This window comes from Alteromonas macleodii (assembly GCF_903772925.1).
GTDB lineage: Bacteria > Pseudomonadota > Gammaproteobacteria > Enterobacterales > Alteromonadaceae > Alteromonas > Alteromonas macleodii_A.
Genome location: NZ_LR812090.1, coordinates 1 through 115,343, shown reverse-complemented (window position 1 = coordinate 115,343; position 115,343 = coordinate 1). Strand labels below are relative to the sequence as shown.

The window sequence follows — 115,343 nt, the reverse complement described above, 5'->3', positions numbered from 1 at the left end:
GTAGACCTTCAAAAGTTAACGCACAAAGTAACGGACTACGCTAATTACGATAATCCCCCTATTCTTCACCGCAAAGAAACCATGGTATTACCAGATTATCCACAGTATGAAGAGTTTAAGCAGATTACCGAAGAAGGTGAGCAAGCTGGCCTTTATGAAAATTCTCGCCATATTGGGTTTAAAGCATCTTGGGAAGCACTGATAAATAAGCATGGCTACGAACTTGTTGACGGGCGCTTATTTCGCAACTCCGCACTATTGCTAGATAACGATAAGAAAAAAATAGAGCGCGATAAAACTGCAATAGTGCGTTACGAGCTCTCCGCGCCAATGAAAGTGTTAGCAAAGCACGGTTTTTTAGAAGGTCAGTACTCAATTTTTGATTATGGGTGCGGCAGAGGTGATGATCTTCGAGAACTTGAAGCGCACGGGCTAGATGCCCTTGGATGGGACCCGAATTTTCTGCCAGACGCAGATAAAGTAAACGCTGACTTGGTTAACATTGGCTTTGTAATTAATGTTATTGAAGAAAGAAACGAGCGTATGGAAGCTATCCAAGGCGCTTGGGCTCTTACCGATAAGCTTCTTGTTGTCTCGGCTATGCTGGCAAACGAAAGCTACCTAGCTAAATTTACGCCATATAAAGATGGCATTATCACTAGCCGAAATACCTTTCAAAAGTACTTCACTCAAAGTGAACTAAAAATGTTTATTGAGCTGAGCTTAGATGAGTCAGCCATTGCAGTAGCCCCAGGAATATATTTCGTATTCAAAGATAAGTATTTAGAACAAGATTATCTTCAGAACCGTCATAAGCGAACGCGAACTTGGGAGCAGAAGTCTAAACCTGTTGATATCAAAGCAGCCAATACACAGCTTTTATTTACTAAACACAGCGAGCTTTTTGAAGAATACTGGAAAACTTGCTTACTATTAGGTCGGGCCCCTGCGAAAGACGAGTTTAGTAAAGCTGACGAGTTAATAGAATTAGTTGGCACTATGAAAAAAGCGTTTAGGCTGTGCCTAAACTTTTATGGCAATGATGACTTCGCTATTTCACAACAAATGCGAACGGAAGACTTGCTAGTTTACTTCGCTGTAGGCCACTTTGGTCAAAGAAAACCCTACAAATATCAGCCAGAGCAGACAAAACGTGACATAAAAGCCTTCTTCGACACTAACAAGAATGCCCAAACGTTAGCTAAAGAACTCCTCTTTCAAATAGCTGATGTCGAAATGATAGAAGCCGAATGCTTAGAGGCCCACAGAACTTTACCTAAAAGCGTATTGGCAGAGGAGTTCGATAAACCACACTCTTTAACTTTTCATAAGCAATACTTAAACTTACTTTCCCCGCTATTACGAGTGTATGTAAGCTCAGCATTGCAACTTTATGGTGAACTTGAGGACATACAGCTAATTAAAATCCATATAAATTCAGGTAAACTAACTCTACTCGGTTATGACAATTTTGAGGAAAGTAACTCCCCTACTTTGAAAGAGAGAGTTAAAATCAAAATGGCCGAACAAGATGTAGACTTTTTTGACTATCTCGACGAGCATTCCGACGCTGTATTGAGTAATAAAGCAGATTACATCTGTTAAAATCAATCCTAAAATCCAGCTCACCCCCTCTCTAAAAAGAAGTATACTCTAAAAAAGACAATTGAATTTTACGTAAAAACAAATAAATTATTTACTTTCACATAAAATTACGTAAAATTTTTACGTAATCATCAAGGAGGGTAAATTTTGAATACTTTAGATAATGACTTCTGCTATTCCTTTCCAGCAGTTCGTGGCGTTCAAGCCGGAAGACCATTTTATATTGCAACTTGCCCTCTTCGTATCATACCGAAAATCTTCATTTACGATGAAGAAGAAGTACCACCAGAGTTACGCGCCCAGCGCACATTGAATAAAACTCGAATTCCAGAAATGAGTAGATATTTGGTTGATAACCCAGATGACTATGTTTTTTCAGCACTCACTGCATCAGTAGGTAGCGAAGTTTCATTTATAGAGCAAGAAAACGCACCAAATATTGGTACTCTAAAAGTCTCTATGAATACGAGTATCCTAATAAATGATGGGCAACATCGTAGAGCTGCAATTGAAGAAGCCATCAAACATAAGCCAGAGCTCGGCCAAGACAATATCGCCATTGTGTTTTATATCGATGAAGGGTTAAGTAGAAGCCAACAAATGTTTGCGGACCTAAACCAGCATGCAATCCGCCCATCCTCATCGCTTTCAACACTTTACGATGATAGAGACCCTGGCGCGCGTGTAGCAAAATATCTTGCGAATAACGCCACGCCATTCATTGGTTTTACCGAGATGGAAAAAGGAAGCATTCCAGTAAAGAGTAATAAGATTTTCGCTCTTAGTGCAATCAAACACGCAACCAGAGCATTGTTAGGAAAAGGCCCCAAGGATGATATTTCAGAAGACGAAAAGAAGTTCGCTTTGCAGTTTTGGAACTGCATTAATGATAATATGGCCGAATGGCAATTAGTGCAGGATAAAAAGCTTGCTGTCGGTGAGTTTCGTCAGGAATATTTGACAGCACATGGTATCGCTCTTCAAGCCATTGCGATTGTTGGGAACCACCTCTTAGACTTTGCTGAAAAAGAAAGAGTGGCAACATTGAAAAAGCTCAACTCTGTCAACTGGCGAAAATCGAACCCTGAATGGGTTAAACGCGCAATGATGCATGGCAAGCTATCTAAAGCTAGTTCAAACATATTTCTTACAGCACTAGAAATTAAACGCCAATTAGGGCTTGAGTTATCTCAAGATGACCTTCAAAAAGAAAAAGATTTATTAGATTCATGACATTAGCCAAGCAATTCGATCTCGAAGAATATATTGAGTTCATCGAGCAGGAAGAGTTTTCTGGTCTGCCACTAAAAGACTACGTAGCCAACGTACAGCGCGTTTATTTACAAGACACCAGGCCATGGGTTATTGGCTACAGTGGGGGTAAAGACTCTTCTGCTGTAATGGTACTTGTTTACCTAGCGCTATTGGGCTTAAAGCCTGAAGAACGCCACAAACACGTGTTTGTCGTTGCATCTGATACATTGGTTGAAACACCTATTGTAGTAAACCATGTAAACCGCTCTCTTGAGGCAATTCAGCGAGGCGCAGCGCGCGATAAGTTACCCATCACTTCGCATAAAGTCGTTCCTAAAACGCATGAAACTTTTTGGTCGAATCTTCTCGGTAAAGGCTACCCTGCACCTACACGTAATTTCCGCTGGTGCACTGAGCGAATGAAGATCGACCCTGTGAGTACTTTTATTACCGACAAAGTAAATCAGTATGACGAAGTTATTGTGGTTCTTGGCTCTAGATCGCAAGAAAGCGCTTCACGTGCACAAGTTATTGCTAAACACAAAATTGATGGCTCAGACTTAGCGAAGCACACTACGCTATCAAATGCTTTCATTTACACACCAATTGATATGTGGGCGGTAGATGATGTGTGGAAAATTCTTCGTTTTTGTCACCTAGAGCAGCAAGAAACGCCTTATGGTATGAAGAATAAATGGTTCGACAAGTACGACCTTGAGTGGGAAACACCATGGGGTGGTAAAAACCTTGTTTTATGGAACCTTTATAAAGACTCTTCTGGTCAAGGCGAATGCCCTATGGTTATTGATGAGACAACACCCTCTTGTGGTAATTCTCGCTTTGGCTGCTGGACGTGCACCGTTGTCACAAAAGACAGAGCAATGGAAAGCCTAGTGCAAAACGGTGAAACATGGATGCTCCCTTTACTAAAGTACAGGAATATATTGTCACGAAGCACCTCTCCTAAGCTTAAAAAGAAATATCGCAGCCACATTCGAAGAGACGGTCGGTTAGCGTTTAAAACCCTTCGTGAAGATGGCGAGAAAATCTTGACCGACGATTACACTACAGGCCCTTATAAGCTGAAGTATCGCAAAATCGCTTTAAAGCTACTTTTAAATATTCAAAAGCAATTAGCAGATTCGGGTAGAGACGTAGAGCTTATTACTGTGCCTGAGTTACACGCGGTGCGTCATGAGTGGTTAAACGACCCTAATGAGCCTGATTGGGACGATGATTTACCTATTATTTTCAACGAGGTCTTTGGTTACGATCTTGATTGGTCGGTTGATGATACCAACCAGTTTAGTAGAGAAGATGCTGCGCTGATAACTGAAATAGCACCGGAATACGGTGTTTCACCTCAGCTACTTAAAAAGCTAATAGATTTGGAAATTTCAATGTCTGGGCTTTCTCGACGCACTGGTATCTATAAAAAAATAGGAAGGCTTATTCAGCAAGACTGGGAGTCAGCCGAAGAAATTATTAAACAGAATAAAGACAGTAGGCAAAATCAAATTAATCAGTCTAAAGAGGTACAAGACTACGAAGCAGAGTTGGCCGCTATTACAGCATCTTTAAATAAGGAGATGCAGTTATGATTTTTAAAAAGCTAATCATGCAGAACTTTAGAGTGTTCAATGGCAAACACTCCCTTGATTTACAGCCTAAAAAAGATGGCCTACTATCTAAGCCGATTATTCTGTTCGGCGGTTTAAATGGTGCAGGTAAAACATCTATTCTTACTGCCATACGCCTGCTTCTGTTGGGAAGACGCGCGCTTAGCTCTATTCCCAATAATAAAGAGTATGCAGACTACCTTTCCCAGCAGCTAAATAATAAGGCGAAGAAAGAAGATAACTCGGCAAAAGCATCAATTAGCCTGGAGTTTACTCACACTCACCAAGGCAAACACGGCGTATTTACTATCACTCGTACTTGGGGCGTTGATGGTAAAGAAAAGATAAGTTTTGAACACGCAGACGAAGATTCAAATTTAACCTCAGAACAAATTCAGTCAATTATTTCCGAGATGATTCCTCCGGGTATAGGGGACTTGTTCTTTTTTGACGGTGAGAAAATTGCTGAATTAGCTGAAGATGATACCGGTGTTTACCTTAAAGAGGCCGTCCAAAAGCTGCTGGGGTTGGATATTATAGAAAGGCTGAATATTGATTTAGTTATATACCTTAATAAAGAAAGTGAAGGCAAAGCTTCAGCCTCTATCCAAAAGGAAATTGCGGACCTTCAAAAACAAAAGGCGAGCTTTAAAACTGAAGCCGACGCGTACAAAGAGCAAGCGAATGAGCTTTACCCTAAAATCACCAGCCTTCGCTTTGAAATGAGTCAAATCGAAAAAAGCATTCAAGAACGCGGTGGTGCTTTTGCTATCACAAGGGACGAAGAAAAAGGCAAACAAAAGTCTCTAGAGCGTGAAATAGATACTATAAAGGGCAAGGTTCTCCACGAACTAGATGGTGCGTTTCCATTGTCATTAGCGCCAAACGCCATTGGCGGGCTGTTCCAGCAACTTGCACATGAAAAAGAACTTAAGGCTAAACAATCTTTCAACGAGCAGTTTCTAGCACAAACAGAAAAGCTTGCAACTAAATTGTCATCGGCTCTAGCGGCAGATGAAGTTCAAGTTAATGAGCTACTTAAAACCTATGTAGAAACTGATGGCCGTAGTAGTGCTGAAGGCGCTATAAGCCTAGATATCTCTGATAGGGAATTCCACCAGCTTGAAAGCTTACGCGACGAAGCAAATGAATCAAAAGCTAGGCTGAGCAACACTCTTTCAGAGTTAACTGCAGCCGAATCAGACTTAGACTCGCTAACGCTCAGAATTCAAAGAGCGCCAGATGAAAAAGAACTGGTTGGTTTATATGAGCGCCTGCGAGAATTAGACAAAGCAGTGGCAAAAGAAAAAGAAATTTATAAGAGCGTACTTCAAAAAGCACAAACGTCGATGGCCAAGGCATTAGAGCTAGCCAAGAGGCTAGAAAAGCTGTTTAACCAACAAAAAAATGAAAAGTCGTTACAAAAGGCTGTTGCAAGAGTGAATTCGACACAAGGATCGTTGCAGGAATTTTCACAGAAGCTAACGCAGCTAAGAGTTTCTCAACTCGAAGAATTATTTGCTTTGGCCTACCGAAAGCTTGCTAGAAAAGAAGATTTGAAGCTGACAGCTAAGATAAACCCAGAAACTTTCGATGTAGCACTAATCGACCTCGACGGAATGGAAATTAATAGGAAGTCGCTTTCTGCAGGCGAAAAGCAAATTTTTGCTTTCGCTATACTAGAAGCCCTTGGCAAATTATCAGGTAAAGTACTTCCTGTTGTTGTAGATACTCCACTAGGCAGACTCGACTCCAAGCACCGTGACAAGTTAATTAAGCATTATTTCCCAGAAGCTGGCGAGCAAGTCATTCTCTTGTCTACAGATACAGAAGTTGACGCTGACTTCTATTCTATTTTACAGCCTGAAGTGTCTCATGCGTTTGAAATTAATTTTGACGAAGCCACGCGCTGTTCATCAGTAACCGAGGGTTACTTTTGGGAAAATAAAAAAGCGGAGATTGCCTAATGCTACCTAATAGAATGCAATTATCACGTACAGTAGAAGAACAACTCAAAAAGTTAAAAGGCTACACAGGTGTAACCCCAAACGTATCTGCGCGTATCGCCTTTTTCCGTTCCATTGAGTCTGATTTCCGATATAACCCAGCGACAGAATACGCTACTAACGGTAGCCTTACATTGGACAAGATTACTTGGTTAGGACGAACTCAAGAAATAACGGAACTTTTGTTGAAGCATACCTACCCTAATTTAGAAGGTAAGCAGCTTCAACAAGCTTGGGCTGCACATGTTGAGCATGGCAGTAGCTCTTTGCGTAATATTAAATCTATAACCAATTTTATCAGCTACCTGTGATAGTCATTATCGTAGAAAGAGCTTGGCGGTTTATTCCTACTAAGCTCTTCTTCTGATATATAAAATTAATTCTTCTTAAGGGGCCATATGTCACTTACTGATTTAGATATTTCGTCAGCTCTTTCTATAATCCATTCAGGTGACCAACCCCGACCAGTTGTAGCGACTTTGTATATCATATTAGTGTCAGGAAACGGTGAACCTTGATATTCTGGGAATTTACTCTTAAACACAGAGTTTTTTATTTTCGTATTTATAGTTTTATCTAATAAAACCATATTCCCAATATGATAAACCCAGTCTTTTATTAAGGTGCCTTCGGGTATAGAAAACCCTGCTGCTTCCCATTTTGTACTTACTTGCGGGAGAACATGTTCGAGGTGTATTTCAGAATAGTTAGGTATGGCTTGAGCATTGTTACTATGCAGATAAACCTTCGACACTATGTATTTCGCCAAAGCATTGTCTTGGAGTTTAAGTTGCTTAAAAGAGCTTTGAAAAGCACTGTCACCTACCTTATCTTCATGCTTGAAAAACGGCGCGATAATATCTGATTCTGTTTTTGATGGGTCATTCAATAACTTTAGAACTTCATCAAATACGGCTTTCGCTCCTCCTACAGAATAGTCACCCACAGTTATCCACCTAAACAAAAAAGATAGACTTAGCTCGGCTAGTTTATCCACAAGATCTTTTCGATTTGAAAATGCATATAATAGAACAGGGTAACAGGTGGCATATCTTAACTGATTTATTTCTCCACAAAACTTAAGGGCTTTATTTGAGTTTTGAATACAATCTGGGAATATAAGTCGAGAATTTGCAAAATTAGAAAGAGACTCGGCCTTATCTTTGATGTCCAATGAAAACTGCTCCACACCGGTTTTCGTAGCTGGGAGGCCCTCTATGTAGTGACAAATAAATTTATAAAGCTCTTTTTTAGTTGTATTTATACCTTTTATCGCCTCCCAATATATCCTAAGAAAGTCTACAGGCGACACCCTAGATGACTCTATGCTTCTCATCATCTCTTCCCAGTTATCAAGAAGCTCTGCACTTGAAGCCCCGTTAGCGTGCATTAATATCTTATTCTTTACTAGATCGGCCACACTTAAGTCCATACCTTTGGAATTAAGAGACTCGAATAGCAAAAACGCTTCGTAATCGGTTTTTACCCTAATGGATATGAATCTCAGCTTTTTAACGATGTGAACTAGAAATGAATATAACGCTTCTATAGAGTCAGCACCTTTGAAATCATTCAAAATTTTCTTTATGAATATTTTTTTTGTTTTTATAAGTCTACTTTCATTTTTGACTATTTTTAAATCTTCATCAGTTATTAATAAAGGGCCATCTGATTCTATTATTCCTCGAAAGGTGGGACTGTCTTTCTTATTAAGGTGCAGGAAATAGTTATCAGGTTCACTTGCTTCTCGTAGCCTTTGGATAGCTATATTCCGCATTTTTTCAGCGAACTTTTTATTATGTTCATCTCTCGCTAAATCAGGAAACAAATCAGGCTGTAAATGAAAACGACTCCCTATTATATTAAAAACCGAAAATAGAATAGAAAATGTGGCTAACCTTTGTTGTCCGTCAACAATATCAAACTTCTCTTCCGATCCAGAATGCTCTTTCAGCACGACAGTGCCCATAAAATAATCTGTTTTATTTTTAAAAGCATTTTTCAAATCAATCCAAAGTGTCTCAACTTCGTCTGAAGTCCAAGAGTAGTCCCGTTGATAGTCGGGCACATAAAAATTAGTCTCCAATCCCGTCAATATTTTTTCTAGCGATTCACTTTTAGGTGTAATATCCATTTAAGCCAGCTCCCAAAATGCCTTATCTTTAATTTTTGTTATTTTCTTATTACCATCTACATACAAACTATGATGTCTTTCCAACTCGCGTATCGACTTCATCAGATATTCTTGATCAGTCTTGTCATCTTTATTGAAGAGTGACTTGATATCTTGATTTTTAATTTGAGAAACGCGATGAACAATCCAGCTCAATATGTAAGCAGAGTAATCGTTATCACTTGTTTTAAAGTGTGTAATATCTTGAGTAGACAGTATCACACCGACGCCGTACTCACGTCCCTCCTTAAGTATTTTTCGCAAACTTGGAAAGTTTTGGGACATAAAATTGTCGGCTTCATCAACCAGGATTAGTTTTGTGACCTGTCGAAAATCACCTTGGACTGAAGGCTTACCCTGCTTTTGCATTTGCGAATAGAATAAGTCTAGTGCCAATGCTACGACCAAATTCTGCACTTCAGTCGGATAACCCGCTAGCTCAATAACGGTTACACCACTTACTAAGTCGTATAAGCTAAGCATCTTCTCAGGGTCTGTCTCAAATATCTTAAATCGCGCAAGCTTTGATAGCGCAGCGTAAAGCGAATCCTCTTCTACTTTCTCTTGATCTAAGAATATATCCCAGACATTCTCAATAGTTGGCGCTGTTCTTTTCCAAGTGGAAGGGTCTTCAGGTTTTATCCCCGCAAGGTCATAAGCCTCTAAGATAATGTTTTCTAGCTTTAGCTGTTGTTTTTTGCCTAAGCCATACGCTTTTGCCATCGTTTCTGAAAAACCAGCTGCCGTATGAATAGGTAACATTGGGGTATCACCAAAAAGACTTAGGGGGTTAAAAGGTAACTTAAACAGCTTGAACTTCTTGGCAGCCGAAGTGTTTATAAACTTATCATCCACATAATCCGATTTGTAATCGAAAATAAGGATACCAATAGGCTGACCATCAACATTATTTTTTTGATTTCGGTGGAGCTGAGTAACAACGGATTTCGTACACTGGGTTTTACCTGTACCCATTGTTCCAATAATACCTGAGTTAGTATTCATGAACTTGGCGGTATTTGTTGGCTCCCAAAAAACTGGCTCTTGGTTTTGAACAGAATGGCCAACTAACACCTTTAAAGTTTCGTTAGTTTCCACATTAACTTCGTCAGCTACATTTACTTCGGGCTTTTCGACATTGGGCTCTGCGTTAGAATTGTAGTCAATTTCCTGCTCTTCCACATTTAAAGAGGTGTCTTCTTTTGACTGTATATTGTTACCAACAAGTAGTGTGGAATCTCTTAAAATGTATTCGCTATTGATGTGACAAAGCTTTTCAGGCTGCTGTTCAAAAAGTTGTGATAACGGAGTTTTTATAAATGTAGAAAGGTTGCTTATTGGCAGCTCTATTTTGAGAATGTTTTCTTTCAACTCAAAAGCTGGCTCAAAGAAAGTGTCATTTTCAACGTGCGATACTAAGAAGCCTTCAGGATAATTTGCCAAGTCAGCGATAGCATAATTGCCCTGTAACCACCATTCACGACGCGAGAGTAATTCATCGAAGTAGTTATCGCTATATAAGTTATACAGCTTGTATTTGTCTATTTGCATCAACAGCTGTCTTACAAACAATCCTCGATAAAGTTGGGCTGCTAAACTGTCTCCTTTCAACACGTCTTCTTCAAGATAGCGTTTCAGCTCTTTGGCTTGTTGTACACCTTTGCTGTGAGTTTGCTTTTTACCCGTTTTAACTTCTACAGGCAGTAAAACCATTGCATCTTGCTTAAAGCCTACAAATAAAACATCGTCTGAGATAGCGCCCTTGATGGTCCCCGAAATATTGCTTTTTGAAAAGTCACTTTCAGACATTTTTAAGCCAATATTACCTGCTACTCGCAACATCTCCGCTACTGAAAGTGGAACCCAGGTAATGTCTGACTTATTAAGCAAGCAGTTAACAAACTTATAAGCACCAATGATTCCGCGCTTTTCTTTGCGTTCATTGTCGTTAGCGGTGATCATTTTAAGAAGCCATTCGCCATTGAAGGCGTTGAACTCTTCAATTATGCCGCCCTGATCACGCTCAAGGACTTTTTTGTATAAATCAGATTCTTCAGTAACGGTTATCGCGTCATAATTTATTGAGTTGGTGTAGTTATCTGAATAGTGAATCAAGACAACGTTTTTATCGTTGTCAAAGAAGTCCAGTGTTACTTTGGGGTCAATAATTGTCGTCCAAATTGAACTCGAATAAGCACATTGAAGAAGTTTTCTAAACTTACCGCTCACTACTAATGCTGTAGATTTAGAACGTGAGTACTGCTCGTCGGGCTTACGTGCGGGTTTTATGAGGCCATTCAGACGTTCTGCAATTTGCAGGTGCGGCTTATCATCATATTCAATCCCCTTAAGGCCAAAGGCTGTTGAATAACTGTCTTCTTCACTAGATGATGCCTCGCCAGCCAATAAGCCTTCAGCAACAATTCCACTTAGTTCTTCGTTAACATTGCGGTCTCTAGACTGTACCTTGTCGTTATTCTTAAAAAATGAAATGTGGGCGTAGTGATGAGGCTTAAAAGTGCCATCTTCTAACTTCTCGTTTTCAAACTTGCTGTACGTTAACCGTGTTCTGAGTAGGTCAATTACGGTATCAGCAATATCTTTATCTCTTCCTTTATTTAATCCATATTCTGCTTTAATAACGTCGTAGCTTGCAGTGTCAGAAAACCGATCAAACTCACAGTATTCTATTTCATCATCATAAATATTTACGTGAATCTGACAGGCTTTATTTTTGTATTGTTTAATAAAGTCTACTAGGCCAAGAAAGACTTCTTTGTTTTGGCCATTGTTTATGGAATTGATTATTAGCTTAGACCGTTCGCCATTTTCAAAAAGGCTTGAAAACGCATCTCTAAACTCAGACACCTTATCCCTAACCAGTTTCTGTACGTAGCCGTAACTAGTTTCTTGATGAGGTACAATACGTAACCACATACTATTGTCAGTCTCATACTGGCAATATCCAAACTCATCATTAGGGTCATAAATGAATGGCATCAACCCTTGCGCATTTAATCTGGAAAGCGTGACTTTTGGCAGCTGTTTGAAGCTGTTGGTTTCGTCTTGTATCACTCTTTGCACAAGATACAGGTGATAAGCTAAAACCATAGGGTGATATGGCGTTATGTATTCAACGCCGTTGAACTCTGCGAAGCCGATGTTAACTAACTGCTTTTGCGATTGGCTTAGTAGAGCATCGTATTGAATGCTTCTTAGTGCTTCATTGTAATTGTACACTACATGCTCAACCAGCTCCTGGTAAGTTTCGTCCCATCCACTCAAACTTGGCAAGGTGTTGTTATTAGTCAGGTAGGCAAAATAAGTAGAGTACGCTGCCGATAGTTCAGGGTAGCTAGTAGCGATATCTGCAACGGCCACATGCAAATTTTCAGATGTCGGGCAATACAGACTATTATTGTCTAAAAGCTCTTGCTCCCACTGTAAAAGTGTTAAACGCTTTCCTTTAGGCGCTATTTCATGATTATCTAGTTGGATCTTGTTCTTGCGCTTATTAAAAACTGCAAAATAATCGTTGCTAAATAGTTTGTTAAAACGCTCTTGATTGAACAAAAGAGGTAGTGATAACGCATCAGTTGCTACTGCGCCCTCAATACTAAACCTCAACTGTGTTTCGTTACCTTTTACTACAAACTCAACATTGTCAGATTCAGAAGCTTGCTTTTCGAAATCAACCATACCTACTGCGGTGTTTTCAAACTCTTGCTCGTTTTCAGTTAGCGCTTCTTCCTTACCATGTTCAGCAATTTGCAGCTTGTTCTCTTCGGTTTGAATAGTGATTAACTGACGTTTGGGGTCTATAAGAAAGCTATTTTCTATTGAGTTTAGATAAAACTCATTTTCTTTAACTACTAACACTTTAAAATTGTGAGTTTCAGCAGATTTATCTCGCTTTACGCGGAATGTGAAGAAAGTGGCAGTATCGTAGTAATTGCCTGAAATCATAATGCGGCTGCGCTTTCCACCAGCATTATCGGGGGTACTACAATCGATACTTGGTTGACTAGCGTTGAGAATTTTACATTCTTTTTTCTCTACTTTTCCGCCAATGAAGCTGAATTCAAGCTCAAAGCTATTCCTTCCCTCCGGCATCACATAAATGATGTTCTTAGTGCGCCTGCCAGCTTTTGTATCCGCTTGCGTTCTTACAAGTAATTTACCCTCTGAGATAGATTCTTTTTCAAGCTCTAGAAGGTTTTCTTTATTTTTCTTTTGTTCTTGTAAGCATGCTTCTAACTCTAAGTTGTATTTCCATGCCTCGGGGTCTTGTTCATCAAAATACTTTTTTACGAAAGACGGGCTAAAGTCTTCTTCCCCAAGCTTTTCCTCCAAGCTTGTTGGAAAGTGATGGGTAATATAGTCGAGCTTTTCATACATTTGCTTGTTTTGCTCAAGCCTGTTCGCAATCTGATTCGGTGAGTCCCAACCTTTCAGAAGAGGATCGTTTAGCAGTGCTATTTCATGAAAGCTGATTTCGCCATCATCAACAAGCGCATTGAAGAGCTCTTCAAAACCAAACATGGTTGCACCATCATCTACGATCTGCTCAAAACGATGACTTAGTAAACATTGAGTAACCAGCTTATTATCGTTTAACGGGTCGATTTCCCCCTCTAATGCCTCTTTAATTTTTAGCGGATGCCAAACCCAGCCTGGTTGCGCAATGTTCTCTGCTGAATTTATCAATGTATCAAGCATTGAGTTATGAATAATTAGAAGACAAGACCCTTTCACTTCACTTTGTTGAGATGCGACTACATCTCGAATATGAGAAATAAAGTTCTCGCTACAGCCTTCCCCTTTGTCCTCACTGTGCAAAACAACTAAGAGTTTATATCCCCCAACCTGTATAAAGGGCATCTCGACTTGCTTGATAGTAATGAAGCCTGCTTTTCTGGCGCAAAGGGCATCAAATAGTTTTTTGCTATTGCTCTTGTCTGGTGACTGGAATTGGTAACGATAACCTTCGTAGAAATGCTCAGCGCCCCAGTTTACAAGCTTTTCAGCTAAAAAATCCTCAAACTGTTTTTCTGACATAAACTGCATCTCCACTGTCACTCATTCTTTCTACATTCCCAATACGTTCATAAAAATTCACAAGCACTTTCTGTGTTTGCTTATCAAAAAAGACGCCTCTTGCTTCAAACTCTTTAAGTAGCTCATGAAGTCGCAGGCGCTCTCTGTTTCCAATAACTATATTGGTCAAAAGCAATATGTAATCTTGATTAAATACTAAAACTCTACCCGCTCTTCCTCGGCTTTGAACAAAGTGGCCACATAACTCTGACTCTATGGCTTTGCAAAAATGAACATTAACTTCATGACGTGTTTCACTCCTGCCAAATTGCGCATAGAAGAGTGCCAACAGGTTATCTACCGCACCTGCCACGCTGCTTGCTTCTTTGAGCTCTATCTCTAATTTTCGCTCTCCTTTAAATTCAACCGTGTAAGCATTTAGGGCGTCTAGCGCTCCTTCGGTATCTTCAAGACAAGTGATAGACCATAATGGCTGTTTGACAGCAGCTGGGTCTTGGAGACTTTCATTCATTGCTAAATATGGAAAAACTTTATCGAAATTCTTGGCTAATTGGCGGTAACCGTAGCTTTTTACATAGCTGCGTTCATCTGAAGCTTTTTCTGTATCTAGAATGAAATAGCATGGCTTTGCTGTGGGTTCGCCCGCTCTCCATTCACTTAAGTTAAGTGTGAGTTGCGCGGTATAAAGGAACGCATAAAGCTTTAAAAAGTCTGTTATGTTTTCTATGAAGTACTTTGGTTTCGATGCAATAAAGTCTAAGTCTTCAATAAACAGCGCTCTTAGAAAAGGAAGATAAGGCACTTCTGTCGGTGCTTTAGAAACGGTTCCTGCTTCAGACCCTGAGACAGTGAAGCTATTGAATGTTTCAACTAGCTCCTTCTCTAAAAAGTTCAGGCTCAAACTCGGTGATTTTTGCAGATGGTGGCCCTGTAATAAGTTCAGGAATAAATCACCTAATCTCTTATTTGCGGAACTACCTTTGATGTCTTGCGCTTTAAACAGCAGAAGCTCTGGGCTTATCTTATAAAGTTCATCACCACTGAAATACATCTTTTCAAGGTGTTGCCAAAACTGTGGCTCGTCTAACTTTAATTCGAAGCGCTCTTTGCACTTTAATTTGAATTGCTCAAACTGGTTGCTCGCTACACTTTTACGATAAGCGTATTTCACAAAGTGCCCAAGCACGATATCCCAATCAAAAATACCTTTTCTGTCCTTAGTGTTGATTGGGAAAAAAGACGTCAGTTTATTGTTTTGAGGTTTTAGCTCTGCTTTGAGTTTGAACATATCTTTAAACCCCACTTACTTCTATTTCATCATCATCGTTACGTAGGCTTATTGCTAACCCATCTTTAACTATGGTGAGCTTATCTTTGCTTGATGCTATGTCAGCTATGTGGTCAGCAAAGTCATCTAAAATAACGATGGTATTTTTGTCATGCTTGTTTGGTCTGTAGCCGCCAATAATTCTATTCATCATATTAAGAAGATTGATATTAACCGGCATTGAAACACTTTTACCTTCAACAGATATGTTGGCTACAAAGTAAGATGTACTTGTTGGTGGTGCATGCTGTATTGCAGTGAAGTCAGGCTCCATATCGACTTCAGTCATAATCTGATAACCATTGTGAGATGATATAAGAAACTTCCCTTTAGCAATCGATTTGGCATTTCTATTTATATATGTGTGGATTGCAGAGAATATTGTCTCTTTATAGAAGGCTTTTAGCTCTTTCTTATCTTGTTTATCCCCTACAAAGTGAGTGTGTAAATTCCACACTTTCGCATACTTATCCAATAGAGGCTCATCAAAATCCTTAAGAAAATCTTTGTGATAGTTATTGGCGAGCTCTGCTTCTCCAAGAAGATAGAACAGTCTTAGATATGAGTGAGAATTTTTTGACTGACGGATACCGAACTCTGATGACAAGTAAAAAGTAAATTCTTCGAAACGTTTGTCGAACAAACCCAAACTCGTACTTAAGAGGAATTTATCGACGTTTTCGGTTCTAACGTCGGCAGGATCAAAATCTACAATTTTTGATGAGATTTCGTTGTCCGGGGCATTAAACATATTATCAAACAGGTATCCCTCCGGTGATAATAGTGTGTGAACAAAGTCCAGCAGCGTCCTCGCCGTTAAAAACTGGTCTTTAATCAATCTCGCTTTAAACAGTACATCGACAATTCGATCTTGAACTTGTGGAATTGAGAGGAGCTGGTAATTTGTGCAAAGGAGCTTATTGCCGTCATGGCTAGCTTTTTCTTTATCAAAATACTGCCTTACAATATTATCTTCACGTTTTGTTATTCGTTGCAAAATAGCTTTTACAAAATCAGAAGAGTGACCGGTACTAGTTAAATTAAACTTTGGATAGTCCTCAAAGTTTAAGAATACATACTCTGAAGTTGATGCTTTTGACTCTAAATAATTCGCGATGGCATCACACACATTTTCATTGCTACCCTCTTCGACATAATTTCCCATCATGCCTACATTGATACCAACAACTAATGCTTTCTCACTATGCTCATAATCAGCAAAAACTTTGTCGAGTGTTGATATTGCAGATTCATCAGGTTCAAAGCTATGCGTCGCGTCCAAGTGGAAGGTCGCTTTATGAGAAAACTTTGATGCGTATTGAGTAAGGATTTCAGATTTACCATCGCCACTACTGCCGCAAAGAAAGATAACTTTTTTATCACCTGCGGATAATGTAGTTAGGTGCTTTTCAAAGTCTTTTTGAATATCTGTTTCGATATAAAGATATTTCTTTATTGCATCGAGCTCGGCTGAAATGGAGTCTTTTCGTTCAGTGGAAACTGCATACGGAGAAGATTTAGACAATACGCTTAAAACATCAACAAAACGCATTCCACATCCTTATAGTTAGTCTTTAGTCTAATAAAATAACATTGAATTATTTAGTGATCCAATGACAGTTGCCGATAGATTGGTATGATTAAAGCGTATTGCGTATTAATTTAACTCTTTTGAATATAAGCATTTTTCTTAGACAACCGCTTTAAAACCTTTTACATACCTCTGCCCTAGCTTCGCTAGCGCCATATTTACCTCTAGCTCTTCGTCTTCAATCATGTATTTCATTACTGTTCGTAAAACGAAATCGCTATTTTGCTTGTATTGTTTCGCGAACTTTTGGCAGGGCTGCTTAATCTCGTTTTCAAGCTCTTGAAGTTTCATCGTATAATGAAAGTTTTCTATCGCTTTTTCGAAAGACTCACCGCTTTCAAAATAAAGCTGACTTAGCTTGCTCTTCTTTATTTGATAGGTTAAACACGCAAACTCTAGGGCTTCCTTAAAGCTATCAAATTCGTGTTCGAATACTTTAACTAGTCTTTTTTCAGGTTTGGTGACTCGTGTAATACTGCCATTTACTTCATAATCAAAGCCTGCAAAACGAACTCTTGTTATAGCTTCTTTGCCAAGGTTAGAACCACCTTCTAGACTTCTTTGAAATGAAGCGTCCATTTCTTGTATTTCTTCATCACTCCAATGATTAAACACTCTAATCGCTTTTTCGTATTTGTCTGCTAATAGCCCTTTTAAAGTATCTATTCGTAAATCTAGCGATCCAATATTCTGCTTTCTAAGCAAATCTCGACACTCTGTACACGAAGGCACGGATATAAAATCCGCATCTCTACTTGCGTCTCGCCAGTCATGAATAAAGTTAATAGGGGGAATATAATCTGAGCACGAGGCTTCACAGCCACAATAGAAACAGAGATTAAAGTCAGCGGAGTGAACAGCTTTTAAAGGTTCGTAATACTTTTCGTAGTCCATTACTAATGACGCGCCTTTTGTTGAAATATTATGTCGTCTACGGTGACACACTTTCAAACATAGTCTAAATTCGAACGGTTGTGAATAGTTAAACTAAGAATCTAAAGCAATCTTAAGCTTCTGATAAATATATTATAATTCACTTATAAAACAAAAAGCGCCACTTTTCGGCAGCGCTTTATTTTACAACTTAATCACTATTTATAACTGAACCACAAAAGACTACAGCCGCGACGGCCTCTATGTGGATCGCCTTCTATGTGATCTTCTGGTTCACGATGCTTAGGTTTGGCCGCAATGGGTACATCTTCTGCGCCCTCCTCGCTTTCCTAGTCAAGCTCCCATGTACCTTCTTCGCTCCATGGGTAGTCGTCCGGAAACTCTTCAATGTTAATTTCTTTCACCGAATAGTCAGGCTGATAGCGCATGTCGTAATTAGCTGCCCGCACTATGACAATACACAGCATTAAGGCTATCGCTAATGGCGGAACTTCCCTAAGACTTTGCCGTTATTTGCATAATAACTACTTGTTCATCTTTCCAGTCAGCTTTATCGCAATTTTTGTACTCAGCAATAGAAATAACTTCTTTAACGCTAATAACCGCTGCCTGCTTGCTATTCTTGAAATGCAAATCTAGCTTATCTTGCAATTCACCTTCTCTTTTTTCTATAGTTTTGGGCTTTGCTCTTGTAACTACAACCAAAAATGCTTTTTTTGCAGATTTTTTGGTTGAAGCAGAGCAAAACTCAGCGAGTCGCAAAACATCTTTTGTTACTTTATGAAGGCCAATTCTTCTCTTTATCTCTATAAGATGAGATAACTTCTTTTGTTGCGAAGTTCGAATAACCAAGTCTATTCGACCGTTCCTAGAAGACTCTGGTAGCGCTACGTTCAGCTCTTTCGCTATCTCTTTAGTACTCTTCTCTAGCTCAAAAGAATAGCCCTGCTTCTTCGCAGACTCGGCTAACTTCACACCTAAATAATACTCAGGAAGTTCCCAAAGAGTCCTATCTAAATCCTTTAGCGCGACATTTGATATTTTCTTTACTTCTTCTGATAACTTAAATTTCATTTAGCACTCAATATATTGATTTAATTAAGTTAAAGATAGCTGATAAAACACTTGCTGCCAAAGCGTTTCGCTTACTTCCGTTCGTCTAACCTACACCTATTAGCAAAGAGATTCGTTTTCTATATAGGGGTTTAAAATATAAGTTGCGGCACTGAAGCTATACCGAGCTTTTGCTGTGTCGTAGGGGATAAGTCTTGCCAGCGCTCCGCTAGCCAGTCGACAAATTCAGCTCCGCTCATCAGCTTAACGTTAAATTTAACAGCGCAGTCTTTTGCATCCTTACTAAAATCAGCCAAAGATACTACCCATCTATAGCAATCATCTTCTTTCTTAACTTTCGCTATCTGCTCGATGGCATGCTTATCTGTATATCCCACATGATCTTTCACTTGAACCAAAAGCTCTTGCGTAATGAAAGGGTTGCGTGACTGGGCTTCTATATCAACATCTATCCCTACCTCGTGACTTTGCTTACTAGGTATAACAGCGGTGTAACCTTCAATTTCAAGCAGTTCTTTTACAAGGTGTTCTAAGCCCTGCCCACCAGCTTCCAAATAATGATTTCTATTTCGAAGGTTATCTAACAGTTTTGCCTTAAACTGCTCTAATTTTTCCCCTGCTTTTTCGTTAATTTTGGATAAGGCACCGCTACTCACATTATTTTTAATGTCGTTGTAACGCTCTATGATTTCGTCTTTAAAGTAATCTAAGTCTGCAACGGTTAAACGTATACGCAGCCTAGATTGTAAACCTTGCTTCAGGTCTGTACGTGCGATAGAAATTGGCTCGTTTTCAGCATCGCAGGGAAACGTTACTTGTATTTGGTTTTCGCCCCACGGTTTGTCTGCGCAGAATCGTTTCTCGCCAGTAGCGATTCCTATGTATATACGGGCAGGCGCTGGCACCACGATGAAATCGCCTTGCTTAACTTCAATAAATCGACGCAGTTGATTACCGCTACGCCCAACACTTTGTTGTGTGCTTTCAAGGTGCTTAAACAACTCATCAGCATTGCGAAATTCACGAAGCTGAAATTGCCCCCACCCGATCCCAGCATATCCCTCACTGATCAATTCAACAGGTCCCCTCATCAGGAGTACTTTACTATTTTCGAAATCAGGCCCCATACATCCCTCGTATTTTAGGTAAGTTATATCAATGTTTAGTTTAGAACATCATAGCAATCTAAATTATTTACGCTTTATCCACCAACCCATTAAAAGCCTCGATAACCCTATTAAAGCTTTTATCATCATCGAATACTTTAAACACCTCACACTGTGGTTTTTCCACCCGCGTTTCTTAATACGGTAAATATTGGCGCTAATTGAGTTTATAATAGCGGTTAAACAGTTTTTGAATTACATCGACCAACTCGAGTAGAACATGGCCCATAAAGTACGTTATAAGTTTAAAGGTGTGGCAAAAGAGATAAATTTTTCTTACAGCCGCCATCAAAATATGCATGAAGCTGTGGCCGATGCTGAGGGTATAGACCTTTCCCAGTTCCTGCAAACTGAACAGCAGCTTGCCGCTATCAGTAAAGACAAAAAAACCGTAAGAAACTACCGAGATACCGAATTTGCAAAAATGGGGTTTTCTGAGTTGTACTTTTTAAAAAACGGTCAAGAGTGATGGTTGCGCTCGATAGGGTTCGAACCGCTGATTCCGGAGTTCAGTGCCATCAATCAGCTTTTGATTGATGGTCTTCAACCAACCCATGAAAAACCTCGATCGCCCTATCAAAGCTTTCATCATTATCGAAATAAAGCTGACTTAGTCGGCTTTTCTTTATTTTGTAGGTAGCGCTGGCAAAGGCTAGCGCTTCTCTAAAGCTGCTAAACTCTTCATCGAACACCTTGAACACCTCGCGCTGTGGTTTTGCCACCCGCGTTGTGCTGCCGTTTACTTCATAGTCGAACCCAGTAAATTGAAGGCGTGAAAGGGTTTCTTTACCTAGTCGCATGCCGCCTTTTAGGCTTATTTGGAATGCGGCATCCATTTCTTCTATTTCTTCCATGCTCCAGTGGTTATATACCCTAATGGCCTTTTTGTACTTTTCTGACAATAGCTTTTTTAACGCTATTATTCTGGGCTCTAGCGTGCCGTTGTTTTCGTTTTTTAGCAGGTCGAAGCATTCGTTGCATGAAGGTACGGAAATGAAATCGGCCTGTAGATGTCCGCTTTGCCAGTCGTGAATGAATTTTATAGGCGGAATAAAGTCTTGCCGGGCCGCCTCGCAGCCGCAGTAAATACAGCGATTGAAGTCAGCCGAATGTACTGCATTTAATGGCTGATAGAATTTTTGATAATTCTTTACTGACATACTGCTACTTGCTCAAATGGTTAATGCTGTTTGGGTGCTATTAATCTTGGTTACGTTAACACAGCGCACCTTATGTGAAAGTGAAATGTGGGGCTTTAAAATGAAAAAGCGCCGCCAATCGGCAGCGCTTTGTTTTACAGCTTAATCACTCTTTATAACTGAACCACTAAAAACTACAGCCGCGACAGGCTGATAGCGCATGTCGTAATTAGCTGCCCGCATTGCAACGTAACAGTATCAAGGCGTTGCGACAGGTGGATTAGTGCTAACTTCGAAAGTTACATTATTAAAAGTTTGTTACGGAGGGAGCAACACTTCTCGAAAAAGTATATTTTTCTATACCTAATTATAAAAAATAACCGTTATGCCCAAATTTTTCTCTGTAATTTAAATTAAATGGCGCTAATATAGCCAATATGCAATCAAATGGATTTGAACGCGGTGTTCCTGTCCGCAAATGTAAATGGAGTTAATAGTGCTTAAACGCAACCTTCAGTTAATCGCTTTATCTACCACGCTTGCTTTAGCAGCAGGGTGTAGCTCAACACCAAAAACAAATGCTACAGATATGGGGATGAACCTGCCCTCTTGGGTAACAAACCCAACAGTAGAGTCCGGTTTAGCAGCCTCATCTTGTGTAGCAGCATCAAACAGCTTTTCTATGGATAAAACTCAGGCTGCTACTATGGCACGTACTGAGTTGGCCGCCCAATTAGATGCTCGCGTATCTTCTCTACAAGAACAATATGCACAAACGGTATCTAGTGCTAGTGCCAGTACCACTAATACTGACTTTTCTACCGCCACTACCCAGTTCGTGAATCAAGCGCTTCAGGGCTCGAAAGTAACCAAGGTCGATTACGCTCAAATGGGTCAACAGAAAAATGTGTGTGCATTGGTCACTGTGTCTGAAGACAACGCAAAGAGATTATTTGAACGCGTTATCAATAGTGCTCCTACTAAGTTAAGTCCAGAAGATGAAACATTACTTTATCTGAACTTTTTAAAGTCGGAAAATCAGCTGTAGAACGGGTTTAAGTAATGAGTGAAAATCAGAGAAGTTCGGATGAGACTGACACAGCGCCTGGTCGCAAAAAATCTGTCTATGAATACTTTGTAGCAGGTGCTCTTGGTCTTATGGCTTTAGGTCAGTGGGGAGACACTAAAGACGTTATTGTTGAAGCCTGGCGACTTACTCTTTCTAACTTCACTCATCAATACGAATATCAGGCGTTAGACCGTATAAATGTAGGCAGTAATTTACGCTACATAAAAAACCTTATTGGCGAGCCGCAGTTAATCAAAACCAGTAAATACAATGATGAAATCAGCTTTGCTTATTACCTAAAAGAAAAATACATACTAACGCTGATAGTAGAAGAAAACCGTGTAAGTGCATACACCATCACAAGCCTAATTGATGACTTTGTGCCGCATAGCCTACTCACAAAGACCGCTAGCGACGACAAAACTAGCATTGCCGATAACTACGGCACTATTGAAGATTTCACACTAGATTTCAACAACATTGAATACCTTTTAGTTAAAGAAGAGCTTGGTAAAGAAAAGTTATTCGTTAACAACTACTTTGGTGCTATCAGCTACGGTGTCGAGGTACAACTGCCCAGTGAAGAACTACGAGAGATCTACAACACCTTAAATATGGATGAGACATCACCAGAGGCGTTAACAAAAGTGAGGCAGTTAACTACGAGAGCCATAAATAACTTTTACGGCGCAGGTGAAAATGACCTATCAGTCATTGCCGACTCAGTTTTAACCAACTTTGAATACTCTTTGTATTACAAGAAATAAGGACATACTTGCCATGTTGCGAAACAGAGTGTTAAAGAAGGCAGTTATTGCATCGATGCTGTTAAGCGCACCTTCAGTGGCGCAGCAGTCAAAGTTTGATGCCTATAAGGAAAAGCATAAAGAGAGGTACGAACGCTTTGCTAACGATTACTCTCAGCGGTATGAAGCGTTTAAAGAAAAGTTAATCGAAAAATGGGGCGTAGCTGAGTTGAGTTCAACCACTGAGTACGTGGCATATTCAAACGATAACAATATAAAAGTCATTGCTGATTTCGAAAAAGACACTATTGAGGTGAGTATTCGTGACGACGAATTCGACACACTTGATGAACAGGAAAAGAACGATCAAGTCAAAGCTGCGCTTGAAAGTACGCTAAAATTGTCAGCATCTGAAGCAAAAGAAGTAAACCCTGAGTTTGTCATTTTAGACGGTAACTCAGCAAAAAAAGCACACATTCCCACGCTAAAAAACAATAAAAGCGCAGCCCCTACCTTGCTTAACGCATTGGGAATAAAAAGTGATGCTGATTTAGCAAAATCGATAGTTGCTGCAAAGGCGATACCCGTAGAAAAACAGGCTGCATTAGTTACGCAACGAACTAAAGCTCGCTTAGAGAAGCAGATAAAAGAAGTCGAACAGTTTGCTTCAAGAGAAGATGTGCCGAAGCAAACAAAAGAACAAGCCACAAAAACAGTGGCGACGCTCACTACACAACTTAATGAAGTATCAGAAGCAAAAGTTGACGCAACAGCCAAAAACACGCGTTCTTATAAAATACAACTGCAGCGGGCGCGTTACGAAAAAGCAGCTGAATTTTTAAATGCCGTTTCACAACAGGCTTCACGTTGGCAAGTAGCCGAAGATACCCTGCTGGCAGTAATGGAAACCGAAAGCCACTTTAACCCCCTGGCCAAGTCACATATTCCCGCTTACGGGTTAATGCAAATTGTGCCCGCCACCGCAGGCGCAGATGTGAATAAGCAAGTATTTTCCAGTGATAAAAAGCCAACGCCTGAAGAGCTGTATGACAGCGAACGCAATATTGAATATGGCAGCGCATATTTCAATATTTTAATGACGCGTTATCTTAAAGAAGTTGAAAACCCCACCAGTCGTTTGTACTGCGCTATAGCCGCTTATAATACTGGCATAGGTAACCTCTCAAAAGCGTTCAACAATGGTAAGCACGGCAGAATGGCAGCAATTGAGAAAATTAATCAGATGACGCCAGAACAAGTGATGCAAGTAATAAAAAGTAAAACACACACTGAAACGCAGCGCTATTTAGACAAAGTATTAGGCAGTAAAGCGTACTTTTCACAACACATTTAGCGTCGAGGTTAGATAATGCGACAACTACTTTACCTTTTGCTGTTTGCCGTATCTTCCGCAACGGCCGTTGAATTACCGCCAGATTCAGAAAAATACATTTATGGCATAGGTACCGACACCAGCTACGACCTCGCGCAAAAAGCGGCCATGGCAGATATCGTGATGAAACTGGCTACAAGGGTAAACGTAAGCACCAAAATCAACCAAACAAAACAGTCTAATAGGACCCAAGTTGATGCTCAGTCACAAGTAATAGCTGAGAGTCGAGGTATAGAGCTACCCAATGTAGAGGTCATTGATTCTAACCAAAAGAATAATTTTTGGCAGGTCCTTGTACGGGTTGAACGAGAGCAAGTTAAACGCGCTATAAAACATCAACTCGATACCATAAACAGTGACTTACAGTTTATTCTTGAAGAATTTGAGAATTATTACGCGCCTTCGTGTTTTTATACGTTAAGTAATGAAGAAAATAAAAGAACACTGCTTAACGAGTTAATACCAGCATACATAGGCATTGGCAGTGAAGATGGCGCTGAAACCCAGTTTAACAGCACTATTAACACTTTCGACCGCACTTACAAACGCTGCAAAAAGCGCAACCGTTACACCCTAACCTTCTCACAGCCTGTAACTAGCACACTAAAAAATTCAACGAAAGCGCTGTTGAAAAAGCAAGGATTTGACGTGGTTAGTAAAGGTGAGAACACGGGGAGCGTGCAGTTTAATATAAAAGCCAAATCTTCAATGTTTAAAGAGACGCACTTCACCATTTTAACCGCTGAAATCCTTGTTTTTGATGAAAGGGAATCATTGCAATTTAAAGATTCTTTCAAAGTAAAAGGCGCCTCTTTCAAATCTAGCAGTGAGTCTGTTGCTAGAGCAGAGCAAGCGTTACTGCAACGCGTGAAACTAAAATAAAAATCTAAAGGTACTGAGAGAATGAGAAAAGCACACTACTTAACTAGTTTAGCCGCTGCACTTACCATCACAGCGTGCAGCTCTACTACCCCAACGGCGTTGCCAACTTACCCTGATTTTAATATACCAGCATTGCCTGGCACACCAATTGATGCAGGCAACGTTCAAAGCAATAAGCTTTTAGTTGCACCAGGCGTAAAAAGCGATGTACCGTCATTCATTCAAAGTATGTTTGTAGACAATATGACTGCGTTTGTTAACGAAAGTGGTTCCGAAGTTATAGACCGACAGCTAGCACAACGCTTCATTGATGAAATTCAGTTAAAAGAAAACTTATCAGAAACCTACGAAGCCTACCAAGGACCTGTAGAAGCAAAGTTTTTGATCATTCCGACAATTACAGACTATTCTTGGAGTAGTGAATACGAAAAAGCAGACTCACGCAAAAACAAAGACGGAGAAACCATCCGTTACCCAGCCGAGTGCGACTACACAGGCAAAGTGAAAGGAAATGTTCAAATTCGCGCGTTGCCTTCGATGAAACAGATTATTTCAGTAAACCTAACTGGCAGAGAAAGCGGCTCAAAAGAAAACCCGCCAAGCAAAAAATGTGACGAGACAAGCATGATAAATGGCGCAATTAAGGGCGCTATTGCTGACCTATTGGTAAAAGGTGACGATGACTATATCACGCTGAGCAAGTATGTAAGCTCGCAAGGTATGATCACCGGAGCTAAAAAGGCCGAAGGTGAAATATACTTCGAAACAAACTTAGGCCGTTTACATGGTGCGAAAGAAGAAGCTGCCGTTGCTATTTATCAAGAAATTGATGGTGAGTTAGTGAAGATTGCTTCGGGCGAAATGGTAGACAAAGACAATGTTTTTAACAGTAAGTCTTACATTAAAGTAGAAGGTGATAGCGTAGAACGCATTAAACGCGGCATGATTGTAATGCTTTCTGGTGAATGCACTGGCTTTGGCTGTAAATGGAATAGCTCTTTAAAGAGCTTAACAAAGTAAATAGTCAAGCAATTCAAACTAAGCCTGCAACTCCTACTGCAGGCTTGGCTCTTTACAGTATTTCTTAAGCGGTCGAAGCGAGAACACTAAAGTCGCGCCGGTACTACCTAGGCTACTGGTCTCGGTTACGTTAACACACCGCACTTTATGTAAAAGTGAAATGTGTGGCTTTAAAATGAAAAAAGCGCCGCCAATCGGCAGCGCTTTGTTTTACAGCTTAATCACTCTTTATTACTGAACCACTAAAAACTACAACCGCGACGGCCTGCTGTGCGGGTCGCCTTCAATGTGATCTTTTGGTTCACGAGGTTTAGGTTTGGCCGCAATAGGCACTTCTTCTTCGCCTTCCTCATCAATATCCCACGTGCCCTCTTCGCTCCAAGGGTCGTCGTCTGGGAACTCGCCAATGTTAATTTCTTTTACTGAATAGTCTGGCTGATAGCGCATGTCGTAATTAGCAGCCCTTACTATGGCAATACACAGCATTAAAGCCACAGCTAATAGCGGTACGCCCCCTATTATTGATGCGGTTTGTAGTGTTTCTAACCCGCCAACAAACATAAGCACAATAGGCATAAAAGATAGCGCAAAGGCCCAGAATAAGCGGTTCCAGCGCAGTGGTTCTTCGTCTACTTCTTTTTGCACTACGGCTGCCAGAATGTAAGAAATAGAATCAAAGGTAGTGGCGGTGAATATTAGCGCCAATAGGGTAAATACAAAGATAACCACGTAGTCCATAGGCAGTGTGTGCAGCATGGCAAAAATGGCTGCGGTTGGGCTTTCTTGGTTAAGTATGGTGACTACGTCTAGTTCACCTGAAAGCTGTAAATACAGGCCGTAATTTCCCATTACCATGAAGAATAAAAAGCAGCCCATGGTGCCGAAAAACATAGAGCCCGCCACCATGGTTCGAATGGTGCGCCCTCTTGAAATACGCGCTATAAATAAGCCTACGCTAGGTGCAAATACCAGCCACCATGCCCAGTAGAATATGGTCCAATCTTGGGGGAAATGGGTGTTTTCGAAACCGTTGAATTCGGCGAAGGGTTCTAACCATGTGGCCATTTTTATAATGTTGCTAAGTACTCGGCCCAGGGCATCTAATCCTGTATTGGCCATAAACAACGTTGGGCCCACAATAAAGATGAACAGCAACAACCCAACTGCCAGCCAAAAGTTAATGTCTGACAGCAGCTTAATGCCTTTTTTAAGTCCAACATACGCGCTGTAGCCGAATATGGCGGTACAGGTTACAAGCACAATTACTTGGGTAGTTAGCGATTTAGGTACCCCGAAGAGTTCGTGTACCCCTTCGTTTATCATAGGTGCTGCCAAGCCAAGCGTAGTTGCCCCGCCGCCTAACATGCCGAATATAAAGCTGATATCGATGATTTTACCTAGCCAGCCGTGGGCCATTTTCTCGCCTATTACCGGCATTAGGGCTTCGGATATTTTTAGTACGCTGTGGTTACGCACGTAGTAGAAGTAAGCAATGGGTACTGCAGGAATAAGGTAAATAGCCCAAGCTAGCGGGCCCCAGTGAAATATACCGTAGGCCGCGGCCCATTTGGCAGCTTCTGGGGTTTCGCCTTCTATATGAAACGGTGGGGCTTGGTAGTAGTACACCCACTCAATCATTGACCAATACAAGATAGACGCCCCAATACCTGCGCAAAACAGCATGGCAGCCCAAGATACAGGTGAGAACTCGGGCTTTTCTTCAGGCTCGCCCAATTTTATTTGGCCAATGTCGCTAAACATGATGTAAACCATGAAGCCACCAGCACCCACTCCAAGTAAAAGATACAACACGCCGAGTTTACTGGTAACGAAGTCTTTGGCGGCTGCCACCCATTGTGCGCCCTGGTCAGGCCAAATGATAAGAGGAAGGGTGACGGCAAGAAGAAGAATAAGAGAGCCAAAGAAGGTTGGCTTATCAATAACGCTAAATGCGCTTTCCTGTTTAATGGTGGCCTTGGGTGAGGCCGCATCTCGGGTATTACTACTCATACACGATCCTTTGTTTTGTTTTTTATCGATGCCTTATGCGTTGAAGCTTTAAACGGGCAATCTTGTTAAACAGTTTATCAGAATTGAGGAATACATGTTTTGATGTGGCGTTGGAGCATGGTTTTACGTATAGCCTATTGCGTTATTGGTAGGTTAAGTTAAGCAAGTGGGTAGCGACGATTTAGCATATTTGTAAGACTGAACTAACAGACATTTGTGTGACTTTAACTTACCATTATAAATATTAGATTTGATTTATATTAATTCGCAGAATTTGCACCCTTGCAGGTTTCAGGAGAAAGAATTAGTGAACTGGACAACAACACCATTTGAGCCGCTAGCCGGTTTGGCAGGTGGGCTGCTTATAGGCTCGTCAGTGGTACTTTTATTGTATACGCTTGGCCGCATTGCAGGTATTTCAGGTATTGCCGCTGGCGCAATGACTCAGCATGGCGCTGAGCGTTACTGGCGCTTAGCCTTTATAGCCGGCATTGTTTTGTCTGCCGTTCTGTACATGGTGTTTATTGGCGATTTACAGGTTCAAACCCAAATGAGCTCTGCATGGCTGGTAGTTGCTGGCTTGTTAGTGGGCTTTGGTACGCGCCTTGGTTCTGGGTGTACGTCGGGCCATGGCGTTGCTGGCCTATCTCGGTTATCGCCCCGCTCTATTGTGGCAACCGTTACCTTTATGGCGGCTGCCATTGTGACCACAAATATCATCAGACACCTGTAAATTACCGAGGAGCATATTCTTATGAGAGCAATTATCGCCTCGCTTATTTGTGGGCTTTTATTTGGCTTTGGCCTTATTGTATCGGGTATGAGCAACCCTGCCCGCGTGCTGAACTTTTTAGACTTCAGTGCCAACTGGGATGCTACGTTAGCTTTTGTAATGGGCGGCGCTATCTTAGTGGCGGCACCTGGCATGTATTGGGTGCGCAAGCGCAACAAACCCTTGCTTGCGAATAAGTTTGATATTCCTACCAGCAAAACCATTGATACAAAGCTAATTCTAGGCTCTGCGACTTTTGGCACTGGCTGGGGGATTAGCGGCTTTTGCCCAGGGCCTGCCGTAGTAGCGTTTGCTTCGCTTCAAACTGATGTGCTGTTGTTTGTAGGTGCTATGATTGTCGGCATGCTGGCCCAGCATTGGTTGAATGCTAAAAAAGGCTAATAAGTAAGAGAGTGAAAGACCCAGATATGTAGTTCTATTCATTCTGTTATTAATTACAAAGCGCTTCATGCATTTATCCCTTAGAGGGTATAACATTGACATTATCCCCTTCTGGGGATAATGTTTATAATATCCGCTAGAGGGTATAGAGCACATAGGCCGCGCTGATGATATATAACTCAAAGCAACTCGCTAATTATTTGAAGCTTGTAAGAAATCAAAATAACTGGTCTCAAGCCGAGGTTGCAAAGCGCATTGGCGTTAAACAGAGCACCCTATCTAACTTCGAAAACGACCCCGAACGCTGTCAAATTCAAACTGTCTTTAAAATATTGCAGGCCTTAGGGCTAACAATGAACATCATGCCAAATACCCCTCATCATACATCGCAAAATGAGGATTGGTAGATGGCTACGCTTCAGCTGTATATGAACCAAGAACATGTTGGTGAGTTAATCATGCGCAGTGATGGTGCTCATCAATTGAAATATGTTCCGTCATGGTTGATTAATACCAAAGCTCGCCCTCTGTCGCTTTCGTTACCGTTACAAAAGCAACCTATTACTTCAGAACACGTTTATAATTATTTCGACAACTTGCTTCCCGACTCTAAACGTATTCGCGAACGTATAATTAAACGCTTTAACGCCGCGTCAAATAGACCGTTCGACTTACTTGCAGAGATTGGCAGAGACAGTGTTGGCGCCCTCACAATAGTAGCAGCTGAGTCCCCAGGAAAGTTTGCTAAGTTAGATTATGAGCCATTAAGTGATAACCGCTTAAAATCTCTGTTACTCGCTTATAAGTCCGATATGCCTTTAGGTATGACAGAACACGAGGATTTTAGAATATCAGTGGCTGGTGCACAGGAGAAAACCGCCCTTCTACAGCAAAATGGACAATGGTGCGTGCCCAAGGGTTTTACGCCCACCACTCATATAATCAAATTACCTATTGGTGAAATAAAAGGCCCAGACTTTACGCTCGACCTAAGTGATAGCGTGGAAAACGAATGGCTATGCCTAGAATTAGCTAGAGAGGTAGGATTTGCAGTCCCCACTGTGGATATTATTAATATCGATGATGTAAAAGCGCTTTCGGTGGAAAGATTTGACCGTCGTTGGACTGCAGATAAAAGCAAAATTCTGCGTATTCCTCAAGAAGACATGTGTCAGGCTCATGGCATATCACCATCTATAAAGTACGAGGCTGAAGGTGGTCCGGGTATTAAAGAAATAATGGCATTGTTAATGGGGTCGAGTAATGCGCTGGACGATCGTGACACCTTTATGCGCTTTCAAGTTTTTCAGTGGCTGATAGGTGCTACAGATGGCCATGCAAAAAACTTTTCAATATTTCTTAATGCTGGTGGTACATATCGACTTACACCATTTTACGATGTTTTATCCGCCTACCCTCTTGTTGGAAAGCGGGGGCTAAATATAAGAGGTTTAAGCCTAGCAATGGGGCTTGATGCATCAAAAGGTAAAAAGCGAAAAATTGATCAAATATTCCCCAGACATTTTCTCGCAACTGCGAAAAACAATGGATTTGACACAACGCGCATGCAAAACATTATGCAAAAGTTTGTAACAGAGCTTCCTGCCGCAATCGATAGATTGAAACTAAGGATGAACGAACAAGTACCGCAACATATTCAGTCCGCAATCTTCGAACAAAGCTTAAAACGGCTTAAGAGACTCAAACGTATTTAGCAATACCTATAAGCTTTCCCAATATATTGAGGAATAACAGCTTTTAGAAACTGCCTACATCTATGCTTTACTTTTTTGTATTTTGATTCCCTTTCAATAAGCCTACCCCCAATGCGGCCATGATAACGGCAACCATACCATTCAAATAGTTGAAAAAGGCATAGGGCGCATAGTCGAGTACGTCAACGCCCAGGGTGGCAGAGTAGAACGCACCGGCGGTTGTCCACGGAATAAGGCCTGTGGTCATGGTTGCCCCCTCTTCTACCGACCGTGATAACACGGCACGGTCAAGATTCTGCTGTTCATATTTTGGTTTAAACAGTTGGCAGTTTAGAATAATAGAGATGTAGGCCTCGCCCATAGCTAGGTTACCTAAAAAACCTGATGCTATAGTCACTGCAATTAAGGTTGCCGTGCGCTTTACCCGAGTGATGATGCCGGCCAACAGCGCCGATAAAAAGCCTGCTCCGTGTAATATTCCGCCTAATGCGATTGCCATTAAGGCAAGGAGTAACGTCCAACTCATACTGCTGATACCGCCCCTACCTAAAAGCGCATCTAAATTCTCGATGCCCGTATTTTGCGGGGTGTTTTCCCAAAGCGCGTTAAGCACGTTAACGGTGTTGGCATCTTGGTAGAAAATGGCGATGATAACGGCAAGCAAAATACTGCACGACATGGTCACTTCAGCCGGCACTTTTTTAATGCTTAGTACTGTAAGCAATACTAGAGGTAACAGTGTTATATAAGGTGCAAGGTTATAGTGGCTGGCAAGCGCTGCTTTAATTTCAACTATCTGTTCAACATTTAAATTCTGGTTTGCGTAGCTGAACCCTATTACTAAGAAAATAACGAAAGTGAGAAGAAAACTAGGCAGCGTAGTAAGTAACATGGCGTACATATGCCGATAAAGGTTGGTGCCCGCACTCATGGCCGCAAGGTTAGTGGTATCAGAAACCGGAGACATTTTATCGCCAAAGGTTGCCCCGCATACCACCATGCCCGCCACAATAGGAGGCGGTATGTTCATGGCAGCGCCAATGCCCATTAGTACCACGCCCATAGTACCCACTGTTCCCCACGATGTGCCCGTAGCTACCGACATTACCGCACACAAAATTAATCCCACCGCTAAGAATATGCTCGGGTTAAGCCAGCTTAAACCGTAATAAATTAACGTTGAGATAGTGCCGCTTTGCATAAAGCTGGCGATAACCATGCCTATAAGGATAAAGATATAAATTGCCGGCATGGCCCGGGTTAATGCGCTGGTCATTAATTCGCGGATTTGTAGGTATGTGTACCCCAAACTAAACGCATTAACACCGGCCCAAAGTAAACATACAAATATGAGCGCATGCAGGCTAATACCTAGGCCAAACAACCCACCCGCTATTAGCGCGACAATAACGCTAAAACAAACCAGTGACTGAGCAAAACTAGGGTGACGTAAAGACTGAGGCGACATGAGGGCTCGTTGATACGTTTGAAAAAATGGAAGTAGTGAAAAACAGTATAGCGACTTTGCTATGCGTTGGAATGACTTTAACGTTGGATAGGCTTGAAAGACGCACAATGCTTCAGAAAGAAATGGCCCGCCCTAGAGGATTCGAACCTCTGACCTCGGCCTCCGGAGGGCCGCGCTCTATCCAGCTGAGCTAAGGGCGGTTTGTAGATCCAGTGAGATAATCACCGAGCGTTTCCAACAAGGAATACGCGACTGCACGTATGCTGCAAACGGGGCGTAATAATACTGACGCCACGGGCTGGCTTCAACTCATTTATTAAAATCTCTTTAGATGGCTTGGCATAAGTGTTAAAAATCCTTACTTTTTATGGGTAATTGGCCTCAAATAGTTGTTCAGCCCCAATTAACCGTTATAATCTGGCCAGTTATATTTTAAACAAATTCATCATTGCCTGGAGACAGATGTGAAATTAAAGACTTGGTTAACTGTTGCTGCTACTGCGCTAACTGTTTTTGCAGCACAAGCACAAGAAATGAGTAACGATGAAATTGCCGATCGCATTAAGCCGGTAGGTCAAGTACATGTTGCAGGTGCAGCGGCAGAAGGTAGTGCAGCTGCAGCTGGCGGTGCAAAGTCTGGTGAAGACGTATACAACTCTGCATGTGTAGCTTGTCACTCTGCAGGTGTTCTGGGCGCTCCTAAAGTTCACGTTGCAGCAGACTGGCAGCCTCGTTTGGACGAGCGCGGTCTTGACGGTGTATGGCAAAACGCTCTGAACGGTATCAACGCTATGCCTCCTCGCGGTACCTGTGGCAACTGTTCTGACGACGAAATTAAAGCCGCTATTGAGTACATGATTGAAGGTATCTAATACCTACACGATCACAACAACTTGATGGAAAAAGTAGCGTTTTACCCTCTAATCGGGTAAGTTAACCCGTTGGGAAACGTTACTTTTTTTACTGGCGAGCGGAATGTCACAAGATTCGACGCAACACGAGTTGACTGAAGAAGAACTGCGCGAACTTATACCGCAGCTTCAACAACTCACCGACAAATATAAGCGCGCTGAACGTGTTCAGAAGGCGCTTTTTGATATTTCCGAACTTGCCAGCTCTGTAAGTCACCTAAACCGCCTTTACTCCGCTATTCACGAAATCATTGCCGATTTCATGAACGCCGACAATTTCTTTGTAGCCTTTTACGAACCTGAAAGCAACGTTGTCGACTTTGCCTATTTTATAGATGAATTCGACGAACAAACCGTTCCACAGCTTCCTGCCGAGTCTTTAATGGACGGTATGACCGGCTATATTCTTAGAACCGGCAACTACCTTTTTTACAAACGCGACGAAGAAGAAACCTTTGCCTCTGAACACGATATTAAGCTGGTAGGCTCTCAACCTTTTGAACTACTAGGCGTTCCCCTAAAACGCGGTAGCCAAGTGATTGGGGCAATGGTTGTACAAACTTATGATGAGGGTGTGCACTACAGCCAAGAAGATCTAGAGGTTTTGCTTTTTGTTTCCCAGCATATTGTTACCACGGTAGATAGGGTAAAGAACCGAGAGCTTACCGAACGCACCATTCGCGAACGTACCCGCCAACTTCGAAAGATTAACGACGACCTTCAAGAAGAAATTTTAGAACGCCAAAAAGTAGAGTCATTACAGCAAGCGCTGTTTGAAATCTCTGAGTTGGCGGCAACTCTTGAAGGCGATATGAATGCCTTCTACTCAAGCCTTCACGATATTCTTGCACGGCTTATTAGCGCGCCGAACTGCTACATTGCTATTCTCGACAAAGAGAAAGAGATGCTGGAGTTTCCTTACTTCAGCGACTCCAAAGAAAAAGATATCAGTGCTAGACCGCTTGGCTTAGGGCTTACCGAATATGTATTACGTACGGGCCAAGCCGAGTTGATAAACCCACCCAAGGTGTTGGAACTTGCTGAGTCGGGTGACATTGATGTTTCTGTTGCTCAGACCATGCTAAATAGCGCTAACTCTTGGCTTGGTTCTCCCCTTGTTGTTGAGGGCGAAATAGCTGGTGTTATAGCGGTTCAAACTTATGGCAAGCTGGCAAAATATAATGCTCGCGACCAAGAGCTTCTTCGCTTTGTATCGCACCATATTGCGGTAGCCATTGAGCGCAAGCGCAACACCGAATCGATGCAGCGCTATAACATTGAGCTTGAAGAGCGCGTGAAAGAGCGCACCGCAGAGCTTAACCGCGCGAACAAGTTTTTAAAGCAGCAAATTGAAGAGCGCAAAGAGATTGAGCTTAAGCTAATTCACGACGCCCACCACGACTCGCTAACCGATTTACCCAACCGCGCTATGTTCACAAGCCGGTTAGAGCTAGCCGTAGCTAGCAAGCAACGTTACAGCGATAACTTATTTGCGGTGTTATTTATCGACTTAGACCGCTTTAAAGTGATTAACGACACGCTAGGTCACCACGCGGGCGACGAGTTTTTAATTGAGGTCGCAAGACGTATTGCGCTGTGTATTCGCGGCCACGACTTACTTGCTCGCCTAGGTGGTGATGAGTTTGTTGTTCTGCTGGATAACTTTGAAGATGTGGCAGATGTTGAAGAAGTAGCCAGCCGTATTATTTCATCAATTTCAGAGCCGTTCTTACTAGATGGTCGCGAAATGTATTCCGGCGCCAGCGTGGGTATTGCCCACCTTGAAACCTATTATCGCAGTGCGGATGAAGTGCTAAGAGACGCTGACGCCGCCATGTACCAGGCTAAAACACTTGGCCGAGGCCGTTACGTGATGTTTGATAAGAGCATGCGCGAAAGACTAATAGAAGAGCTGGAGCTTGAGAATGAATTCAGGCGGGCCCTGCGTGAAGAAGAGTTTGATTACTTTTTGCAGCCTGTGATTGACTTAAATGACAAGAGCACGCTGTATAAGGAAATGTATATTCGCTGGTCTCACCCAGCCTACGGCAAAATAGCCCGCGAGCAATTTAGACAAGTGGCAGAGCACAGCGGCCTAACGCTAGACCTTGATTTATTTCAGCTAAACAAAGCGTGCGAGTTACTCAACCACTACAAGAATACCGATGAGCCTATTAACAAAATAGCGGTTAATGTGTCGATTAACCATTTATTACAGGCTTCTATGGTTAATCAAATGATAGATGTAATTGCAGCATCTGACATTACGCCAAGCCAGCTTGTGTTTGAGTTTGACGAAAATGACTTAAATCGGCGTTCGCAGTTTATCTTACCGGCAATTAAAAAGCTTAAACGCGCTGGCGTAACGCTTGTTCTTGATAACTTTGGTAGCGGATTAGCCTCGCTAAGTTATCTGTTTGCTTACCCCTTTGACTTCATAAAAATTGATCACCGATTTGTAAAATCACTCCCCCGTTCTCAGCGTAACTTGAAGCTTATTCAATCGGTGATGCTGATTTCTGAACACTTGAAGTTTCAGGTTATAGCCGAGGGTGTGGATTCTCGAGCCCAGCTTGACGCCTTGAATGAAATTGAGTGTTCATATGGTCAGGGCAAGATATTAAAGCACGCAAAAGTGCTCGATATAGCATTGCTTGCTGGCTAAAAGTAAGTACTTACTTGCACCTCTAATCATACTATTTTTTCCCTAAAATACCTCTTAGGTTAGCAATACCTACCTGAGCTTTTTGCTGGCGCTCTTCTTTTGTTGCCTTTGGCTTTTGATTTTCCCACTGTACATCGTCGGGCGGCAGCTCGAATAAAAAGCGGCTCGGCTCTGGATTAATCACTTCACCAAACTGACGGCGTTCTTTGGCAAGGCTGAATATAAGCTCGCGCTGGGCGCGAGTAATTCCCACATAAGCAAGTCGGCGCTCTTCTTCTACATTGTCTTCATCAATACTGCTTTGGTGCGGCAACAAGCCTTCTTCCATGCCCACTAAGAATACAATGGGGAATTCCAAACCTTTTGAAGCGTGTAGCGTCATTAACTGAACTTGATCCCCTTCCCCGTCGTCTTCGCCGCGCTCCATCATGTCGCGCAATATCAGACGGTTCACCACTTCGGTTAATGTCATGGGTTGGTCTAGATCATTGCCTTCCAGCATATCGTTAACCCAACCGAATAAGGTACTTACGTTGGCCATAGCCATTTCCGCAGCCTTGGGGCTGGCGCTGGTTTCATAAAGCCATTCTTCATAACCCATGGTGCGGATCATGGTGCGCACTGCATCTGCAGTGTTGCCACGTTCGGCGTTGTCCGACAGCTCAACTACCCAGCGAGCAAAGGTGGAAACCGAATGAAAAGCTTTGTCGGGCAGCACGCTGTTTAAGTTAGGGTGCGTTGCGGCTTCAAACATAGACACGCCCAAACTATTAGCAAAGTTGCCTAACTTTTCTAGCGTAGCACGCCCTATACCACGCCCTGGCGTGTTTATTATACGCAGTAAAGCGTTATCGTCATCCTGATTCACCAGTAGCCGTAAATAGGCCATGATGTCTTTCACTTCGGCACGGCCAAAGAACGACATACCACCGCTTATTTTGTACGGAATGCGGTTACTCATTAACAGCTTTTCAAAAATACGACTTTGGTGATTCCCGCGATACAAAATGGCGTAGTCTTTAAACTGGGTGCGGTTCATAAACTTGTGCGCCAGCAGTTCTGCCACCACGCGCTCACCTTCATGCTCTTCGTTCTTCGCCTCTATCACTTTTAGCGGCTCGCCATACTGCAACTCAGAGAACAAGGTCTTATCGAACAAGTGTGGGTTGTTCTGAATAAGAATATTCGCACAATGCAGAATACGACCTGACGAGCGGTAGTTTTGCTGCAGCTTAATCACGTTTAATCGCGGAAAGTCCTGTTGTAACAGGTGCAGATTTTGTGGCTTAGCGCCACGCCATGAATAGATAGACTGGTCGTCGTCGCCAACCACGGTAAAGCGTGCACGCTCGCCAACTAATAACTTTACTAACTCGTACTGACTAGTGTTGGTATCTTGGTATTCATCCACCAGCAGATAGCGAATTTTGCTTTGCCATTTTGCTCTTATCGTTTCGCTGCTTTTTAAAAGCAGCGTGGGCAGCAGAATAAGGTCGTCAAAATCTAGTGCGTTATAGGCTTTTAGGTTGTCTTGGTAGCGCTTATAGGCTTCTGCAAATTCTCTTTCGCCTGTGCTGGTTGCTGACTTTAATAAGGCATCGGGCAAGATAAGATCGTTTTTCCAGTTCGAGATACAGCTTTGCAGCAGCTGAAGCTGATCTTTATCGCCATCGAGGGTGTCGGACGTAAGGTCATTAAGCAAGGCAAACGAGTCTTTATCATCGAACAGCGAGAACCCCGGTTTTAGGCCTAAATCTTTTACATGGGCTTTGATAATGGTTAAGCCCATGGTGTGAAAGGTAGACACCTTTAACCCTCGCGCCTCTGGCTTACCCAAGGTTTGCGCCACACGTTCTTTCATTTCACGTGCTGCTTTGTTGGTAAAGGTTACCGCCGCAATATAGCGTGCTGGCATATCGCAGTTTCTAACTAAATGAGCAATCTTGTTGGTAATTACACGAGTTTTACCACTGCCCGCCCCAGCCAGCACCAAACATGGGCCAGACACATAGGTTACGGCAGATTCTTGAGCTTCATTTAGTTTCATTTAATTCCTAAGACAACGTACGTTTGGGCGTAACACGGTTTTCATTGCATGTCGCGACGATACCGATAGAATAGCTTTCATATTTTGAGCTGCGCATTATAAGGGAATTCCATGTTGGATCCGAAGAAACTCGAAGATTTAGCGAAACAAATTGCTGATGTCGTACCACCAGGCGTTAAAAACATGGCTGAAGAAGCAGAAGGCCGAGTGAAAACAGTATTGCAGTCGCAGCTGTCGAAACTTGATTTAGTGACTCGCGAAGAGTTCGATATTCAAAGCCAAGTGCTTATTCGCACTCGCGAAAAGCTAGACGCTATGGAAAGTCGCATTGCCGAGCTTGAAGCGAAACTAGCAGAAAAGTAGTTGTTCACAGCTTATAGAAAACTCAAAGCGCCTTCATGGCGCTTTTTTGTTGAAGCCGATAAAATAAAGAATGCTCTTCTGTCTTTGCAAAAGCGCAGAATAAAAGAAACGTTACATCAAGATCTCTAAACCTTTCTGCTCAACAAGACTCAGAAGCTTTAAAGAAGTACCTCGAGGTTTTTTGTTCCCCTGCTCCCACTGCTTGATTGTAGATGGCGTGATATTTAAATAGGCAGCAAAAACAGCTTGGCTTACTCTGGCTTTTTCACGGATTGCTTTTATCCGCTGTCCATCATATTGCTTGAGTTTGGGTAAACACAATGCATCAAACTTATGCATAGTCTGCTTATCCATTACTCCGGCTTCGCTCAAATCTTTTGCAGTACTATGTACCACATCTAAAATGCCTTCTTTCACCTTATCTCACCTCTTCAATACTACCTGAATCAATAGCTTTCTTAAGCTTTTCCTCGCTGTAGTTCAGTAGCTCTTTAGCTAAGAGTTTTAAAGACTTCATCTCTTGAACCACTTCAATTTATATATGCGTATAGATTCCATTCAACACCTAAAGTATAACACTTAGTAGCATACTTTGTGCACGAGTTTTAAATACATTTAGTGAGTAAAGCTCGTGCCTATAAAAGCTAGTAAATACTTTAGACTGGCTATAATTCAGTTATAAGGGGACATTGGTACAGGTTAAAGTTTGCTGTTGGTAAGTTTTACCTTACCAAACAAAAATGCAGCGCCGTACCAAGCGTAATGGCTAAACCAATGTAGTGGTTTTCAATAAACGCGGTGAAACAGCCTTCTCGCTGGCGGCGTTTAATAAGCTGATATTGGCGCACGCATAGCAAAGCAGAGAACAGCACGGCCGTGTAGTAAGGCCATGTCGCATTGATTGTTAAGCCTATGCACCACAAAATGGTTAGCGCCAAGGCCTGCAACATCATCACAATTAATACGTCGTTTTTACCGAACAATATAGCGGTAGATTTAACGCCTATTTGCAAATCGTCGTCGCGGTCTACCATGGCGTACATGGTGTCGTACGCTACTGTCCATAGTAAGTTAGCAATGAACAACCACCAAGCGTACGTTGGTACAGTTTCTAGCACAGCCATAAAAGCCATGGGAATGGCCCAGCCAAATGCCGCGCCTAATACCACCTGCGGCAAGTGGGTATAACGCTTCATGAAGGGATAGCTTGCAGCGAGCAAAAGCGCTACAACAGATAACGCGATAGTTTGCCAGTTAAGAAACAGCACTAACACAAACGCAATGACGATCAGTGCGCCAAATAACTGCAGCGCTTGTTTTGGTTTAACTTCGCCTGTTGCCAAGGGGCGCTGTGTTGTGCGCTTTACGCGTCCGTCCACTTTTCTATCAGCATAGTCATTGATAACGCAGCCTGCTGAACGCATTACGACTACGCCAGCCACAAAGATAAGCGTAATACCTAAAGGCGGTAAACCTTGCGCCGCCATTAGCAGTGCCCACAATGTAGGCCATAGCAGTAAATAAATACCTACAGGTTTATCTAGGCGCATAAGTCGCGCGTATGCATTCCAATTGTGTTTCATAATTGTTGTTCGCTTTCTTTTTCGCTTGTCGCTGACTGACCGTAAGCCGGAGAATGAGGAAGAAAAACCTCTGCCACTATCATGCTGTAGTTATCTAACGTAAACAACGAGCGTCTTCCCCACAAGGTTTGGTTACTATTGATGCCAAACTGAGAGGCTTGGGCAGTACACAATTGGAACTGTGAACGGGTGAACCGCGTGTCGTTAAACAAACGTTTTCCCAGTGGCTCGCGGCCTAAGTCAGAAAGCTCACTGTCTACAAATGCTTGAGGAATAATAGATCGTGCAAACACCCAAGGTTGATGATTGCCACACAGTAGGATTTCCCGAGCTTGATAGCTAGTGCTGCCGTTATTGTGTAGTAACGATAACTCATTGTCGTGAGGTATTTGCGTGCGCTGCCCAATAAGCTCCAGCGAAAAATGATCACTTAAGGATTGCACTCGCTCGGTTAATGACCCTGTGTCTAACAACCAGTTTTTCAGATGTGCATTAGGAATTGTGATGCCAGAAGGTGCTTGCCAGTCAACCGCCAAACCCACTGGAAAAGTGGCATTAAAACTCACACGAAAAGCCCGAATAATGAATCTGTTAGTATGATAACACGTCATGTGAGAATATTTTCACTTGGTTAAACTTTTGCAGTAGTGTGTTTGATCAGAGATTTGCTACACTACCAAGTGAATTTATTACTTTGGTGTTTCGGACTCCACTATGTTTAAGTCACTAGTTTTACGTGTATTTGCGGTTAGTTTTTTTGTTTTAGGGTGCAATTCAGCGCTGGCACAAGATAAAGCCAACTATGCTTATTTGGGCTTAGAGCCAGAGATTGTTACCAACTATATTAGCGACAGCGCACAAAAGCTGGGGTATGTTCGCGTGTCGGTAGAATTGATGATTCACGATGTAAACCAACTGGAAATCGCTGAACACCATATGCCGCTACTACGCTCTACCGCCATTGAAATTTTCGGGCAGCAGCCAGCAGAGAAAGTAAAGTCGCTCACCGGCCGTGAAGATATTCGTCGCGCTATTTTAAAAGCGCTTCAAGAGCACATGCAGCAAGAAACCGGTGGTGAAGTAATTAAGAACGTAATTTTTACTAAGTATTTGTACCAAGGTGCTTAGGCAGAATAAAAGCTGCCTAAGTCAACAGAAAAGCGAGCTTTTAACCAGCTCGCTTTTTTGTTTCTATAGCAGTTTTACCGTTTTTATTAGCGTTTAATACGCTAATTATCTAGGTAAGCGCGACGTGCTATCCCATACCTATATGCTGCAGTACTCAACACTTTAGTACCTTTTTAAGCTAAGGCCTGCGCTGACTAACTGCTAACGCTTTGCAGAACCCAAGCTTAGTATGGCGGCAAGTAGGCAGCCTGAAATAAGCCCCGCGGTATGCGCAGCATTTGCCATGCTCACCCACAGTATGTCGGCATAGCCAATTACCAACCAAACCAGCATAAAGCCTACAATAGAGTTTGGTAACGACAGCCCCCAACTAGGGCGCAGCCAGCCAAGCCACCACACGAAGCCCATCACCGCATATACCACACCAGACAAGCCGCCAAACAAGAATAGATTACCTTGTACAGGGTCGCTAAATAGCGCTTGTGCAGCATTTGAAATTGTGGCTGATACTAAAAATACAATAAGCAGCATGCTGATACCTAAAGTACGTTCAATTTTGGCCCCCAGCATGCCCCACCACAATAAATTGAATATGATGTGAAGTGCAGAGAAATGGATGAACGCTGGGCCAAGCAGCCGCCACCACTCGTGATTTTCTGCCAAGACAGAAAACGGCTGCATCAATAAGTGCTGTGCAATGGGGGCAAATAACCCAAATAAAGACAATAGGTAAACAGCAGCACACAGCACAAACACCACAGAAGTAAACGGCGCTTTAACCGCATCGGACATTATTTTGCTAAACGAAAAGCCGCTACCTAATGGCGCTAGCTGTACGTTCTTACCACTGTCCCATGCCGCTTGCTGATATTTAGGGTTCGTTGGATTTGCTAAAAAGTCTTCTGCGATGACTTTTGCGCGGTCAACATGCTCATTGTTATCCAGCACAACCACAAACTCTTTTTCATGCTGTACTACGTTGGCGTTGATATGCTGACTGGTTAAATAGTTGGCGAGAAGGTGCGCTGGACTTTGCTGATTAAACGCAATTAAAGGATGACCCATAAGCTAGTTGTTACCCCAAAAGCAAAAAGAGTGTGAAGCGATAAAGATGTACAAGAGCGTGGAATTTAGCTCTCGTCATTGACTCTTTATACTGAAATAGTGGAAGACCTGCAAAACATAAAATAAAGGTGCACATTGTGCACCTTTATAAAATCGCTATTCGGTGACTACCGGGTTCGCCTGTCGCCACGCTTCAAAGCCCCCGTCCATACTATAAACGGTCTCAAAGCCTTGCTGAGCAATCACTTGCGCAGCCTGTTGGCTGCTTACGCCGTGGTAACACACTACAACAACTGGAATATCTTTGGGTGTTTGGTCAATAAACGCTCCAAAGTTATCGTTGTTAAGCGGTGCCGCATTAGGCATATGGCCATTAGCAAACGATTGAGGATCGCGAATATCCACAATTGTTACGTCGCCTTGAAAGTTAGCCACGTCGTTTACGCTAATGTGTGAGAATGTTGTCATTATTGCCAATCCAAAATAACTTTACCTGAGTGTCCTGACCCCATGGTATCAAACCCTTTCTGAAAGTCATCAATGGAAAAGGTATGGGTGATGATGGGTGAAAGGTCCAGACCGCTTTGTAGTAAGCTCGCCATTTTGTACCAGGTCTCGAACATTTCTCGGCCATAAATGCCTTTTATCACCAAACCTTTGAAAATAACTTGGTTCCAGTCGACAGCAACGTCTTGCGGAGGAATACCCAGCATAGCCACTTTGCCGCCGTGATTCATCTTGTCGAGCATGTCTCTGAAGGCTACCGGCACACCAGACATCTCAAGGCCCACATCAAAGCCCTCTGACATACCCAGTTCGTCCATAACGTCTTGTAAGTTTTCTTTACTTACATCAACAGCACGCGTAGCCCCCATCTTTTCAGCAAGCTCAAGGCGATACGGGTTGATATCAGTAATCACTACGTGACGGGCACCTACGTGTTTGGCGACCGCAGCCGCCATAATGCCGATAGGCCCTGCACCTGTGATAAGTACATCTTCGCCTACTAGGTCGAAACTTAGCGCGGTATGAACGGCATTACCAAACGGGTCGAAGATAGACGCTAGGTCGTCGCTGATATTGTCTGGAATTTTAAACGCGTTGAAGGCAGGAATAACTAAATATTCGGCAAATGCGCCAGGGCGGTTTACACCCACACCTTCGGTGTTGCGGCACAAATGTACGCGGCCAGCGCGACAGTTACGGCAATGACCACAGGTAATATGACCTTCACCGGATACACGGTCACCTACTTCGAAGCCTTTTACTTCTTGCCCCATACCCACTACTTCACCCACGTATTCGTGACCGACGACCATAGGCACAGGAATAGTGTTTTGCGACCACTCATCCCAGTTGTAAATATGCATATCAGTACCGCAAATCGCGGTTTTGCGAATTTTAATTAGTAGGTCGTTGTGCCCTACTTCAGGCTTTGGCGTGTCTTGTAGCCAAATACCTTTTTCCGCTTTCGCTTTTACTAGCGACTTCATGAAATCACTCCCATTTCACGGCCTACTTCGATAAACGCATCGATGGCTTTATCAACGTGTTCAAGGCTATGACCTGCTGACATTTGCGTACGAATTCGCGCTTGTCCTTTTGGCACAACAGGGTAAGAAAAGCCGATAACGTAAATGCCTTTTTCTAACAGTTTGTCGGCCATTTCACTGGCTAAGCGGGCATCGCCCAGCATTACAGGAATAATAGCGTGATCTTTACCTGCAAGGGTAAAGCCCGCGTCTTCCATACGCTTGCGGAAATGGTTGGCATTTCGCCATAGATTAGCGCGTAACTCATCGCCTTCTTTCATCATTTCAAACACTTTTAACGATGCTGAAACGATAGGTGGCGCAACTGAGTTAGAGAATAGGTAAGGACGCGAGCGCTGACGTAGCCATTCAACAACTTCCTTTTTGCCTGACGTGTAACCGCCTGACGCACCACCAAGGGCTTTACCTAATGTACCGGTAATAATATCGACGCGACCCATTACACCGCAGTATTCATGGCTACCTTTACCGTTTTCGCCTAAGAAACCCGTAGCATGGCAGTCATCAACCATTACCATGGCATCGTATTTGTCGGCCAAGTCGCAGATTGAAGCAAGGTCGGCAATAACGCCGTCCATAGAGAATACGCCGTCGGTAGCAATGATTTTAAAGCGAGCGCCGTCAGCATCGGCTTGCTTTAATTGCTCTTCTAACGCTGCCATGTCGTTGTTGGCGTAACGGTAACGCTTGGCTTTACACAAACGTACGCCGTCAATGATACTCGCATGATTTAGCGCATCAGATATGATGGCATCTTCCGGTCCAAGAAGGGTTTCAAACAAACCTCCATTGGCGTCAAAGCAAGACGGATAAAGAATGGTGTCTTCGGTGCCTAGAAAGTCGCTGATAGAGGCTTCTAGTTGCTTGTGAATGTCTTGCGTTCCGCAAATGAATCGCACAGATGCTACGCCGAAGCCATGACTATCTAAGCCTTCTTTCGCCGCTTCGATTAAGCTTTCATTGTTTGCCAGGCCTAGGTAGTTATTGGCACAAAAGTTTATAACGTGCTCGCCACCAGCAACGCCAATATCCGCTTGTTGTTGCGACGTGATTACACGCTCTTTTTTGTACAAACCATCTTCTTTCGTGGCTTCAATTTGCGATTGCAAATGAGAAATAAATGCCGCAGACATGCCATTCTCCAAGTGTGGGTATATGAAAACCGCTAGTGTAATGAAAGCGCATGAAAGGGTACACACCCTTGCGCTGTATTTAATGGGTTTGTCGACTAAGTTTGTAAATTATTCAGCACACTCACAAAAAAGGTTAAATCACGCTAATTTGTTTTAAGTGCTAGGCAAAGTCTTTCCAAAAGCCGTTTTCTACTTTGTCTTTTAATGTGTCCCAAAGGTTTACTTCAGGTATAGGTCGGCTAATAAGATAGCCTTGGCCCTGATGGCAGTCAAAATGACAAAGCAGCTCGTACTGCTCATTGGTCTCAATACCTTCAGCTACCACCTGCATGCCCATATTACGCACCATGGATATGGTGGAATGCACAATGTTTCTGTCATCTGCACTGCTGGCGATGTTGGCAACGAAAGAGCGATCTATTTTTATAAAGTCGGCGGGCAATGATTTTAGGTAGCTTAGGGATGAATAGCCGGTTCCAAAGTCATCAATCGCTAACATGCACCCCATATCACGTATGGTTTGCATTATACCCGTAGCCCGTTTGATATCTGAGACCAACACGGTTTCAGTTAGCTCTAGGCAAACTTGGTCTGGAGCGATATCGTTTTTAATAATTTGATGCTGTAAAAACTCGGGCAAGCTGGGGTCGAGGAACTGCCCCGCTGATAAGTTAATCGCCACCTTGATATCGGGGTAGCCGCTGTTTTTTAGCTCGTTAACTAGATGGGTGGAGCGCGTGATCACCCAATAATCTAACTCGAGCATAAATGACGTATTTTCAAGCAGAGGGATAAAGTCGCCTGGCGATATATGCCCTTTTTTAGGATGATACCAGCGTAGTAGTGCTTCAAAGCCCATGAGCTTGCCGCTGTGCATGTCTATTTGCGGTTGCAAGGCAAGGCTAAACTGATTGCCTCTTAGCGCTTCGCGAGCTTCAGATTCTAATTCAACCTTTTGCATTACCTTAAGGTTCATAGTGGCGTCGTATACTCTAAACTCAGCACCTTTCTTCGCTTTGGCTTCGTACATCGCAATATCGGCATGGCGCAGCAGCTCTACCGGTGTAGCGCGGGAGTGATTAGTAATGGCTATTCCAATGCTGATTGAAACATAAAAAGTAACGCCGTCGACAATAATGGGCTCTTGAAACTCGTCGATAATTTTTTGCGCGACCGTATCGACATGTTTTTTGCTCTCTATATTCGACAGCAAAATAACAAATTCATCGCCCCCAAACCGCGATGCAATATCAGACTCCCGAATAGGACGGGAAATTCTCATTGCCGCAGCTTTAAGCAGCTTGTCGCCGACATCGTGCCCATGGCTATCGTTAACTTTTTTAAAGTCATCTAAATCCATAAACATGAGCGCTACTAGCCTGTCATCTCGAATTGAGCTGGCTAGTTGTTTTTCAATTTGAAAGGTCAACATATTACGGTTGGGTAGACCTGTCAGCACGTCGAACATGGCCATTTTCTCTAGCTTAGCGGTGTTTATCGCCATTTGACCGTCAAAGCTTTCTAGCTGGCGCGCTAAATCGTTCGCCGCTTCCTCAACCACGTCGAGCTCGTCGGTAAGTTTAAATACAGGCAGCTTTTGACGCTTTGCCGCAACCGTATAAAATTCGCTAAATTTATGCTCAGCCAACATAGGCAGGCGTTCGCTTATGTCTAATAACCTTGTGCGATATTGATTTAAGAAAAGATAGAGCAACGACGAGAAAAGAAGAAATAATGCGATAGCGCTTGAAATAACTACGTACTGATATTGCTCGTTCTGACGTATCATTGCCGATACATTTTGAACGATAAGCAAATAAGGATGATCGCCTGCGGCATGGTCGAAAGGCAAAAGGCTAACCAGAAGCTGCTGGTTTTCTAACTCTACGTTTACTCCTTTTATCACTAGGTCGTCAACACGCCAGTTTTCAGGCAATGCCTTAATAAGCGAATTCAAAAATTGTTTGTTAGCAGCGGAAACCTGACTTGCTACCTTTAACGCAAGTTTTCCAACCTGAGGTTCATCTACCTGAACAACCGCCACTTTATATACATCGGTGGCACGGCTAAACAGATACAGTAATTCTCGCATGGAAGTAGAGACAATAATAACCGGCACTTTATCGCTTGATGCCATTATAGGTATGGAAATGTAGTGAGTGCATACGCTTTCGCAGACCAGTAACGAACGGCTTTCAAATGAGGCCCGAGTAGAATCCACAAGCTGCTTGATGGTGCCGTTAACGGGGTAAGCAGGTTTTCCAACAACACCGTTTTCATCGAATAGGTAAAGAGTTTCTACCTGAAAATTGAGCGTTAGGTATTCACTTAGGTCATCTAGCGTACTACGTAAATTATCAAGGTTATTAGAATACGCACCATTTTTACGGCTAATGATATCAATGAGGGTGATCATACGGCTATGAAGTATGTCTTCGAATAGCTGAACCCTGCGCTGGTTGCTAATTTGGCTTTCCCGCTGCTGCATCACAACCTGTGCTTCAGACTCTTGAATTAGCACGGTGGATATAACGATAGTAACGGTTAAAACCATAGCCAGTAAAATAGCAATGGTTTTCGTGGTAAAAGATACCTGAACCTTCATCTTTTACCCTTAAAACCAATACATCAATTGTATTGACCACATTTCCCAATGCTTATCAGAATGGGATGCCACATCTCGGTTTAATAAGCTGACTACACGCGTTGCTCCTTCAACCCAGTGATATTCGCCTTGTAATCGCCATTTAGGTGCAATGTCCCAGCGTAAACCCACCGTGTAAGTATCTTGATACCCGAAGTAGGCAGGGATAAGGCCTCCCGTGCTTGCCTCTAGTTCTTTACCGTCACTGTCGGAGGTATCGTTAATATATTTATCGTAGCCAATAAGACCGCTGATTTCGTTGTTAAATAAATATCTAAACTGAACGAAACCACCTTCACCGGTGCGTTTTTCGGCAAAGTCAGGGGAAAATAGCCCCTGGCTGTTTTGTTTGTCGCGAATTATTTCTGCAGACACTTCCCAGTGTTCAGCAAAGTATTGCGCAGATAACATAAATCGCTCTATGTTCGCGGTGCCCGGCAAACCATCTTCATCCTGTGATGGCGTGTACTTAAAATCGGAATTAAGCCAACCAGCACCTATTTTCCATGTCATAGATGAAGGCTGCAAAAACACGCTTGCTTGATGTACGAAGTCTTGTCTGATTTTGCCTTTAACTTCGTTACCTAAGAGAAATTCGCGCTGAGAATCGTTTATATTCGAGCGTCCGTAGCTCCAATTAAGTTCCCAAGTATATTCCTTACCGTAATTAGAAAAACTGGTCAGTATGCCGTTACTGCCCAATGCAACATCGCGAAACCCGTCGTTATATACCGATTGAGGCAATATTGAGGTATATCGCGTTTGAGGGACATCTCTGGTCGATGAATAAAGCCAGTGGATGTTTTTAAAGCGTCCAGCGTGAATTTGCCCACGCCACCTGCCAGGTAAATTAGGCAGCTTCCAATCAACAAATAAATAATCGAGGCGAGCACCTTGCTCGAAACGATTCCCACCGTCTAAATAGTTAACTTGCCCAGCAATGGATATATTTTCAGCAAGCTGATAATAACCGTTCAAGCCGATCTCAGTGAGTTCACCCGTCACGTTATTATCATCAGTAATAAAACTACTGTCTTTCGACTGAGTTAAGCCCTGTGAAACATAGCCATGCCAGGTAAAATCTGATTGCGCGCTAAAGATATGCGAGCTGAAAAGCCCAAGCGCTAAAGCGATGTATATTCTCATTCTAAATCTACCTCAACGCGTCTAAGCTTAACGATTTCCGTTCGTTCAACATAACCAATAGAACCCACCGTATTTTCCAATGCATCAACTAGCGCTTGATAAGAGGTTACTCTGATTGGTGTAATACCTTGACCAGAATAGGTAATTTGGTCCCAAAGACGAGACAGCTGATAAGGGAACATCTGAAGAATATCGCGGCAAAATTGACGGTGTAACTCGTCGCTGTCTTGCAGTACGAAAACGGTAATTTTAGTACCATTTTCCCAATACTGGCGCTGTCCCGTAAAAATCTGACGAAGTTCTGAGCGACTAAGCTCTTCGACCATTACACTTTCGTTCACCATGACGTTAAGTTCCGATGCATTTACTTTAGGCAAGCATATGAATAGCACTGCTAGTGTTAGCAGTACTTTTTTACCTGCAGTAAAAGTATGAATCTCGGACAGCCATCGCAAAGCGGGCTTTTTCATTCAGTAACGACTCCCTGCTTAAAAGAAGTACACAGCACAACGCTAAGTGTAGATAATAGTTGGTAGTTTTACCTTACGATAAAAAAATTAAACGAGGAACGGCGCAACTTTTTGCTTAACCATGTCTACGGTAATTTTTTCCATTAACTGGCTTCCTTTGGCTCGCGTTCCCCACGGTAAGGCGCTCCAAGGCTTCCCTTTTTGCTCTTCTATGCATTCATCATAAACCGATACCAACCTTTCAAGATTGTTGTAAGGCCCTGTTCTACGTGGATTAGAGTGTGCGTATAGCCCAATAACAGGCGTGCCCACGGTAGTTGCCATGTGAGCAGGCCCAGTATCTGGTGCAATAACTAGGTGAGCATGCTTTAGTAACATAAGCAGCTGATGCAATGTTGTTTGCCCAGTAAAGTCTTTAAGCGGATATTTCACACTCGCTTTAATTGCATCAGCAGTTTTGCGGTCTAAATCTCCTGGACCGCCGCATAATATCACGGTGACACCGTCCTCTTGGATATAGTCAGCAATACTTGCGTATCGTTGCGGCAACCAATTTCTTTCAGCCTTACTTGCCGCTGGTGAAATAACGACATATTTACCCAAGGTTTTAGCTTGTTCTTCTCCCCACTTTGCATCTTCTGATGCAACTGGAATGTTCCAAGAAACTGCTTTTGGCTCAGGTACGCCCAATGCATCGGCGAAATCCATAAAACCTTTAAGCACATGAGCGTGCTTTGTGGCAGCCACCCGTTTATTGGCAAACAACCAGTGCAGCTCCTTACTCCGTGCCCAGTCAAAACCGATGCGCTGTTTGGCTTTAATCACTCGCGAAGCTAAGTTTGCCCGTAGTGCCACCTGCATCATTAATAAAGCATCAAAAGTTTCACCGGCCACTTGTGCTTTGAGCGACTCCACTGCAGCTTTCCCTTTTGACTTATCAAAAATAATAAACCGTACGTTTGGCATCAGCTTCACCAGCTGATACTCCACTTTCCCTATTACCCACGTAATTTCAGCATCGCGCCACTGTGATTGAATTCGAGTAACCATAGCGACGGCATGACACACATCCCCAATGGCCGATAAGCGCATTAAACAAATCTTTTTTCCCACAGAAGCTCTCTCGTTGCTGAAAAACCAAAATAAATCATTAGAATATGAAATTTACCATAAGTTGTGGGCAACATGGCGACAATGCGACGAGACATAGGTGCTGGACACCACTTTATTTTCGATAACACCTTGGTCAGTCAGCCTAATACAGAAATGTTCAGCCCTGAATTTTGGCAGCTACAAAACAAGATAACAGGTCAAGCTAAGGGACGTGGTACAACCATCTTCATTGAGCATGAAGGTCAGCACTGGGTTTTACGACACTTTATGCGTGGCGGTCTGATAGGTAAGCTACTTAGTGACCAGTACTTTTTTAATGGTATCGAACGCTCTAGGCCTTTTGAAGAGTTTACATTGCTCGAATACATGCGAGGTGAAGGTCTTTTAGTACCTATACCTGTCGCTGCACGTATCCACCGCAGGGGCTTGATTTATCGGGGCGATATAATCACCCTTAACATACCTAATAGCCAAGATCTGCACCACGTTTTGTGCCAGCAGCCCTTATCAAAAAACGAATGGCATGAAGTGGGACGAGCGCTGGCTCGAATGCACAATTGCCAGGTTTATCATCACGATGCGAATATTCGAAATATTATGATTGATAGCGATAAGCAAATTTGGCTTATCGACTTTGACCGCTGTTCGATACGCAAAGGGGAAAGCTGGAAACAAAGTAACCTAGATCGTCTATTGCGCTCTTTGCATAAAGAGCAAGCCAAAAACCCGGTATTTCACTGGAAAGAAGACGATTGGACGGCATGCTTAGATGGCTATAACGAATTGGTGAAGCGTTAAAAACCGCGAATAATAAACATAATTGCAGCAGTACTTAGCATTACTCGTTAATGTGGTACAGTAGCCCCGTTGAACCTATAAACCCTATACGACAATAAGATTCAATTTATGCACACTAGAGCACTTTATCCAGGTACTTTCGACCCAATCACTAACGGTCATGCAGACCTTATTGAGCGAGCATCTCAGCTATTCTCTCACGTTATCGTGGCTATCGCTTCTAACCCCAGTAAAAAGCCGCTTTTTACATTAGAGGAACGGGTAGAAATGATAAAGAAAGTTACTGCCGATCTGCCTAATGTTGAAGTAGTAGGATTTACTGGTTTACTAGCGGACTTTGCGGATGAACAAAACGCGACTATTTTGATTCGTGGTTTACGCGCGGTATCGGATTTCGAATACGAATTCCAGCTGGCCAATATGAATCGACGCCTAAACCCGAAGCTTGAAAGCGTATTTCTAACTCCAGCTGAAGAAAACTCCTTTATTTCTTCAACTCTAGTGAAAGAAGTAGCCTTACACCGCGGGGCTGTAAGTGGTTTTTGCCACCCCGTAGTAGAGCAAGCGTTAAGAGACAGGCTAGGTAAAAAGAGCTAGGTAAACCGGCGTTGTTCAGTACAGCAGGTTTACAGAGTTATGTTGCTTTAAGCTATCCTTCTAGCTGTAAACCTTTCTAACTATGACTTTTTTTAGCTAAGACTCTTTTTTAGCTATTAGCGCTGGCAGCGAGTACAGAAAAAGGTGTTTCGCTGCCCTATTACCTTGCTTTCAATAGCTTTGCCACACACTTCGCAAGGCTCGCCTTTTCTTCCATATACATTTAAATGCTGTGCAAAGTAGCCCGGCTTACCATCGGTTTGTGCAAAGTCTTTAAGCGTAGTGCCACCTTGCTCGATAGCTTTAGCGAGCACTTTTTTTATATTTGCAGTAAGTGATTTGTAACGAGCGGCACTGATATTGCCCGCGGCTCTTCTCGGGTCGATACCTGCAAGAAACAGGGCTTCGTTCGCATAGATATTGCCCACACCCACAACGATAGCGTTATCCATAATGAAGTTCTTAACCGGACCTTTGCGGTTGCGCGATAAGCTGAACAATCGTTTATCATCAAAGTCGTCTGTAAGGGGTTCAGGGCCTAAGTTGTCAAACATTGCTTGTTGCGTATCGGGCGCCTGAAATAAAACCGCCCCAAAGCGTCTAGGGTCGTTTAAGCGTAAACACTTACCAGTATTTAAAACAATGTCCACGTGGTCGTGTTTCACAATGGGTGTAGTTGCGTCAATGACGCGCAGTTTGCCAGACATACCTAGATGCAAAACCAGTGTACCTGTGGCCGTTTCAATTAGCAGGTATTTCGCTCTACGTTTTACCGCTATTACCTTTTGCCCCTCAACCAGTGAGACTTCCTCTGGTATGGGCCAGCGCATTCTACGTTCTCTTACCACCACCTGAGTAATGGTATTGCCAATTAGATGAGGGGATACGCCCAAACGGCTTACTTCAACTTCTGGTAATTCAGGCATTTATAATGTCCAAGGTAATAATTTATCAAGGTCGGTATTGGTTAATGTGTACCAGTTATTTTCGAATTTGATCACTACCGGTGATGTATTAGGATAAATAGCGTAAACCTTGCCGTCGCTATTACCCGCCAGCCACACCACTACAATAAAGGGCTGTGTATTCAAGACCGATTCAGGTACTTCAGTTGCTGGATTCAACATAGCCCTTTGCCAATGTGAAAACTGCTCATCAGGTTTTACTGCAAGGCTAGTGTTAAGACTTTTTTGACGCCATTGTTGCCCTACACGCTCCAGGCTGTTGTTATCATGCTCAATCTTTAGCACGTAAGCATCTTCAGGCAATAAGCTGCGCGTTTGTACAGGCTCTTTCTTTGGCACCAAACTGTCTAAGTTAAACAGTGCAATCATAATAAGCATTGCAATGATAACGACGTTGTTCATTGCCCGCTGAGAAATTCTTGCCACGCGTTGTTCCTGTAAAATGGTCGACTATAACTACCGGAATATAGTAATACCTCACTCTCTTATAAGCTAACTCAATATTTTTAGTTGGCTTTGGAAATGTATGGGCGTTTGTTTACATAAACCATGGGCCGCTTAGCGACTGACGCTGAGTTTTATGTGTCTTTTTATTTTAGAAGCAGGCATTTTCAGGCTGATGGTAACGTCTGATCTGATATAGACAAGGCCATTATTGGCCTATGATTTATTTGGGATCATTTGTGCGCTACGTTGCGATCTGGCAGAGATCTGAGAGGTATACGAGCAATTGCAAAGGACATAAAGCAAAAAACCCAGCAAAGGCTGGGTTTTCGTGGAGACAAAAGCAAGCTAATTACTTGATTTTGGCCTCTTTGAACATAACGTGCTTACGCACAACGGGATCATACTTTTTGATCTCCATTTTGCCAGGCATGTTACGCTTGTTTTTATCAGTGGTGTAGAAGAAACCTGTACCTGCTGAAGAAACTAGTTTAATTTTATCACGCATTGTCGGCTTCCTTAGATTTTCTCACCACGGGCACGGATATCAGTTAGTACTGAATCAATACCTTTCTTATCGATGATACGCATGCCTTTAGCAGACAAACGTAGTTTTACAAAACGGCTTTCGCTCTCAACCCAAAAACGGTGTGTTTGAAGGTTTGGTAAAAAGCGACGACGAGTCGCATTTCGTGCGTGTGAACGGTTATTACCAACCGTTGGACGCTTACCTGTTACTTGGCATACTCTTGACATTGTATTTGTCTCCAGAACAACGATAACTGTCGCGTCAGTTAATCCCAAGCGCTCAAACAGTGGTTGGGTCAAATGACGTATTACTATAAATTAGAGGGCGCATTTTATACAGCAAAGGCAGGATCATTTCAATAAGAAAGTACAAAAAGGTTACTTTTACGTACTATTTTTGCACAAAATACCACCAGCACTCATTTTTCACGGCCTGTATTGTACTTTTCTCTTCGCAGTTAAGCTACGAATAAATACCCAATCTACACTTTAATTTCGTAGCTGAATTAAAATATCTACAGGCAAAAAAACGCCACATTCACGTGGCGTTTTTCTATTTAGTCAAAAAAAGGCGACCTTGTCTCGGTTAAATCTATCAACCTTGAAGGTCTGCGTAATAGCTGACCACCGTCGCGAGAGATTGGTACCCAAGGGAACAATCCACGTCCTTTCGATGGTTCTAGTAAGAACAAATCGGTAGGAATGGAAATATAGAAGCCTTTAGTAAAACTCCCCTCCCCATATTCTTCTGACGAAACATCAGTGAAGGCAGCGTAAGCTCCTACTATAATGCCGCTATCAAAGCGCTTGGCGTAATCAATATTCACGCCTTTATCTTTCGCCAAGAATTGACCTGCACTAACCGTAATTTGCGTATCATCTAGGAATTCAGGCTGCCAATAGACACTTGCATGACCCGTTATTGTGTCGTAATCCTCTAAGCCTGTTTGGCTGTAAGGGTCACGCTGCTTAACGTAGTTGATATCGATGCCGTAGGCGACATTACTATCGACAGGGCGATAAAGAATTTCACCGCCTACACCAGCAAACATGGTTTCGAGATAACCTGCGTATGCTTGAGCATAAAGATCTTCAGCAATATTGTCTTTGTAATTTAAAAACGCGGTATCTAACCATACATCGTTTTCAGACACATACTCACGAACCCGAGTACGCACACGAGGTAAAGACACGTCTTCACCATCCACTAAGTAATTAAACTTATCGAAGTTATCAAGAAGCGTCACTCGTGCGCTACTCACCACCGAGAAATTTTCATTAAACGCATAGCCACCGTTGAGTAATAGCCCAGTTTGATAAAGATAGAAATCTTCTGGGTTACCAAATGACTGAGTGAAAAAGAAATCGGCGCTATAGAAAATGCCCGACGTATTTTCAGGGTCGTAAGCTTCCATCACTTCTTTAGAAGGTGACGTTCTTATGTAAGTCTCAGCTATTTCTGCATCCACTGACTCATAGCGGGCAGCAGAGATAAAGGCTTCAGCATCTATTTGTGTATCGACCATAGGAATGCCGCCACGACTATCTACCATATGATAAGTTTTAACACTATCAGGCAGCTCAGAAGCCGCTACGCGTCCCACGCGCTCGATAGCTTCACCTTGATCGCGATACTTAACCTGCGTTCCATAGAAAGTCGCACTGTCCTCTTTAATTTCAGCATCAGATAAGATGAAACCACCCGATCTGAAAAGATCATTATAAAGACGCGATTTGTTCACATCTTTAACATTGGACGGGGCATTTCTTCCCATCAAGCTTCTAGGCGCATCATCGAATTTAATCTGAGAGGCGGTATTCATATTGAATCGATATGTAACACCAAAACCAATGGTATTTCCACGTTGGTAATTTAACGAGAAATCAAAGTCTTTGTAGCGATATACCGCGCCCACATTCCACCGAGAGTCTTGCTCTAACTGGCCTGCTCTGTCACGTGAGTAATCGTTCCCTTCAAACTCTAGCTTTAGCGTTAACGGCTCCCAAGGTGTTTGATACTCTACGCCACCAAAGAAGGCTGTGGTACCTTTGAAAAATTGGTCGTAATCTACCTTGCCACCGCGGCCTGAGAACCCGCCAGGACGCTCACAAAAGCTGTCTCTAACCTCACAAAATGGGTTAGTAATATCGTCTGCTGTACCTAAGTACCCCCAGCCTAAGCCTAAGTGGAAATCGAATGGCCCCACCGATTTACTTGCGTTCACGTACTCACTTTCAAAGAAGCCTGTGCCACCAAAGTCTCTAAAGCCAACGCTGATATCAGGTAGGTAATAACTTTCTTTCCAAAGCCTGAATTTAACGTCTAGACCTTTATCTTTTAGGGTTTGGTCGCCACTGAATGATTCAACTTGGCTATATAAACGTGTACGTACGTCGGTATAGCGAGCGGTCGCTTCCATCCAATCATAAAGCTGGATATTAACTGACCAGAAGCGGTATTCACCGTTATCGGTATAGTTGATGGCCATTCCGCCTTCATCTCGCATACGTGCGGTTGGCGTTTGAATAAGGCCGTTACCGCCCTGTACCATTTGCGAAGGGGTTACTCGAATTTGAGTATCAGCGAAGGTGGTAGACGATAATGCGCTGCCAATTACCAGCGCGAGTGTTTTTTTCTTAGATATTTTTTTCTTAGATAATAATTGCGCACTCATTGAGGTAAAACCCTGTGTACTGCTAACGCGGCAACGCGCTCATTTAATTGCTTAAGTTTGTTGCTAAAAAGCTCTGAAGAGATAGGCACATAAACCTGGCTACCCGGCATAAGCTGAGCAAAATCTAAATTCCAGTAAGCAATACCTTTCTCTTCTATATTACCCATGGGGTCAATGACATAAACAACGCTTCTGTCGGCGTCTACCGCCTTTTTAACCGTATGAGCCGCCGTATAAATTGAGGTATCGCTTTGGTGTTGATAAGCGCCTGGCTTTATTACCGCGCCCGAGAAATGCACTACGTTTGGGCGCCCATTCAAACGGATCCAATATTTACCCGGTTGGAACATAGGGTTGTCTTCGAAGAACAACCTAGCTCGGTTGTAAGAAATAGGCATATTGATGCGCGTTGACACCGTCCATGACGACACTTGTTCAAACAAATTTTGCAGTGCTTTGTGAGTGTCTGAGTCTTTATCAAAGCTGGCCAGCAGTTCTCTTATTTGCGACAGCGCTATTTCTTTTTCTCTTTCAGCTGTTGGATTGGTCAAATCAAATGCAGAAGCTGTAGGCCAATACCAATCGCCATTATCAGCCACTATAGACAACACACTTGATAACCTGATTGGTCGGTCGAACTGATAAGTTTGCTTGTTCACCATCACGCTTACAAGACCGTCATTGGCGTACAAACTAGTGGATATAATAAGACCTAAGGCAATAAAAAGCGTAGAAATAAACTTCATTATTGCGTTACTCCTTGTTTGTTCATCTCACGCACTACACGGCTTAAATAAACCATGTCGTATACGTCTCCCTCAGGGCTGAACTTTTGTTTTGTGGCCATCAGCTCTTTCGTATGTTTGTGCAAGAAGTAGGTATTTTCCCACGATAGCCCAACATCTATAAAGGGGGTGTATTCTGAAAAGTCTACGGTTTCTACGACTTTAATAAGGGGCACAGAGAAACCTAGGTATTCGTGATTTTCCTCTCCCACAATACGCCATGAAGAGTCTACTGGAACACCATAGCCAATTGCGTCGATATCCACTTTGCGCTTCCAGCTAAAAGGCAAAACATCATTGGTGGCTAACGGATTATGCTGCAAATTACCTGTATAAAAGAGGTCGTTATCTAAACCTTCCGTTTTAACAATTATGCCGTGGTGCATGGTAAAGATAACTCTATCACCCGATACCCATTTATACTTATCACCATCAATATAGGCTAAGGCAAGAGAGGCTACGTCTCGCTCCCCTGCTTTAATCTGCATAATATCTGCCTTACTCGCCGCGACTTCTTCAACGGTGTAAGTTACTGTGCGGTCTTTTAAAGCAAGTTTAAGCGTATTGTAATAAGCGAGTGTTGTTGTGGAACAACCCGAAAGAGAAAGGCAAAGAAAACCAATAAAGGCCGATAGAATATGTAGTTTCATTAAAGTACGCCGACAAACACTAAGAATGTTGAAATTTTGCTGTAAAAATAAAAAAAGCCGCTAAAAGAAGCGGCTTTTTCGAATACTCTTAAATTTACTGTACGGTCGGCGCGTAAGTAAATGTAACAGGCACAGTAATTGTTTTAGTTACAGTGCTTGTACCAGAAGTAGTAACAGTAACGGTGTTAGTTGTACCAACACATACGCCGTCTACTAGTGGATCATCACCTTCACAAGTTGGTGTAGTTGTGATTGGGCCAGTCGGTGCATCGGCAGAGTTGTTGTTTGCAATACCAGCGACAATACCAGCAGCAACAACACCAGTAGCAATCATGCCACCACTTACACCACCAATACCTGAAGTTCCACCTTCGTTATCTTGTGCGTTAACACCAGCTACCATAGTAGCAGCTGCAAACAATGCAATAATTGACTTCTTCATAACAGTCCTTTAATAAAATTACCCACTAGGTCCTATGCTAAATCATTTTCAACCATTTGACTAGATTATAATCGACAAATGACTTAGAAATCTTATGTTAGCAAGCCACGCTGCGCAAATGAAATAGTTTCTTTATCTCCAACCACAAAATGATCAAGCACGGGCACATCGATCGATGCCATGGCATTTTTGATCTCGGCTGTTAGCCGAATATCTGCATGGCTAGGTTCTGCTACGCCTGAAGGGTGATTATGGACCAAAATGATCGCTGCCGCGTTGTCGATCATAACCTGCTTGATCAATTCTCTCGGATACACTGCAGCGCTATTGATCGTTCCGTTAAACATGGTACGAAAAGCTATAAGTTGATGCTGGCTATCAAGCATCAAAAGCGCAAACTTTTCCCTCTCGCAGTCTCTTAATTTTGCCTGCAAGTAACGCTTAGTGTCATCTACGTTGTTAAATACATCTTGGCGTTTGAGTTTTATTTCCAAATTGCGCTTAAAAATTTCAAACCCTGCTTGGAACTGGGCATACTTACACGGCCCAATACCTGACACTTTTGAATAGCTTTCTTTCGTTGCGGTTACCACTCCTCGTAAACATCCGAGTTCGTTTAACAATTCATGCGCTACAGATAAGGCGCTTTTTCCTTTAACCCCTTTGCCCAGCAACACGGCGAGCAACTCAGCATCACTTAAGCTTTCTGCACCGTGCTGTAGTAGCTTTTCTCTTGGCCTTTCGCTTATCGGCCATACTTTTATCGACATGTACTTAGTCCGTTAACTCAATAAAACAGTGGTTATAGATGAATTGAAAGAGATTAACGACTGTATAAAAGGCGGGTTTCTTCTTTTGAAGTTGAGCAGATAAAAGACAAACAGTACCCAAACGCCAAGATCGACTTTTGTTCAGCTATCCGATTTTTTGTCACCATGGTAGGCTAATATTAATATTTAGATTTCGTGTTCTTTTATGTCTATTGCTAATAAAAACATTTTGCTGGGCGTGACGGGTGGTATTGCCGCATATAAAGCTCCAGATTTAGTGCGAAAACTCACCGCATTAGGTGCAAACGTACGTGTTGTTGTCACCGACTCTGCCGCAGAGTTTGTGAGCACTTTATCGCTTCAAGCTGTGTCGGGAAACCCGGTGCATCAGCATCTTCTAGACCCGGCTGCTGAAGCCGCGATGGGTCATATCGAATTAGCAAAATGGGCCGACATCCTACTTATCGCGCCAGCCACAGCAAACACTATCGCTAAACTTGCTCACGGCATGGCAGATGATTTATTAACTACGCTTTACTTGGCCACAACCGCTACGCTTTTTGTAGCCCCAGCCATGAACCAGCAAATGTGGAAAGCATCGGCGACACAGCGCAATATTACTAGTCTTCAAAAAGACGGTGTAACCTTTATTGGCCCAGCAAGTGGTGAGCAAGCTTGTGGTGATGTAGGCTCAGGCCGCATGGTTGAACCTGTAGATATCGCCAATGCATTAAATGACAATGAAGATAAGTCTTCAGAGTTGGCATTAGCATTAACAAGCCTAGCGGGAAAACAAATTACCATTACTGCAGGGCCAACCAGAGAGCCGTTAGACCCGGTACGCTATATCTCTAATCACAGCTCTGGAAAGATGGGGTTTGCCATTGCGCAAGCTGCGGCTCAAGCGGGCGCGAACGTAACGCTAGTTGCTGGCCCTGTAACGCTTTCTACGCCAGCCCTTTGTAACCGTATTGATGTTACTACTGCAGATGAAATGCTTAAGGCTTGTGAAAAACTTGTACCTTCTACAGATATTTTTATCAGTACCGCTGCGGTTGCCGACTATAGGGCATGCACAGTGGCGGACAATAAAATAAAGAAAACAGGTGATGAGTTAACACTTACTTTTGTTAAAAACCCTGATATTCTAGCAACTGTATCTAACAGACAAGACCGTCCATTTTGCGTAGGCTTTGCAGCTGAAAGCCAAAATGTGGAAGATTATGCCCGCGGCAAGCTTGCTAGAAAGAAGCTAGATATGATTGCGGCAAATGATATAACGGCTGAAGGTCTAGGGTTTAATAGCGATAAAAACGCGCTGCATGTAATATGGCAAGACGGCGATAAAAAATTGCCTGCCACCAGCAAAAATGCGTTAGCCGAGCAGCTGCTAGCGCTCATTGCAGAACGTTTCGCTTTCAACAATAAAAACTAACAGATACTTATTAAGTGTCGATAATAAAAACGATAAATATAAACGCTTTGGCGTAAGCCAACTTAACATGGAGCCCGGGTTGCTATAACTCGGTAGCGGAGGAACCACTTTCGTCATGCCTGCTGTCAAAAAAACAAATCGCAGAGCCCAAATTCTGCAAGCACTTGCTGGAATGTTGGAAACCAGCCCAGGTCAACGTATCACTACTGCTAAGTTAGCGGAAAAAGTCGGCGTGTCTGAAGCGGCGCTGTATCGTCATTTTCCCAGTAAAGCGCGAATGTTTGAAGGGCTTATTGAATTTATTGAAGAAACGCTTTTTACGCGTATCAACAAAATTGTTAACGAAGAAAAAGACTCGCTCACGCGCTGTCAGCTAATCCTTCACCTTATTTTAGGCTTTGCCGAGAAGAACCCAGGCATTACCCGTATTTTGAACGGCGATGCGTTAATGGGTGAGCAAGACCGACTACGTGCGCGTATCGCTAAGCTTTTTGAGCGTTTAGAAACCCAGCTTAAACAAGTGCTAAGAGAGCGCAAGCTGCGTGAAGGGAAAACCCTTTCCGCCGATGAAGCGATTATCGCCAACATGATGATTTGCTATACAGATGGACGTATCAACGGCTTTATTCGCAGTGGCTTTACCCGCAAACCCACTGAGCAATTCAATGAACAATGGGCCGCGTTTAAACAAATGTTTGTGTAAGGCGGAAAATTTAAACTAAGCATCAGTTTTTTGTTTTTGCATATTACTGATGCTTTATTCTGGTCCATTACAACACAACTATTCGCAGTTAGTTTTTCTCAATATAATCAACTATGCGTAGCGAGCTTTTACCATCAGTAGGACCTACGTGATCTTCGGTATATGCCTCACGCTCTTCTTTATATAAATCTCTATTTTCTAATTGCTTTTCTATCGCGCCTCGTAGTTCTTTATAGCTGTTTATATGAAGCCCAATATTTTGATAAATCACGTTATCTTTACCAAAGCGCTTCTTGAAGCGGTACTTGAAAATCCCCCGATATGACCACTTCAACTTAAAGAAATTACATACGATCACAGGTTTAGTTAACGCGACAAACTCAAAGAGTGTGCTCGATGCTTCACTGACCAAAATATCTGCTTCTTTCATAAATGGAAGTAACGATATGTCTGTTTCGGTTGCTACATAGGTGTTACTAAACTCTTCCCACTTTTTCAGTTTTTTCCGCTGATTTTTATAAGCTTCACGGGAGTAGGTAAAGGTGTGAGGCTTGATAAGAATATTGAAATCAGGAAAGTGGCTGGGCCAATTGTCAGGAAAACACTCAAGTGAACTTGGGTTAAACGTGGGAGCAAACAATAGGGTCGGCTTATTCTCATCTAAACCCAGTTCATTGTACTTTAAACCTTTTTCTGTATTGTTGAATAAGGGGTCGAGCTTGGAAAAGCCAACCTGAACAAACTCGTCATTCGGGTATAGCTCTCTAATCTTAGCTAAACGTAATTTACCCTCTATAAACCTAACAGTCATAGGCGTAGCTGATTTGTGATAGTAGCTAGGTTTAGGCCCAATACCATGACCGAGTTGGGCGGTTTTACTGGCTTTGTGAATATCATCTAAGTAAGGAAAGCCATTGCCAAAGAAAATCCAGTCAGGGGTCTCTTTCAAATAAAAATCTCTGGCTGCTTTATCGTCATCTACCCAGCAAAACTCATAGCCTAGCGACAATAAAACTTGTTCGAATTTCTGAACGTTGTTTTTATTGCTATAGCAAACGAGTTGAACTTTATGACCGCGTTTAGCAAGTTCTTCACATATAGGAATAAATTGAGGTAAGTAATATACATTAACGGTGTCAAAAGCTATTTTCATAAATTTTCGTATTATTATTTATTGTAAGTATCAAAAAGAAATAAGCGACTGTGCGTAATACGTTATTTGTATTACAGTGTGCAAAATGCCATTCATAAAAAATGATCTATGCTTAACACTACCTTATCTAAATTTGGTTATCCCGATAATCTTCTTAAAACATACGACTACTGGCATGTTTTACTCAGACCTGGACAGGTAACCCTTGGTTCATTAGTTCTTATTTGTAAAGAAAATGTCTTTAACTATTCTGATATTTCAGAAGAGGCGGCTAGAGAACAAAAGATCGTTGTTGCGGATATAGAAAAAGTGCTCAAAAAGCGCTTCAACTTCTGCAAAATAAACTATTTAATGTTAATGATGGTAGATCCTGCTGTCCATTTTCACGTTATCCCCCGTTATGAACATCCAGTAATTTTTTGCGAAGAATCTTTTGAAGACAAACACTGGCCCAAGCCACCTGTCTTAAGCGAAAAGCTTGAATTAGATGATGATTATTTTGCTGAATTAAGAGCAACGTTACGCGCTGACTTTGCATTACTTTCATCTACGAACACATCCGAGACGGGCAAAAAATATCAAAGAATGTATACGTCAGGCTGCTTTGACATTTTTCACCAAGGGCATCTAAATATACTGAAGAAGACAAAAGCGCTTTGTGATTATTTGATTGTAGGTGTCTCTACCGACGAGCTTATCGAGAAGTCTAAAGGACGCCCACCACTTATTCCGTTTGAAGAACGAATTTCCATCCTCGAGTCTAACCGATATGTGGATGAAGTTATCCCTCAGGTGGATAAAAACAAACAAAGAGTGGTAGATGAATATAACATTGATGCGATTTCAGTGGGTTCTGATTGGAAAGGAAAATACCCTAGCGTAACCTGCGACATGGTCTATTTCGATTATACCCCCAACGTTAGCTCTACCGTGCTTAAAAGAAAGCTATAACAAATGTATGAGCTAGCAGTGATCTGCTAGCTCATACATAGGCGTTTACTTACTAAACGTGTTACCGAAGAAGTCGCCCTCGTTCCATTTCGGCTTATCTTTTTGGTTTGCTAATGTCCAACCGATTTGTGCGTTAACTTTGGTGAACGTCTCCGCAGCATTCCAGTTGAAAGGCTGATTAATATCATCACTAGGCTTGTGATAGTGCGTAGATAAGAACTGGCCAAACACCTTGCTGCCATCTACGTTAGGATCTTTTGATTTAAGACCAGGCACCATAAATACTGAAGGTACGCCTTGTTTTACAAACGCATAGTGGTCTGAGCGAGTGAAAAGTGCCTGCTCTGGCCACGGGTCCGGGCTTAGCTCGATATCTGCGTTAGCAGCAGCTTTTTCCACTGATTCTTGCAAATCACTATGGTTAGCACCAAAGGCTATAACATCAGCAAACTCGTAGGTCAGAATTGGCATATCTAGGTTTACGTTTGCCACCATTGATGTAACAGGTACGGTTGGGTTACGGGCAAAATAGTCTGCACCTAACAGGCCTTTCTCTTCCCCGGTTACCGACACGAAAAGAATTGAACGCTTTGGCTTTTCTTTCATTTCGCTAAACAGGCGTGCAGTTTCTAACATCACTGACGTACCAGACGCATTGTCCATGGCGCCATTGTTGATGTTGTCTTTCTTCACTGTTTTAGCAAAACCAATGTGATCAGAGTGAGCAGAGAAAACCACGTACTCGTTTTTAAGCTCAGGGTCTGAGCCTTCAAGTACACCCACAACATTCGGGCTTGTAATGGTGTCGTGTACGCTCTTCTTGCTGATATCTACCACACCGTTTAACGCAAAACCTTGCGGTACTTTATCTGCTTCAAGCTGTGCATAAACGTCATCAAGGCTCTTTTCTGCGCCTTCAAATAACTTACGCGCAGCCCCTTCACTCATGTAAGCTCCGCCTTTAAGCTGAGAAAAGCTGTTAGCAGGCTCGCCGCTATCATCTAACCAGGCCATACGCGGCGTATGAATATAGTTCAAACGGCTTTGATAAGGGCGTACTTTTTCATTTTTAGGTGTAGTGATAGTGATCATGCCAATAGCACCATTGTCTACCGCATACTTTTGCTTTTGATAGCCAGACGCAAAGTGAGCGCCCTCTTCTGATGGAAAGTCACTTGGCTTACCCGCTAGCGCCACAACAATTTTACCTTCTACATCTAGGTCTTTGTAATCGTTGTGAGATAACTCATCAGCCACAATACCGTAACCTACGAATACCATTTCACCTTTTACATTGGCCTCAGTGCTGAGCAAACTCGGGCTAGCTAAATACTCTTTCGGATAATCAAAATCGATGGTCTCGCCGTTTTGGGTGAAGGTAAACTTAGGAGACTCTTGAACTAGGTTGGCTTTACGAAACGATACGTTTTGTACGTAACCATCTGTACCTGCCGGCTTTAAGCCATATTTGGCAAATTCGGTAGCAATGTAAAGCGCCGCAATTTCATGGCCGCGAGAGCCCGTATCACGACCTTCAAGCAAATCATCGGCTAAGAAAAACAGGTGTGATTTAATTCGCTGTGTATCAGGGTTAAAAGCATTGTCTGTCGATGCGTGGTTATGCGCAGTGGCAGCAAAGGTCATTGCCGTCATCGCACTACCTATCAGTAGTTTTTTTATCATTTTAATTTCACCGTATAACTAAGTGTGCATCATGGTAACGCAGTTAATAGGCGAAATACCATTAAACTGCTTACGTTTACCATGGGTTTCCTACCGTTGCTCGCATTTTAGTAGCAAGGTAAAATTGTTAGCCACATTCCGGCTCAGTTTCCGGAGATTCTTATGTTTTTTAGTGAAGAGCAGCATCCATGTCGAAAGACGATATTCTTTACCGCGTTCAATTTATCAGTAATGGTGAACGCTATGAGTTATATGTGAAAAACCTTATACAAGGTGCTTTATTTGGCTTTATTGAGATAGGTGACTTTGTGTGGGATACCCACACAAGCGTTGTTGTAGATCCTAGCCATGAAAGGTTAAAAGCTGAATTTTCAGAAGTAACAAAAACTTATATTCCTATGCACAACGTTTTACGCATTGACGCCGTAAATAAAAAAGGAACAGCCAAAATTACTAAATTAGAAAATAAATCTGATAAAGTAACTGCTTTCCCTAGCCCAATATATACACCAACGAAAGAGTAGCCACCGGCGTCAAACCGGTGAAGGTTACCGGAGACCCTTATGTATCGCTATCTGTTAGCAGCATTACTATTTATTTGCAGCGTTAGTTCACCTGCAAAAAGCCTTGATGATGAAAGCTTATACCAACTACTTGATGACATTTGGCAGTATGAGCTTTCGGTTTCCCCTCTTTTAGCCTCTCGCCAAGGCGATAGTTCTTTGGCCCATGTGCTACCTGATATTTCGCCCGAAGCACTTAAAGCACAAAATGAACGATGGCGTGCGTTTCAAAAGGCCTTAAGTCAGTACGAAAAAAACTCTATCTCTACTGACGCTTATATTGCTTTGCTAATGCAGCAATACCGTTTAGCCAACTATGTGGATGAGTATACCTATCGTGCGCACTTGGTGCCTATTAACTCAGAATATGGCTTTCATGGTGCTATGGCCTCGCTTCCTAACTTATCTACATTTAAGCGCGTAGAAGACTATCAAGCATACATTAGCCGCTTAAACGCGCTTAAGCCTTATTTTGACCAGCAAATTACTTATATGAAGCAGGCATTAAAAGAAGGCTACACACAGCCGAAAGTCGTGCTGAAAGGGTTTGAAGACTCAGTTGCGTCGTATATTGTTGAAAATGCAGTGGACAGTGGTTTTTATTCTCCGTTTGCTCGTTTCCCTGAGTACTTTACTGCCGAGCAAAAGGCAGCGCTTACAGAGAAAGGCAAAGCAGCAATAAACAACAGTGTGCTGCCTGCGTATCAAATGTTTTACGACTTTATGGTAGAGGAATACATTCCTAATGCCCGTGAAGATATTGCCGCAAACAACTGGCCTGATGGCGTGGCGTATTACGCCAATAGAGCCAAGCATTACACCACCACAGATATGACGCCTCAGGAAATCCATGATTTAGGTTTGTCTGAAGTAAAACGCATTCGCGCACAAATGCAGCAAATTGTGGATGAGCTTGGCTTTGATGGCGACATTAACGAATTCATTGCGTTTTTACGCGAAGATCCTCAATTCTATGCCACCAGCGCTGAAGATTTACTAAAAGAAGCGTCGTTTATTGCAAAGAAAATGGACGCAAAGCTTCCTTCGCTTTTTGAGTATCTGCCAAGAACGCCTTATGGCGTAGCGCCTGTACCAGACGCTATCGCGCCCAAATACACAACAGGCCGTTACATTCACCCTAGCCGCGATGACCAGCCAGGATATTACTGGGTAAACACTTATGCCCTTGATAAGCGCCCTTTGTATGCATTGCCTGCACTGACCTTACACGAAGCAGTACCTGGCCACCACCTACAAATTTCGTTGGCCGCAGAGCTTGAAGACTTGCCCATGGTACGCCGTAACACCTATATTTCAGCGTTTGGTGAAGGCTGGGGTCTGTACTCTGAGTTTTTAGGTATTGAAGCAGGTATTTATGAAACGCCGTACGACAACTTCGGTCGCTTAAGCTACGAAATGTGGCGTGCGTGTCGCTTAGTGGTCGATACCGGTATGCATACAATGGGTTGGAGCCGTCAGCAAGCGGTGGACTATATGATGGAAAACACTGCGCTTTCAGAACACAACGTTAATACGGAAATAGACCGCTATATCTCTTGGCCAGCGCAAGCGCTGTCATACAAAATTGGTGAAATCAAAATAAAAGGCCTTCGCGAAAAAGCAGAGACTGCTTTAGGTGAGCGTTTTGACGTGCGCAAATTCCACCGCGCGGTGTTAGAAAATGGCTCAGTTCCACTTTTCATATTGGAACAAAATATCAACACGTTTATAGAAGAACAAAAGGCAAAATAAACATGATCGTTGCATTTGGAGTTATAGGATTACTTATCCTGTTTTTAATTTACTTTGTGCTGCGAGCGCAGAATTTGCAAAAAGAGCTGGCGCTGTTGCGCCACTCGAATAAACAGACCAGTAACAAGGTTACGTATGCTTATCGCAATCTTGTTCTTGTTACAGATGCGTTGGAAAAAAACCTTACCGCGCGTATTGAAAGTGCCTATAAAAGCCGTCTTATTGACCAAACTCAATACAATGCGCTGCACCCGCTTATGCGCAACTTTTCAACCATTATTATGGCTTGTTGTGAAAAAGGTATGTCCCTTGAAGAATCTTTAAATAAGGCATTACAGAATGAAGAAGTGACGCTTGAGGAGATTCGTGAAGTGGTGAAGGCTCTACCTAGCAACGTTCGCATGGTATGGGCAAAAAATACCGCAGACGGATTTATTGCTTTTTGCCAAACCGTTACAGCAACCGTAAACGGTACTGCAGCAAAATCACAAAAAGAACCGTCATCACAAGAGTAGCCTCTTACTCTTATCCCCATGTTAGCGCCGATAAAGTGCTAATTACGCGTTAGGGTCGCCCGCTTTACTGTGTTGTTAGGATTGGCGACCCTCGTCTATATCACTACTCTTTTAAAAGTTTAATCTTTTTACCTTTCCAAACTAATCAGTAAGTTAGCAGTTAAAACAACAAGACGAAAACCTTTTATCTTGAAAAGGGTTATTGCTGGCCTATAATACTGTATAAAAATACAGTTTATTTTGAGTGCCATGAAAAAGTCGTTATCCGTACTTAACAAGCATCCCCATATTTGGCGGGCCAGAGATCAAAAGCAAAGTGAAGCTAAGTTTTCGCTGGGTTTTCCGTGTCTGGATAATGCGCTTAACGGGGGCGTGGCTTCTACGGGGCTTGTACGTATTTCCTCACTAACCGGCGTGGGTGAGCTTTCACTCTTTAAACGGGTTATTTGTCAGCATCGCATGCACAAACTGGTGGTGTTTATTAACCCTCCCGGGCTACTACAGTCCCCGTGGTTAGAAAATTTGGGGCTTAAAGCGCAACAGGTACTGGTAGTAAAAACAAGTGAAGAACAAGAGTCATTGTGGGCAGCAGAGCAATGTTTGAAAAGTACGGCTTGCCACTGCGTAGTGCTGTGGAGTAATGCTGTAAATCAAAAAGAAGCGCGACGCCTGCAGGTAGCGGCAACGCATAATGATGCACTGTGCTTGCTGTATACTCCACCGCAACAGCAGGCACCATCATTAAATTATCCAAAAACAAGCTTACAGGGTGGTTTACAAACCAGTACACCAAGCCAAAACGACAACTCATTGCCCATTACTTTAGATATTGCGCTATTTGGCAAACCCCACGCCTTGTCGGTTAATATACGCAAACAACGTCATGGGTGGCCAAAAGATAACATTGTTATTTCTCATCGGTGGACCCCTGACAATCACGCCATTAAATGGGCCATGGCACATAACACGCTTTCCGATCAGGCTTTACATTCTGTGAGCTAATAATGCTGTGGGCCTATATTTACTGCTATCAACTTACTTTAGACAGCCACTTCAAAGCGGCTACAAGTACACATGCGCACAGGAAAGGGTCTAGAAACGAACCTGAAGACGAATCTAACGGAAATTCTTCGTCATTACCGTCGAATACACCTATTGCTGTGTATTGCAGCAAAACGAACAAAATTACGCAATGTAATGATATTGCGAAAAAAGAGGGCATTGAAATTGGTCATGGGCTTGCCCAAGCCGCGGCGCTGTGCCCCTACGTGCATATTCTGCCTTTCAGTGAAGAAGCCGAAAAGCATATGCTGATGCAGCTAGCCCATAGGCTGTATCCTCTGGCTTCTGACATCGTACTAGACTGCCACATTCATTCGAATAGCGTAAATGGTCTGGCAGTAAGGCTAGATAACCTAACCCATTACTATGGCGGGCATAAACCACTGTGGAAAACCCTAACTCAAGCACTTGCAGAGGCAGACATTCGTTATCATTTTGCTAGCGCATGGACAATTGAGGCTGCAAAGGTATTAGCCCTTCATAAACATAACACCTATTTACATACGCAAAATGACATAAAGAAAGTACTAAGTACGTGCCCGCTTTCTATTACTGCTTTGTCACCTAAAGTCATTGACGCCTTGGCAAGGGTGGGTGTTACCCGTGTACAACAGCTATTGGCCATGCCGGTACAAGAGCTGGGGCGGCGCTTCGACAATAACACCATTATGTATCTTACGGCGCTCAGAGGAGAAACCTTCCCTCGCGTTACGCTATTTAGGCCTTTAGAGCACTTTGATAACTTTACTTTATTGCCTTTTGATATTGAAAACACACAGCACCTAACGCCTTTTGTCACGCAGCAGTTTGAGCATTTGTCTCACTATTTACGGGCCAGGAACTTGTATACATCGAGCATTAACGTGCACATTCATTTCAGAGAAGCCCCTGTAATGGAGATTAATATTCAATCGGCACTTCCACAGTCCTCAGTACAAAGTTGGCTACCGCTGTTTAGCCTTAAAACTGAGAACCTAGAGTTACCCGAGCCAGCCACAGCCATTGCGCTTACCTGTCAGCAGTTTGAAGAAATAGATTCGCAGAATGGCGACTTTTTTAGCGATAGGTTTAATGACGTTGCACAAAAACAATTGATTGGCCGCTTAAATGCCAAGCTAGGCGATAACAGTACGTTCCAACCTCGCGCTGCCGACAGCCATCAGTTTGAGTACATGACGGTGACAGAGCCGAGCACCGGTAATTACGATTATAGCAGTGACATTACGCCCACCTTCATCTTTGATACACCTAAACCGCTTATTCAGGCTACCCAAATTTGCTTTGGTCCCGTGCGATTACACAGCGAGTGGTGGCATGACAGCCCAATAAAGCGAGATTATTTCATCGCCCAGACTGAGCAATGTGTAAGGCTTTTAGTATTTAAAGACGAAGAGAGCCGCTGGTGGGTACAGGGCCTTTTTTGTTAGCCGCATGCGGTTAAAGAAAAGGTAAAAGCTAAATCATGAAATACAGCGAACTCTTTTGCCAAAGTAACTATAGCTTTCTTTGCGGCGCCTCTTCTCCCGCAGAGCTTGTGACCACGGCTTCTTTTCTTGGCTATGACGCGCTTGCCATTACAGATGAGTGCTCAGTAGCGGGAGTAGTAAGGGCTTTCGATGAAATAACCCACCAAGGCCTGCCTATTAAGCTTATTGTTGGCAGTTACTTTGTATTTGATGACACTTTATCTTTTGTGCTGTTGTGCCCGAACAAAGCAGCCTACAGCGAACTGTGCCGAATTATAACTAACGCCAGGCGTCGCTCCGCAAAAGGAGAATACCAACTGGCCGAGTGGGATTTGCGTACCATTCGCCACTGCAAATTTATTTGGCTACCAAGCGGAAAAGAAGCCCACGACAAGCATTGGGCTGAGTGGCTGCAAAAGCATCCCGGCATCGATGCCTATATTGGTGCTCAGCGTCTATTAGACGGACGAGATCATCAGAGGTTTGCGCACTACAATCATTTACAGTCTACCTATCCCTTTCCGGTTATTGCCTGTACAGGTGTACTCATGCATCACGCTGACAGGCTACCACTTCAACATGTTTTACATGCCACACAACAGCATACCAGTGTAGATAAAATAGGTCGGGAAGCGTTGAGTAACGCAGAGCGTAGTCTGCGCACCATACAAAAAATAAAAAAGCTCTATCCTGAGAAATGGATAGCCAATACCAATGCCCTAGCCCAGGTATTCACGTTTTCTTTAGAAGAATTGCGCTATCACTATCCTTCGGAACTGGTGCCAGAAGGGTATACGCCTACATCGTATTTACGGGAGCGCGTAGAAGCTGGTATTAAAGTGCGCTTTCCAGAAGGTATAACCTCTGAAATCCGCAAAATTATAGAAAAAGAACTGACACTTATTGCCGAGCAAGAATACGAGTATTTCTTTTTAACCATTTACGATATTGTTCAGTTTGCCAAGCGGCAGCGCATTTTGTATCAAGGGCGAGGCTCTGCGGCTAACTCTGTGGTGTGCTATTGCCTAGAGATAACAGCCGTAGATCCAAGGCAAATAAGTGTACTATTCGAGCGTTTCATATCTAAAGAACGTAATGAACCGCCCGATATTGATGTGGATTTCGAGCATCAGCGCCGTGAAGAGATCATTCAATACATTTATCAAAAATACGGCAGAGAAAGAACCGCTATCGCGGCTACCGTTATTTGCTACCGCTTTAAATCAGCGTTTAAAGATGTGGGTAAAGCGCTTGGTTTTAGCGAGTCACAACTTGATTTTGTAGTTAAACAAATCAATCGCCGAGACAGCGTTATTCCGTGGAAGTCTCAGCTGGCAGGGCTTGGGCTAAATCCTGAAGAGCCTAGGGTACAGCAGTTAATTAATCTTACCGAAGCTTTACTGGGTACACCCCGACATTTGTCGCAGCATGTGGGTGGTTTTGTTATTAGCGCAGGTCCGCTTTACGATCTTGTCCCCGTTGAAAATGCCGCAATGGAAGACCGCACCATCATTCAATGGGATAAGGATGACATTGAAACCTTGGGCCTGCTAAAAGTGGATGTACTAGCGCTTGGGATGTTAAGCGCTATTCGTCGAGCATTTTCGCTTATTAACAAGCAGTATCCGGTTGAAACCAGTATTCCATTTATTACTAAGCTTGGGGATGACAAACAGGTTTTCGATATGATTTGTCGGGCAGATACAGTCGGCGTTTTTCAAATAGAATCACGGGCTCAGATGTCTATGCTGCCAAGGCTCAAACCTCGTCGCTATTACGATTTGGTCGTACAAATAGCCATTGTACGTCCTGGCCCTATTCAAGGCGATATGGTCCACCCTTATTTGATACGTCGACACGGCAATGAAACCATTAGCTACCCGTCTAAAGATGTGGAAAAGGTGCTATCTCGCACTATGGGTGTGCCTATCTTCCAAGAACAAGTGATTCAGCTTGCTATGGTTGCCGCTGGCTTCAGTGGTGGAGAAGCTGACCAGTTGCGACGCGCTATGGCTAGCTGGAAAAAAGACGGCAGAATTTTTGAGTTCAGAGATAAACTCATTAAAGGTATGACGGATAAAGGCTATGAAAGTACGTTCGCTCATAACTTATTCGAACAAATCAAAGGCTTTGCAGGGTATGGTTTTCCCGAGTCTCACTCAGCGTCTTTTGCGGTATTAGCTTATGTGTCTTGTTGGTTGAAGTTTTACTTTCCCGTAGAATTTTACGTGGCGCTATTAAATAGCTGGCCCATGGGTTTTTATTCTCCTTCTCAGTTAGTTCAAGACGCTAAGCGTCACCATATACGAGTAGAGGCGCCCTGCGTGAACCAGTCAAGCTCAGAACACACTTTGGTTGTAAAGGGCCAGGAAAAGTACATACAGCTTGGCCTTAAGCTTATAAAAGGTTTAAGTGAAGCGTCGTCTCAGATTATTGTGGAAAACCGTTCAGATAAAGGCTACACAAATGTTGAACAGTTACAGCAGCTATCTTTAAAAAGCAATGAATTAGAGGCACTTGCCAGTGCAGACGCACTTCGTACTATATCAGGAAATCGGTACGAAACTCGTTGGCGAATTATGGATACCCAAACGCGTTTACCGCTATTTGATACCGATGATTTTTATGCAGATAAAAGTGCCACAACGTTTGACGCTAAACCCTCTGAAGCAGAAAACTTGCTTGAAGATTATGCCTCGACAGGCTTGTCTGTAAATAACCATCCTATTTCTCTGCTTAAGCGGCAACATGAGCTTAAAGACATAAGCTGGTCAAATTCACTTAAAGATAAAAAAAATAAGTCTGTTGTTAAAGTACTGGGGGCAGTAACTGGTCGACAGGCCCCAGGCACTGCAGCAGGGGTTACCTTTCTAACTTTAGAAGATGATATAGGCAATATGAATGTTGTGGTATGGCAAGCTACGGCGCGAGCTCAGCAACAAACTTTTTTGAAAGCAAAGCTTCTTCAGGTTAACGGTATTATTGAACGTTCAAAAGAGGGGGTTATTCACATTATCGCGGGTAAGCTTATCGACCGTACACCTTGGCTCGAAAAGCTAACTTTAAACTCTAGAGATTTTCACTGAACCTTTTACAGAGTCAAAGCAATAGATTATGGTGTGCGAAACGGTTATTTTTTGAATGATAATGCCTTTTTTGTTAAGTAACATATAGATGAATCCGCTATACCTGTAGAGAACAGTTGTCATTTTTGGAGTATAAAATGAAGGGATGGATTGCGCTTTGTATTATCTGCTTATTCAGTCTTAGTAGTTACGCAGATAAATATATAGTTGGCGCACAAAATTTATCGTACTTCCCTCACTACGATTTTTCTTCTCCAGTAGATAAAGGCGTAGCCTGGTCAGTTCTAGAAGCCTTTTCTGAAGCTTCTGGGCACGAATTTATTTATTTGAGTTTGCCCATTAGACGGCTTCAACTCGAGCTAGTTAAAGGTAATGTTGATTTTGTATACCCTGATAACAGAGGATGGTATAACAGCATCACCACTTCCAGCGATAAGCATTTTTCACTCCCCTTAACCAATGCAGTAACAGGTACTATCGTTAAACAAGAAAATGCTGGGCTAGGTATTGATAAGATAAAGCATCTAGCCATGCCGCTAGGGTTCACACCGGTAAACTGGCAAAAAAGAATAGACGATAAACATACACAAATTACTTGGGTTACGAATATACAACAGGGCTTAGCCCTTTTATATCAAGAACGCGTCGACGGATTAGATTTGGAATACTTTGTCAGTCAAAGTTCTGCACCGCTAGCGTATGAGAAAGACGCGTTTACTTTAGATTTGACGCTTCCACATAACGAAATCCCTTTTTCTTTGTCTACCCTTTATCATAAACACATTATTAGTGAACTGAATGATTTCATATCCTCAAACCCCGAATTAATTGATAGTATAAAAGCGAAATACGGAATAACCCCGTTTGAGCAATTATCTCAGCAGCTTCTTAACGAACAAGGATTGGAAATTGAAGAGGTTTGGAAATAATGTCTGCCGCTTTGTAGGTGTCGTCACTTTATTACTGACGCTCACTATTTCAAGCCCATTTGTTTGTGCCGAAACCTATATCGTTGGTGCACAAGATATAGAATATTATCCGTATTACAACTTTGCATCAGAGCACGATAAAGGGTTAGGTAGAGCTATTCTTGATGCCTTTTCCAAGAAAACTGGACATAACTTCATTTACTTAAGTATGCCGGTGAAGCGCCTTCAAATAGAGTTAACAAAAGGCAATGTGGATTTCGTCTTTCCTGACAACCCTGAATGGTATAACCAAATCACACATAAGCTCGGTAAAGTTTATTCTAAGCCACTTACCGACACGTTTGCAGTGACTCTGGTTAGAAAAGAAAAACAAGGCTCAGAGCTTAGCCACATTTCAAAGCTTGCAACGCCCGAAGGGTTCTCGCCTGTTAAATGGAAGCAACAGATTAAAAACGGGTCAGTTGAAGTAATAGGCGTTAGCAGTATTTATGAAGGCCTTAGGCTTTTACAAAGCAATAAAGTGGATGCTTTTGATGTGGAATACCATGCCTCATTATATTTTATACAACGCTTTCCTCAGTCAGCTTCTTTTGTTGCCGACTTAACGCTACCTAACAATGTTGTCTCATTTTCCTTATCGACATTAAATCATCCAGAGATTATTAATGAATTAAATACCTTTTTGCTGACTAATTCTGGCGAAATAAATGATATAAAAGAAAGATATGGTATTGAAGATATAGCGCAACTGAAAAAACAGTTGATGGATGAGCAAGATATTAATAAAAACGCGCTATGGACCCCCTTGTAAAAACTTCAATAATGTCAGTAATGTAGACTTTCCAAAACTAAAGCTTTTCTTATTTTATAGCCCTATCCAACTGAAATTAATAATTTTTTTCGGTTGGATAATTTTTTGCTTGTTGATTACTAGATCAAGGAGCAATTATGAAACAGTTATCACTACTTTTATTTTCTTTTCTAATCATTTTTACCACCAATAGCGCACAGGCAAGGCAAACTGTCAGTGTCGACTATATGCACGGATTTGACGATATAGACGGTATGCGCTTCGCATACAGACCACTTGAACAAACATTAGCGACAGATTGGTTTGGCGACATAAAGCTTTACTGGGAAGTGAGTGCGGTTGTTTGGGAATATGGCGAAAACGATACACATAGCACTAGTTATGGCGCGTCACTGACTCCTGTTTTTATGAAACAGGTATCCACGCTATATGACAAGTATCCTGTATATATAGAAGCAGGTATTGGCGCAAGCTACATTGGCGATCAAAAAGTAGCTGGTAAAGATATTGGGTCTAACTACCAATTTGAAGACAGGTTAGGTGTGTTTGTAGAGATTGATAAGAAGCAACATGTTGCCCTGCGTTATATGCACTTTTCAAACGGTGGCTTTAATAACGACAACCCGGGACTAGACTTCCTAAACCTATCCTACGCCTACCATTTCTAAACGCAAAAACCCGCCGTTAGGCGGGTTCTTTTAATGAGACCTGGCAGTGTCCTACTCTCACATGGGGAAGCCCCACACTACCATCGGCGCTAATACGTTTCACTTCTAAGTTCGGAATGGAATTAGGTGGTACCGTATCGCTATGGCTGCCAGGAAAAACTGGTTTGCAGTAGCAATTACTGCGTAAAGCTGAGAACTCTCAACCTTACTAAATTCTGTGAGCTCGCATATAAAATGCTGTAGCTTCTATATAAAGCAAAAAACCCGCCGTTAGGCGGGTTTTTCTTAATGGGACCTGGCAGTGTCCTACTCTCACATGGGGAAACCCCACACTACCATCGGCGCTAATACGTTTCACTTCTGAGTTCGGAATGGAGTCAGGTGGTACCGTATCGCTATGGCTGCCAGGAAAACTGGTAACAATCTAGAAAACTGGATATCAATTCAATCGTGAGTAACTACTTTTCACTCTTACTTGCTTACTTTAGCTTGTCTACAACACTCAAAAGCCTAAAGCTTTTTGGGCGTTGTATGGTTAAGCCTCTCGGGCAATTAGTACAGGTTAGCTTAACGCCTTACAACGCTTCCACACCCTGCCTATCAACGTCATCGTCTATAACAACCCTTCCAGAACTTAAAGTTCAGGGATGACTCATCTTTGGGCCGGCTTCCCGCTTAGATGCTTTCAGCGGTTATCCGTTCCGAACATAGCTACCGGGCAATGCGATTGGCATCACAACCCGAACACCAGCGGTTCGTCCACTCCGGTCCTCTCGTACTAGGAGCAGCTCCCATCAATCATCCAACGCCCACACCAGATAGGGACCGAACTGTCTCACGACGTTCTAAACCCAGCTCGCGTACCACTTTAAATGGCGAACAGCCATACCCTTGGGACCGACTTCAGCCCCAGGATGTGATGAGCCGACATCGAGGTGCCAAACACCGCCGTCGATATGAACTCTTGGGCGGTATCAGCCTGTTATCCCCGGAGTACCTTTTATCCGTTGAGCGATGGCCCTTCCATACAGAACCACCGGATCACTATGACCTACTTTCGTACCTGCTCGACGTGTCTGTCTCGCAGTTAAGCTAGCTTATGCCATTGCACTAACCTCACGATGTCCGACCGTGATTAGCTAACCTTCGTGCTCCTCCGTTACTATTTGGGAGGAGACCGCCCCAGTCAAACTACCCACCAGACACTGTCCACAATCCCGATTAGGGACCAATGTTAGAACATCAAACATACAAGGGTGGTATTTCAAGGACGGCTCCACACAATCTAGCGACTGTGCTTCAAAGCCTCCCACCTATCCTACACATGTAGGTTCAATGTTCAGTGCCAAGCTGTAGTAAAGGTTCACGGGGTCTTTCCGTCTAGGTGCGGGTACACAGCATCTTCACTGCGATTTCAATTTCACTGAGTCTCGGGTGGAGACAGCGTGGCCATGGTTACACCATTCGTGCAGGTCGGAACTTACCCGACAAGGAATTTCGCTACCTTAGGACCGTTATAGTTACGGCCGCCGTTTACCGGGGCTTCGATCAAGAGCTTCGTCCGAAAACTAACCCCATCAATTAACCTTCCGGCACCGGGCAGGTGTCACACCCTATACGTCCTCTTACGAGTTTGCAGAGTGCTGTGTTTTTAATAAACAGTCCCAGCCACCTGGTCACTGCGGCCTCCACTTGCTTACCACGCGAAGTGTTCACAAACAGAGGCGTACCTTCTCCCGAAGTTACGGTACAATTTTGCCGAGTTCCTTCACCCGAGTTCTCTCAAGCGCCTTAGTATTCTCTACCTGACCACCTGTGTCGGTTTGGGGTACGGTTCATATAATCATAAGTTTAGAAGCTTTTCCTGGAAGCAGGGCATCAACAACTTCACTCCCTTGGGAGCTCGTCTCGTGTCTCGGCCTTAGAATTCCGGATTTACCTAAAATTCCAGCCTACGCACTTTCACTTGGACAACCAACGCCAAGCTTGCCTAGCCTTCTCCGTCCCTCCATCACTGATTATATAAGTACGGGAATATTAACCCGTTTCCCATCGACTACGCATTTCTGCCTCGCCTTAGGGGCCGACTTACCCTGCCCTGATTAGCATGGGACAGGAAACCTTGGTCTTCCGGCGTGGGAGTTTTTCACTCCCATTATCGTTACTCATGTCAGCATTCGCACTTGTGATATGTCCAGCAAGCTTTACAACTCACCTTCATCCACTTACACAACGCTCCCCTACCCAGCATGTAAACATGCTGCCGCAGCTTCGGTATATTGCTTAGCCCCGTTACATCTTCCGCGCAGGCCGACTCGACTAGTGAGCTATTACGCTTTCTTTAAAGGGTGGCTGCTTCTAAGCCAACCTCCTAGCTGTCTATGCCTTCCCACATCGTTTCCCACTTAGCAATATTTTGGGACCTTAGCTGGCGGTCTGGGTTGTTTCCCTCTCCACGACGGACGTTAGCACCCGCCGTGTGTCTCCCGGATAGTTCTCATTGGTATTCGGAGTTTGCAAAGGGTTGGTAAGTCGGGATGACCCCCTAGCCTTAACAGTGCTCTACCCCCAATGGAATTCGTCCGAGGCTCTACCTAAATAGATTTCGGGGAGAACCAGCTATCTCCCGGTTTGATTGGCCTTTCACCCCCAGCCACAAGTCATCCCCTAACTTTTCAACGTTAGTGGGTTCGGTCCTCCAGTTGATGTTACTCAACCTTCAACCTGCTCATGGCTAGATCACCGGGTTTCGGGTCTATACCTAGCAACTAAACGCGCAGTTAACACTCGCTTTCGCTACGGCTCCGCTATTCGCTTAACCTTGCTACTAAATATAAGTCGCTGACCCATTATACAAAAGGTACGCAGTCACCCCGAAGGGCTCCCACTGCTTGTACGTATACGGTTTCAGGTTCTATTTCACTCCCCTCACAGGGGTTCTTTTCGCCTTTCCCTCACGGTACTGGTTCACTATCGGTCAGTTAGGAGTATTTAGCCTTGGAGGATGGTCCCCCCATATTCAGTCAAGATAACACGTGTCCCGACCTACTCGATTTCACTGTAAAGATTGCGTCGTGTACAGGGCTATCACCTTGTATCGCTCCTCTTCCCAAAGGATTCCACTACATTCAAAACAGCTTAAGGGCTGTTCCCCGTTCGCTCGCCGCTACTAGGGGAATCTCAATTGATTTCTTTTCCTAAGGGTACTTAGATGTTTCAGTTCCCCTCGTTCGCCTCGTTACACTATGTATTCATGCAACGATACCTGTAAACAGGTGGGTTTCCCCATTCGGACATCTGTGGCTCAAATGCATTTTGTCGGCTCACCACAGCTTTTCGCAGACTTACACGTCCTTCATCGCCTCTAACTGCCAAGGCATCCACCGTATACGCTTCGTCACTTAACCATACAACCCCAAACAGCCTTTTGACTTCTGTCTAAGTTATGTCGTATGCATGACAAGCTAATCGGAAGAATTGCCTTGTTATCAATAATTTGATAACAAGCAATTCAGTCAAGTAGAGTAAAAAGTCATCTTTCGATTTCTCAGTTACTCAATTTTGATTGATTACTATTAATATCAGCTTTCCAAATTGTTAAAGAGCATAGTGCTTAATTCAAAACACTTAGGTTTGATCTTAAATCAAAGCTAAGGGCTTTTATTTAAGTCATCTTTAAATATAAACAAGACTATCTGTGTAGGCACTGCATCAAGTGCGTCTATCGACGTAATGGTAAGGAGGTGATCCAACCCCAGGTTCCCCTAGGGTTACCTTGTTACGACTTCACCCCAGTCATGAAACACAAAGTGGTAATCGTCCTCCCGAAGGTTAGACTAACTACTTCTTTTGCATCCCACTCCCATGGTGTGACGGGCGGTGTGTACAAGGCCCGGGAACGTATTCACCGCAGTATTCTGACCTGCGATTACTAGCGATTCCGACTTCATGGAGTCGAGTTGCAGACTCCAATCCGGACTACGACATTCTTTAAGGGGTCCGCTCCACATCACTGTCTCGCTTCCCTCTGTAAATGCCATTGTAGCACGTGTGTAGCCCTACACGTAAGGGCCATGATGACTTGACGTCGTCCCCACCTTCCTCCGGTTTGTCACCGGCAGTCTCCTTAGAGTGCCCAACTTAATGCTGGCAACTAAGGACAAGGGTTGCGCTCGTTGCGGGACTTAACCCAACATCTCACGACACGAGCTGACGACAGCCATGCAGCACCTGTGTCAGAGTTCCCGAAGGCACCAATCTATCTCTAGAAAGTTCTCTGCATGTCAAGTGTAGGTAAGGTTCTTCGCGTTGCATCGAATTAAACCACATGCTCCACCGCTTGTGCGGGCCCCCGTCAATTCATTTGAGTTTTAACCTTGCGGCCGTACTCCCCAGGCGGTCTACTTAGCGCGTTAGCTTCGCTACTCACGACTTAAAGTCACAAACAGCTAGTAGACAGCGTTTACGGTGTGGACTACCAGGGTATCTAATCCTGTTCGCTACCCACACTTTCGCACATGAGCGTCAGTCTTTGGCCAGGGAGTCGCCTTCGCCACTGATGTTCCTCCAGATATCTACGCATTTCACCGCTACACCTGGAATTCCACTCCCCTCTCCAAGACTCTAGTCTGCCAGTTCTAAATGACCATCCCAGGTTGAGCCCGGGGCTTTCACATCTAGCTTAACAAACCGCCTGCGTGCGCTTTACGCCCAGTAATTCCGATTAACGCTCGCACCCTCCGTATTACCGCGGCTGCTGGCACGGAGTTAGCCGGTGCTTCTTCTGTTGTTAACGTCACGGCTAGCAGGTATTAACTACTAACTTTTCCTCACAACTGAAAGTGCTTTACAACCCGAAGGCCTTCTTCACACACGCGGCATGGCTGCATCAGGGTTTCCCCCATTGTGCAATATTCCCCACTGCTGCCTCCCGTAGGAGTCTGGACCGTGTCTCAGTTCCAGTGTGGCTGATCTTCCTCTCAGAACAGCTAGAGATCGTTGCCTTGGTAAGCCTTTACCTTACCAACTAGCTAATCTCACTTGGGCCTCTCTTTGCGCCGGAGCCTAAGCCCCGTTTGGTCCGTAGACATTATGCGGTATTAGCAGTCGTTTCCAACTGTTATCCCCCTCGCAAAGGCAAGTTCCCAAGCATTACTCACCCGTCCGCCACTCGTCAGCGAAGTGCAAGCACTTCCTGTTACCGTTCGACTTGCATGTGTTAGGCCTGCCGCCAGCGTTCAATCTGAGCCATGATCAAACTCTTCAATTAAATATATCGAAATATGAATCGTCGTTGTGACACTCTTAACGAGTGCCCACACAGATTGTCTTGTCTAAATTGTTAAAGAACATTGCGACTTCGTCGCAATTCACCAGAAGCCGTTGCTTCTTAGTGACTCACCCTGTTCGAGTGAGGTGCGCATTATACGCTGGAAGTTTTCGTTGTCAACACTTTTTGAAAATTTATTTTCTGAAGCGTTTCTTCTAAACTCCCGTCTTTACTGGCCTATGCAGGTAGTAGAGACTTACTTCAGGAGGGTTGCTGTTTTGCTTTTCCCCCGAAGCGGATGCGCATTTTAGGGAAATGAGCGCTCACGTCAACACTTATTTTAAAAAAAGTGTCATATTAGCTTTGAACGATTAAATTACCCTCAACATGCGCTTTATTTGATCAATTTAAAGCCTCAAACTAAAGCACTGGTATCTATTAAGCTATAAGAATGTATTTATCGAACCGTTATATATGTTTGTTCGGATACTCACATTAGTTTTAAGTTAATTAAAAAGAATAACTCCATACGCATGCCACAATCCTTTTTAACCAATAATATGATTCATAGTGATTAACAGCGACAGTGTCATTACTCTCTACACTTAGATAAACTACGGGAAATAACCTGCCGATACTTGCTTTCATTTTTGTCAGTATATAAGCATCTGTTAGCGGGGAGTTGGATACGTATTATCAATATTGCTTAACTACACTATATAGAGGTCTATCACGCATTATGAAAACGAGCGTCATTTTTACAACTTATAATTCACCCGCGTGGTTAGAGAAAGTACTATGGGGTTTCTTCGAACAAACCGCAGATAACTTCGAAATTGTTATTGCGGACGACGGCTCTCGTGAAGACACTAAAGCACTTATCCAACGTCTCAAGCAAGAAACAGATATACCTATCAAACACGTCTGGCAAGAAGACGATGGTTTCCAAAAGTGCCGTATTCTTAATAAAGCTATTGTAGCCTCTGAGGGCGAATACTTAATTTTCACAGATGGCGACTGCATTCCTCGAAACGACTTTGTAGAGCAACATCTAAGGCTATCAGAGAAAAATACCTATCTTTCTGGTGGGTACTTCAAATTACCCATGAGTGTAAGTAAAGCAATCACACGTGAGGATATCGTAAGTCAGCGAGCATTCAATGTGGATTGGTTAGTTAGTAAAGGTTTAAAAAAGACGCATAAAACGATGAAGCTCACTGCAAGAGGGGCCTGGGCAGAGTTTTTAAATAAGATAAGCCCGGCTCGCCCAACTTGGAATGGGCATAGCGCTTCATGTTACAAAGAGCACATTCTGGCAGTAAACGGTTTTGAGGAAACTATGCAATATGGTGGTCAAGATTGTGAATTTGGCGATCGATTAGTTAACTATGGCCTGAAAGCTAAACGCATACGTTATTCAGCTGTGTGCATACACCTTGACCATAAACGCGGATATGTTACGCCAGAAATGCTACAGAGAAGCAAAGCGATACGTGAAGATACTAAAAAGAATAAAGTAATAAAGGCACGTGTAGGAATAGAAGAATCATCACAATAAACCGGTAATAAACAAGAGTTGCGCTAATGCATAAATCGATTGATAGTTTTAAAGGCATATCTCCTACTTTAGGCAAGAATGTCTATATTGATGACTCGGCAAGAATAGTCGGTGATGTAGTATTAAAAGATGATGCCAGTATTTGGCCATTGGTTGCTGCACGCGGTGACGTGAACAAGATTCGTATTGGCGCTCGCAGTAATATACAAGACGGCAGTGTTTTGCACGTTACCCGTAAATCAGATAAAAACCCTGATGGGTTTCCACTTATTATTGGTGACGACGTTACCGTTGGGCACAAATGTATGCTGCATGGCTGCCAATTAGGTAATCGTATTCTGGTCGGTATGGGCGCAATTGTAATGGATGGCGTTGTTGTTGAAGACGATGTGTTCATTGGCGCAGGTACATTAGTACCGCCAAACAAAAGATTAGAGAGCGGATTTCTTTATGTAGGAAACCCCATGCAAAAGAAAAGGCCACTCAACGACGCTGAAATGGCATTTCTAAAACAGTCTGCCGTGAACTATGTAGTATTAAAAGATGAGTACCTAGAAGAAGCGAACTAGTTTCGCTTCTCACTTTGCTCAACAATATCTCTAACCCGTTTTACAATGTCCGAGGTATCAGGTCGCTTTTGTGTCCATATATAGAATGCTTCGGCAGCTTGCTCAACTAGCATCCCTAACCCATCTATTTGCGTATTAACACCTAGCTCAGCCGCATCTCTCATAAAGCGCGTAGGTGAATTTTTATAAACCATGTCGTAAACCACTTCACAGTGTTGTAAAACACCATCGTTCAAACTACACGGCAACTCATTATTTAAACTAGCGGCTGTTGAATTGATAATAATATGAGGTGCTATCGTTGCGATATCTTCAAGAGGCACCACCTGCACTTTTGCGTTTGACGCGGCGCTTGCGACTTCGTCAGCTTTTGCTTTCGTTCTGTTCGCAATAGTCAGTGAAGCAGCGCCCGCTTTTAATAATGGAGAAATAACACCACGGGCTGCACCGCCGGCACCGATAAGCAATACGCGTTTATCTTTAACTTTCACGCCACTATTTAGTAAATCATTTACTAGTCCAACACCGTCTGTGTTGAACCCTAACAGCTCACCGCTGCCCCCATTCATTAATGTATTAACAGCTTGTGCATCTTTAGCTGCTTGGTCATCTACCTTTGCTAAGTTAAAGGCATCAAGCTTAAAAGGCATTGTGACATTGCAGCCTACAGCGTTTTCTTGAGCTAAAAACGCTTTGGCGGCTTCAACAAAACCATCTTCAGGCGCAAGTATCTTTTCATAAGAAATCTTTTCTCCAACTTGATCAGCAAACATTTGATGAATAGTTGGTGATAAACTCTGTGCAATAGGATTTCCGAATACAGCGAATTTTTTCATGGGAATACGAGACTTATTTAATATAAAGAAGAAAAGCGATAGTCGTGCTTCGCAGAGTACACCATATGAGCGTATAGGTGGAGAGGAGAAAGTACGAGAATTAGCAAATACGTTTTATGACATTATGGAGACCGATCCACTTGCGAATGAACTACTTGCTATTCACCCTCAGCCATTAGACAGAATTCGTCATGTATTCTTTTTATATTTGAGTTTATGGCTGGGTGGTCCTGATGATTATCAGCAGCAATTTGGACACCCCCGTTTGCGTGCACGCCACCTTCCCTACACAGTAACACCAGAGTTGAAGGCGCAGTGGATGTATTGTATGCGCAAAGCCATGTTTAAAACGGTTAATGATATCGCCTTAGCTCAACAGTTACTTGATGCACTTGATCAACTTGCCAATCACATGGTGAATACAAAATAAAAAAGCGCGTTGAAAAGATTAACCTTTTAACGCGCAAGTCCCCTGTTACCGTCTACGCTCTTCGTGGCGTATAAAGTAGTGCAATTGTGAAAGCTTCAACTGTTAGGTTTAGGCCCTAGAAGGTGTAACCTACCGATATCGTGTACACCCAAGGGTCTATTTCAATATCACTAACCTTTCCAGCAGCATCGCCAACTTTAAAGGTGGCTTCTGTATCAATATCTATATAACGAACCGATGCGTTTACATGCCACTTAGTATCTATTTGATAGTCCATACCAACCTGAGCCGATACACCAAATGAGTTATCAAGCGATAGGTCACTTAAGCCCGCTGTTTCATTTGCGCCCGTAAACTCTTCGTCAAAGATAAAGGTATAGTTGATACCTGCACCAATGTACGGCTGAAATGCAGAGCTTGCGTCGTTGAAGTAATAGTTCGCGGTTAATGTAGGAGGAAGGTGCGTCACTTCACCAAGCTGGTTCCCTGTACCAAGAGGGTCTGCAACAGAAAAGTTCACGTCGTGCTTAAAAGGCGTTGCTGCAAGCAGCTCAATATTAATATTATCGGTAATAAAGTACGCAACGTTCAAACCTAGCTGGGTATCATTATCAATATTAAGGGCAACACCGAGGTCTGTTCCACCAGCGACAATGTTAGAAGTAGATTCGTCAGGAGCAACGGTAGTTAGACCGCCACGGACAATCCAATCGCCCTGTTGATGAGCGCTAGCTAGAGGTGAAATTGCAGCAATTGTAAGACAAAGTGCAGATAATGTGTGTTTGCGCATGATGTGTCTCTTTTGTGTTTAACTAAGATGGCGCTACTTTACGCCCTTGGTTAAGAGAAACATTGATCCAGCGCAAGCTTGATAACTCACTGAAACAAAGATGATATTCGGACTTGATGCAGATCAAAAAACGCCGTGTGTTCAACTCGCACGGCGTTTTCCTTATTAATGACATCAGATAAATCAGTAAAAGCGACCTTACTAAATTAAATTCACCAGTCAGTAGGCTTTAACCAGTCAGTTAACTTAGCTTCAGCGCTACCCGGTGCGGGCGTATAGCAATATTCCCAGCGGGCTAACGGCGGCATCGACATTAAAATAGACTCTGTGCGCCCTCCGGTTTGTAATCCAAACAGGGTACCGCGGTCGAATACTAGATTGAATTCAACGTAGCGACCTCGGCGATATAGCTGGAAGTCTCGCTCTCTTTCACCAAAATCGGTTTGCTTACGGCGTTCTACAATAGGAACGTATGCGTCAATAAAGCCGTTGCCTACCGCCTGCATAAACGCAAATGACTGTTCAAAGCCCAACTCATTCAGGTCATCGAAGAACAACCCTCCCACGCCGCGAGTTTCGTTGCGATGTTTTAAATAAAAGTAATCGTCACACCACTTTTTATACTTAGGGTACACATCATCGCCAAACGGCTTACATAATTTCTTTGCGGTATCATGCCAGTGCACAACGTCATCTTTGAACGGGTAAAACGGCGTTAAGTCAAAACCACCACCAAACCACCAGATAGGTGCTTCACCTTCTTTTTCCGCAATGAAAAAGCGAACATTAGCGTGCGACGTCGGGATATACGGGTTATGTGGGTGGATAACAAGTGATACGCCCATTGCTTGAAAGTTTCTGCCCGCAAGCTCAGGACGATTTGCCGTTGCTGATGCTGGCATTTGGCTGCCAAACACGTGTGAAAAGTTAACGCCGCCTTGCTCAATCACCGCACCGTTTTTTAAGACTCGAGAGCGACCACCGCCGCCTTCTTCACGCTGCCAACTGTCTTCGACAAACTGACCTTTTCCGTCGGCGAGCTCGAGGGTTTGGCAGATTGTGTCCTGCAGCCCTAGTAGATAGCTTTTTACTTGTTCTATTACTTCAGCGGCATTTTTACCGTCCAGTAATTCTGCTGATGTCATGCTCTTATTACCTCTGCTGTGTCACCATCGCGAATGGTACTGGGTTTAGTTGCACCACCTACTGCACCGTCAACGTAGAAAACGGAATCAGCGAATACGGCTTTTGCCTCTTCAGTAGTGGTGGCTGGCGGTTGACCGGTTAGGTTAGCACTTGTAGAAACAAGTGGCTTCCCTAACTTATTGCACAGCTCTACTACTACTGGATGATTAGTTACGCGCACTGCTATTTTACTATGCTTACCGGTTAACCAAACAGGCGCCGATGACGACTTAGGTAATAGCCAAGTGTTCGGGCCAGGCCAGCTTGAGAAAATATCGGTGCGACGATGTGGTTGTATGGCATTGTCGTTAACATAGGGCAATAGCTGACTGTAATTAGCAGCTATTAAAATAACGCCCTTTTCTACTGGTCGCTGTTTTATCTCTAACAGCGCATTTACCGCTGCTTCATTGTCTGGGTCACATCCGATGCCCATTACCGCTTCGGTTGGATAAACGATTAAATTTCCCGCTTCAAAAGCGGCAACAACAGGGTCTACTTCAGATGTATTAGCCTCAACGGGTGTAAACGTATTCACGTTCCCATTTTGGGTATCAGACATGGTTTTGATCTCTTTGTATAGTTCTTGGTTTAGTTGTTCGTTTAGTTAATCATATAACTACTTTTTAAAGCCACAACTAGGCTGAGGGCACTGCAACTGCCCCTTTTTATCTATCAATACTCCCCAACCGCAGTCTGGGCAGCTTTCATTTATCGGCGCGAAATTTAGCACATATCGACATTGTGGATAATGGTTACACGCAAAAAACTGTTTACCGTATTTATTAGTACGCGAGATCAAATGCCCTTTCTTACATTTTGGGCAATCTACCAAGGTGTCTTCTTTTTCCTTAATAGGCTCTATGTGATGGCACGTAGGAAAATTTGTACAGCCAATAAACATACCAAATCGCCCCTTTTTTATAGCAAGGTCAGAAGCACATTCGGGGCACGCTATACCATCTAAGGTTTTAAGAATAGTGGTTTGTTTATCGTGAAGCGGCTTACTGAAGTTGCATTCAGGGTAGCCTGTACACCCAATAAATGGACCTGATTTACTGTTCTTTATATGAAGGGGCTTGCCGCACTCGGGGCAGTCTCCGAAGTTATCATCTAGAGCATGCTCGTGCGCTGAAAAAAGTGAGTGGTCTATTTTAGACATGTATTAGACGTTAAGGCCTTAACGCGCTGTAATTTCACAGCGCATTTTGTAAGTAAAGATTTAAATATCAGTGACTACGACTGCATTAATGCAGCACGCCGTCTGGCTCTTCGAACAAAAGATCTTCCATTTGTGCGTAGGCTTTCTCTTTGCCAGGTACGTTGAATAGTACCATTAGCACAACCCACTTGAGGTCTTCTAAACAGAATTCATTGGAATCGATTTCCATAACGCGGTCTATCACCATCTCACGCGTAGACGCGTCTAGTACATTAACCTGTTCTAAGAACATAAGAAAACCACGACATTCCACATCTAAACGCATCTGTTCTTCGTGGGTGTAGATACGGCTTAAGCTGGTGCTAATCCCTTTACAAAAGTACGGTTTTATATCCGTTTCTTGCAGAGCCGCTAGCTTTTCTAACCATGCGAGGGCTTTATAAATCTCATCGTGATGGAAACCTGCGCGCACAAGTTCTTCCGTCAACTCGTCTTGATCAACACGAATTTCCGTTTCACTGTGAATGAAGTTTTCAAACAGATACATGAGGATATCGAACATATTATTTTCCCCTCAATTTAACGTAACCACCCGGGACAGCGGCTACTAAACCACGCAACTCATATTCTAATAATGATGCCATTGCTTGCGATACTGATAAGGCATTGCGCTGGGCTATAACATCAATAGCGGTGATGTCATAATCCACACTAGCTAATAATTTATCGGTTGCCAAGCTATTCGCTGCACTTTTTTCGTTTTGCTCGTTAACATCCAAGCCCAGTTGTTCAGGCTGAAGACCAATTTCATCTAGAATATCGATAATATTAATTACTAATTTGGCGCCCTGTTGGATTAACAAATGGCAGCCTTCAGAGTACGCGTGAAAGATACTACCAGGCACAGCAAATACTTCTCGCCCCATATCTGCGGCCAAATTCGCAGTTATCAAGGTGCCACTCTTAATTTTTGCCTCTACTACCAAGGTTCCAAGTGATAACGCAGCGATAATTCTGTTTCTGCGGGGGAAGTGCCAAGGTTTAGGCCCTTGTCCAGGAAAAAACTCTGTGACGGTAACGCCCTTGTCATTATTTATTGCCTCGTAGAGCGTGCGATTTTTAGCGGGATAGACTACTTCAGGACCCGTGCCCATCACTGCGACTGTTCCTGTATTTCCCGACAAAGCGCCTTGATGCGCGGCACTATCAATGCCCATAGCAAGGCCACTTGTTACTGCAACTCCATTATTAGACAACCCTGATGCAAATTCACTGGCGATCCGCTTACCCTGCATGCTAGCCCTTCTACTGCCCACAATGGCAATTTGCGGACTTCGCAGCAAAGCACTATCACCCGTTGTAAATAGTACTAGGGGTGGACTGTCCAATTGCTTTAACGATTGAGGGTAGTATGAAGACGAATAAGAAATAATGTGTCTATTATCAGCCGCTTGTTGCCATAAGAAAGCAGCATCAATAAGGGGCTTTGATATTTGATCTACGAGCTGTTTCACAGCGTCGGGAAGCGATGATGAATTACCGGCTAAATCAGCAGGAGATAGTTGATAGTGTTCTAGGGTCTGTAGCCAGATTTTAGGGGAGATGCGCTGAGCCGATGCTAGTGCTACCCATGCGAATAGCTCGCTGTTTGATTGAGAAGTGTGCTGTTTCATTGTCGCTCCTTTATGAGCGACAATGAAACCTACAGCGTCTAAGGCTTAGCGACAATAAAGCCGCGCTTAATTCCTTTATTCGCTCTTGTTATTAATCCATAGCTTGCCGCATCGAATGTTTTAAAAACAATCACCTCACCTACTTTGAGTGCTGGCTGTGCTACCGTATCAATAAACCACTCACCACCGTTTTTAGCACCGGGTTCATCAACATAACGCGGGCTATCTTCATCGATAATGGCTGGGCCTTGAGCATACACCCCCAATACTGTGCCTGGCGCTACATCCATTGCGCCAAGGTCAATAATGACAACATCATATTTGCCAAGTAAGTCGTGATCATGCAAGTCGCCTACGACTACGCCTCGTTGTGAGGTAGCAGGCGTAAGCTCGAAACCTTCTGGATGAGTAAAGCCCCCGGCCATCAATTTGTCACCACGTTTTGCTTCTTGATTGGCGTCATCAATAAACAGTAGCATGGTATCGTCTGCTTGGTCTTTCTCTACCAACGAAGCATTAGATACATGGGTGACCTGAATGCCTAGCGTTTCTCCATCTAGGTTTCTGATAGTAGCGTGCTTTCTAATCACTCTGTACTGGTCGTTAGTACTGAATTGTTGCTGGCTAAGCACAAAGTCATCTGAAGCAAACCTAACGTTTCCGTCTTGATTACCTAGGAGTCTAGGTAAGGCTGAATAGTCGTCTTCGTCTAGCAACATATGTTGTCTTACAAAAGGAGAGATAGTTGTCCAAGACAGGACGTCGACAGGTTTTGGCTTTATGCGCTTATCAGTAGACGGAGACAGATTGTAGGCTAGCTTGTCGCGCTTCACGCTTAAAACAGGCTGACCATCAATGAAACCTACAACGATGACATCACCGGGATAGATAAGATGAGGGTTATCTATTTGCGTATTCGTTCGCCATAGCTCTGGCCATAGCCAAGGCTCGTTAAGAAAAATATTCGCAATTTCCCATAGGGTGTCGCCACGCTTCACCGTATAGGTTTCTGGCGCAGTGTCTTTTAATTGAAGCGCGAACGCAGGCAAAGACAAAAGCACTCCAAGAATAAATATTGCTGCACGACGCGCGTATGTTAATCGCTTTTTCAAATTGACCACCTGCAAATTATTCACTGTCATTTATTGTTGATTTTTCAGACAATAGCACTATATCGGCAGAAGTACGTATTCTTGTAGGGTTTAGGCAAAAAACTGCACGAAACCACCCGATATACGTTAGAATAGTAACTTAATAAGCACTGTAAAGCGTGCTGGCAATTAGATCGTATATGAATTTATACAGCGAAAAGGTGAAGTAAGCGAGAAATGGCAATTTTAGACGTATTAAGTTTTCCTGATGAACGTCTTCGCACGGTAGCTAAACCCGTAGAAGAAGTTAACGACGAAATTAAACAATTGGTATCGGACATGTTCGAAACCATGAAAGACGAGAACGGTATTGGCCTTGCAGCGACGCAAGTTAACCGCCACGTTCAAGTTGTTGTAATGGACGTATCGGAAGATCAAAACGAGCCTCGCGTATTTATTAACCCTGAAATTATTCGTAAAGATGGTTCCACAATTAGCGAAGAAGGCTGCTTGTCTGTACCGGGTAACTACGCCAAGGTTGAGCGCGCTGAAGCAATAACGGTTAAAGCGTTAGATGAGAATGGCGAGACCTTTGAGTTAGATGCCGAAGGCCTGCTGGCTATCTGTATTCAACACGAACTCGATCATTTAAAAGGTAAACTTTTTATCGATTATTTATCGCCACTTAAGCGCCAACGTATTCGTAAAAAGCTTGAGAAAGAAGCGCGTCTTGCCGCAAAAGCCTAGGGAATAACGTGACAACTCCATTAAAAGTAATTTTTGCCGGTACTCCGGATTTTGCAGCTAAACATCTATCGGCGTTGCTAGAGAGTGAGCACGAGGTTATTGCTGTCTACACTCAGCCTGATAGGCCCGCTGGCCGTGGTAAGAAACTCACAGCCAGTCCAGTTAAGGTGCTAGCTGAAGAAAATGCCATTCCTGTGTACCAGCCTCAGTCGTTAAAAGCGCCAGAAGCACAAGAAGAGTTAGCCTTGCTAAATGCCGATTTAATGGTGGTGGTTGCTTATGGCCTAATATTACCTACAGCTGTGCTTAACGCTCCTAAGCTAGGTTGTATTAATGTACACGGTTCTATTTTGCCAAAGTGGCGCGGCGCAGCTCCAATACAGCGCGCTATATGGGCGGGTGACGCTGAAACAGGCGTAACCATAATGCAAATGGATGAAGGTTTAGATACTGGCGATATGCTGCACATCGCCACATTACCTATTACACCTGAAGACACCAGCGCAACTTTGTATGACAAGCTTGCAGAACTAGGACCAAAAGCATTAGTTGAAGTTGTCGACAACTTTGAAAGCTATAGGCCTACGAAACAAGATGACTTTATGGCCACCTATGCGAAAAAGCTTTCTAAAGAAGAAGCGCTTATCAATTGGGCAGACGATGCCAAGCAAATAGAACGAAACATTCGCGCCTTCAACCCTTGGCCAGTAGCGTGGATGAAGGTAGAAGATCAAAATGTGAAGGTGTGGTCAGCTACCGTTGTTACACTAGATAAAGAGGTTAAGCCAGGTACGATCGTTAGTGCTAATAAAGAAGGCATAACCATAGCAACAGGGTGCGACGCACTTTGCATCACAACACTTCAAATTCCAGGTAAAAAGGCGCTACCAGCGTCAGACGTTATCAATGCTCGCCAAACGTGGTTTGAAGTGGGTCGTTGTCTGACAAAAGCGGACTAAACGTGAAACCATTACCCCTTCCCAAACAGAAAAACCTGCGCGCAGATTGTGCGTGGGTCATTTATCAAATTTTAGAGCAAGGCAAGTCATCGCGTGAATGCCTAGAACGTGTTCAACGCAGACACAACGCCAAAGATAACGCATGGATTCAAGAGATGTCGTTAGGGGTAATGCGTCGCCTTCCTCTTTTACAGCACTGGCTGCGTTCTTTGTTAGATAGACCCTTAAAGGGAAATAAAAAGGTTATTGAACACCTTATACTTCTTGGTCTGTACCAGCTTAACTTTTCACGTGTTAGCAATTACGCTGCAGTAGGTGAAACGGTTGCTGCAGCGTCTTATTTAAACGCAGCAGCGCTTAAAGGCTTGGTGAATGCGGTATTACGCAATTTTCAGCGAGAGAACCTTGCCGACAAAAATGTAGACGATGTCATTATAAACAGCGGTTTACCTAAGTGGCTATTTAAGGCAATAGAAAACGCCTATGGCGCCGATGCAGACCAAGTGCGTAGCGAAACTAACGCTATGGCTCCCATCTGGCTTCGTGTGAATAAACTGCAAACAACATTGGCAGCATTTACCAAGGCTCTAGATAGTGTTGGCGTACAATATACCCTTAGCGAAAATCACGCAGATGCAGTAATTCTGACTAAACGTGAAGACATTACAGCTCTGCCTGGCTTTGATAAAGGGCACTTTGCGGTGCAAGATGGTGCAGCTCAATTAGCCGCACACTACTTACAGCCACAAGCAAATGAGCGTATTTTAGATTGTTGCGCCGCACCAGGCGGTAAAACCGGGCACATTGTAGAATGCGCCCCGGATACTGAGTACGTGTTGGCACTTGATGCCGATGCTACACGCCTAAAACGCGTAGAAGAAAACATGACGCGCCTTAAACACGTCGTAGATATTAAGCAGGGTGATGCGGCTAATCCAGAAACTTGGTGGGATGGAAAGCCCTTCGATAGAATTTTACTGGATGCCCCCTGCTCTGCTACTGGCGTTATACGTCGTCACCCAGATATTCGCTGGCTTCGAAAATCCAATGACATTGACAATTTAGCGCAGCTACAACGCCGTATATTAGATACGCTGTGGGGCCTATTAAAACCAGGCGGTACCTTGCTTTATGCAACCTGTTCAATTTTACCAAAAGAGAACATGGCGCAAATACAGCAGTTTCTAGCCGACACGCCAAATGCCAAGTTATCGCCTGTAGTGAAAACAGAAACCATAGACAAACCTGGACGTCAGATAACGCCAGGGGAACAACAAATGGATGGTTTCTATTATGCGAGGCTGGTAAAGTCGGCAGACTGAGTTTAATAGTTGTGCAGGTTACATAGTTATGACCTGCACAGATATGAAGGCAAAATAACAACGATGAAGATCATCATTTTAGGGGCCGGACAAGTAGGCGGAACTCTTGCTGAAAACCTAGTAGGTGAAAATAACGAAATTACCGTTATTGACTCTGACCCCACTATTCTGCGCGCGCTGCAAGATCGCCTTGATTTGCAGGTTGTTACAGGTGTGGGTTCACACCCCGATGTATTGCGCAAAGCCGGTGCGGAAGATGCTGATATGCTGATAGCCGTCACCAATAGTGATGAAAGCAACATGCTCGCCTGTCAGGTTGCCTATAGCCTTTTCAAAACGCCCACAAAAATTGCCCGTGTACGCTCAGAACAATACATTATTTACCAAGAGCAGCTATATAAGCAGCAAGACATTCCGGTAGACCACATTATTGCCCCAGAGCAACTGGTAACCAAAGCAATTAAACGCCTTATCGATTATCCCGGAGCCCTTCAGGTTGTTGAGTTCGCAGAAGGTAAGGCAAGCTTGGTAGCCGTTAAAGCCTATTACGGCGGCTTATTGGTAGGCCACGCGTTATCTGCACTTAAAGATCACATGCCTAATGTGGAAACCAGGGTTGCAGCTATTTACCGTCGCGGCCGCCCTATTCGTCCACTGGGAACAACGGTTATAGAAGCAGATGACGAAGTATTCTTTATTGCCGCCACCAAGCACATTCGTGCAGTAATGAGTGAACTTCAAAAGCTCGAGTCAAGCTACAAGCGAATTATGATAGCCGGCGGTGGTTTAATTGGCGCAGGGTTAGCGAAGAAGCTTGAGCACAATCATAACGTTAAACTTATTGAATACAGCCCAGAGCGTGCAAAATATCTATCTGCCAACTTAGATAAAACCATCGTCTTCAGCGGTGACGCGTCTGATCCTGAATTGCTTAGCGAAGAAAATATCGAACAGGTTGATGCATTCATTGCGGTTACCAACGACGATGAAGCGAATATTATGTCGGCCATGCTGGCAAAGCGTATGGGCGCGCAAAAAGCCATGGTGCTTATTCAGCGAAGTGCTTACGTAGATCTCGTTCAGGGTGGCGAGATAGACATTGCGTTTTCACCACAACAAGCCACGATTTCGGCACTACTTACGCACGTACGCCGTGGCGACATCGTTAACGTTTACTCATTACGTCGTGGCGCTGCAGAGGCTATCGAAGCTATTGCCCATGGCGATGAAAACACATCTAAAGTGGTTGGCAGGCAAATTGGCGACATCAAGCTACCCCCTGGTACGACTATAGGTGCTATCGTTCGCGACGAACAGGTAATTATTGCCCATAGTGATACAAAGATAGAAGCGAACGATCACGTCATTTTGTTCTTGGTAGATAAGAAGTACATCAACGATGTAGAAAAGCTGTTCCAGCCGAGTGCATTTTTCTTTGGCTAGCGCTATACCCCGCTCTTTTGAAGCTTCGCAAAGGTATTCGGGTACAGTGATTCGAATAGAGACTTATAAGGCAAAGGGCGATGAGTATCGCCCTTTTTTTTTAGCTGGTTTTAAACCGTAAGATTTAGCAAAGCCTTCAATTCTAGATATTAGCTTCGCCAGAACGTAGGCGAGAATAGTACCAGTAATGAGAAAACTTCTAGTCGACCAAACACCATACCCGTTATTAGGATCCATTTACCGGCATCAGTTACATCGGCATAATTTGCTGCCACACTGCCTAGGCCTGGGCCTAAGTTATTAAGCATGGCCGCCGTTGCAGTAAAAGCACTGAGGTTATCTAAACCTGTAGCAATTAGACCTATCATTATTACCACAAATACTACGGCGTAAGCCGAGAAAAACCCCCATACAGCTTCTACCACTCTGTCCGGCATAGCACGGTCACCAAACTTAACACTGTACACGGCTTTAGGGTGGATAAGTCTATCTACTTCACGCTTGCCTTGTAAAAACAATAAGCACACACGTACTACCTTTAAGCCACCACCTGTAGAGCTGGCGCAACCGCCTATGAAGCTAGAAAAAATAAGCATTATGGGTAAAAACGTAGGCCATACAGAAAAGTCAGTAGTGGCGAATCCGGCCGTCGTGCTAATGGACACGGCCTGAATCATAGCCTGATCTAAGGCTTGCTCAGCGGAACTATAGTAGCCTGATAGAGTTAGTACTAGAAAACAAATACTAATTAGTGACGCTTGAATAATAAAGAACGCTTTGAATTCTGGATCTTTAAAGTAGCCTTTCACTGAGCGTGAACTTACCGCGGCGTAGTGCAGCGAGAAATTCAGCGCAGCAATAAGTAAAAAGACTGTACAAACCACGTTTACCATGGGGCTGTTGAAGTACCCTAAGCTCGCATCATGGTTAGAAAATCCACCAATGGCTACGGTTGAGAATGCATGGCATATAGCATCGAATACATTCATACCTGAAAGCCAATATGCCCCCGCGCACGCAATGGTTATAGTGAGGTAGATATACCATAGATGTTTCGCCGTATCGGCAATACGCGGCGTCATCTTGTTATCTTTAACCGGGCCCGGTGTCTCCGCTCGATACAGCTGCATGCCCCCAACACCAAGAATAGGTAATATGGCAACGGCTAGTACAATGATACCCATACCGCCTAGCCACTGAAGCTGTTGACGGTAAAACTGCACTGAATGAGGAAGAAAATCTATCCCTTCGATAACCGTAGCACCTGTGGTCGTCAGGCCAGAAAACGATTCAAAAAAAGCATCGGTTACTGTCATGCTAGGTTGCTCAAGCAAGATAAGTGGAATTGCACCCACGCTTGCCAGTACTGACCAAAATAGCGCGACTATTAAAAACCCTTCTCGCGCTCTTAAGTCATTTTTTTGCTGACGATTGGGATACCACAAGGCCATGCCGCCAATGACACAGAATATAAAAGCGAGAGTGAAAGGAAGACCGCTACCATCTTGATATATCAACGACACAATAGCTGGTGGGATCATGGTTACGCTAAAAAGCGCTATTAGTAACCCGAGTATTCGTATGATGGCACGGTAGTGCATTGTTTATTATGCCTTTATTTTTATAGCGCGCATAAGGGCTTAAGTGCCCTAGTTTTAATGCTTTTTGAACTGACTTCAAAAAACAAACGTCGTTACCTAAAACAAAAAAAGGTAAACTCAATGTGTTTCGCATAGGGTTTTGATTATAGGACTATAATCACTAAGGGGAAACCTTTGTCTCCCCGCAACATTAAGCTAATTATATAGAATGGAGCTTAACTTTACGGTTCAGAAAAGCCAGCCCCAAGCTTTCTATTTCATGGCAAGTACAGTCTTGACCATTTTGCTAATACTTGCATTCGCTTCACTAACACTTTGGGCCAGCATATAGGCAGGTGTGGTTACCAACTTTGCATCATTGTCCACGACAACCTCATCTACCGGACACTCCACATGAGTGGCACCTAAGGCATTCAAGCCGCAAGCCGTGGCTTCATCGTCGCCAATAGTTAGCTTAGTCTTGTTGCTATACACTTTAGCGGCTAATGCGGGTGCAATACACGCATAAGCTGCAGGTTTTTTAGCTTGTGCAAATGCCTTACAGACCTCAAGAACCTCTTCGTTAAAGGTACATTTATCACCGTCTACAGCAAAGGTGCAAAGGTTTTTCGCCGCACCAAAGCCCCCAGGCAGTATAAGTGTATCAAATGCATTAACGTCACAATCAGTGACAGGCTTTATATTGCCTCTAGCTATTCGGGCTGACTCTACCAATACGTTTCTGGTTTCACCTTCCGCCACTTCACCGGTTAAGTGATTGACCACGTGAAGTTGCTCTACATCGGGCGCGAAACATTGATAAGATGCCCCCTCTTGCTCAATGGCTAGAAGCGTTAATACCGCCTCATGTAATTCTGCCCCGTCGAACACACCACTACCACTTAAAATAACGGCTACTTGTTTCATATTGTCCTCCTAGACGTTATGCCATCTACTTATTCAAAATTTGGCTATTAAACACACAAGTGTACAAAAAAAGTTCTTATAAATACGTGTATACAATGTTAACGGTTATGCTACATTACTTGACCAACTTGGTTAAACCAAAAATAAACGTACACCAAGTTATCCACACAAAATGGAATGATTAGTGGCAGGTACGCTGTTTTCACACCTTAGTCTCATTCCCTTATTTTTCTTGATTTAGAAGGTGATCTTTAACTTGACAAAGATCATTCGGATCTCTGTGCCTGAAACTTTAGATCACAAAGTTATCCACAGGCGAATTGTGATCGGCTGTCACGTTTAATCTTACTTCATGATATGGCGATCTGCCCTAGCCTGTGGCATCCTTGCGCTCATATTGTATATTGGAAAATCGCCCGCTATGCCAGATTCTAAAAAGCCTCCATTTATTCTTGTCGATGGATCGTCATATCTCTTTCGCGCCTTTCACGGTTTACCACCATTAACGAACTCAAAAGGCCAAGATACCGGTGCCATTTATGGTGTTGTGAACATGCTCAAAAGCTTGATCAAGCAATACAACCCTACGCACATGGCGGTAATTTTTGATGCCAAAGGAAAAACTTTTCGCGACGACATCTACAAAGAGTATAAAGCGAATCGTCCACCTATGCCGGATGAGCTAAGAAGCCAGATCGAACCATTACATACCATCATCAAGGCAATGGGCTTACCTGTCATTGTAGAGTCGGGCGTAGAAGCGGACGACGTTATAGGTACCTTAGCCAAACATGCCACAGAGAAAGGTATTGATACCCTTATCAGCACCGGTGACAAAGATATGGCGCAATTGGTGAATGAACATGTCACCTTGATCAACACCATGACCAATCAGGTAATGGACGTTGAAGGTGTAAATACTAAGTTTGGCATTCCACCAGAGCTTGTGATCGACTTCCTTGCACTAAAAGGCGACAAGGTAGATAACATACCCGGCGTACCTGGTGTAGGCGATAAAAGTGCTCAAGCCTTACTTAATGGTATTGGCGGTATCGACGATATTTATAAGAATTTGGATAAAATCGCCGATCTATCGTTTAGAGGTAGCAAGTCAATGGCGGCTAAAATGCAGGAGTACGAGGAGCAAGCACGACTCTCTTATACCCTAGCCACTATTAGCATCGATCTTGACCTAGACTATGATGTTGAAGCCTTGATGCCTAGCCAAGCTGATAACGAACAACTTCGCGATCTATTTGCTGAGTATGAATTTAAACGCTGGCATACAGAAGTAAGCGCGCTTATGGCGGGCGGTGATACCTCAAATAGTGAAACGACTAGCAGTGAAGATAACAGCAATGCACAAGAAAGTGAGCAAAGTACTTCGGTAGATATCGACAAATCGAAATACGAAACCGTACTTGATGAAGCGCGCTTTAACGCTTGGATTGCTAAGCTTGAAAAAGCAGAATTAATTGCCTTTGATACCGAAACTACTAGCCTTAACTACATGGATGCCGAATTAGTTGGCGTTTCATTTTGTATAGAAGAAGGTGAAGCAGCTTACGTACCTGTAGCCCATGATTACCCAGATGCACCGGCACAGCTATCGCGTGAGTTTGTACTAGAGGCATTAAAACCTATTTTGGAATCAGACAAGGTTATCAAAGTAGGCCAGCATATTAAGTACGATAAAAATGTATTAGCAAACTATGACATAACCTTAAATGGCATTGGCTTTGACACCATGCTTGAAAGCTATGTACTAAACAGCACCGCCCAGCGCCACGATATGGACTCACTAGCTCTAGCTTATCTTGGTCATAAAACCATTCACTTTGAAGAAATTGCTGGCAAAGGCGCAAAACAGCTTACCTTTAACCAAATTAACCTAGAAGAAGCAGGCCCATATGCAGCAGAAGATGCTGATATTACGCTTCGCTTACATAACGCTATTTGGACAAAGTTAAAAGATATTCCGGAGCTTAAAAACTTGTTGATAGACGTTGAAGTTCCTCTCGCGTGCGTTCTTTCTCGCATGGAGCAAGAAGGCGTATTGATTGACAGCCAGAGACTTAGTCAACAAAGCCAAGATCTTGCTAGTCGTATTGCCGAGCTAGAAAGTGAGGTTCATGAGGAAGCGGGCGAGCCATTCAACTTAGGCTCAACAAAACAACTTCAGCATGTTCTATTTGAAAAGATGTCGCTGCCAATTATCAAGAAAACGCCAAAAGGAGCGCCCTCTACCTCTGAGGATGTACTTCAAGAACTGGCGCTTGAGTATCCGCTGCCTAAAAAGATCATGGAATACCGCGGCTTAACTAAGCTAAAGAATACCTACACCGATAAACTTCCTAAGATGATCAATCATCGTACAGGTCGGGTGCATACGTCTTATCATCAAGCGGTAACGGCAACAGGGCGTCTTTCTTCAACCGATCCTAATTTACAAAACATTCCTATTCGCAATGAAGAAGGTCGTCGCGTACGCCAGGCTTTTGTTCCAAGGGAAGGAAATAAGTTTGTCGCAGCTGACTACTCTCAAATTGAGCTGCGTATTATGGCGCACCTTTCCGGCGATAAAGGCCTACTTGATGCCTTTGCTCATGGCAAAGATATACACAAAGCAACCGCTGCGGAAGTATTCGGCGTACCGCTTGATGAGGTAACGACCGAGCAGCGACGCAGTGCAAAAGCGATTAACTTCGGCTTAATTTACGGTATGAGTGCGTTTGGACTATCTAAACAACTGAATATTCCACGCAACGAAGCCCAAAAATACATGGACCTTTACTTTGAGCGCTACCCTGGTGTGCTTGAATATATGGACTCTACTCGTGAGAGTGCAAAAGAAAAGGGTTATGTAGAAACGGTATTTGGTCGCAGGCTATACTTGCCTGATATTAAAGCAAGTAATGGCGCACGCCGCAAAGGTGCGGAGCGCGCAGCAATCAATGCGCCAATGCAAGGTACGGCGGCAGACATTATTAAAATGGCCATGATTAAAGTTGACGACTGGATCAGAAAAAATGCATCTGACGATGTAACCATGATGATGCAAGTGCATGATGAATTGGTTTTCGAAATAAAAGAAGACAAGGTTGAGACCTATGTCTCTACTATTACTGCACTTATGGAAAGCGCAGCTACGCTTAATGTACCACTGGTTGTTGAGGCTGGAGTGGGCGAAAACTGGGATGAAGCTCATTAGTTTGGTAATTAGATTACAGTTTTCACATTAAAAGGCCGTTCATTTTCATTAAATTTGGTAATTTAATTACATAACGCCCTTGCCTTTTCTGTGCTTTGTTGTAATATTACACATGTAGGGTACAGAGGTGAGAAAGCTGTTTTCAAACCTTTGCTTTAACCCCGACAGTTTTGTCGGGGTTTTTTTATGTCTGTAGAAAACAAATAACCTTTAAATATCAGACACATAACAATTTAAGTGATTTTTCTTTCTATTTTTCCTGAACTTCTTTGATTACTGCTACTCTATATCTACGGTTTTTATGTGTTTTCTCTCAGTTTACGCCTCGCTCTATGCGGGGCGTTCTTTTTTCTAGCGCATCTAGTTTTCCCACTAAATACACTAAGTCAGCACAAGTGAAATTCACCGTTAACGTTACTGGACTTCACTATCGGATGTGTCTTCATCAACTGATTTGCCCAACCCAAACCATGAATCTAAGATACGCTCTAGCTCTGGTAAACCATGTTTATTTAATGATGAAAAGGTTTGTACCGTCACATCACCCATAAATGCCATAGCAGCTTCACGAGCCATTAATAGTTGTGCTTTGCGCTTTCCGCTTTTGAGTTTATCGGCTTTAGTAAGAAGCGCGAGTACTGGAATATCAGATGCCACAGCCCAATGAATGAGGTCTTGGTCTAAATCCTTAAATGGATGACGAATATCCATTAGCACCACCAAACCTTTTAGCGACTTACGCTTTTGAAGGTATTCACCTAATGACGCTTGCCACTTCTTTTTCATCGCAACCGGGACTTTAGCAAATCCGTAACCCGGCAAATCGACAAGGCGTAAGTCTTCCTCTAATTCAAATACATTGATTAATTGAGTACGACCTGGTGTTTTACTGGTTCTCGCCAAGTTTCTTTGACGGGTTAATGTATTTAGCGCACTCGACTTGCCCGCATTCGAGCGACCCGCAAACGCAACTTCAATACCGCTGTCATTCTTTAAATGACGAATGTCAGGTGCACTCGTAAAGAATTTTGCTTTGGTGTAATACGACATCTAGACTTACCTCCACATGCGTCTCAACCTTTGGTTTACAGTTTTTTAATGAATAAACCAGCTAAAAACCATAGTTTTATCATGGAATAGGTTTTTCTGACGCGTTAAATGTGTAAAATACGCATGATATCACGTATATCACGCGAGCCGTTGGATCCATTTAAGAGATTTATTATGAAAAAACTGTGTTTGTTGGTGTGTATGTCTTTGGGTTTGAGCGCAACTGCTATGGCAGAAGGCGACGCCGAGGCAGGTAAAGCGAAATCTGCAGTATGTGCAGCCTGTCATGGCCCTGATGGCAACAGCATGATTGACATGAACCCAAAACTTGCTGGCCAGCATGAGAAGTACATTGTTAAGCAATTAACCGAATTTAAACTTGCCTCTCAAACGGGTGGCGAGGAAGGTCGTAACAATGCTGTTATGAATGGCATGGCTGCTCCACTATCAGAGCAAGACATGAAAGACCTAGCTGCTTATTTCTCAAGCCAAGAGCCTAAAGCGGGCGAAACGCCTGAGCAATATGTAGAAGCTGGACGCGCACTTTATCAAGGTGGTGACGAGTCACGTGGCGTTACAGCATGTATCGCTTGCCATGGACCTAAAGGTAACGGTATGGCATTAGCAGGCTTCCCTGACATCAGCGGACAGCATGCTACCTACACTGCATCTCAGCTAAAGGCTTTCCGTTCTGGTCAACGTCACAACGATATGAATGGCATGATGCGTGATATTGCGATGAAATTAACCGACGAAGATATCGAAATTTTATCTAACTATATCGCAGGCTTACACTAAGCCTTACCGTTTTCACACGTTGTTGTTAAATTTTTGTTACCGAAAAAGTTGTATTTTAAAATTATTCGTGTAATCTAACGGCGTAGTTTGTAGGTGCCTTTGAAAATCTACAAACTAAATAACAAGAATAATAATAAAAATGCAGCATGGAAGACGGGATAAAGAGCCACGAGGGCCAAAAACAACAATACAGCTCTGCTAAAAATAAAAATAAGGGGAGCACAGCTAGGGAAGCCAGCTACACATAGATGTGTATAACGGGAGAGGTGTCATCTGACACTCATACAATGTAAGGTGATGGTGAAAACCATCACCTTTTTCTTTTTTAGCCCCTTTATTAATATCCGCCCTTTATGTCTTGTCCTTTATGTCAAAGCGCTAATACATCGTCTCACTACCATACTGATAAAAAGCGGGAATACCTTCATTGTAATCAATGCGACCTTGTTTATGTTTCACCTGCATTCCTACCGTCAAAAGAAATAGAAAAACAGGAATATGACCTTCACGAAAACAGCTTCGAAGATGAAGGATATAGAAAGTTTTTAGGAAAGGTTTTAACGCCGCTTTCACCTTTTATAAAAGCGAGTAACGCGCCAGCGCTATCTGGATTAGACTTTGGCTGTGGCCCGGCGCCTGTTCTCGCAAGCATGCTGTCAGATGAAGGGGTGAATATGAGTACATACGACCCCTTCTATGCCCCGACCCTAAAGGTACTTGAGAGAAGCTACGACATTGTAACTTGTACTGAGGCTATCGAACACTTTCACGCCCCTCACGTGGAATGGGCGCTGTTCAACAAACTTGTTGCCCCTGGCGGGGTTCTTGCCATCATGACAAAACGCGTGCTCGATAAAGCCCGCTTTGCAAATTGGCATTATAAAAACGACATCACACATGTAAGCTTCTTCAGCGAAAAAACCTTTCACTACCTAGCACAAAGATACGGTTATGATGTGAGTTTTCCAGCAAATGACGTTGTCCTATTGAAGAAGCGCTAAAATAGATTATCTATGACTACCTTTATGGTGTATTGATTTTTAACCGCACACCCAAAGATCAATACGTAGACACGAATTCGCGCTATAATAGCGTTGTTTTTTCACTCTCTTTGTTATTTGGAAATTATGGCACGTTCAAAGAAATCACGTAAAGTCGGTCAAATCGGCGTTCGTAAAGACCCTGACTTTAAACCTAGCGAAAACCGTAAATCAGACTCGCCTCGCCCTAAAAAGCACAAGGGCAAGCCTGCAGGTAGTCGTCACAATGTTGAACAGAAAAAAGTAACTGGCAAAAAGAGCGCTGAGAATAAAGATCCTCGTCACGGCAGCAAGAAGCCTGTTCAGCTTGTAAAAACAGCAGTAACACCAACCCCAGCTCAAAAGAAAAAGTACGCTACTCCAGCCCAAGAGTTGGCCGCTCTAGAAGCGGACCAACGCTTAACAGATTTACTTGATAAGCTTGATGATGACAAGCCGCTTACTCGCGAGCAACAAGCATACGTAGATGAAAAAATGGCGCGCCATCGCATCCTTTGCGATCTGCTAGGTATAGTGGAAGAAGATGATGAAGACGACGATATGGATCCGTTTAACGATTTAGACGCTATTAACATCGACGACTTTAAGCATTAATAGAAACAGGAAAACGTTATGCTTTGGGCAGTACTTTCAGGCATTGCGCTACTCATTATTGTCGGGCTTGGCTTTTACGCAGGCAAACTGCTGTTTATGCTGAAGCAGCAGAAAGCTCGACAGGAAGCCGCAAGGCAATCTCGCATTGCTAATATCACTGATAGCATCATAGTGATTGCTAAAGCAATGGAACAACAACAATGTGATTTATCAGAAGGTGTTATCCGCATCGTTAATTTGCTTAACGCCCTTCCTATTAATTCACCACCTGACTTTAAAGCGCAGTATCCGCAAGTTCACGCACTTTTTACCGAAGTCAGTGGCTTTGCGATTTTAGAGGCAAGACAACAACTTCCCAAAAATGAGCGAAGAAAACAGGATATCGCACGAGAGCAAATTGAGTCTGAATACGAGTCTAAGGTATTGGATGAATTGCCACCGCTTAAAGCCTACTGTGAAACCTTGATAAGCGCTCAATAAGAATGTAACGCTATTGCGTAAAAACAAAAGCTTTAGCGACAGGCATATATAAAAAAGACCGAACATCACTAGGTGCTCGGTCTTTTTTGTTTTTTATGAATTAATTTCTACACTCAATGTTGTGTCCCTTACCATCTTACCATATCACTTTATCGCTAAGTCACAGGTACGCTGATAACAGTGACACCCTACTTCGTGATCATTAACCATTCCCACTGCCTGCATAAAAGCGTAGCAAATTGTTTCGCCTACAAAATTAAACCCGTACTTTTTTAATGCTTTTGACATCGCTTTCGATGCGTCGGTAGAGGTGGGGGCCTGCTTAAAGTTATCCCAAGCATTTATCACAGTACGTCCGCCTGTGAATTGCCAAATAAACTCGCTAAATGACTGTGTTTCTTCTATGGCCAGATACCCTTTAGCATTTTTAACTACAGACTCTATTTTAAGCTTGTTTCTGATTATACCGCTGTCGTACATTAGCCTTTCGACATCAGTAGGGCCCATCGTCGCGATTTTCTCAGGATCAAACTGGTGAAATGCCCGCTCAAAATTCTGCTGCTTTTTAAGGATAGTTAACCAAGACAAGCCTGCTTGCTGACCATCTAGGCATAATTTAGCAAACAACGCTCGGCTATCTAGCTCAGGTACACCCCATTCGTTGTCATGATAAGCCAGATAAATAGGGTCATTGCTCACCCAACCGCATCGGTGTAATGGCCTGTTTTGTGCTGTTTTTAATTGATTGGTCATGGCTTAAGATTAAATCCTTGTTGTGAAGTGGCATATTGCCTGTATTCGTGACGTTTTTTCACCCTTTACACCTACATACTATGCCTCACAAATTGTATACTATCCCACCTCAATTTTAAGTCAGTTAACTAATAAGCAGCGGATGTATGCAGAAATACGATATTAAAACCTTTCAAGGGTTGATCCTTGCGTTTCAAGATTATTGGGCGCGTCAGGGCTGCGTTATTATTCAGCCTCTGGATATGGAAGTGGGTGCAGGTACTTTTCACCCTATGACATTCCTACGTTCTTTAGGTCCAGAGCCAATGAGTAGCGCCTATGTTCAACCATGCCGTAGACCCACCGATGGTCGTTACGGTGAGAACCCAAATCGCTTACAGCATTACTATCAGTTCCAAGTAATGCTTAAGCCTTCACCTGACAATATTCAGGAGTTGTACTTGGGCTCTTTGAAAGAGTTAGGCTTTGATCCGCTGGTTCATGATATTCGCTTTGTAGAAGACAACTGGGAATCACCGACGCTTGGTGCGTGGGGACTAGGTTGGGAAGTATGGCTTAACGGTATGGAAGTGACTCAGTTCACCTACTTCCAACAAGTAGGCGGCCTTGAATGTAAGCCTGTTACTGGTGAAATCACCTACGGCTTAGAGCGACTAGCTATGTACGTTCAAGGTGTAGATAGTATCTATGACCTAGTATGGACTGATGGCCCAATGGGTAAAGTCACCTATGGTGATGTATTCCATCAAAACGAAGTAGAACAATCTACGTATAACTTTGAACACGCCAACGTGGAAGCCCTGTTTAGAACTTTTGACGAGTGTGAAGCCGAAAGTAAAAAGCTAATTGAGAACAACCTTCCGCTACCCGCTTATGAGCAGGTTATGAAGGCATCTCACGCATTTAACTTGCTTGATGCACGTCATGCTATTTCAGTAACAGAACGCCAACGCTATATTCTTCGCGTTCGTACGCTGGCTAAAGCGTGTGCAGAGAGCTATTACCAAGCACGTGAAGCACTAGGCTTCCCGCTATGTAACAAGGAGGCATAAGCGTGCGTACAGAAAATTGTTTAGTTGAATTAGGTACTGAAGAGTTACCACCAAAAGCACTTAAGTCTTTGGGCGAAGCCTTCGCCACACAATTTGAAGCAGCACTTAGCCAAGCTGACTTAAGCTTTGACTCAGTTAGCTGGTTTGCCGCCCCTCGCCGCTTAGCGGTTTACGTTTCAGGTCTTGCTGAAGGTCAGGCTGACAAAGTAGTAGAGAAGCGCGGCCCTGCAGTATCTGCGGCATTTGACGCTGATGGCAACCCCACTAAGGCAGCTCAAGGTTGGGCACGCGGTAACGGTATAGACGTTTCTGACGCAGAGCGTTTGGTTACGGATAAAGGTGAATGGCTTCTTCATAAAGCACATGTGCCTGGTCAAACTATTGCTGAGTTGTTAGAAGGTTTGATTAATCAAGCAGTAAGCAAGTTACCTATTCCAAAGCCTATGCGCTGGGGTAACTACAACACTCAGTTTATTCGCCCTGTGCACACCCTTTGTGTGCTTTATGGAAGCGAAGTGGTTAACGTTTCAGTATTGGGCCTAACAAGCGGCCGCGTTGTTCAAGGTCATCGATTCCACGGCGAAGGTCGTTTTGAGCTTGATCATGCTGACAACTACGCCTCTGCATTAGAGCAACAATATGTGTTGGCAGATTTTGAGGCGCGTAAAGATAAAGTGCGTCAGCAATTAGAAGACGCAGCCAAAAACTTATCGCTTAAGCCAGATTACGACGAAGAACTGCTGGAAGAAATTGCTTCCCTGGTAGAGTGGCCTGTAGTGCTGCAAGCAGGATTCGATAAGGGTTTCTTAGAAGTGCCGAAAGAAGCACTTATCTACACAATGAAAGACGACCAGAAGTATGTGCCGCTGCTTGATAGTGATGGCGCACTTTCTAACACTTTCTTGTTTGTGACGAATATTGAAAGCCATGACGCATCTCAAGTTATCTCAGGTAATGAGAAGGTTATCCGCCCTCGCCTTGCCGATGCAGAGTTCTTCTTTAACAGCGATAAAAAGACAACGCTAGAAAGCCGTCTTGAAAGCTTAGAAACCGTGTTATTCCAAAAGCAGCTTGGAACGCTTAAAGAAAAGTCTGAACGTATTTCTGCCCTATCGGCGTTTATCGCTTCGCAGATAGATGCGAATGAAACACAAGCAGCACGGGCTGGTCTTCTAGCTAAAACCGACTTAATGTCGAACATGGTTATGGAGTTTCCAGACGTTCAGGGCGTTATGGGTAAATACTATGCGTTAAACGACGGTGAAGATGCACCTGTTGCTGAAGCGCTGTACGAACAATATATGCCGCGTTTTGCTGGCGACGCCCTCCCTAGTTCTGGCGTAAGCGCATCAGTAGCCCTTGCTGACAAACTTGATACACTAGTTGGTATATTCGGTATTGGCCAGCTGCCAAAAGGTGATAAAGACCCGTTTGCGCTTCGTCGTGCAGCCATCGGTGTTTTACGTATTGTTACCGAGCTATCGCTGCCTTTAGACCTTGAAACACTTGTAAGCAAAGCAATCGAGGTATATGGCAATAAATTAACAAATGCTGAAACACAAACGCAGGTTGTTGATTTTGTATTAGGTCGCTTCAATGCCCTCTTACAAGATCAAGCTATCGCCATTGACGTTATCCAAGCCGTAGCAGCCCGTCGCCCTACTAAGCCATCTGATTATCTAGCTCGTGTCTATGCGGTTGATAAATTCAAGGCATTAGAAGAGGCGGAGGCGTTAGCTGCCGCTAACAAACGCGTAGCAAATATTCTTGCTAAGCAAAAAGTAGATGTGACTAACTCGGCTAACATTGATGAGTCACTTTTAGCTGAAGATGCTGAAAAAGCGCTTTATGCTGACTTAATAGCCGCACAAAAAGAAGTGGATAACGCGCTACCTTCGCATGATTACACACGTATTCTGTCGGCACTTGCTACGCTACGTAATGTAATCGATAACTTCTTTGATAACGTAATGGTTATGGCAGATGACGAAGCAGTTAAGAATAACCGACTTGCTTTGCTATCGCTTTTGAGGCAACTTTTCCTTACTACCGCAGATATTTCAATTCTTGCGAAGTCATAAGGCTAGTTAACGTTAATGCAGTTTAATGCTGCAATAAATGAAAGCCCAACCCTTACGTTGGGCTTTTTTATAAAGGGAGAAACTGTGAAAAAGTTACTAACTATTGCTTCTATGTGCATAGCCCTGTCGGCGTGTTCAAGCAGTGGAAGTTTTAAGATCCCAGAAATAGCACCGGAAGTGCCACGCATTCAATTTGAAAACATGTTTTTAAGAGGCGTGTTTAATTGGTGGGAAGCCGATGCGAGCTATAAGTTCAAACCATCGGACTCAGGTTGGACAGTAGATGTTGAACTGATTGCCGACGGACAACCTTACGATTTCAGATTGTCTGATGCAAAATGGACGCCCTCACAGAGCTGTGGTGGCAAATATAAAGGTCAGCCGGTGATGCTAGGCTCTACCGCCTATTTAGTCTGTGAGCAAGGCTCAGAGAACTTACAATTTACTCCCTCTACTACAGGTACTTACCGCTTTACTGTAAACCCTGCTAGTGCGGGAGAAGTCGCATTGGTAGTGACCAAAGTTTAAAATGAATGCCGCATTACATCGGTATTTTTTAACATATATCCTTAATTATTTAATTCGTTACGATATTACGGTGAACACACTATAACGTTACTGTCTTTTATATCTCATTTCCTCGTTCTCTAGACATTAAAAAAGCGACCAAGTGGTCGCTTTTTTAATAGATTAATCTGCTACACGTCTAGGTTTTCTACCTTCAGCGCATTCGCTTCGATAAATTCTCTACGCGGCTCTACCTGATCGCCCATTAGCGTTGTAAACAACTGGTCACAACCAATAGCATCTTCAATGGTAACTTGAAGCATACGTCGGCTTTCAGGGTCCATGGTAGTTTCCCAAAGCTGCTCTGGGTTCATCTCGCCTAACCCTTTATAGCGCTGGATGTATTGACCACGTTTCGCTTCATTCATTAACCACTCTAAAGCGTCTTTGAAAGACTCTACTGGCTGTTTGCGTTCACCACGCTTAATGTAAGCGTCTACACCCATCATATCATTGATAGCTAAGTTAAGTTCTTTCAGACGCTGGTACTCAGACGACTCAATGAATTCATGGTCGATAATGTACTCATAATCGATACCGTGCATACGCATGATGATCGTGATGTAGTACTCGCTAAGCTCAGCATCAGTACGAATTTCATAACGATATGTAGCACCATCATTTTCACGCTCTGTTAACTGTTCAACGAAGTGTTTTGCTACGTGCTCTAGAGCCGCTTCGTCTTTTAAGTCTTCTAGATTTAGCGTAGGTGTGTACAGCATGCGGTAAAGAATAGCTGAAGGCATTTTGCGCTTCATACGCGCAATCATTTTCTCTACTGACTGATATTGCTTAACTAGGTTTTCTAGCCCTACACCACTGATGCCTGGATCGTCATCACTAGTGTGCAATGATGCACCATCAATAGCGATACCTGTAAGGTAATTAGTCAAAGCGTCATCGTCTTTTAGATACTGCTCTTGCTTACCTTTTTTCACTTTATAAAGCGGCGGCTGCGCAATATAGACATAACCACGCTCGATGATTTCAGGCATTTGACGATAGAAGAAAGTTAAAAGAAGCGTACGAATGTGAGAGCCGTCCACATCAGCATCGGTCATGATAATGATGCTGTGATAGCGTAGCTTTTCTGGGTCATATTCGTCACGACCAATACCACAGCCTAATGCCGTGATAAGCGTTGCAACTTCTTGTGAAGAAAGCATCTTGTCGAAACGTGCTTTCTCTACGTTAAGGATTTTACCTTTAAGCGGCAAAATAGCTTGGTTCTTACGATTACGACCCTGCTTAGCGGAACCGCCCGCCGAGTCACCCTCCACTATGTATAGTTCGCTTAGTGCAGGATCTTTTTCCTGACAATCAGCAAGCTTACCTGGCAGACCAGCTAAATCTAGCGCGCCCTTACGGCGTGTCATTTCACGAGCTTTACGGGCAGCTTCACGCGCTCGTGCAGCATCAATAATCTTACTAGCAATAATCTTACTTTCAGCTGGGTTTTCTAGTAAGAAATCGGCGAGTTTTTCATTCATCGCAGATTCAACTGCAGGACGAACTTCAGAAGATACAAGCTTATCTTTTGTCTGTGAGCTAAATTTCGGGTCAGGCACTTTTACTGAAATTACAGCTGTAAGACCTTCACGAGCATCATCACCACTGGCATTGGTTTTCGCCTTTTTATTCAGGCCTTCCTTTTCCATATAGTTGTTTAGCGTACGCGTCAACGCTCCACGGAAGCCTGCTAAGTGAGTACCGCCATCTCGCTGTGGAATGTTGTTAGTAAAACAGAAAACGTTCTCTTGGAAGCTATCGTTCCACTGCATTGCAACTTCTACAGCAATGCCATCTTCCTGCTCGCTTGCGAAGTGAAACACTTTTTGATGTACAGGCGTTTTCTTTTCATTCAAATATTCAACAAAGGCTTGAATACCACCTTCGTACATGAAGTGGTCTTCTTTACCGTCACGTTCGTCTTTCAAACGAATTGACACACCAGAGTTTAGGAATGAAAGTTCGCGAAGGCGCTTAGCAAGAATATCGTAATGGTACAGTGTATCTGTGAACGTATCCGAACTTGGCCAGAAACGAATCATCGTTCCCGTTTTGTCTGTGTCGCCAGTAACTGCGAGTGGCGCCTGTGGAACACCATGCTGGTATTCCTGCTCATGGGCTTTACCTGCGCGACGAATGCGCAGCTTTAGGCGACTAGAAAGTGCGTTTACTACCGATACACCTACACCGTGAAGACCACCAGAAACTTTATATGAGTTGTCATCAAATTTACCGCCTGCGTGAAGTACCGTCATTATAACTTCGGCTGCAGACACGCCCTCTTCGGGGTGTAATTCTGTAGGGATACCACGTCCATCGTCAGACACAGAAACTGATCCATCACTATGGATTTGCACAGTTATTTCAGAACAGTGTCCCGCCAGTGCTTCATCGATAGAGTTATCGACCACCTCAAATACCATGTGGTGTAGTCCGGTACCATCATCAGTATCACCGATATACATACCAGGACGCTTTCTTACTGCATCTAATCCTTTAAGTACTTTAATACTGGACGAGTCGTAGTTGTTCTCTTCTGACATACTAGCTTTTACTCCTCTTTCACGCTTCCATGTTCCACGTGAAACATTTTCTTTTCATTGTATTTTTGTATAAATGCGAGTTGCGTGGACTCAATTGCAGTAACGAAAACCTGCGTATCCATTTCGAGCAACCCATCAATAAATTGTTCTCTTTTATCTGCGTCTAACTCAGCACCTACATCATCAAGTAGGAATATACTTTTTCGTTTCGTTGCCGAGTTGAATAGCTTTGTCTGTGACATTTGTAGTGCAGCCACAGCCATTCTAAGCTGACCTCTCGATAAAAGCTCCTGAGCATTTACCCCGTTCACTTTAAGCCTTAAATCAGCTTTGTGAGGCCCAGAAGAGGTATGTCCTATTTTACCATCATACTCACGCTTTTTAACTAAGCTTTCTGATAAAGCGACATCTTTTTCCCACCCTTTATAGTAACTTAATTCCACGTCAAAGTTTGGAAGAAATTCTTCTGCATACTGTTTAAAAATAGGTGTAAGCCTATCGACGTATCCCTGACGTGTTAAAGTTAAAGTCTCACCAAGCTCGGCAAACTGTGTTTCCCAATACTGGTTTTGTGGTGCAGACAAGTTTGCTTGCTGTTTCAATAGTGCGTTTCTATGTTTTAAAAACTTACCGTACTGGTTAGCAAGAGACTGAAATTGATGTTCCACGTGAAACAATCCCCAATCACAAAAACGTCGACGTTCAGATGGCGAGCCTATTATGAGGTCTGTGCTTTGGGGCGTAAAAAGTTGAATAGGAACTAGGCTGACTAAGTCAGACAATTTATTTGAGTGCGCGCCATCAATACTACAGATAAATGTATCGTTTCGACTTCTTTGAAAGCCGAGCTTCAAGTTTTCTTCGGCTTCAGTTTTACAGGAAGCAAAAACGCTAAAGCTGTCTTGTCCATTCTGAATAACTGAATTGTGTTTATTTGTTCTAAAAGAACGACCAAAACCTAAATAGTAAAGCGCTTCTATTAGTGATGATTTTCCACTGCCATTCGCACCTTTAATTATTGTTAAGGAGGGTGAAGGAGAAAGCGTTACGGAGGTAAGATTACGAAACTGAGTAATCTGGACGCGGTCCAGTTTCATGAGGCCACACTAAAGATAAAAAAGAAGCGATAAATAACTAAACTTATCGCTTCTTGGATTGGATATGTAAATAACAAAATAAAGTCGTTATAAGAAAAGGGGCGAATACTTTTATAGAGAAAACTATAGTCGCATTGGCATAATTACATACAATGCGGCATCATCAGCATCATCTTCAATGAGCGCACTCGCATTTGAATCAGACAGGCTTACTTTTACGCCATCAGAGCCTAACGCATTTAAAACATCAATGAGATAGGCAACATTAAAGCCTATTTCTAAATCATCGCCCTGATACTGAACATCAACGATTTCTTCTGCTTCTTCTTGCTCTGGGTTATTTGCCGTTATTTTAAGTTCACCAGAAGAAAGGTTTAATCGTACACCTCTGAACTTTTCATTAGATAATATTGCAGCCCGCGAAAATGCATCTTTTAGGACCGCTTTACTCGCAATAATTTCCTTGTCACCATTTTGAGGTAAAACACGGCGATAGTCTGGGAACCTACCATCCACTAGTTTTGAAGTGAAAATAAAATCGTTTGAGAATATGCGTAGGTGATTAGCGCCAATTTGTACTTTTAGTGACTTGTCGTCTTCGCTAATAAGACGTGAAATTTCTAATACACCTTTACGAGGAATAATCACTTGGCGAGACGGTAACGCAGTTTCATAATTTAAACGGCAAAGTGCTAAACGGTGACCGTCAGTAGCAACAGTTCGAATAATATTCTCTTCCGTTTCAAGAGACATACCGTTCAGATAGTAGCGCACATCTTGTTGCGCCATAGAAAAGCTGGTTGCGTCAATGAGACGTTTCAAGTCACTGCACGTTAATTCAAATTCGACCTCACCTTCCCAATCTTCAAGGTTAGGATAGTCATTAGCAGATAACGTAGAAAGTGTGTAGCGACCTCGACCCGCGCGAATAAGCGCTTTACTTCCGTCTAAAGAAAAATGAATGTCTGTTCCTTCAGAAATACCACGGATAATATCAAACAGCTTTTTAGCTGGAACAGTAATTTCACCTTCGGTGAATTCGCCCTCTAGCTTTACACTAGAAATTAGCTCGACCTCTAGATCTGTACCGGTAAGCCAAAGTGCGTCCTCACTAACTTTAATAAGAACGTTAGAAAGAATTGGCAACGTATGTCGACGCTCAACAGCACCTGACACTAATTGTAGGGGTTGTAAAAATTGTTCGCGGCTTATAGAAAATTTCATCGCAGTGCTATCTCGCCTCTAAAGTCGTGTTGTTAGGAAGACAAAGTCCTAATGAGGTTCTTATAGTCCTCTTTTATATCATGACTTTCTTCTCTTAGCTGCTCTATTTTTCTACACGCATGCAAAACGGTAGTATGGTCTCGCCCACCAAACGCATTACCTAATTCAGGCAAACTATGGTTAGTTAGCTCTTTAGCCAGCGCCATCGCTACTTGGCGAGGTCGTGCTACGCTACGACTACGGCGTTTAGACAAAATATCAGCTACTTTTATCTTATAATAATCGGCAACAGTTTTCTGAATATTATCAACGGTTACCAACTTTTCTTGAAGCGCTAATAAATCGCGTAGGGCTTCACGTACGAAATCAATGGTAATCGGGCGGCCCGTAAAGTTCGCGTTTGCAATAACTCGGTTCAATGCGCCCTCTAGCTCACGTACATTCGAGCGTAAACGCTTAGCGATAAAGAACGCTACTTCATTAGGTAAATGTATGCGGTTTTCAGCCGCTTTGCGCATCAAGATTGCAACACGAGTTTCAAGCTCAGGTGGCTCAATAGCAATAGTTAAGCCCCATCCAAAGCGCGACTTCAATCTATCCTCTACCCCATCAATCTCTTTGGGATATCTATCAGAGGTTAAGATAATTTGCTGGTTACCTTCTAAAAGCGCGTTAAACGTATGGAAAAACTCTTCCTGCGAACGCTCTTTGTTTGCAAAAAATTGAATATCATCGATAAGTAACGCATCGACGCTTCGATAGAAACGTTTAAAATCTTCTATAGCATTATTTTGAAGCGCCTTAACCATATCTTGTACAAAGCGCTCAGAATGCATATAAACAATTTTGGCATCGCCATTATTTGCAACAATACCATTGCCTACCGCATGCAATAAGTGAGTTTTACCTAAACCTGTTCCACCATAGATAAACAATGGGTTATAAGAACCGCCGGGGTTATTGGCAACCTGAGTCGCCGCCGCGCGTGCTAGTTGGTTAGATTTACCCTCGACGAAATTATCGAACTGATATGTCGGATTAATATTACTCTTATGTTTCATCGCTTCAGGGATCGGGATCACCTTTGGCGGCGTTGACGATCGTGGCGCATGATTACCGTAATGATTTTGACCATTAGGATCTACATTTCTTGCAGCTGTATTATTCTGATCAGCTTGCTGCGAATAAGCGCTAAGATCCTTATTCTGATCTTTATAACCGAAGTGATCTCCACCGTTAGAGCTCATCGCCGCATTACTCTCTTGAGGTAAAGTAGGCTGACGCTGATACGATGAATGCTGAACCTGGCTCTCGTCGTTGCGGTTAGTAAATTGTGGCGCGCTGTAATTCGAATTAGACGCCTGATTCGGTGAATTCACAGTAGTAGTATTATTGGTGTAGCTGTCACCATTTGTACTATGTACTGAACCAGCGGCATTACCCGCTGTCGGCTGAGAGCGATTTACACTATTGCGACTCATTACCTCTAAACGCAATTGGGGTGCATCGGCTCCAGCAAATTCCCTTAGCAGAGCAGTGATATTATTTAGGTACTTGTCTCTTACCCAATCAAGCACAAAACGATTGGGAGCATATAGTGCTACAACACCGCCCTGCTCTTCACAAACAAGCGGTCGTATCCACATACTAAATTGCTGCGTAGGTAGT

General features: G+C 43.2%; 97 protein-coding genes, 1 tRNA gene and 4 rRNA genes (1 of these 102 running past the window's edge). 48 read left to right on the top strand and 54 right to left on the bottom strand.

Translation table 11 applies throughout. The annotated features are described in order from the left end of the window. From PCAR9_RS00520 to dndE, 5 genes are all read left to right on the top strand, one after another. Nucleotides 1-1,605: the 3' portion of a DNA phosphorothioation-associated putative methyltransferase gene (locus PCAR9_RS00520; RefSeq protein ID WP_179981944.1), read on the top strand. It extends 264 nt beyond the left edge of the window; 1,605 of the gene's 1,869 nt are visible here — the last part of the coding sequence; the start codon falls outside the window, past its left edge; the stop codon is at nucleotides 1,603-1,605. 147 nt (nucleotides 1,606-1,752) lie between these two features. After that, nucleotides 1,753-2,838 (top strand): DNA sulfur modification protein DndB, encoded by a 1,086-nt coding sequence (dndB, locus tag PCAR9_RS00515; protein WP_179981943.1) that lies wholly within the window; start codon nucleotides 1,753-1,755, stop codon nucleotides 2,836-2,838. Beyond that, on the top strand, nucleotides 2,835-4,460 hold the full coding sequence (locus PCAR9_RS00510) for a DNA phosphorothioation system sulfurtransferase DndC (protein WP_179981942.1): 1,626 nt from the start codon (nucleotides 2,835-2,837) through the stop codon (nucleotides 4,458-4,460). The genes dndB and PCAR9_RS00510 overlap by 4 nt, the downstream gene beginning before the upstream one ends. Next, a complete protein-coding gene (gene dndD, locus PCAR9_RS00505; RefSeq protein WP_179981941.1) occupies nucleotides 4,457-6,445 on the top strand; it encodes a DNA sulfur modification protein DndD in 1,989 nt (662 codons plus the stop codon). Before PCAR9_RS00510 ends, dndD begins: the two co-directional genes overlap by 4 nt. Beyond that, nucleotides 6,445-6,795, top strand: a complete 351-nt coding sequence (dndE, locus tag PCAR9_RS00500) for a DNA sulfur modification protein DndE (RefSeq protein WP_179981940.1) — start codon at nucleotides 6,445-6,447, stop codon at nucleotides 6,793-6,795. The genes dndD and dndE overlap by 1 nt, the downstream gene beginning before the upstream one ends. A 65-nt stretch (nucleotides 6,796-6,860) precedes the next feature. On the opposite strand, the gene PCAR9_RS00495 is transcribed toward dndE, so the two are convergent. From PCAR9_RS00495 to PCAR9_RS00460, 7 genes are all read right to left on the bottom strand, one after another. After that, nucleotides 6,861-8,618, bottom strand: a complete 1,758-nt coding sequence (locus tag PCAR9_RS00495; RefSeq protein WP_179981939.1) for a DUF262 domain-containing protein — start codon at nucleotides 8,616-8,618, stop codon at nucleotides 6,861-6,863. Beyond that, nucleotides 8,619-13,715, bottom strand: a complete 5,097-nt coding sequence (dptH, locus tag PCAR9_RS00490; protein ID WP_179981938.1) for a DNA phosphorothioation-dependent restriction protein DptH — start codon at nucleotides 13,713-13,715, stop codon at nucleotides 8,619-8,621. Then, entirely contained in the window at nucleotides 13,696-14,766 is a 1,071-nt protein-coding gene (dptG, locus tag PCAR9_RS00485) for a DNA phosphorothioation-dependent restriction protein DptG (RefSeq protein WP_232091079.1), read from the bottom strand. The genes dptH and dptG overlap by 20 nt, the downstream gene beginning before the upstream one ends. 241 nt (nucleotides 14,767-15,007) lie before the next feature. Then, on the bottom strand, nucleotides 15,008-16,594 hold the full coding sequence (gene dptF / locus PCAR9_RS00480) for a DNA phosphorothioation-dependent restriction protein DptF (RefSeq protein ID WP_179981936.1): 1,587 nt from the start codon (nucleotides 16,592-16,594) through the stop codon (nucleotides 15,008-15,010). Nucleotides 16,595-16,732: 138 nt separating this feature from the next. After that, complete coding sequence (locus tag PCAR9_RS00475; RefSeq protein WP_332066554.1) at nucleotides 16,733-17,527, bottom strand: hypothetical protein; 795 nt, start codon at nucleotides 17,525-17,527, stop codon at nucleotides 16,733-16,735. A 495-nt stretch (nucleotides 17,528-18,022) separates the two neighbouring features. Continuing rightward, entirely contained in the window at nucleotides 18,023-18,601 is a 579-nt protein-coding gene (locus tag PCAR9_RS00465; protein ID WP_179981935.1) for a restriction endonuclease, read from the bottom strand. A gap of 131 nt (nucleotides 18,602-18,732) precedes the next feature. Continuing rightward, nucleotides 18,733-19,692 (bottom strand): restriction endonuclease, encoded by a 960-nt coding sequence (locus tag PCAR9_RS00460; protein WP_179981934.1) that lies wholly within the window; start codon nucleotides 19,690-19,692, stop codon nucleotides 18,733-18,735. 295 nt (nucleotides 19,693-19,987) lie between these two features. Here PCAR9_RS00460 and PCAR9_RS00455 point away from each other — a divergent pair, with 295 nt between their 5' ends. Continuing rightward, entirely contained in the window at nucleotides 19,988-20,236 is a 249-nt protein-coding gene (locus tag PCAR9_RS00455) for a DUF2960 family protein (RefSeq protein WP_179981933.1), read from the top strand. 49 nt (nucleotides 20,237-20,285) lie between these two features. Here PCAR9_RS00455 and PCAR9_RS00450 read toward each other — a convergent pair whose 3' ends face one another. Next, complete coding sequence (locus PCAR9_RS00450; protein WP_179981932.1) at nucleotides 20,286-20,927, bottom strand: hypothetical protein; 642 nt, start codon at nucleotides 20,925-20,927, stop codon at nucleotides 20,286-20,288. Nucleotides 20,928-21,402: 475 nt separating this feature from the next. Here PCAR9_RS00450 and PCAR9_RS00445 point away from each other — a divergent pair, with 475 nt between their 5' ends. The 5 genes from PCAR9_RS00445 to PCAR9_RS00425 are packed head-to-tail and all read left to right on the top strand — an operon-like array spanning nucleotide 21,403 to nucleotide 26,016. Then, entirely contained in the window at nucleotides 21,403-21,954 is a 552-nt protein-coding gene (locus PCAR9_RS00445; RefSeq protein WP_179981931.1) for an LPP20 family lipoprotein, read from the top strand. A gap of 14 nt (nucleotides 21,955-21,968) precedes the next feature. After that, nucleotides 21,969-22,742: an ETEC_3214 domain-containing protein gene (locus PCAR9_RS00440; protein ID WP_179981930.1), complete on the top strand. Its 774-nt coding sequence runs from the start codon at nucleotides 21,969-21,971 to the stop codon at nucleotides 22,740-22,742. Nucleotides 22,743-22,755: 13 nt separating this feature from the next. Further along, nucleotides 22,756-24,075: a transglycosylase SLT domain-containing protein gene (locus PCAR9_RS00435; RefSeq protein ID WP_179981929.1), complete on the top strand. Its 1,320-nt coding sequence runs from the start codon at nucleotides 22,756-22,758 to the stop codon at nucleotides 24,073-24,075. 15 nt (nucleotides 24,076-24,090) lie between these two features. Next, nucleotides 24,091-24,996 carry an LPP20 family lipoprotein gene (locus PCAR9_RS00430; protein WP_179981928.1) on the top strand — a complete coding sequence of 302 codons (906 nt, stop codon included), beginning with the start codon at nucleotides 24,091-24,093 and terminating at the stop codon, nucleotides 24,994-24,996. Nucleotides 24,997-25,017: 21 nt separating this feature from the next. Beyond that, nucleotides 25,018-26,016, top strand: a complete 999-nt coding sequence (locus tag PCAR9_RS00425) for a hypothetical protein (RefSeq protein WP_179981927.1) — start codon at nucleotides 25,018-25,020, stop codon at nucleotides 26,014-26,016. A gap of 249 nt (nucleotides 26,017-26,265) precedes the next feature. Here PCAR9_RS00425 and PCAR9_RS00420 read toward each other — a convergent pair whose 3' ends face one another. Continuing rightward, a complete protein-coding gene (locus PCAR9_RS00420) occupies nucleotides 26,266-28,026 on the bottom strand; it encodes a BCCT family transporter (protein ID WP_179981926.1) in 1,761 nt (586 codons plus the stop codon). Nucleotides 28,027-28,333: 307 nt separating this feature from the next. Between PCAR9_RS00420 and PCAR9_RS00415 the strand changes: the two genes are divergently transcribed. From PCAR9_RS00415 to PCAR9_RS00400, 4 genes are all read left to right on the top strand, one after another. Further along, a complete protein-coding gene (locus tag PCAR9_RS00415) occupies nucleotides 28,334-28,759 on the top strand; it encodes a YeeE/YedE family protein (RefSeq protein ID WP_232091078.1) in 426 nt (141 codons plus the stop codon). A gap of 21 nt (nucleotides 28,760-28,780) precedes the next feature. After that, nucleotides 28,781-29,200, top strand: a complete 420-nt coding sequence (locus PCAR9_RS00410; protein WP_179981925.1) for a DUF6691 family protein — start codon at nucleotides 28,781-28,783, stop codon at nucleotides 29,198-29,200. A 167-nt stretch (nucleotides 29,201-29,367) separates the two neighbouring features. Then, complete coding sequence (gene hipB / locus PCAR9_RS00405; RefSeq protein WP_179981924.1) at nucleotides 29,368-29,607, top strand: type II toxin-antitoxin system antitoxin HipB; 240 nt, start codon at nucleotides 29,368-29,370, stop codon at nucleotides 29,605-29,607. Further along, the gene (locus tag PCAR9_RS00400) at nucleotides 29,608-30,915 is read left to right on the top strand and encodes a type II toxin-antitoxin system HipA family toxin (RefSeq protein ID WP_179981923.1); all 1,308 of its coding nucleotides are present in this window, start codon (nucleotides 29,608-29,610) and stop codon (nucleotides 30,913-30,915) included. It begins immediately after the preceding gene. 67 nt (nucleotides 30,916-30,982) lie between these two features. Here PCAR9_RS00400 and nhaC read toward each other — a convergent pair whose 3' ends face one another. Both nhaC and PCAR9_RS00390 read right to left on the bottom strand, forming a co-directional pair. Further along, nucleotides 30,983-32,383, bottom strand: a complete 1,401-nt coding sequence (gene nhaC, locus PCAR9_RS00395) for a Na+/H+ antiporter NhaC (RefSeq protein ID WP_179981922.1) — start codon at nucleotides 32,381-32,383, stop codon at nucleotides 30,983-30,985. A gap of 123 nt (nucleotides 32,384-32,506) precedes the next feature. Continuing rightward, nucleotides 32,507-32,583, bottom strand: a tRNA-Arg gene (locus PCAR9_RS00390). A gap of 264 nt (nucleotides 32,584-32,847) precedes the next feature. Here PCAR9_RS00390 and PCAR9_RS00385 point away from each other — a divergent pair. Both PCAR9_RS00385 and PCAR9_RS00380 read left to right on the top strand, forming a co-directional pair. After that, nucleotides 32,848-33,255, top strand: coding sequence for a c-type cytochrome (locus PCAR9_RS00385; protein ID WP_179981921.1), 408 nt, complete (start codon nucleotides 32,848-32,850; stop codon nucleotides 33,253-33,255). Nucleotides 33,256-33,358: 103 nt separating this feature from the next. After that, on the top strand, nucleotides 33,359-35,959 hold the full coding sequence (locus PCAR9_RS00380) for a sensor domain-containing phosphodiesterase (protein WP_179981920.1): 2,601 nt from the start codon (nucleotides 33,359-33,361) through the stop codon (nucleotides 35,957-35,959). Nucleotides 35,960-35,990: 31 nt separating this feature from the next. On the opposite strand, the gene rep is transcribed toward PCAR9_RS00380, so the two are convergent. Then, entirely contained in the window at nucleotides 35,991-38,006 is a 2,016-nt protein-coding gene (gene rep, locus PCAR9_RS00375; protein ID WP_179981919.1) for a DNA helicase Rep, read from the bottom strand. A 111-nt stretch (nucleotides 38,007-38,117) separates the two neighbouring features. On the opposite strand from rep, the gene ubiK reads away from it, so the two are divergent. Continuing rightward, nucleotides 38,118-38,369, top strand: coding sequence for a ubiquinone biosynthesis accessory factor UbiK (gene ubiK / locus PCAR9_RS00370; RefSeq protein WP_179981918.1), 252 nt, complete (start codon nucleotides 38,118-38,120; stop codon nucleotides 38,367-38,369). A 111-nt stretch (nucleotides 38,370-38,480) separates the two neighbouring features. Here ubiK and PCAR9_RS00365 read toward each other — a convergent pair whose 3' ends face one another. The 3 genes from PCAR9_RS00365 to PCAR9_RS00350 all read right to left on the bottom strand — a co-directional run bounded on the left by PCAR9_RS00365 (nucleotide 38,481) and on the right by PCAR9_RS00350 (nucleotide 40,518). Continuing rightward, on the bottom strand, nucleotides 38,481-38,786 hold the full coding sequence (locus PCAR9_RS00365; protein WP_179981917.1) for a helix-turn-helix domain-containing protein: 306 nt from the start codon (nucleotides 38,784-38,786) through the stop codon (nucleotides 38,481-38,483). Nucleotides 38,787-39,091: 305 nt separating this feature from the next. Next, the gene (gene ubiA / locus PCAR9_RS00355) at nucleotides 39,092-39,952 is read right to left on the bottom strand and encodes a 4-hydroxybenzoate octaprenyltransferase (RefSeq protein WP_179981916.1); all 861 of its coding nucleotides are present in this window, start codon (nucleotides 39,950-39,952) and stop codon (nucleotides 39,092-39,094) included. After that, nucleotides 39,949-40,518 carry a chorismate--pyruvate lyase family protein gene (locus tag PCAR9_RS00350; RefSeq protein ID WP_179981915.1) on the bottom strand — a complete coding sequence of 190 codons (570 nt, stop codon included), beginning with the start codon at nucleotides 40,516-40,518 and terminating at the stop codon, nucleotides 39,949-39,951. The genes ubiA and PCAR9_RS00350 overlap by 4 nt, the downstream gene beginning before the upstream one ends. 148 nt (nucleotides 40,519-40,666) lie before the next feature. Here PCAR9_RS00350 and PCAR9_RS00345 point away from each other — a divergent pair, with 148 nt between their 5' ends. Next, a complete protein-coding gene (locus PCAR9_RS00345) occupies nucleotides 40,667-41,080 on the top strand; it encodes a flagellar basal body-associated protein FliL (RefSeq protein ID WP_179981914.1) in 414 nt (137 codons plus the stop codon). A 201-nt stretch (nucleotides 41,081-41,281) separates the two neighbouring features. Here PCAR9_RS00345 and glpG read toward each other — a convergent pair whose 3' ends face one another. From glpG to PCAR9_RS00305, 8 genes are all read right to left on the bottom strand, one after another. Beyond that, the gene (gene glpG / locus PCAR9_RS00340; protein ID WP_179981913.1) at nucleotides 41,282-42,145 is read right to left on the bottom strand and encodes a rhomboid family intramembrane serine protease GlpG; all 864 of its coding nucleotides are present in this window, start codon (nucleotides 42,143-42,145) and stop codon (nucleotides 41,282-41,284) included. Nucleotides 42,146-42,301: 156 nt separating this feature from the next. Continuing rightward, nucleotides 42,302-42,613, bottom strand: coding sequence for a thiosulfate sulfurtransferase GlpE (gene glpE, locus PCAR9_RS00335; protein ID WP_118490912.1), 312 nt, complete (start codon nucleotides 42,611-42,613; stop codon nucleotides 42,302-42,304). Beyond that, nucleotides 42,613-43,638 (bottom strand): L-threonine 3-dehydrogenase, encoded by a 1,026-nt coding sequence (gene tdh, locus PCAR9_RS00330; protein WP_179981912.1) that lies wholly within the window; start codon nucleotides 43,636-43,638, stop codon nucleotides 42,613-42,615. The genes glpE and tdh overlap by 1 nt, the downstream gene beginning before the upstream one ends. Continuing rightward, nucleotides 43,635-44,831 carry a glycine C-acetyltransferase gene (locus PCAR9_RS00325; protein ID WP_136783231.1) on the bottom strand — a complete coding sequence of 399 codons (1,197 nt, stop codon included), beginning with the start codon at nucleotides 44,829-44,831 and terminating at the stop codon, nucleotides 43,635-43,637. The genes tdh and PCAR9_RS00325 overlap by 4 nt, the downstream gene beginning before the upstream one ends. 160 nt (nucleotides 44,832-44,991) lie before the next feature. Continuing rightward, nucleotides 44,992-47,436, bottom strand: coding sequence for a bifunctional diguanylate cyclase/phosphodiesterase (locus PCAR9_RS00320; protein ID WP_179981911.1), 2,445 nt, complete (start codon nucleotides 47,434-47,436; stop codon nucleotides 44,992-44,994). Between the two features lie 9 nt (nucleotides 47,437-47,445). Then, nucleotides 47,446-48,621 carry a hypothetical protein gene (locus tag PCAR9_RS00315; RefSeq protein ID WP_179981910.1) on the bottom strand — a complete coding sequence of 392 codons (1,176 nt, stop codon included), beginning with the start codon at nucleotides 48,619-48,621 and terminating at the stop codon, nucleotides 47,446-47,448. Then, nucleotides 48,618-49,091, bottom strand: coding sequence for a hypothetical protein (locus PCAR9_RS00310; protein ID WP_179981909.1), 474 nt, complete (start codon nucleotides 49,089-49,091; stop codon nucleotides 48,618-48,620). The genes PCAR9_RS00315 and PCAR9_RS00310 overlap by 4 nt, the downstream gene beginning before the upstream one ends. Nucleotides 49,092-49,178: 87 nt before the next feature. Beyond that, nucleotides 49,179-50,204, bottom strand: a complete 1,026-nt coding sequence (locus PCAR9_RS00305) for a glycosyltransferase family 9 protein (protein ID WP_332066553.1) — start codon at nucleotides 50,202-50,204, stop codon at nucleotides 49,179-49,181. A 72-nt stretch (nucleotides 50,205-50,276) separates the two neighbouring features. Here PCAR9_RS00305 and PCAR9_RS00300 point away from each other — a divergent pair, with 72 nt between their 5' ends. Further along, entirely contained in the window at nucleotides 50,277-51,002 is a 726-nt protein-coding gene (locus tag PCAR9_RS00300; RefSeq protein ID WP_232091077.1) for a 3-deoxy-D-manno-octulosonic acid kinase, read from the top strand. Nucleotides 51,003-51,110: 108 nt separating this feature from the next. Further along, a complete protein-coding gene (gene coaD, locus PCAR9_RS00295; protein ID WP_179981907.1) occupies nucleotides 51,111-51,599 on the top strand; it encodes a pantetheine-phosphate adenylyltransferase in 489 nt (162 codons plus the stop codon). 116 nt (nucleotides 51,600-51,715) lie between these two features. Here coaD and mutM read toward each other — a convergent pair whose 3' ends face one another. The 9 genes from mutM to radC form a co-directional block, all read right to left on the bottom strand. Then, nucleotides 51,716-52,525, bottom strand: coding sequence for a bifunctional DNA-formamidopyrimidine glycosylase/DNA-(apurinic or apyrimidinic site) lyase (gene mutM / locus PCAR9_RS00290; protein WP_179981906.1), 810 nt, complete (start codon nucleotides 52,523-52,525; stop codon nucleotides 51,716-51,718). Beyond that, a complete protein-coding gene (locus tag PCAR9_RS00285) occupies nucleotides 52,526-52,990 on the bottom strand; it encodes a hypothetical protein (protein ID WP_179981905.1) in 465 nt (154 codons plus the stop codon). It lies immediately after the preceding gene. A 370-nt stretch (nucleotides 52,991-53,360) separates the two neighbouring features. Then, nucleotides 53,361-53,516, bottom strand: coding sequence for a 50S ribosomal protein L33 (rpmG, locus tag PCAR9_RS00280; RefSeq protein WP_012516577.1), 156 nt, complete (start codon nucleotides 53,514-53,516; stop codon nucleotides 53,361-53,363). Between the two features lie 11 nt (nucleotides 53,517-53,527). After that, nucleotides 53,528-53,764, bottom strand: a complete 237-nt coding sequence (gene rpmB, locus PCAR9_RS00275) for a 50S ribosomal protein L28 (RefSeq protein ID WP_012516576.1) — start codon at nucleotides 53,762-53,764, stop codon at nucleotides 53,528-53,530. A gap of 329 nt (nucleotides 53,765-54,093) precedes the next feature. Further along, on the bottom strand, nucleotides 54,094-56,211 hold the full coding sequence (locus PCAR9_RS00270) for a YjbH domain-containing protein (RefSeq protein WP_179981904.1): 2,118 nt from the start codon (nucleotides 56,209-56,211) through the stop codon (nucleotides 54,094-54,096). After that, nucleotides 56,208-56,957 carry a capsule biosynthesis GfcC family protein gene (locus tag PCAR9_RS00265; protein ID WP_179981903.1) on the bottom strand — a complete coding sequence of 250 codons (750 nt, stop codon included), beginning with the start codon at nucleotides 56,955-56,957 and terminating at the stop codon, nucleotides 56,208-56,210. The genes PCAR9_RS00270 and PCAR9_RS00265 overlap by 4 nt, the downstream gene beginning before the upstream one ends. Continuing rightward, nucleotides 56,957-57,646: a YjbF family lipoprotein gene (locus tag PCAR9_RS00260; RefSeq protein ID WP_179981902.1), complete on the bottom strand. Its 690-nt coding sequence runs from the start codon at nucleotides 57,644-57,646 to the stop codon at nucleotides 56,957-56,959. The genes PCAR9_RS00265 and PCAR9_RS00260 overlap by 1 nt, the downstream gene beginning before the upstream one ends. Nucleotides 57,647-57,740: 94 nt before the next feature. Then, nucleotides 57,741-58,088, bottom strand: coding sequence for a hypothetical protein (locus PCAR9_RS00255; protein ID WP_179981901.1), 348 nt, complete (start codon nucleotides 58,086-58,088; stop codon nucleotides 57,741-57,743). A gap of 92 nt (nucleotides 58,089-58,180) precedes the next feature. Beyond that, complete coding sequence (gene radC / locus PCAR9_RS00250) at nucleotides 58,181-58,858, bottom strand: RadC family protein (RefSeq protein ID WP_179981900.1); 678 nt, start codon at nucleotides 58,856-58,858, stop codon at nucleotides 58,181-58,183. A gap of 205 nt (nucleotides 58,859-59,063) precedes the next feature. Between radC and coaBC the strand changes: the two genes are divergently transcribed. Both coaBC and slmA read left to right on the top strand, forming a co-directional pair. Continuing rightward, the gene (coaBC, locus tag PCAR9_RS00245) at nucleotides 59,064-60,293 is read left to right on the top strand and encodes a bifunctional phosphopantothenoylcysteine decarboxylase/phosphopantothenate--cysteine ligase CoaBC (protein ID WP_179981899.1); all 1,230 of its coding nucleotides are present in this window, start codon (nucleotides 59,064-59,066) and stop codon (nucleotides 60,291-60,293) included. Nucleotides 60,294-60,408: 115 nt separating this feature from the next. After that, on the top strand, nucleotides 60,409-60,996 hold the full coding sequence (gene slmA, locus PCAR9_RS00240; RefSeq protein ID WP_012516568.1) for a nucleoid occlusion factor SlmA: 588 nt from the start codon (nucleotides 60,409-60,411) through the stop codon (nucleotides 60,994-60,996). 88 nt (nucleotides 60,997-61,084) lie between these two features. On the opposite strand, the gene PCAR9_RS00235 is transcribed toward slmA, so the two are convergent. Beyond that, on the bottom strand, nucleotides 61,085-62,149 hold the full coding sequence (locus PCAR9_RS00235) for a CDP-glycerol glycerophosphotransferase family protein (RefSeq protein ID WP_179981898.1): 1,065 nt from the start codon (nucleotides 62,147-62,149) through the stop codon (nucleotides 61,085-61,087). 108 nt (nucleotides 62,150-62,257) lie between these two features. Here PCAR9_RS00235 and PCAR9_RS00230 point away from each other — a divergent pair, with 108 nt between their 5' ends. Next, the gene (locus tag PCAR9_RS00230; protein ID WP_197964229.1) at nucleotides 62,258-63,100 is read left to right on the top strand and encodes an adenylyltransferase/cytidyltransferase family protein; all 843 of its coding nucleotides are present in this window, start codon (nucleotides 62,258-62,260) and stop codon (nucleotides 63,098-63,100) included. A gap of 45 nt (nucleotides 63,101-63,145) precedes the next feature. Here the strand turns inward: PCAR9_RS00230 and PCAR9_RS00225 are convergent, their stop codons facing one another. After that, on the bottom strand, nucleotides 63,146-64,783 hold the full coding sequence (locus PCAR9_RS00225; RefSeq protein WP_179981897.1) for a M28 family metallopeptidase: 1,638 nt from the start codon (nucleotides 64,781-64,783) through the stop codon (nucleotides 63,146-63,148). A gap of 188 nt (nucleotides 64,784-64,971) precedes the next feature. Between PCAR9_RS00225 and PCAR9_RS00220 the strand changes: the two genes are divergently transcribed. The 9 genes from PCAR9_RS00220 to PCAR9_RS00180 all read left to right on the top strand — a co-directional run bounded on the left by PCAR9_RS00220 (nucleotide 64,972) and on the right by PCAR9_RS00180 (nucleotide 75,635). Further along, nucleotides 64,972-65,307 (top strand): DUF1820 family protein, encoded by a 336-nt coding sequence (locus PCAR9_RS00220; RefSeq protein ID WP_179981896.1) that lies wholly within the window; start codon nucleotides 64,972-64,974, stop codon nucleotides 65,305-65,307. A gap of 39 nt (nucleotides 65,308-65,346) precedes the next feature. Then, on the top strand, nucleotides 65,347-67,098 hold the full coding sequence (locus PCAR9_RS00215) for a DUF885 domain-containing protein (protein ID WP_179981895.1): 1,752 nt from the start codon (nucleotides 65,347-65,349) through the stop codon (nucleotides 67,096-67,098). A gap of 2 nt (nucleotides 67,099-67,100) precedes the next feature. After that, nucleotides 67,101-67,613 (top strand): hypothetical protein, encoded by a 513-nt coding sequence (locus PCAR9_RS00210; protein ID WP_179981894.1) that lies wholly within the window; start codon nucleotides 67,101-67,103, stop codon nucleotides 67,611-67,613. Between the two features lie 249 nt (nucleotides 67,614-67,862). Continuing rightward, on the top strand, nucleotides 67,863-68,615 hold the full coding sequence (locus PCAR9_RS00205; protein WP_179981893.1) for a recombinase RecA: 753 nt from the start codon (nucleotides 67,863-67,865) through the stop codon (nucleotides 68,613-68,615). Between the two features lie 2 nt (nucleotides 68,616-68,617). Further along, the gene (locus tag PCAR9_RS00200) at nucleotides 68,618-70,102 is read left to right on the top strand and encodes a Y-family DNA polymerase (protein ID WP_232091076.1); all 1,485 of its coding nucleotides are present in this window, start codon (nucleotides 68,618-68,620) and stop codon (nucleotides 70,100-70,102) included. A gap of 35 nt (nucleotides 70,103-70,137) precedes the next feature. Beyond that, nucleotides 70,138-73,227, top strand: a complete 3,090-nt coding sequence (locus tag PCAR9_RS00195) for an error-prone DNA polymerase (RefSeq protein WP_179981892.1) — start codon at nucleotides 70,138-70,140, stop codon at nucleotides 73,225-73,227. Nucleotides 73,228-73,364: 137 nt separating this feature from the next. Beyond that, nucleotides 73,365-74,156, top strand: coding sequence for a hypothetical protein (locus tag PCAR9_RS00190; RefSeq protein WP_179981891.1), 792 nt, complete (start codon nucleotides 73,365-73,367; stop codon nucleotides 74,154-74,156). Beyond that, the gene (locus tag PCAR9_RS00185) at nucleotides 74,137-74,967 is read left to right on the top strand and encodes a substrate-binding periplasmic protein (RefSeq protein ID WP_179981890.1); all 831 of its coding nucleotides are present in this window, start codon (nucleotides 74,137-74,139) and stop codon (nucleotides 74,965-74,967) included. The genes PCAR9_RS00190 and PCAR9_RS00185 overlap by 20 nt, the downstream gene beginning before the upstream one ends. Before the next feature lie 137 nt (nucleotides 74,968-75,104). Continuing rightward, nucleotides 75,105-75,635, top strand: coding sequence for an acyloxyacyl hydrolase (locus PCAR9_RS00180; protein WP_179981889.1), 531 nt, complete (start codon nucleotides 75,105-75,107; stop codon nucleotides 75,633-75,635). A 38-nt stretch (nucleotides 75,636-75,673) separates the two neighbouring features. Here PCAR9_RS00180 and rrf (PCAR9_RS00175) read toward each other — a convergent pair. The 4 genes from rrf (PCAR9_RS00175) to PCAR9_RS00160 form a co-directional block, all read right to left on the bottom strand. Next, a 5S ribosomal RNA gene (gene rrf, locus PCAR9_RS00175) occupies nucleotides 75,674-75,789 on the bottom strand. A gap of 139 nt (nucleotides 75,790-75,928) precedes the next feature. Beyond that, nucleotides 75,929-76,044, bottom strand: a 5S ribosomal RNA gene (rrf, locus tag PCAR9_RS00170). 122 nt (nucleotides 76,045-76,166) lie between these two features. Next, nucleotides 76,167-79,042 (bottom strand): 23S ribosomal RNA (locus PCAR9_RS00165). A gap of 329 nt (nucleotides 79,043-79,371) precedes the next feature. After that, nucleotides 79,372-80,904 (bottom strand): 16S ribosomal RNA (locus PCAR9_RS00160). Together the 16S, 23S and 5S rRNA genes form the textbook arrangement of a ribosomal RNA operon. A 739-nt stretch (nucleotides 80,905-81,643) precedes the next feature. Between PCAR9_RS00160 and PCAR9_RS00155 the strand changes: the two genes are divergently transcribed. Then, a complete protein-coding gene (locus PCAR9_RS00155; RefSeq protein WP_179981888.1) occupies nucleotides 81,644-82,462 on the top strand; it encodes a glycosyltransferase family 2 protein in 819 nt (272 codons plus the stop codon). Nucleotides 82,463-82,488: 26 nt separating this feature from the next. Beyond that, nucleotides 82,489-83,031, top strand: coding sequence for a gamma carbonic anhydrase family protein (locus PCAR9_RS00150; RefSeq protein ID WP_179981887.1), 543 nt, complete (start codon nucleotides 82,489-82,491; stop codon nucleotides 83,029-83,031). On the opposite strand, the gene aroE is transcribed toward PCAR9_RS00150, so the two are convergent. Further along, nucleotides 83,028-83,867, bottom strand: a complete 840-nt coding sequence (gene aroE / locus PCAR9_RS00145) for a shikimate dehydrogenase (RefSeq protein ID WP_179981886.1) — start codon at nucleotides 83,865-83,867, stop codon at nucleotides 83,028-83,030. The genes PCAR9_RS00150 and aroE overlap by 4 nt on opposite strands. Here aroE and PCAR9_RS00140 point away from each other — a divergent pair. After that, nucleotides 83,866-84,297: a group II truncated hemoglobin gene (locus PCAR9_RS00140; protein WP_179981885.1), complete on the top strand. Its 432-nt coding sequence runs from the start codon at nucleotides 83,866-83,868 to the stop codon at nucleotides 84,295-84,297. The genes aroE and PCAR9_RS00140 overlap by 2 nt on opposite strands. A gap of 115 nt (nucleotides 84,298-84,412) precedes the next feature. Here the strand turns inward: PCAR9_RS00140 and PCAR9_RS00135 are convergent, their stop codons facing one another. The 7 genes from PCAR9_RS00135 to PCAR9_RS00105 all read right to left on the bottom strand — a co-directional run bounded on the left by PCAR9_RS00135 (nucleotide 84,413) and on the right by PCAR9_RS00105 (nucleotide 90,219). Next, nucleotides 84,413-85,087 carry an OmpW family outer membrane protein gene (locus PCAR9_RS00135; RefSeq protein WP_179981884.1) on the bottom strand — a complete coding sequence of 225 codons (675 nt, stop codon included), beginning with the start codon at nucleotides 85,085-85,087 and terminating at the stop codon, nucleotides 84,413-84,415. A 212-nt stretch (nucleotides 85,088-85,299) separates the two neighbouring features. Further along, complete coding sequence (hemF, locus tag PCAR9_RS00130; protein WP_179981883.1) at nucleotides 85,300-86,232, bottom strand: oxygen-dependent coproporphyrinogen oxidase; 933 nt, start codon at nucleotides 86,230-86,232, stop codon at nucleotides 85,300-85,302. Further along, complete coding sequence (gene tsaC, locus PCAR9_RS00125) at nucleotides 86,229-86,834, bottom strand: L-threonylcarbamoyladenylate synthase type 1 TsaC (protein ID WP_179981882.1); 606 nt, start codon at nucleotides 86,832-86,834, stop codon at nucleotides 86,229-86,231. Before tsaC ends, hemF begins: the two co-directional genes overlap by 4 nt. Nucleotides 86,835-86,891: 57 nt before the next feature. After that, entirely contained in the window at nucleotides 86,892-87,434 is a 543-nt protein-coding gene (locus PCAR9_RS00120) for a DNA topoisomerase family protein (protein WP_179981881.1), read from the bottom strand. An 85-nt stretch (nucleotides 87,435-87,519) separates the two neighbouring features. After that, complete coding sequence (locus PCAR9_RS00115) at nucleotides 87,520-87,996, bottom strand: DUF494 family protein (protein ID WP_014947732.1); 477 nt, start codon at nucleotides 87,994-87,996, stop codon at nucleotides 87,520-87,522. A 1-nt stretch (nucleotide 87,997) separates the two neighbouring features. Then, nucleotides 87,998-89,107 carry a DNA-processing protein DprA gene (dprA, locus tag PCAR9_RS00110; RefSeq protein ID WP_179981880.1) on the bottom strand — a complete coding sequence of 370 codons (1,110 nt, stop codon included), beginning with the start codon at nucleotides 89,105-89,107 and terminating at the stop codon, nucleotides 87,998-88,000. Between the two features lie 38 nt (nucleotides 89,108-89,145). Beyond that, nucleotides 89,146-90,219: a LysM peptidoglycan-binding domain-containing protein gene (locus PCAR9_RS00105; RefSeq protein WP_179981879.1), complete on the bottom strand. Its 1,074-nt coding sequence runs from the start codon at nucleotides 90,217-90,219 to the stop codon at nucleotides 89,146-89,148. A 216-nt stretch (nucleotides 90,220-90,435) separates the two neighbouring features. Between PCAR9_RS00105 and def the strand changes: the two genes are divergently transcribed. From def to trkA, 4 genes are all read left to right on the top strand, one after another. Then, on the top strand, nucleotides 90,436-90,945 hold the full coding sequence (gene def / locus PCAR9_RS00100) for a peptide deformylase (protein ID WP_179981878.1): 510 nt from the start codon (nucleotides 90,436-90,438) through the stop codon (nucleotides 90,943-90,945). 8 nt (nucleotides 90,946-90,953) lie between these two features. Then, complete coding sequence (gene fmt / locus PCAR9_RS00095) at nucleotides 90,954-91,904, top strand: methionyl-tRNA formyltransferase (protein WP_179981877.1); 951 nt, start codon at nucleotides 90,954-90,956, stop codon at nucleotides 91,902-91,904. A gap of 2 nt (nucleotides 91,905-91,906) precedes the next feature. Continuing rightward, nucleotides 91,907-93,226: a 16S rRNA (cytosine(967)-C(5))-methyltransferase RsmB gene (rsmB, locus tag PCAR9_RS00090; protein ID WP_179981876.1), complete on the top strand. Its 1,320-nt coding sequence runs from the start codon at nucleotides 91,907-91,909 to the stop codon at nucleotides 93,224-93,226. A gap of 63 nt (nucleotides 93,227-93,289) precedes the next feature. Next, nucleotides 93,290-94,669, top strand: a complete 1,380-nt coding sequence (gene trkA, locus PCAR9_RS00085) for a Trk system potassium transporter TrkA (protein ID WP_136782368.1) — start codon at nucleotides 93,290-93,292, stop codon at nucleotides 94,667-94,669. A 149-nt stretch (nucleotides 94,670-94,818) separates the two neighbouring features. On the opposite strand, the gene PCAR9_RS00080 is transcribed toward trkA, so the two are convergent. Next, nucleotides 94,819-96,270, bottom strand: coding sequence for a TrkH family potassium uptake protein (locus tag PCAR9_RS00080; protein ID WP_179981875.1), 1,452 nt, complete (start codon nucleotides 96,268-96,270; stop codon nucleotides 94,819-94,821). Between the two features lie 252 nt (nucleotides 96,271-96,522). Then, nucleotides 96,523-97,176, bottom strand: coding sequence for an isoprenoid biosynthesis glyoxalase ElbB (gene elbB / locus PCAR9_RS00075; protein WP_179981874.1), 654 nt, complete (start codon nucleotides 97,174-97,176; stop codon nucleotides 96,523-96,525). A gap of 421 nt (nucleotides 97,177-97,597) precedes the next feature. Here elbB and polA point away from each other — a divergent pair, with 421 nt between their 5' ends. Further along, nucleotides 97,598-100,387, top strand: a complete 2,790-nt coding sequence (polA, locus tag PCAR9_RS00070; RefSeq protein ID WP_179981873.1) for a DNA polymerase I — start codon at nucleotides 97,598-97,600, stop codon at nucleotides 100,385-100,387. A 414-nt stretch (nucleotides 100,388-100,801) separates the two neighbouring features. On the opposite strand, the gene yihA is transcribed toward polA, so the two are convergent. Beyond that, nucleotides 100,802-101,437 carry a ribosome biogenesis GTP-binding protein YihA/YsxC gene (yihA, locus tag PCAR9_RS00065; RefSeq protein WP_179981872.1) on the bottom strand — a complete coding sequence of 212 codons (636 nt, stop codon included), beginning with the start codon at nucleotides 101,435-101,437 and terminating at the stop codon, nucleotides 100,802-100,804. 174 nt (nucleotides 101,438-101,611) lie between these two features. Here yihA and PCAR9_RS00060 point away from each other — a divergent pair, with 174 nt between their 5' ends. The 4 genes from PCAR9_RS00060 (at nucleotide 101,612) to PCAR9_RS00045 (ending at nucleotide 104,349) form a co-directional block, all read left to right on the top strand. After that, complete coding sequence (locus PCAR9_RS00060) at nucleotides 101,612-102,235, top strand: c-type cytochrome (protein ID WP_179981871.1); 624 nt, start codon at nucleotides 101,612-101,614, stop codon at nucleotides 102,233-102,235. 353 nt (nucleotides 102,236-102,588) lie between these two features. Beyond that, a complete protein-coding gene (locus tag PCAR9_RS00055; RefSeq protein WP_179981870.1) occupies nucleotides 102,589-103,236 on the top strand; it encodes a class I SAM-dependent methyltransferase in 648 nt (215 codons plus the stop codon). A 126-nt stretch (nucleotides 103,237-103,362) separates the two neighbouring features. Then, nucleotides 103,363-103,869 (top strand): Der GTPase-activating protein YihI, encoded by a 507-nt coding sequence (gene yihI / locus PCAR9_RS00050; RefSeq protein WP_179981869.1) that lies wholly within the window; start codon nucleotides 103,363-103,365, stop codon nucleotides 103,867-103,869. 18 nt (nucleotides 103,870-103,887) lie between these two features. After that, nucleotides 103,888-104,349, top strand: a complete 462-nt coding sequence (locus PCAR9_RS00045; RefSeq protein ID WP_179981868.1) for a DUF2489 domain-containing protein — start codon at nucleotides 103,888-103,890, stop codon at nucleotides 104,347-104,349. 144 nt (nucleotides 104,350-104,493) lie between these two features. Here PCAR9_RS00045 and PCAR9_RS00040 read toward each other — a convergent pair whose 3' ends face one another. Then, nucleotides 104,494-105,102 (bottom strand): DNA-3-methyladenine glycosylase I, encoded by a 609-nt coding sequence (locus tag PCAR9_RS00040; RefSeq protein ID WP_179981867.1) that lies wholly within the window; start codon nucleotides 105,100-105,102, stop codon nucleotides 104,494-104,496. 146 nt (nucleotides 105,103-105,248) lie between these two features. On the opposite strand from PCAR9_RS00040, the gene glyQ reads away from it, so the two are divergent. The 3 genes from glyQ (at nucleotide 105,249) to PCAR9_RS00025 (ending at nucleotide 108,763) form a co-directional block, all read left to right on the top strand. Then, nucleotides 105,249-106,154 carry a glycine--tRNA ligase subunit alpha gene (gene glyQ, locus PCAR9_RS00035; protein WP_179981866.1) on the top strand — a complete coding sequence of 302 codons (906 nt, stop codon included), beginning with the start codon at nucleotides 105,249-105,251 and terminating at the stop codon, nucleotides 106,152-106,154. A 2-nt stretch (nucleotides 106,155-106,156) separates the two neighbouring features. Beyond that, a complete protein-coding gene (glyS, locus tag PCAR9_RS00030; protein WP_179981865.1) occupies nucleotides 106,157-108,235 on the top strand; it encodes a glycine--tRNA ligase subunit beta in 2,079 nt (692 codons plus the stop codon). 84 nt (nucleotides 108,236-108,319) lie between these two features. Continuing rightward, nucleotides 108,320-108,763, top strand: coding sequence for a hypothetical protein (locus PCAR9_RS00025; protein WP_179981864.1), 444 nt, complete (start codon nucleotides 108,320-108,322; stop codon nucleotides 108,761-108,763). 170 nt (nucleotides 108,764-108,933) lie between these two features. On the opposite strand, the gene gyrB is transcribed toward PCAR9_RS00025, so the two are convergent. The 4 genes from gyrB to dnaA form a co-directional block, all read right to left on the bottom strand. Further along, nucleotides 108,934-111,354, bottom strand: a complete 2,421-nt coding sequence (gene gyrB, locus PCAR9_RS00020) for a DNA topoisomerase (ATP-hydrolyzing) subunit B (RefSeq protein ID WP_179981863.1) — start codon at nucleotides 111,352-111,354, stop codon at nucleotides 108,934-108,936. 8 nt (nucleotides 111,355-111,362) lie between these two features. Beyond that, the gene (gene recF / locus PCAR9_RS00015) at nucleotides 111,363-112,451 is read right to left on the bottom strand and encodes a DNA replication/repair protein RecF (RefSeq protein ID WP_179981862.1); all 1,089 of its coding nucleotides are present in this window, start codon (nucleotides 112,449-112,451) and stop codon (nucleotides 111,363-111,365) included. A 123-nt stretch (nucleotides 112,452-112,574) separates the two neighbouring features. Beyond that, nucleotides 112,575-113,675: a DNA polymerase III subunit beta gene (gene dnaN, locus PCAR9_RS00010; protein ID WP_179981861.1), complete on the bottom strand. Its 1,101-nt coding sequence runs from the start codon at nucleotides 113,673-113,675 to the stop codon at nucleotides 112,575-112,577. A 32-nt stretch (nucleotides 113,676-113,707) separates the two neighbouring features. Then, nucleotides 113,708-115,343: chromosomal replication initiator protein DnaA (gene dnaA, locus PCAR9_RS00005; protein WP_232091074.1), on the bottom strand; the 1,636-nt coding region annotated here is incomplete at its 5' end.

What these genes read in the sequence shown, in the direction of transcription:
- coaD (WP_179981907.1), top strand. Translation starts at nt 51,111, where the DNA reads ATGCACACTAGAGCACTTTATCCAGGTACTTTCGACCCAATCACTAAC.
- PCAR9_RS00460 (WP_179981934.1), bottom strand. Translation starts at nt 19,692, where the DNA reads ATGAGGGGACCTGTTGAATTGATCAGTGAGGGATATGCTGGGATCGGG.
- PCAR9_RS00440 (WP_179981930.1), top strand. Translation starts at nt 21,969, where the DNA reads ATGAGTGAAAATCAGAGAAGTTCGGATGAGACTGACACAGCGCCTGGT.
- PCAR9_RS00345 (WP_179981914.1), top strand. Translation starts at nt 40,667, where the DNA reads ATGTTTAAGTCACTAGTTTTACGTGTATTTGCGGTTAGTTTTTTTGTT.
- dptF (WP_179981936.1), bottom strand. Translation starts at nt 16,594, where the DNA reads ATGCGTTTTGTTGATGTTTTAAGCGTATTGTCTAAATCTTCTCCGTAT.
- glpG (WP_179981913.1), bottom strand. Translation starts at nt 42,145, where the DNA reads ATGGGTCATCCTTTAATTGCGTTTAATCAGCAAAGTCCAGCGCACCTT.
- PCAR9_RS00435 (WP_179981929.1), top strand. Translation starts at nt 22,756, where the DNA reads ATGTTGCGAAACAGAGTGTTAAAGAAGGCAGTTATTGCATCGATGCTG.
- PCAR9_RS00310 (WP_179981909.1), bottom strand. Translation starts at nt 49,091, where the DNA reads ATGAAAAAGCCCGCTTTGCGATGGCTGTCCGAGATTCATACTTTTACT.
- elbB (WP_179981874.1), bottom strand. Translation starts at nt 97,176, where the DNA reads ATGAAACAAGTAGCCGTTATTTTAAGTGGTAGTGGTGTGTTCGACGGG.
- hipB (WP_179981924.1), top strand. Translation starts at nt 29,368, where the DNA reads ATGATATATAACTCAAAGCAACTCGCTAATTATTTGAAGCTTGTAAGA.
- PCAR9_RS00205 (WP_179981893.1), top strand. Translation starts at nt 67,863, where the DNA reads ATGAAAAAGTCGTTATCCGTACTTAACAAGCATCCCCATATTTGGCGG.
- PCAR9_RS00260 (WP_179981902.1), bottom strand. Translation starts at nt 57,646, where the DNA reads ATGAAACTACATATTCTATCGGCCTTTATTGGTTTTCTTTGCCTTTCT.
- PCAR9_RS00155 (WP_179981888.1), top strand. Translation starts at nt 81,644, where the DNA reads ATGAAAACGAGCGTCATTTTTACAACTTATAATTCACCCGCGTGGTTA.
- gyrB (WP_179981863.1), bottom strand. Translation starts at nt 111,354, where the DNA reads ATGTCAGAAGAGAACAACTACGACTCGTCCAGTATTAAAGTACTTAAA.
- PCAR9_RS00400 (WP_179981923.1), top strand. Translation starts at nt 29,608, where the DNA reads ATGGCTACGCTTCAGCTGTATATGAACCAAGAACATGTTGGTGAGTTA.
- PCAR9_RS00115 (WP_014947732.1), bottom strand. Translation starts at nt 87,996, where the DNA reads ATGTTCGATATCCTCATGTATCTGTTTGAAAACTTCATTCACAGTGAA.
- PCAR9_RS00045 (WP_179981868.1), top strand. Translation starts at nt 103,888, where the DNA reads ATGCTTTGGGCAGTACTTTCAGGCATTGCGCTACTCATTATTGTCGGG.
- def (WP_179981878.1), top strand. Translation starts at nt 90,436, where the DNA reads ATGGCAATTTTAGACGTATTAAGTTTTCCTGATGAACGTCTTCGCACG.
- rpmB (WP_012516576.1), bottom strand. Translation starts at nt 53,764, where the DNA reads ATGTCAAGAGTATGCCAAGTAACAGGTAAGCGTCCAACGGTTGGTAAT.
- PCAR9_RS00325 (WP_136783231.1), bottom strand. Translation starts at nt 44,831, where the DNA reads ATGTCTGCGGCATTTATTTCTCATTTGCAATCGCAAATTGAAGCCACG.
- dndE (WP_179981940.1), top strand. Translation starts at nt 6,445, where the DNA reads ATGCTACCTAATAGAATGCAATTATCACGTACAGTAGAAGAACAACTC.
- PCAR9_RS00420 (WP_179981926.1), bottom strand. Translation starts at nt 28,026, where the DNA reads ATGAGTAGTAATACCCGAGATGCGGCCTCACCCAAGGCCACCATTAAA.
- PCAR9_RS00425 (WP_179981927.1), top strand. Translation starts at nt 25,018, where the DNA reads ATGAGAAAAGCACACTACTTAACTAGTTTAGCCGCTGCACTTACCATC.
- coaBC (WP_179981899.1), top strand. Translation starts at nt 59,064, where the DNA reads ATGTCTATTGCTAATAAAAACATTTTGCTGGGCGTGACGGGTGGTATT.
- dndD (WP_179981941.1), top strand. Translation starts at nt 4,457, where the DNA reads ATGATTTTTAAAAAGCTAATCATGCAGAACTTTAGAGTGTTCAATGGC.
- PCAR9_RS00200 (WP_232091076.1), top strand. Translation starts at nt 68,618, where the DNA reads ATGCTGTGGGCCTATATTTACTGCTATCAACTTACTTTAGACAGCCAC.
- PCAR9_RS00140 (WP_179981885.1), top strand. Translation starts at nt 83,866, where the DNA reads ATGGGAATACGAGACTTATTTAATATAAAGAAGAAAAGCGATAGTCGT.
- PCAR9_RS00055 (WP_179981870.1), top strand. Translation starts at nt 102,589, where the DNA reads ATGTCTTGTCCTTTATGTCAAAGCGCTAATACATCGTCTCACTACCAT.
- PCAR9_RS00465 (WP_179981935.1), bottom strand. Translation starts at nt 18,601, where the DNA reads ATGAAATTTAAGTTATCAGAAGAAGTAAAGAAAATATCAAATGTCGCG.
- dptH (WP_179981938.1), bottom strand. Translation starts at nt 13,715, where the DNA reads ATGTCAGAAAAACAGTTTGAGGATTTTTTAGCTGAAAAGCTTGTAAAC.
- PCAR9_RS00135 (WP_179981884.1), bottom strand. Translation starts at nt 85,087, where the DNA reads ATGCGCAAACACACATTATCTGCACTTTGTCTTACAATTGCTGCAATT.
- PCAR9_RS00265 (WP_179981903.1), bottom strand. Translation starts at nt 56,957, where the DNA reads ATGAAGTTTATTTCTACGCTTTTTATTGCCTTAGGTCTTATTATATCC.
- ubiA (WP_179981916.1), bottom strand. Translation starts at nt 39,952, where the DNA reads ATGAAACACAATTGGAATGCATACGCGCGACTTATGCGCCTAGATAAA.
- PCAR9_RS00315 (WP_179981910.1), bottom strand. Translation starts at nt 48,621, where the DNA reads ATGAGAATATACATCGCTTTAGCGCTTGGGCTTTTCAGCTCGCATATC.
- PCAR9_RS00210 (WP_179981894.1), top strand. Translation starts at nt 67,101, where the DNA reads ATGATCGTTGCATTTGGAGTTATAGGATTACTTATCCTGTTTTTAATT.
- PCAR9_RS00475 (WP_332066554.1), bottom strand. Translation starts at nt 17,527, where the DNA reads ATGGACTACGAAAAGTATTACGAACCTTTAAAAGCTGTTCACTCCGCT.
- mutM (WP_179981906.1), bottom strand. Translation starts at nt 52,525, where the DNA reads ATGCCTGAATTACCAGAAGTTGAAGTAAGCCGTTTGGGCGTATCCCCT.
- PCAR9_RS00225 (WP_179981897.1), bottom strand. Translation starts at nt 64,783, where the DNA reads ATGATAAAAAAACTACTGATAGGTAGTGCGATGACGGCAATGACCTTT.
- PCAR9_RS00040 (WP_179981867.1), bottom strand. Translation starts at nt 105,102, where the DNA reads ATGACCAATCAATTAAAAACAGCACAAAACAGGCCATTACACCGATGC.
- nhaC (WP_179981922.1), bottom strand. Translation starts at nt 32,383, where the DNA reads ATGTCGCCTCAGTCTTTACGTCACCCTAGTTTTGCTCAGTCACTGGTT.
- PCAR9_RS00450 (WP_179981932.1), bottom strand. Translation starts at nt 20,927, where the DNA reads ATGTCAGTAAAGAATTATCAAAAATTCTATCAGCCATTAAATGCAGTA.
- PCAR9_RS00060 (WP_179981871.1), top strand. Translation starts at nt 101,612, where the DNA reads ATGAAAAAACTGTGTTTGTTGGTGTGTATGTCTTTGGGTTTGAGCGCA.
- polA (WP_179981873.1), top strand. Translation starts at nt 97,598, where the DNA reads ATGCCAGATTCTAAAAAGCCTCCATTTATTCTTGTCGATGGATCGTCA.
- tsaC (WP_179981882.1), bottom strand. Translation starts at nt 86,834, where the DNA reads ATGTCTGATACCCAAAATGGGAACGTGAATACGTTTACACCCGTTGAG.
- PCAR9_RS00495 (WP_179981939.1), bottom strand. Translation starts at nt 8,618, where the DNA reads ATGGATATTACACCTAAAAGTGAATCGCTAGAAAAAATATTGACGGGA.
- PCAR9_RS00080 (WP_179981875.1), bottom strand. Translation starts at nt 96,270, where the DNA reads ATGCACTACCGTGCCATCATACGAATACTCGGGTTACTAATAGCGCTT.
- slmA (WP_012516568.1), top strand. Translation starts at nt 60,409, where the DNA reads ATGCCTGCTGTCAAAAAAACAAATCGCAGAGCCCAAATTCTGCAAGCA.
- PCAR9_RS00270 (WP_179981904.1), bottom strand. Translation starts at nt 56,211, where the DNA reads ATGAGTGCGCAATTATTATCTAAGAAAAAAATATCTAAGAAAAAAACA.
- rpmG (WP_012516577.1), bottom strand. Translation starts at nt 53,516, where the DNA reads ATGCGTGATAAAATTAAACTAGTTTCTTCAGCAGGTACAGGTTTCTTC.
- PCAR9_RS00380 (WP_179981920.1), top strand. Translation starts at nt 33,359, where the DNA reads ATGTCACAAGATTCGACGCAACACGAGTTGACTGAAGAAGAACTGCGC.
- aroE (WP_179981886.1), bottom strand. Translation starts at nt 83,867, where the DNA reads ATGAAAAAATTCGCTGTATTCGGAAATCCTATTGCACAGAGTTTATCA.
- hemF (WP_179981883.1), bottom strand. Translation starts at nt 86,232, where the DNA reads ATGACATCAGCAGAATTACTGGACGGTAAAAATGCCGCTGAAGTAATA.
- PCAR9_RS00235 (WP_179981898.1), bottom strand. Translation starts at nt 62,149, where the DNA reads ATGAAAATAGCTTTTGACACCGTTAATGTATATTACTTACCTCAATTT.
- PCAR9_RS00120 (WP_179981881.1), bottom strand. Translation starts at nt 87,434, where the DNA reads ATGTCTAAAATAGACCACTCACTTTTTTCAGCGCACGAGCATGCTCTA.
- PCAR9_RS00455 (WP_179981933.1), top strand. Translation starts at nt 19,988, where the DNA reads ATGGCCCATAAAGTACGTTATAAGTTTAAAGGTGTGGCAAAAGAGATA.
- PCAR9_RS00215 (WP_179981895.1), top strand. Translation starts at nt 65,347, where the DNA reads ATGTATCGCTATCTGTTAGCAGCATTACTATTTATTTGCAGCGTTAGT.
- recF (WP_179981862.1), bottom strand. Translation starts at nt 112,451, where the DNA reads ATGAAACTGGACCGCGTCCAGATTACTCAGTTTCGTAATCTTACCTCC.
- PCAR9_RS00510 (WP_179981942.1), top strand. Translation starts at nt 2,835, where the DNA reads ATGACATTAGCCAAGCAATTCGATCTCGAAGAATATATTGAGTTCATC.
- PCAR9_RS00150 (WP_179981887.1), top strand. Translation starts at nt 82,489, where the DNA reads ATGCATAAATCGATTGATAGTTTTAAAGGCATATCTCCTACTTTAGGC.
- dnaN (WP_179981861.1), bottom strand. Translation starts at nt 113,675, where the DNA reads ATGAAATTTTCTATAAGCCGCGAACAATTTTTACAACCCCTACAATTA.
- yihA (WP_179981872.1), bottom strand. Translation starts at nt 101,437, where the DNA reads ATGTCGTATTACACCAAAGCAAAATTCTTTACGAGTGCACCTGACATT.
- dptG (WP_232091079.1), bottom strand. Translation starts at nt 14,766, where the DNA reads ATGTATTTCAGTGGTGATGAACTTTATAAGATAAGCCCAGAGCTTCTG.
- PCAR9_RS00320 (WP_179981911.1), bottom strand. Translation starts at nt 47,436, where the DNA reads ATGAAGGTTCAGGTATCTTTTACCACGAAAACCATTGCTATTTTACTG.
- PCAR9_RS00430 (WP_179981928.1), top strand. Translation starts at nt 24,091, where the DNA reads ATGCGACAACTACTTTACCTTTTGCTGTTTGCCGTATCTTCCGCAACG.
- yihI (WP_179981869.1), top strand. Translation starts at nt 103,363, where the DNA reads ATGGCACGTTCAAAGAAATCACGTAAAGTCGGTCAAATCGGCGTTCGT.
- PCAR9_RS00230 (WP_197964229.1), top strand. Translation starts at nt 62,258, where the DNA reads ATGCTTAACACTACCTTATCTAAATTTGGTTATCCCGATAATCTTCTT.
- glyQ (WP_179981866.1), top strand. Translation starts at nt 105,249, where the DNA reads ATGCAGAAATACGATATTAAAACCTTTCAAGGGTTGATCCTTGCGTTT.
- radC (WP_179981900.1), bottom strand. Translation starts at nt 58,858, where the DNA reads ATGTCGATAAAAGTATGGCCGATAAGCGAAAGGCCAAGAGAAAAGCTA.
- rep (WP_179981919.1), bottom strand. Translation starts at nt 38,006, where the DNA reads ATGAAACTAAATGAAGCTCAAGAATCTGCCGTAACCTATGTGTCTGGC.
- glpE (WP_118490912.1), bottom strand. Translation starts at nt 42,613, where the DNA reads ATGACAACATTCTCACACATTAGCGTAAACGACGTGGCTAACTTTCAA.
- PCAR9_RS00300 (WP_232091077.1), top strand. Translation starts at nt 50,277, where the DNA reads ATGGCGACAATGCGACGAGACATAGGTGCTGGACACCACTTTATTTTC.
- PCAR9_RS00195 (WP_179981892.1), top strand. Translation starts at nt 70,138, where the DNA reads ATGAAATACAGCGAACTCTTTTGCCAAAGTAACTATAGCTTTCTTTGC.
- PCAR9_RS00180 (WP_179981889.1), top strand. Translation starts at nt 75,105, where the DNA reads ATGAAACAGTTATCACTACTTTTATTTTCTTTTCTAATCATTTTTACC.
- PCAR9_RS00220 (WP_179981896.1), top strand. Translation starts at nt 64,972, where the DNA reads ATGTCGAAAGACGATATTCTTTACCGCGTTCAATTTATCAGTAATGGT.
- PCAR9_RS00410 (WP_179981925.1), top strand. Translation starts at nt 28,781, where the DNA reads ATGAGAGCAATTATCGCCTCGCTTATTTGTGGGCTTTTATTTGGCTTT.
- PCAR9_RS00255 (WP_179981901.1), bottom strand. Translation starts at nt 58,088, where the DNA reads ATGAAGAAGTCAATTATTGCATTGTTTGCAGCTGCTACTATGGTAGCT.
- PCAR9_RS00190 (WP_179981891.1), top strand. Translation starts at nt 73,365, where the DNA reads ATGAAGGGATGGATTGCGCTTTGTATTATCTGCTTATTCAGTCTTAGT.
- dprA (WP_179981880.1), bottom strand. Translation starts at nt 89,107, where the DNA reads ATGAAACAGCACACTTCTCAATCAAACAGCGAGCTATTCGCATGGGTA.
- trkA (WP_136782368.1), top strand. Translation starts at nt 93,290, where the DNA reads ATGAAGATCATCATTTTAGGGGCCGGACAAGTAGGCGGAACTCTTGCT.
- tdh (WP_179981912.1), bottom strand. Translation starts at nt 43,638, where the DNA reads ATGAAGTCGCTAGTAAAAGCGAAAGCGGAAAAAGGTATTTGGCTACAA.
- ubiK (WP_179981918.1), top strand. Translation starts at nt 38,118, where the DNA reads ATGTTGGATCCGAAGAAACTCGAAGATTTAGCGAAACAAATTGCTGAT.